The organism is Pseudonocardia sp. CA-142604 (genome assembly GCF_050948475.1).
In the GTDB taxonomy this organism is placed as follows: Bacteria; Actinomycetota; Actinomycetes; order Mycobacteriales; family Pseudonocardiaceae; genus Pseudonocardia; species Pseudonocardia alaniniphila.
In genome coordinates this window covers 8120305-8232121 of sequence record NZ_CP192045.1, presented here as the reverse complement: position 1 = coordinate 8232121, position 111817 = coordinate 8120305, and the positions used below count along the sequence as shown (strand labels likewise).

The 111817-nt window shown below is 69.5% G+C and carries 108 protein-coding genes, 2 tRNA genes and 2 pseudogenes (1 of these 112 cut by a window edge); 53 read left to right on the top strand and 59 right to left on the bottom strand.

What is annotated here, in order from left to right; all coding sequences use genetic code 11:
- Nucleotides 1-92: the start of a winged helix-turn-helix transcriptional regulator gene (locus ACQPZQ_RS37315; RefSeq protein ID WP_433288893.1), read on the bottom strand. 313 nt of this gene lie to the left of the window's left edge; the window shows 92 of its 405 coding nt (coding positions 1-92); the start codon lies at nucleotides 90-92; the stop codon falls past the left edge of the window.
- A gap of 106 nt (nucleotides 93-198) precedes the next feature.
- Between ACQPZQ_RS37315 and ACQPZQ_RS37310 the strand changes: the two genes are divergently transcribed.
- On the top strand, nucleotides 199-567 hold the full coding sequence (locus ACQPZQ_RS37310; RefSeq protein WP_433288891.1) for a DoxX family protein: 369 nt from the start codon (nucleotides 199-201) through the stop codon (nucleotides 565-567).
- 501 nt (nucleotides 568-1068) lie between these two features.
- Nucleotides 1069-1812: a MerR family transcriptional regulator gene (locus tag ACQPZQ_RS37305; protein WP_433288889.1), complete on the top strand. Its 744-nt coding sequence runs from the start codon at nucleotides 1069-1071 to the stop codon at nucleotides 1810-1812.
- A 499-nt stretch (nucleotides 1813-2311) separates the two neighbouring features.
- On the opposite strand, the gene ACQPZQ_RS37300 is transcribed toward ACQPZQ_RS37305, so the two are convergent.
- Nucleotides 2312-2388: transfer RNA gene (locus ACQPZQ_RS37300), tRNA-Pro, on the bottom strand.
- A gap of 314 nt (nucleotides 2389-2702) precedes the next feature.
- On the opposite strand from ACQPZQ_RS37300, the gene ACQPZQ_RS37295 reads away from it, so the two are divergent.
- Nucleotides 2703-2776: transfer RNA gene (locus tag ACQPZQ_RS37295), tRNA-Gly, on the top strand.
- On the opposite strand, the gene ACQPZQ_RS37290 is transcribed toward ACQPZQ_RS37295, so the two are convergent.
- The 5 genes from ACQPZQ_RS37290 to ACQPZQ_RS37270 all read right to left on the bottom strand — a co-directional run bounded on the left by ACQPZQ_RS37290 (nucleotide 2745) and on the right by ACQPZQ_RS37270 (nucleotide 7273).
- Complete coding sequence (locus ACQPZQ_RS37290) at nucleotides 2745-3185, bottom strand: tyrosine-type recombinase/integrase (RefSeq protein ID WP_433299543.1); 441 nt, start codon at nucleotides 3183-3185, stop codon at nucleotides 2745-2747. The two genes, ACQPZQ_RS37295 and ACQPZQ_RS37290, sit on opposite strands and share 32 nt — an antisense overlap.
- Nucleotides 3186-3762: 577 nt before the next feature.
- Nucleotides 3763-4872: a hypothetical protein gene (locus ACQPZQ_RS37285; protein ID WP_433288887.1), complete on the bottom strand. Its 1110-nt coding sequence runs from the start codon at nucleotides 4870-4872 to the stop codon at nucleotides 3763-3765.
- Nucleotides 4873-5545: 673 nt separating this feature from the next.
- Nucleotides 5546-5863: a tyrosine-type recombinase/integrase gene (locus ACQPZQ_RS37280; protein ID WP_433288885.1), complete on the bottom strand. Its 318-nt coding sequence runs from the start codon at nucleotides 5861-5863 to the stop codon at nucleotides 5546-5548.
- 12 nt (nucleotides 5864-5875) lie between these two features.
- Nucleotides 5876-6094 (bottom strand): hypothetical protein, encoded by a 219-nt coding sequence (locus tag ACQPZQ_RS37275; RefSeq protein WP_433288883.1) that lies wholly within the window; start codon nucleotides 6092-6094, stop codon nucleotides 5876-5878.
- Between the two features lie 183 nt (nucleotides 6095-6277).
- Complete coding sequence (locus ACQPZQ_RS37270; RefSeq protein ID WP_433288881.1) at nucleotides 6278-7273, bottom strand: TIGR03619 family F420-dependent LLM class oxidoreductase; 996 nt, start codon at nucleotides 7271-7273, stop codon at nucleotides 6278-6280.
- A gap of 126 nt (nucleotides 7274-7399) precedes the next feature.
- Between ACQPZQ_RS37270 and ACQPZQ_RS37265 the strand changes: the two genes are divergently transcribed.
- Nucleotides 7400-7792 (top strand): MerR family transcriptional regulator, encoded by a 393-nt coding sequence (locus tag ACQPZQ_RS37265; protein ID WP_433288879.1) that lies wholly within the window; start codon nucleotides 7400-7402, stop codon nucleotides 7790-7792.
- 324 nt (nucleotides 7793-8116) lie between these two features.
- On the opposite strand, the gene ACQPZQ_RS37260 is transcribed toward ACQPZQ_RS37265, so the two are convergent.
- The 3 genes from ACQPZQ_RS37260 to ACQPZQ_RS37250 form a co-directional block, all read right to left on the bottom strand.
- Nucleotides 8117-9034: a GMC family oxidoreductase gene (locus ACQPZQ_RS37260; protein ID WP_433288877.1), complete on the bottom strand. Its 918-nt coding sequence runs from the start codon at nucleotides 9032-9034 to the stop codon at nucleotides 8117-8119.
- Between the two features lie 293 nt (nucleotides 9035-9327).
- The gene (locus ACQPZQ_RS37255; protein WP_433288875.1) at nucleotides 9328-10725 is read right to left on the bottom strand and encodes an MFS transporter; all 1398 of its coding nucleotides are present in this window, start codon (nucleotides 10723-10725) and stop codon (nucleotides 9328-9330) included.
- Nucleotides 10726-11111: 386 nt separating this feature from the next.
- Nucleotides 11112-12086 (bottom strand): helix-turn-helix domain-containing protein, encoded by a 975-nt coding sequence (locus tag ACQPZQ_RS37250; RefSeq protein WP_433288873.1) that lies wholly within the window; start codon nucleotides 12084-12086, stop codon nucleotides 11112-11114.
- Nucleotides 12087-12785: 699 nt separating this feature from the next.
- Here ACQPZQ_RS37250 and ACQPZQ_RS37245 point away from each other — a divergent pair.
- Nucleotides 12786-14342: a GMC family oxidoreductase gene (locus ACQPZQ_RS37245; RefSeq protein ID WP_433288871.1), complete on the top strand. Its 1557-nt coding sequence runs from the start codon at nucleotides 12786-12788 to the stop codon at nucleotides 14340-14342.
- 404 nt (nucleotides 14343-14746) lie between these two features.
- Here the strand turns inward: ACQPZQ_RS37245 and ACQPZQ_RS37240 are convergent, their stop codons facing one another.
- Both ACQPZQ_RS37240 and ACQPZQ_RS37235 read right to left on the bottom strand, forming a co-directional pair.
- Nucleotides 14747-15205: a helix-turn-helix domain-containing protein gene (locus ACQPZQ_RS37240; protein ID WP_433288869.1), complete on the bottom strand. Its 459-nt coding sequence runs from the start codon at nucleotides 15203-15205 to the stop codon at nucleotides 14747-14749.
- A 295-nt stretch (nucleotides 15206-15500) separates the two neighbouring features.
- Nucleotides 15501-16385 carry an MBL fold metallo-hydrolase gene (locus tag ACQPZQ_RS37235; protein WP_433288867.1) on the bottom strand — a complete coding sequence of 295 codons (885 nt, stop codon included), beginning with the start codon at nucleotides 16383-16385 and terminating at the stop codon, nucleotides 15501-15503.
- 161 nt (nucleotides 16386-16546) lie between these two features.
- Here ACQPZQ_RS37235 and ACQPZQ_RS37230 point away from each other — a divergent pair, with 161 nt between their 5' ends.
- Both ACQPZQ_RS37230 and ACQPZQ_RS37225 read left to right on the top strand, forming a co-directional pair.
- Complete coding sequence (locus ACQPZQ_RS37230; protein WP_433288865.1) at nucleotides 16547-17155, top strand: TetR family transcriptional regulator; 609 nt, start codon at nucleotides 16547-16549, stop codon at nucleotides 17153-17155.
- A 942-nt stretch (nucleotides 17156-18097) separates the two neighbouring features.
- Complete coding sequence (locus ACQPZQ_RS37225) at nucleotides 18098-19321, top strand: glycosyltransferase (RefSeq protein ID WP_433288863.1); 1224 nt, start codon at nucleotides 18098-18100, stop codon at nucleotides 19319-19321.
- Nucleotides 19322-19422: 101 nt separating this feature from the next.
- Here the strand turns inward: ACQPZQ_RS37225 and ACQPZQ_RS37220 are convergent, their stop codons facing one another.
- Nucleotides 19423-20148 (bottom strand): ankyrin repeat domain-containing protein, encoded by a 726-nt coding sequence (locus ACQPZQ_RS37220; protein ID WP_433288862.1) that lies wholly within the window; start codon nucleotides 20146-20148, stop codon nucleotides 19423-19425.
- Between the two features lie 235 nt (nucleotides 20149-20383).
- Here ACQPZQ_RS37220 and ACQPZQ_RS37215 point away from each other — a divergent pair, with 235 nt between their 5' ends.
- Together ACQPZQ_RS37215 and ACQPZQ_RS37210 are read left to right on the top strand one after the other, a co-directional pair.
- Entirely contained in the window at nucleotides 20384-21892 is a 1509-nt protein-coding gene (locus ACQPZQ_RS37215; protein ID WP_433288860.1) for an FAD-binding oxidoreductase, read from the top strand.
- Between the two features lie 93 nt (nucleotides 21893-21985).
- Entirely contained in the window at nucleotides 21986-23155 is a 1170-nt protein-coding gene (locus ACQPZQ_RS37210) for an MFS transporter (protein ID WP_433288858.1), read from the top strand.
- Between the two features lie 16 nt (nucleotides 23156-23171).
- On the opposite strand, the gene ACQPZQ_RS37205 is transcribed toward ACQPZQ_RS37210, so the two are convergent.
- Genes ACQPZQ_RS37205 through ACQPZQ_RS37195 form a run of 3 tightly spaced genes read right to left on the bottom strand, consistent with a single transcriptional unit; the run spans nucleotide 23172 to nucleotide 25011 of the window.
- Nucleotides 23172-23585, bottom strand: a complete 414-nt coding sequence (locus ACQPZQ_RS37205) for an arsenate reductase ArsC (RefSeq protein ID WP_433288856.1) — start codon at nucleotides 23583-23585, stop codon at nucleotides 23172-23174.
- Entirely contained in the window at nucleotides 23576-24640 is a 1065-nt protein-coding gene (gene arsB, locus ACQPZQ_RS37200; RefSeq protein ID WP_433288854.1) for an ACR3 family arsenite efflux transporter, read from the bottom strand. Before arsB ends, ACQPZQ_RS37205 begins: the two co-directional genes overlap by 10 nt.
- Nucleotides 24637-25011, bottom strand: coding sequence for an ArsR/SmtB family transcription factor (locus ACQPZQ_RS37195; RefSeq protein WP_433299541.1), 375 nt, complete (start codon nucleotides 25009-25011; stop codon nucleotides 24637-24639). Before ACQPZQ_RS37195 ends, arsB begins: the two co-directional genes overlap by 4 nt.
- 76 nt (nucleotides 25012-25087) lie before the next feature.
- On the opposite strand from ACQPZQ_RS37195, the gene ACQPZQ_RS37190 reads away from it, so the two are divergent.
- The 3 genes from ACQPZQ_RS37190 (at nucleotide 25088) to ACQPZQ_RS37180 (ending at nucleotide 28055) form a co-directional block, all read left to right on the top strand.
- Entirely contained in the window at nucleotides 25088-25588 is a 501-nt protein-coding gene (locus ACQPZQ_RS37190; RefSeq protein ID WP_433288852.1) for an ArsI/CadI family heavy metal resistance metalloenzyme, read from the top strand.
- A gap of 135 nt (nucleotides 25589-25723) precedes the next feature.
- On the top strand, nucleotides 25724-26902 hold the full coding sequence (locus ACQPZQ_RS37185; protein WP_433288850.1) for an FAD-dependent oxidoreductase: 1179 nt from the start codon (nucleotides 25724-25726) through the stop codon (nucleotides 26900-26902).
- Nucleotides 26903-27095: 193 nt separating this feature from the next.
- Entirely contained in the window at nucleotides 27096-28055 is a 960-nt protein-coding gene (locus ACQPZQ_RS37180) for a substrate-binding domain-containing protein (protein ID WP_433288847.1), read from the top strand.
- Here the strand turns inward: ACQPZQ_RS37180 and ACQPZQ_RS37175 are convergent.
- The 7 genes from ACQPZQ_RS37175 to ACQPZQ_RS37145 all read right to left on the bottom strand — a co-directional run bounded on the left by ACQPZQ_RS37175 (nucleotide 28052) and on the right by ACQPZQ_RS37145 (nucleotide 39267).
- The gene (locus tag ACQPZQ_RS37175) at nucleotides 28052-29968 is read right to left on the bottom strand and encodes a molybdopterin biosynthesis protein (RefSeq protein ID WP_433288845.1); all 1917 of its coding nucleotides are present in this window, start codon (nucleotides 29966-29968) and stop codon (nucleotides 28052-28054) included. The genes ACQPZQ_RS37180 and ACQPZQ_RS37175 overlap by 4 nt on opposite strands.
- On the bottom strand, nucleotides 29965-31182 hold the full coding sequence (locus ACQPZQ_RS37170) for a molybdopterin molybdotransferase MoeA (protein ID WP_433288843.1): 1218 nt from the start codon (nucleotides 31180-31182) through the stop codon (nucleotides 29965-29967). The genes ACQPZQ_RS37175 and ACQPZQ_RS37170 overlap by 4 nt, the downstream gene beginning before the upstream one ends.
- Entirely contained in the window at nucleotides 31179-32933 is a 1755-nt protein-coding gene (locus tag ACQPZQ_RS37165) for an NAD(P)H-dependent oxidoreductase subunit E (RefSeq protein ID WP_433288841.1), read from the bottom strand. The genes ACQPZQ_RS37170 and ACQPZQ_RS37165 overlap by 4 nt, the downstream gene beginning before the upstream one ends.
- Nucleotides 32930-35884: a formate dehydrogenase subunit alpha gene (fdhF, locus tag ACQPZQ_RS37160; protein ID WP_433288839.1), complete on the bottom strand. Its 2955-nt coding sequence runs from the start codon at nucleotides 35882-35884 to the stop codon at nucleotides 32930-32932. Before fdhF ends, ACQPZQ_RS37165 begins: the two co-directional genes overlap by 4 nt.
- Before the next feature lie 73 nt (nucleotides 35885-35957).
- Entirely contained in the window at nucleotides 35958-37757 is a 1800-nt protein-coding gene (locus ACQPZQ_RS37155) for an aldehyde ferredoxin oxidoreductase family protein (RefSeq protein WP_433288837.1), read from the bottom strand.
- Between the two features lie 21 nt (nucleotides 37758-37778).
- Nucleotides 37779-38636 carry a molybdenum cofactor guanylyltransferase gene (mobA, locus tag ACQPZQ_RS37150; RefSeq protein WP_433288835.1) on the bottom strand — a complete coding sequence of 286 codons (858 nt, stop codon included), beginning with the start codon at nucleotides 38634-38636 and terminating at the stop codon, nucleotides 37779-37781.
- Between the two features lie 142 nt (nucleotides 38637-38778).
- The gene (locus ACQPZQ_RS37145; protein ID WP_433288833.1) at nucleotides 38779-39267 is read right to left on the bottom strand and encodes a 2'-5' RNA ligase family protein; all 489 of its coding nucleotides are present in this window, start codon (nucleotides 39265-39267) and stop codon (nucleotides 38779-38781) included.
- 407 nt (nucleotides 39268-39674) lie between these two features.
- Here ACQPZQ_RS37145 and ACQPZQ_RS37140 point away from each other — a divergent pair, with 407 nt between their 5' ends.
- The 5 genes from ACQPZQ_RS37140 to ACQPZQ_RS37120 all read left to right on the top strand — a co-directional run bounded on the left by ACQPZQ_RS37140 (nucleotide 39675) and on the right by ACQPZQ_RS37120 (nucleotide 43168).
- Nucleotides 39675-40766, top strand: a complete 1092-nt coding sequence (locus ACQPZQ_RS37140) for an alpha/beta hydrolase (RefSeq protein WP_433288831.1) — start codon at nucleotides 39675-39677, stop codon at nucleotides 40764-40766.
- Nucleotides 40767-40842: 76 nt separating this feature from the next.
- On the top strand, nucleotides 40843-41310 hold the full coding sequence (locus tag ACQPZQ_RS37135; protein ID WP_433288829.1) for an NUDIX hydrolase: 468 nt from the start codon (nucleotides 40843-40845) through the stop codon (nucleotides 41308-41310).
- A 281-nt stretch (nucleotides 41311-41591) separates the two neighbouring features.
- The gene (locus ACQPZQ_RS37130; RefSeq protein ID WP_433288828.1) at nucleotides 41592-41720 is read left to right on the top strand and encodes a hypothetical protein; all 129 of its coding nucleotides are present in this window, start codon (nucleotides 41592-41594) and stop codon (nucleotides 41718-41720) included.
- A gap of 84 nt (nucleotides 41721-41804) precedes the next feature.
- On the top strand, nucleotides 41805-42641 hold the full coding sequence (locus tag ACQPZQ_RS37125) for an LLM class F420-dependent oxidoreductase (RefSeq protein ID WP_433288826.1): 837 nt from the start codon (nucleotides 41805-41807) through the stop codon (nucleotides 42639-42641).
- Between the two features lie 131 nt (nucleotides 42642-42772).
- A complete protein-coding gene (locus tag ACQPZQ_RS37120; RefSeq protein ID WP_433288824.1) occupies nucleotides 42773-43168 on the top strand; it encodes a VOC family protein in 396 nt (131 codons plus the stop codon).
- Between the two features lie 87 nt (nucleotides 43169-43255).
- On the opposite strand, the gene ACQPZQ_RS37115 is transcribed toward ACQPZQ_RS37120, so the two are convergent.
- The 3 genes from ACQPZQ_RS37115 to ACQPZQ_RS37105 all read right to left on the bottom strand — a co-directional run bounded on the left by ACQPZQ_RS37115 (nucleotide 43256) and on the right by ACQPZQ_RS37105 (nucleotide 47401).
- Entirely contained in the window at nucleotides 43256-43756 is a 501-nt protein-coding gene (locus ACQPZQ_RS37115) for a DUF3291 domain-containing protein (RefSeq protein ID WP_433288822.1), read from the bottom strand.
- A 150-nt stretch (nucleotides 43757-43906) separates the two neighbouring features.
- Nucleotides 43907-44395: a cupin domain-containing protein gene (locus tag ACQPZQ_RS37110; RefSeq protein ID WP_433299539.1), complete on the bottom strand. Its 489-nt coding sequence runs from the start codon at nucleotides 44393-44395 to the stop codon at nucleotides 43907-43909.
- 228 nt (nucleotides 44396-44623) lie between these two features.
- Nucleotides 44624-47401, bottom strand: coding sequence for a BTAD domain-containing putative transcriptional regulator (locus ACQPZQ_RS37105; protein ID WP_433288820.1), 2778 nt, complete (start codon nucleotides 47399-47401; stop codon nucleotides 44624-44626).
- A gap of 366 nt (nucleotides 47402-47767) precedes the next feature.
- On the opposite strand from ACQPZQ_RS37105, the pseudogene ACQPZQ_RS37100 reads away from it, so the two are divergent.
- Together ACQPZQ_RS37100 and ACQPZQ_RS37095 are read left to right on the top strand one after the other, a co-directional pair.
- Nucleotides 47768-47995, top strand: a pseudogene (locus ACQPZQ_RS37100) (dienelactone hydrolase family protein); the annotation flags it as partial.
- A gap of 95 nt (nucleotides 47996-48090) precedes the next feature.
- A complete protein-coding gene (locus tag ACQPZQ_RS37095) occupies nucleotides 48091-48249 on the top strand; it encodes a dienelactone hydrolase family protein (RefSeq protein WP_433288818.1) in 159 nt (52 codons plus the stop codon).
- Nucleotides 48250-48394: 145 nt separating this feature from the next.
- Here the strand turns inward: ACQPZQ_RS37095 and ACQPZQ_RS37090 are convergent, their stop codons facing one another.
- On the bottom strand, nucleotides 48395-48826 hold the full coding sequence (locus tag ACQPZQ_RS37090; RefSeq protein WP_433288817.1) for an Ohr family peroxiredoxin: 432 nt from the start codon (nucleotides 48824-48826) through the stop codon (nucleotides 48395-48397).
- A 458-nt stretch (nucleotides 48827-49284) separates the two neighbouring features.
- Here ACQPZQ_RS37090 and ACQPZQ_RS37085 point away from each other — a divergent pair, with 458 nt between their 5' ends.
- The gene (locus ACQPZQ_RS37085; protein WP_433288815.1) at nucleotides 49285-50472 is read left to right on the top strand and encodes an epoxide hydrolase family protein; all 1188 of its coding nucleotides are present in this window, start codon (nucleotides 49285-49287) and stop codon (nucleotides 50470-50472) included.
- A 34-nt stretch (nucleotides 50473-50506) separates the two neighbouring features.
- On the opposite strand, the gene ACQPZQ_RS37080 is transcribed toward ACQPZQ_RS37085, so the two are convergent.
- The 3 genes from ACQPZQ_RS37080 to ACQPZQ_RS37070 all read right to left on the bottom strand — a co-directional run bounded on the left by ACQPZQ_RS37080 (nucleotide 50507) and on the right by ACQPZQ_RS37070 (nucleotide 53987).
- Nucleotides 50507-51883, bottom strand: a complete 1377-nt coding sequence (locus ACQPZQ_RS37080) for a PQQ-dependent sugar dehydrogenase (RefSeq protein ID WP_433288813.1) — start codon at nucleotides 51881-51883, stop codon at nucleotides 50507-50509.
- Nucleotides 51884-52268: 385 nt separating this feature from the next.
- Nucleotides 52269-53168 (bottom strand): EamA family transporter, encoded by a 900-nt coding sequence (locus ACQPZQ_RS37075; RefSeq protein ID WP_433288811.1) that lies wholly within the window; start codon nucleotides 53166-53168, stop codon nucleotides 52269-52271.
- A 249-nt stretch (nucleotides 53169-53417) separates the two neighbouring features.
- Nucleotides 53418-53987, bottom strand: coding sequence for a TIGR03086 family metal-binding protein (locus ACQPZQ_RS37070; RefSeq protein WP_433288809.1), 570 nt, complete (start codon nucleotides 53985-53987; stop codon nucleotides 53418-53420).
- Between the two features lie 270 nt (nucleotides 53988-54257).
- Between ACQPZQ_RS37070 and ACQPZQ_RS37065 the strand changes: the two genes are divergently transcribed.
- Nucleotides 54258-54869 carry an antibiotic biosynthesis monooxygenase family protein gene (locus tag ACQPZQ_RS37065; protein ID WP_433288807.1) on the top strand — a complete coding sequence of 204 codons (612 nt, stop codon included), beginning with the start codon at nucleotides 54258-54260 and terminating at the stop codon, nucleotides 54867-54869.
- A 24-nt stretch (nucleotides 54870-54893) separates the two neighbouring features.
- Here ACQPZQ_RS37065 and ACQPZQ_RS37060 read toward each other — a convergent pair whose 3' ends face one another.
- Together ACQPZQ_RS37060 and ACQPZQ_RS37055 are read right to left on the bottom strand one after the other, a co-directional pair.
- Entirely contained in the window at nucleotides 54894-55568 is a 675-nt protein-coding gene (locus ACQPZQ_RS37060; RefSeq protein WP_433288804.1) for a response regulator, read from the bottom strand.
- 25 nt (nucleotides 55569-55593) lie between these two features.
- Nucleotides 55594-56772, bottom strand: a complete 1179-nt coding sequence (locus ACQPZQ_RS37055) for a sensor histidine kinase (RefSeq protein WP_433288802.1) — start codon at nucleotides 56770-56772, stop codon at nucleotides 55594-55596.
- A gap of 326 nt (nucleotides 56773-57098) precedes the next feature.
- On the opposite strand from ACQPZQ_RS37055, the gene ACQPZQ_RS37050 reads away from it, so the two are divergent.
- Complete coding sequence (locus ACQPZQ_RS37050; protein ID WP_433288800.1) at nucleotides 57099-57473, top strand: DUF6223 family protein; 375 nt, start codon at nucleotides 57099-57101, stop codon at nucleotides 57471-57473.
- A 71-nt stretch (nucleotides 57474-57544) separates the two neighbouring features.
- On the opposite strand, the gene ACQPZQ_RS37045 is transcribed toward ACQPZQ_RS37050, so the two are convergent.
- Complete coding sequence (locus ACQPZQ_RS37045) at nucleotides 57545-58030, bottom strand: SRPBCC family protein (protein WP_433288798.1); 486 nt, start codon at nucleotides 58028-58030, stop codon at nucleotides 57545-57547.
- Between the two features lie 3 nt (nucleotides 58031-58033).
- Nucleotides 58034-58387, bottom strand: a complete 354-nt coding sequence (locus ACQPZQ_RS37040; protein WP_433288796.1) for an ArsR/SmtB family transcription factor — start codon at nucleotides 58385-58387, stop codon at nucleotides 58034-58036.
- A gap of 175 nt (nucleotides 58388-58562) precedes the next feature.
- Here ACQPZQ_RS37040 and ACQPZQ_RS37035 point away from each other — a divergent pair, with 175 nt between their 5' ends.
- Complete coding sequence (locus ACQPZQ_RS37035; protein ID WP_433288794.1) at nucleotides 58563-59303, top strand: class I SAM-dependent methyltransferase; 741 nt, start codon at nucleotides 58563-58565, stop codon at nucleotides 59301-59303.
- A gap of 30 nt (nucleotides 59304-59333) precedes the next feature.
- Here the strand turns inward: ACQPZQ_RS37035 and ACQPZQ_RS37030 are convergent, their stop codons facing one another.
- The 3 genes from ACQPZQ_RS37030 to ACQPZQ_RS37020 all read right to left on the bottom strand — a co-directional run bounded on the left by ACQPZQ_RS37030 (nucleotide 59334) and on the right by ACQPZQ_RS37020 (nucleotide 60621).
- Entirely contained in the window at nucleotides 59334-59624 is a 291-nt protein-coding gene (locus ACQPZQ_RS37030) for a DUF1330 domain-containing protein (RefSeq protein ID WP_433288792.1), read from the bottom strand.
- Between the two features lie 104 nt (nucleotides 59625-59728).
- A complete protein-coding gene (locus ACQPZQ_RS37025; RefSeq protein ID WP_433299537.1) occupies nucleotides 59729-60130 on the bottom strand; it encodes a VOC family protein in 402 nt (133 codons plus the stop codon).
- Nucleotides 60131-60153: 23 nt separating this feature from the next.
- Nucleotides 60154-60621, bottom strand: a complete 468-nt coding sequence (locus ACQPZQ_RS37020; protein ID WP_433288790.1) for an aminoglycoside 6-adenylyltransferase — start codon at nucleotides 60619-60621, stop codon at nucleotides 60154-60156.
- 83 nt (nucleotides 60622-60704) lie between these two features.
- Between ACQPZQ_RS37020 and ACQPZQ_RS37015 the strand changes: the two genes are divergently transcribed.
- On the top strand, nucleotides 60705-61922 hold the full coding sequence (locus ACQPZQ_RS37015; protein ID WP_433288788.1) for a M23 family metallopeptidase: 1218 nt from the start codon (nucleotides 60705-60707) through the stop codon (nucleotides 61920-61922).
- A gap of 97 nt (nucleotides 61923-62019) precedes the next feature.
- Here ACQPZQ_RS37015 and ACQPZQ_RS37010 read toward each other — a convergent pair whose 3' ends face one another.
- The 3 genes from ACQPZQ_RS37010 to ACQPZQ_RS37000 form a co-directional block, all read right to left on the bottom strand.
- Nucleotides 62020-62616 carry a TetR/AcrR family transcriptional regulator gene (locus ACQPZQ_RS37010; protein ID WP_433288786.1) on the bottom strand — a complete coding sequence of 199 codons (597 nt, stop codon included), beginning with the start codon at nucleotides 62614-62616 and terminating at the stop codon, nucleotides 62020-62022.
- A gap of 334 nt (nucleotides 62617-62950) precedes the next feature.
- Complete coding sequence (locus tag ACQPZQ_RS37005; protein WP_433288784.1) at nucleotides 62951-63301, bottom strand: TetR/AcrR family transcriptional regulator C-terminal domain-containing protein; 351 nt, start codon at nucleotides 63299-63301, stop codon at nucleotides 62951-62953.
- Nucleotides 63302-63383: 82 nt separating this feature from the next.
- Entirely contained in the window at nucleotides 63384-64712 is a 1329-nt protein-coding gene (locus ACQPZQ_RS37000; protein WP_433288782.1) for an MFS transporter, read from the bottom strand.
- A gap of 67 nt (nucleotides 64713-64779) precedes the next feature.
- On the opposite strand from ACQPZQ_RS37000, the gene ACQPZQ_RS36995 reads away from it, so the two are divergent.
- On the top strand, nucleotides 64780-65289 hold the full coding sequence (locus ACQPZQ_RS36995; RefSeq protein ID WP_433288780.1) for an ArsR/SmtB family transcription factor: 510 nt from the start codon (nucleotides 64780-64782) through the stop codon (nucleotides 65287-65289).
- 70 nt (nucleotides 65290-65359) lie between these two features.
- Nucleotides 65360-65920, top strand: coding sequence for a GrpB family protein (locus tag ACQPZQ_RS36990; protein ID WP_433288778.1), 561 nt, complete (start codon nucleotides 65360-65362; stop codon nucleotides 65918-65920).
- A gap of 6 nt (nucleotides 65921-65926) precedes the next feature.
- On the opposite strand, the gene ACQPZQ_RS36985 is transcribed toward ACQPZQ_RS36990, so the two are convergent.
- Complete coding sequence (locus tag ACQPZQ_RS36985; RefSeq protein ID WP_433288776.1) at nucleotides 65927-66835, bottom strand: haloalkane dehalogenase; 909 nt, start codon at nucleotides 66833-66835, stop codon at nucleotides 65927-65929.
- 181 nt (nucleotides 66836-67016) lie between these two features.
- On the opposite strand from ACQPZQ_RS36985, the gene ACQPZQ_RS36980 reads away from it, so the two are divergent.
- From ACQPZQ_RS36980 to ACQPZQ_RS36970, 3 genes are all read left to right on the top strand, one after another.
- On the top strand, nucleotides 67017-67256 hold the full coding sequence (locus tag ACQPZQ_RS36980; RefSeq protein WP_241041483.1) for a helix-turn-helix domain-containing protein: 240 nt from the start codon (nucleotides 67017-67019) through the stop codon (nucleotides 67254-67256).
- Between the two features lie 205 nt (nucleotides 67257-67461).
- Nucleotides 67462-68301 (top strand): alpha/beta hydrolase, encoded by an 840-nt coding sequence (locus ACQPZQ_RS36975; protein WP_433288774.1) that lies wholly within the window; start codon nucleotides 67462-67464, stop codon nucleotides 68299-68301.
- A complete protein-coding gene (locus ACQPZQ_RS36970; RefSeq protein ID WP_433288772.1) occupies nucleotides 68298-69089 on the top strand; it encodes an MBL fold metallo-hydrolase in 792 nt (263 codons plus the stop codon). The genes ACQPZQ_RS36975 and ACQPZQ_RS36970 overlap by 4 nt, the downstream gene beginning before the upstream one ends.
- A gap of 7 nt (nucleotides 69090-69096) precedes the next feature.
- On the opposite strand, the gene ACQPZQ_RS36965 is transcribed toward ACQPZQ_RS36970, so the two are convergent.
- The 4 genes from ACQPZQ_RS36965 to ACQPZQ_RS36950 all read right to left on the bottom strand — a co-directional run bounded on the left by ACQPZQ_RS36965 (nucleotide 69097) and on the right by ACQPZQ_RS36950 (nucleotide 72772).
- A complete protein-coding gene (locus ACQPZQ_RS36965) occupies nucleotides 69097-70074 on the bottom strand; it encodes a GlxA family transcriptional regulator (RefSeq protein WP_433288770.1) in 978 nt (325 codons plus the stop codon).
- A gap of 6 nt (nucleotides 70075-70080) precedes the next feature.
- Nucleotides 70081-70923 (bottom strand): alpha/beta hydrolase, encoded by an 843-nt coding sequence (locus tag ACQPZQ_RS36960; protein ID WP_433288768.1) that lies wholly within the window; start codon nucleotides 70921-70923, stop codon nucleotides 70081-70083.
- Nucleotides 70924-71054: 131 nt separating this feature from the next.
- A complete protein-coding gene (locus tag ACQPZQ_RS36955; protein ID WP_433288766.1) occupies nucleotides 71055-71672 on the bottom strand; it encodes an FMN reductase in 618 nt (205 codons plus the stop codon).
- Complete coding sequence (locus ACQPZQ_RS36950) at nucleotides 71669-72772, bottom strand: LLM class flavin-dependent oxidoreductase (protein WP_433288764.1); 1104 nt, start codon at nucleotides 72770-72772, stop codon at nucleotides 71669-71671. Before ACQPZQ_RS36950 ends, ACQPZQ_RS36955 begins: the two co-directional genes overlap by 4 nt.
- Before the next feature lie 210 nt (nucleotides 72773-72982).
- Between ACQPZQ_RS36950 and ACQPZQ_RS36945 the strand changes: the two genes are divergently transcribed.
- The 3 genes and pseudogenes from ACQPZQ_RS36945 to ACQPZQ_RS36935 all read left to right on the top strand — a co-directional run.
- On the top strand, nucleotides 72983-73831 hold the full coding sequence (locus ACQPZQ_RS36945) for a helix-turn-helix transcriptional regulator (protein WP_433288762.1): 849 nt from the start codon (nucleotides 72983-72985) through the stop codon (nucleotides 73829-73831).
- Nucleotides 73832-73886: 55 nt separating this feature from the next.
- Nucleotides 73887-74216 carry a nuclear transport factor 2 family protein gene (locus ACQPZQ_RS36940; RefSeq protein ID WP_433288760.1) on the top strand — a complete coding sequence of 110 codons (330 nt, stop codon included), beginning with the start codon at nucleotides 73887-73889 and terminating at the stop codon, nucleotides 74214-74216.
- Nucleotides 74217-74224: 8 nt separating this feature from the next.
- Nucleotides 74225-74866: pseudogene (locus tag ACQPZQ_RS36935) on the top strand (oxidoreductase); the annotation flags it as partial.
- 193 nt (nucleotides 74867-75059) lie between these two features.
- Here ACQPZQ_RS36935 and ACQPZQ_RS36930 read toward each other — a convergent pair.
- Nucleotides 75060-75470: a DoxX family protein gene (locus tag ACQPZQ_RS36930; protein WP_433288758.1), complete on the bottom strand. Its 411-nt coding sequence runs from the start codon at nucleotides 75468-75470 to the stop codon at nucleotides 75060-75062.
- Between the two features lie 99 nt (nucleotides 75471-75569).
- On the opposite strand from ACQPZQ_RS36930, the gene ACQPZQ_RS36925 reads away from it, so the two are divergent.
- The 3 genes from ACQPZQ_RS36925 to mdlC are packed head-to-tail and all read left to right on the top strand — an operon-like array spanning nucleotide 75570 to nucleotide 79301.
- A complete protein-coding gene (locus ACQPZQ_RS36925; protein ID WP_433288756.1) occupies nucleotides 75570-76349 on the top strand; it encodes an IclR family transcriptional regulator in 780 nt (259 codons plus the stop codon).
- 55 nt (nucleotides 76350-76404) lie between these two features.
- Nucleotides 76405-77682 (top strand): MFS transporter, encoded by a 1278-nt coding sequence (locus tag ACQPZQ_RS36920; protein ID WP_433288754.1) that lies wholly within the window; start codon nucleotides 76405-76407, stop codon nucleotides 77680-77682.
- Nucleotides 77679-79301: a benzoylformate decarboxylase gene (gene mdlC, locus ACQPZQ_RS36915; RefSeq protein WP_433288751.1), complete on the top strand. Its 1623-nt coding sequence runs from the start codon at nucleotides 77679-77681 to the stop codon at nucleotides 79299-79301. The genes ACQPZQ_RS36920 and mdlC overlap by 4 nt, the downstream gene beginning before the upstream one ends.
- Nucleotides 79302-79362: 61 nt before the next feature.
- On the opposite strand, the gene ACQPZQ_RS36910 is transcribed toward mdlC, so the two are convergent.
- Nucleotides 79363-80676, bottom strand: coding sequence for an MFS transporter (locus ACQPZQ_RS36910; RefSeq protein WP_433288750.1), 1314 nt, complete (start codon nucleotides 80674-80676; stop codon nucleotides 79363-79365).
- Between the two features lie 238 nt (nucleotides 80677-80914).
- On the opposite strand from ACQPZQ_RS36910, the gene ACQPZQ_RS36905 reads away from it, so the two are divergent.
- Complete coding sequence (locus ACQPZQ_RS36905; RefSeq protein WP_433288748.1) at nucleotides 80915-81718, top strand: NAD(P)H-binding protein; 804 nt, start codon at nucleotides 80915-80917, stop codon at nucleotides 81716-81718.
- Between the two features lie 19 nt (nucleotides 81719-81737).
- Here the strand turns inward: ACQPZQ_RS36905 and ACQPZQ_RS36900 are convergent, their stop codons facing one another.
- Nucleotides 81738-82628 carry a serine protease gene (locus ACQPZQ_RS36900; protein WP_433288746.1) on the bottom strand — a complete coding sequence of 297 codons (891 nt, stop codon included), beginning with the start codon at nucleotides 82626-82628 and terminating at the stop codon, nucleotides 81738-81740.
- Nucleotides 82629-82832: 204 nt separating this feature from the next.
- Here ACQPZQ_RS36900 and ACQPZQ_RS36895 point away from each other — a divergent pair, with 204 nt between their 5' ends.
- The 9 genes from ACQPZQ_RS36895 (at nucleotide 82833) to ACQPZQ_RS36855 (ending at nucleotide 90077) form a co-directional block, all read left to right on the top strand.
- Complete coding sequence (locus tag ACQPZQ_RS36895) at nucleotides 82833-83528, top strand: DedA family protein (protein ID WP_433288744.1); 696 nt, start codon at nucleotides 82833-82835, stop codon at nucleotides 83526-83528.
- Between the two features lie 20 nt (nucleotides 83529-83548).
- Complete coding sequence (locus ACQPZQ_RS36890) at nucleotides 83549-83806, top strand: hypothetical protein (RefSeq protein ID WP_433288742.1); 258 nt, start codon at nucleotides 83549-83551, stop codon at nucleotides 83804-83806.
- A 108-nt stretch (nucleotides 83807-83914) separates the two neighbouring features.
- Nucleotides 83915-84355, top strand: a complete 441-nt coding sequence (locus tag ACQPZQ_RS36885) for a nitroreductase family deazaflavin-dependent oxidoreductase (protein WP_433288740.1) — start codon at nucleotides 83915-83917, stop codon at nucleotides 84353-84355.
- Between the two features lie 323 nt (nucleotides 84356-84678).
- Nucleotides 84679-85890 carry a substrate-binding domain-containing protein gene (locus tag ACQPZQ_RS36880; RefSeq protein ID WP_433288738.1) on the top strand — a complete coding sequence of 404 codons (1212 nt, stop codon included), beginning with the start codon at nucleotides 84679-84681 and terminating at the stop codon, nucleotides 85888-85890.
- On the top strand, nucleotides 85887-86660 hold the full coding sequence (locus tag ACQPZQ_RS36875) for an ABC transporter ATP-binding protein (protein ID WP_433288736.1): 774 nt from the start codon (nucleotides 85887-85889) through the stop codon (nucleotides 86658-86660). Before ACQPZQ_RS36880 ends, ACQPZQ_RS36875 begins: the two co-directional genes overlap by 4 nt.
- On the top strand, nucleotides 86657-87412 hold the full coding sequence (locus ACQPZQ_RS36870; protein ID WP_433288734.1) for an ABC transporter ATP-binding protein: 756 nt from the start codon (nucleotides 86657-86659) through the stop codon (nucleotides 87410-87412). The genes ACQPZQ_RS36875 and ACQPZQ_RS36870 overlap by 4 nt, the downstream gene beginning before the upstream one ends.
- A 34-nt stretch (nucleotides 87413-87446) precedes the next feature.
- The gene (locus ACQPZQ_RS36865; protein WP_433288732.1) at nucleotides 87447-88337 is read left to right on the top strand and encodes a branched-chain amino acid ABC transporter permease; all 891 of its coding nucleotides are present in this window, start codon (nucleotides 87447-87449) and stop codon (nucleotides 88335-88337) included.
- Nucleotides 88334-89443, top strand: coding sequence for a branched-chain amino acid ABC transporter permease (locus ACQPZQ_RS36860; protein ID WP_433288730.1), 1110 nt, complete (start codon nucleotides 88334-88336; stop codon nucleotides 89441-89443). The genes ACQPZQ_RS36865 and ACQPZQ_RS36860 overlap by 4 nt, the downstream gene beginning before the upstream one ends.
- A 217-nt stretch (nucleotides 89444-89660) precedes the next feature.
- Nucleotides 89661-90077, top strand: a complete 417-nt coding sequence (locus ACQPZQ_RS36855) for a TIGR03618 family F420-dependent PPOX class oxidoreductase (RefSeq protein WP_433288728.1) — start codon at nucleotides 89661-89663, stop codon at nucleotides 90075-90077.
- Nucleotides 90078-90188: 111 nt separating this feature from the next.
- Here ACQPZQ_RS36855 and ACQPZQ_RS36850 read toward each other — a convergent pair whose 3' ends face one another.
- The 5 genes from ACQPZQ_RS36850 to ACQPZQ_RS36830 all read right to left on the bottom strand — a co-directional run bounded on the left by ACQPZQ_RS36850 (nucleotide 90189) and on the right by ACQPZQ_RS36830 (nucleotide 95986).
- Nucleotides 90189-91358 (bottom strand): MFS transporter, encoded by a 1170-nt coding sequence (locus tag ACQPZQ_RS36850; protein ID WP_433288726.1) that lies wholly within the window; start codon nucleotides 91356-91358, stop codon nucleotides 90189-90191.
- A 44-nt stretch (nucleotides 91359-91402) separates the two neighbouring features.
- Nucleotides 91403-93238: a helix-turn-helix domain-containing protein gene (locus ACQPZQ_RS36845; protein WP_433288724.1), complete on the bottom strand. Its 1836-nt coding sequence runs from the start codon at nucleotides 93236-93238 to the stop codon at nucleotides 91403-91405.
- 32 nt (nucleotides 93239-93270) lie between these two features.
- Nucleotides 93271-94557, bottom strand: coding sequence for an MFS transporter (locus ACQPZQ_RS36840; RefSeq protein ID WP_433299535.1), 1287 nt, complete (start codon nucleotides 94555-94557; stop codon nucleotides 93271-93273).
- A 76-nt stretch (nucleotides 94558-94633) separates the two neighbouring features.
- Nucleotides 94634-95395 carry a 3-hydroxybutyrate dehydrogenase gene (locus tag ACQPZQ_RS36835; protein ID WP_433288722.1) on the bottom strand — a complete coding sequence of 254 codons (762 nt, stop codon included), beginning with the start codon at nucleotides 95393-95395 and terminating at the stop codon, nucleotides 94634-94636.
- Between the two features lie 114 nt (nucleotides 95396-95509).
- On the bottom strand, nucleotides 95510-95986 hold the full coding sequence (locus ACQPZQ_RS36830; RefSeq protein WP_433288720.1) for a MarR family winged helix-turn-helix transcriptional regulator: 477 nt from the start codon (nucleotides 95984-95986) through the stop codon (nucleotides 95510-95512).
- Nucleotides 95987-96065: 79 nt separating this feature from the next.
- Between ACQPZQ_RS36830 and ACQPZQ_RS36825 the strand changes: the two genes are divergently transcribed.
- Nucleotides 96066-96893 carry an LLM class flavin-dependent oxidoreductase gene (locus ACQPZQ_RS36825; protein WP_433288718.1) on the top strand — a complete coding sequence of 276 codons (828 nt, stop codon included), beginning with the start codon at nucleotides 96066-96068 and terminating at the stop codon, nucleotides 96891-96893.
- 10 nt (nucleotides 96894-96903) lie between these two features.
- On the opposite strand, the gene ACQPZQ_RS36820 is transcribed toward ACQPZQ_RS36825, so the two are convergent.
- Nucleotides 96904-97470, bottom strand: coding sequence for a peroxiredoxin (locus ACQPZQ_RS36820; RefSeq protein ID WP_433288716.1), 567 nt, complete (start codon nucleotides 97468-97470; stop codon nucleotides 96904-96906).
- A 232-nt stretch (nucleotides 97471-97702) separates the two neighbouring features.
- Here ACQPZQ_RS36820 and ACQPZQ_RS36815 point away from each other — a divergent pair, with 232 nt between their 5' ends.
- Nucleotides 97703-98749 (top strand): cation diffusion facilitator family transporter, encoded by a 1047-nt coding sequence (locus tag ACQPZQ_RS36815; protein ID WP_433288714.1) that lies wholly within the window; start codon nucleotides 97703-97705, stop codon nucleotides 98747-98749.
- A 226-nt stretch (nucleotides 98750-98975) separates the two neighbouring features.
- Nucleotides 98976-99428: a hypothetical protein gene (locus ACQPZQ_RS36810; RefSeq protein ID WP_433288712.1), complete on the top strand. Its 453-nt coding sequence runs from the start codon at nucleotides 98976-98978 to the stop codon at nucleotides 99426-99428.
- Between the two features lie 82 nt (nucleotides 99429-99510).
- Here the strand turns inward: ACQPZQ_RS36810 and ACQPZQ_RS36805 are convergent, their stop codons facing one another.
- The gene (locus tag ACQPZQ_RS36805; RefSeq protein WP_433288709.1) at nucleotides 99511-100965 is read right to left on the bottom strand and encodes a glutamate synthase subunit beta; all 1455 of its coding nucleotides are present in this window, start codon (nucleotides 100963-100965) and stop codon (nucleotides 99511-99513) included.
- Nucleotides 100958-105523, bottom strand: coding sequence for a glutamate synthase large subunit (gene gltB, locus ACQPZQ_RS36800; RefSeq protein WP_433288707.1), 4566 nt, complete (start codon nucleotides 105521-105523; stop codon nucleotides 100958-100960). Before gltB ends, ACQPZQ_RS36805 begins: the two co-directional genes overlap by 8 nt.
- 415 nt (nucleotides 105524-105938) lie before the next feature.
- Here gltB and ACQPZQ_RS36795 point away from each other — a divergent pair, with 415 nt between their 5' ends.
- Entirely contained in the window at nucleotides 105939-106685 is a 747-nt protein-coding gene (locus ACQPZQ_RS36795) for a (2Fe-2S)-binding protein (RefSeq protein ID WP_433288705.1), read from the top strand.
- A 13-nt stretch (nucleotides 106686-106698) separates the two neighbouring features.
- Here the strand turns inward: ACQPZQ_RS36795 and ACQPZQ_RS36790 are convergent, their stop codons facing one another.
- Genes ACQPZQ_RS36790 through ACQPZQ_RS36780 form a run of 3 tightly spaced genes read right to left on the bottom strand, consistent with a single transcriptional unit; the run spans nucleotide 106699 to nucleotide 108259 of the window.
- Nucleotides 106699-107061, bottom strand: coding sequence for an Asp23/Gls24 family envelope stress response protein (locus tag ACQPZQ_RS36790; protein WP_433288704.1), 363 nt, complete (start codon nucleotides 107059-107061; stop codon nucleotides 106699-106701).
- A complete protein-coding gene (locus ACQPZQ_RS36785; protein ID WP_433299533.1) occupies nucleotides 107058-107654 on the bottom strand; it encodes an Asp23/Gls24 family envelope stress response protein in 597 nt (198 codons plus the stop codon). The genes ACQPZQ_RS36790 and ACQPZQ_RS36785 overlap by 4 nt, the downstream gene beginning before the upstream one ends.
- On the bottom strand, nucleotides 107651-108259 hold the full coding sequence (locus ACQPZQ_RS36780; RefSeq protein WP_433288702.1) for an RNA polymerase sigma factor: 609 nt from the start codon (nucleotides 108257-108259) through the stop codon (nucleotides 107651-107653). The genes ACQPZQ_RS36785 and ACQPZQ_RS36780 overlap by 4 nt, the downstream gene beginning before the upstream one ends.
- A 29-nt stretch (nucleotides 108260-108288) precedes the next feature.
- On the opposite strand from ACQPZQ_RS36780, the gene ACQPZQ_RS36775 reads away from it, so the two are divergent.
- The 4 genes from ACQPZQ_RS36775 (at nucleotide 108289) to ACQPZQ_RS36760 (ending at nucleotide 111713) form a co-directional block, all read left to right on the top strand.
- Entirely contained in the window at nucleotides 108289-108597 is a 309-nt protein-coding gene (locus tag ACQPZQ_RS36775; protein ID WP_433288700.1) for a hypothetical protein, read from the top strand.
- 190 nt (nucleotides 108598-108787) lie between these two features.
- A complete protein-coding gene (tig, locus tag ACQPZQ_RS36770) occupies nucleotides 108788-110281 on the top strand; it encodes a trigger factor (protein WP_433288697.1) in 1494 nt (497 codons plus the stop codon).
- 176 nt (nucleotides 110282-110457) lie between these two features.
- A complete protein-coding gene (locus ACQPZQ_RS36765) occupies nucleotides 110458-111066 on the top strand; it encodes an ATP-dependent Clp protease proteolytic subunit (RefSeq protein ID WP_433299531.1) in 609 nt (202 codons plus the stop codon).
- Nucleotides 111063-111713: an ATP-dependent Clp protease proteolytic subunit gene (locus ACQPZQ_RS36760; protein ID WP_379659380.1), complete on the top strand. Its 651-nt coding sequence runs from the start codon at nucleotides 111063-111065 to the stop codon at nucleotides 111711-111713. Before ACQPZQ_RS36765 ends, ACQPZQ_RS36760 begins: the two co-directional genes overlap by 4 nt.
- The last annotated feature ends 104 nt before the right edge of the window (nucleotides 111714-111817 follow it).

Sequence of the window (111817 nt, the reverse complement as noted above, 5' to 3'; positions counted from 1 at the left end):
CACTTGTCGCCGATCCGGTCCAGCACCTCGCGAACCGCGCCGCCGTCGCGGATCCGCGGCGGGTAGTCCGTCTTCTGCGTGACCTTCGCCATACTCGAAGCTCCTTTCCTGGACACATACATCGATGTGCCTTTTGCGGCCGCCCCCATTCGCACAGACCATCAGGTTACGCACAAGCGGAAAGGATTCGGGAATACGGTGAACATCGCACTGTGGATCGCTCAGGGCCTGCTTGCACTGGTCTACCTCGCCGCAGGTGGGCTCAAGGTCGCGCGGCCGCGCGAACAGCTGCTCGCAGCGGGCAACTTCGACTGGATGAAGGACTCGTCGGACGCCGGGGTGAAGGCGGTCGGCCTGGTGGAAATCCTCGGCGCGCTCGGGGTGATCCTGTCCTGGCTGACCGGGATCGCGTCGATCCTCACTCCCATCGCCGCGATCGGCCTGGTCGTCGTGCAGATCGGCGCGCTCCGGGTGCACCTGGTCCGCAACGAACGCCGGCCGTTGCCGGCGAACATGCTCCTGCTGCTACTCGCCGCCTTCGTCGCTGTCGGACGCTTCCTCGGCTGACCGCCTTCGTGTGTGCCTGAACAGTTTCGCTGAATCCTGATGCTTGACGGTGAAGATGCCCGTCTTGAGGTCGATGGAAATCGATGACCTCATCGGTTTACTCGACGATCCATCTGAGGTAACCAGGATGTCGCCTGTGAGCGGCGAGGCGATAACGCACGTTGCGTCAATTTGCCTCGCAGCTCGCGCGAAATCTCGCGGACCCACCCATCTCGTCATCCCCACCACGTGCCTCCGCCCCTGCTCCGGATAGCCGCCAAGTGCTTCGGGCGCCACCAGTTGCGCCCATACGGCCTGGAGACGGCCTGATCTTGAAGACACGCGACGTTCCCCAACGCCGTCAAGAAGATCACCGACGATCAGGAGCAGCTGCTGGCGTTGTACGCCTTTTCGCCGCGCAAACACGCCTCGCCGTCAGCCGCCTGACCTGCGGCCGCAGCCCCACCGGAGGACTTGCACCTCACGTCGCGTGAGGCAGTAGCGTCGCTCATAGGTGATCACATGGATGAGCGACGGTGGAAAGTCGGGGAACTGGCAGACGCAACCGGACTGACCGTGCGCGCTCTGCACCATTTCGACGAGATCGGACTGCTGCGACCCGCGACTCGGTCGCAAGCCGGGCACCGGCTTTACACAGCTGACGACGTGCGGAGGCTTTACCAGATCATCGCGCTGCGCCAGCTCGGCATGCCCCTGCGTGGGATCATCCAGGCACTCGACGGGCACGTGGACGATCTGGCGCGAGCAATAGACAGGCAACTGGAACACGTCGACCAGGTGATCAGCCGACAACACCAGGTGCGGCGACGAGTCCTCGCGATCCGGCGCGGCATCCACCAGGCACAGCAGCCCTCGATCGACCAACTCATCGACGCGATGGAGGCCATCATGCACGCTGGCTATTTCACACCCGATCAACTGGCACGGGCGCGGCAACGCCATCAGGAACCCGGCTTCGCGGAGACGTTCAGTGACTGGCAAGTGCGATGCGCGCACCTCGTCGACGAGATCAAGGCCGAGATCCAGCGTGGAACGGACCCTGCTGACCCGGCAGCACAGGCTCTCGCACGGCGATGGAACGAGACGATGCAGGAAATGATCGGCGATGACAGGCAGATCCTGTCGGCGATCTACGCGAAGATCGATGGCAAGGGGCCCGAGGCCGCCACGCACGGCGTGCTGGATGCCATCGCATGGGACTACCTCAAGCGAGCGTTCGCAGTGGGATACGGCCACCACCGGTGACGCCGAGGACTTCTCACCCAGCTTGAACAGCATCCGGTCTGGCGGCTGCCTACGTCTGCAGGAGTCTGGTGACGTTGTGCTGGTTCATTCGTGCGCCACTGGTCAGCGGTCACCGCTGCGGCAGCCGCCGCGATGGCGGGCGGGATCAGCCGGAAGACAGCCCACCGCAGCAGGTTCCGCGAGACGCCAGGGTCAACTGACCCGGATAGCCCCGAAGTAGTTCTCCGGCCAGACGTGTCGCAGGGAGACGTAGAAGATGTTCAGGAAAGATGCCGCATGCGAGCGCTGCGAGCAGCGAGACAGCGATCTTCGAGATCAACAGCGCAGCTCCAGGACTCGTCGGGCCGAAGGTGAGGTAGCCCAGGTGGTCGGAGCGTCAGGCTGGAGCAGCGAGCGCGGCTTGCTGTGTGCGTGGTGAGTTGGCGGAGGTCGTTGCTACACGGTTGCTACACGCCGCCGGTCCGAGCAGCCCAGAAGATCTCCTGGGCCAGCTCTGACCTGGTCGGGGTGGCGGGATTTGAACCCACGGCCCCTCGCTCCCAAAGCGAGTGCGCTACCAAGCTGCGCCACACCCCGTCGAACGAAGTCTATGCGTTCGCCATGAGTCGTGGCGTGCCGCCTCCCCGAGCGCGTCCCGACGCCCGTCCTGATCAGAACGGGTACTGCCTGGCACGAGGTCAAACCAGACCCGCGGGCGGGTGGTTCGGCCCCCGGTGGTGGGCTTCCGCGGCCCCTGGTGTGTTCGAACCGTTCGATGCCTGCGTGTCACGTGGCGCTCCGAACCGATGACTCCCTCGCCATCGGTGGTGACAGGGTGAACATGTGAGGCGCGGGGAGGATGCATGGCGGAGTCCGCTAGGCTGGGCCCGTTCCTCGGACACGAGGGGCACGCGGGCGTAGCTCAATGGTAGAGCCCCAGTCTTCCAAACTGGCTACGCGGGTTCGATTCCCGTCGCCCGCTCCACCCTGTCTACCAGCAGGAACGGCGCCCATCCCCGATCATGGAGATGGGCGCCGCGGGGCTCCGTGCGATTAGCTGGCGTCGGCGTCGGCATCGGGGCCTCGTCGTGGTCCTCCGTCGTCCGGCGTTCACGCTCGACCATCGTGGCCATCTCCTGGGCGATCCGGCGGTCCCGCTCGGTGCTTGCGTGTTGGTAGATCAGGGCCGCTTGTATCGAGCCGTGGCCCATGCGGTGCATGAGTTCTCGGGTGGTGGCGCCGGAGTTGGCGGCGAGCAGGTTGCCTGTGTGTCGGAGGTCGTGGAAGTGGAAGCCGGCCGGGAGACCGGCCTTCACCACGGTCTCCGGCCACTTCGTCGCCCGGCCGAAGTTTCCGCGGCGCAGCATCGCGCCCCGCTCCCCTCGGAAGACCAGCCTTTCGGGGCCGGCGCCGGCATTGGCCTTGATGTGGGTGCGCAGTTCCTCGACGAGGAATGGGGTAGGGCGACGTTGCGTACGCCGGCCGCCGACTTGGGCGGCCCCGCTTGCATACCCCCGCTGCTGAGCTGGGCGAGCCGTCGGCGGACGTGCAGGGTCCCCGACGCCAGGTTCACGTCGCAGCGGCGCAGTCCGACGAGCTCACCCCAGCGCAGCCCGGTGAACGCGGCCGCCAGGACGAGAACGCGGAACCGATCGGGCATTCGGTCCGCGACGGCGTAGACCTGCCGGACAGTCGCGGTCGGACGCTCGGCGGTCCGATGCTCCCCGGCCCCCTTGTGATCCGACATGGGTTTCGCTTGATCCGGTCCGCTGACGTCGAGAGGCCCGTGAATAATCCTTCAGGCGTTCACGATTCCATCCCCATGTCGGTGTAGGTTGCCCATTGCGGCCCTGCACAACCCACCGGTGGCCGACCCGCCCGCCGACTCCACTAACGATCACGCGCCGGACGCTCTTAATCCGAAAATGATGTCGGGGACGTGTGAGCGGGATCGTCGGTCGCCGACGAGCGCTACGACTTGAGAGCGAGCTGCTGTTTGTTGTCAGGTGTATTCTCAGATTGGTACGACCGCATCTCTTCCTCCCGATCGTCGGTGAACTTTCGGTCCCGCTTGAGGTTTTCACCGTGAAGGTCGTAGAAGTTGAAGCTTCTGAGGCCGAGTTCGTGGCGCAGATAATCAGAATGAGCCCCACCCATCCCCGCGTAGCGAACGCCCCGCTGCTGGGCCTCTCGGACCCTTTTTCCGATCTCCACATTACGCCAGTGATCAAACTTCTCCTGTTCCCCATTCATCCCACTCGCCCAGATGGCCAGGCGCTCCGACCTTTTCAGATCTGCACGCTGATATTTCTCTCGAACGAGCCCTAACATGCAGCTCACGAAATCGTGGAGTTCCCCCAGTAGTGCATCCAACTTGTTGTCGGGTTGCCGCTGGACCCAGAGCTCCAAACTATGCCTCAAATCGTCGTCGGGTTGCAGGTCGGAAATGAATTTCGGTGCGAACTTTTGGCGCGCGTATGTACCCGCGACCTCAGTTTCTGCCTCGCTGAGGCCGCCGAGACTTCCGGTCGCCCGCGTCTCGCGACCCTGCGGCCTTCGACGCTCCACCTCGTCGTGAAGGTGACCTGCAGCGGCCCAGCTCATCTTGAGGTGAGACTGAAACACCTTGCCAAAGTATCCTCCCAACTTGCTTATCTTTTTGGACTGCAGTAGCGGGAGCAGTGCCGTAAATACATAGCCGATCTTGGGGTGGATTGGCTCCAGCCCGTAGGGCTGGATATCTTCGACTGCCTCGAGACCGAAGCGTGCGAGCCTGCCCGCGCTCATCGTTCGAATAGCTTCAAGCATTGCTGGATTCTCCGATCGCAGGTCATCCGATGGAATACCTTCGTAGATGAACGATCGGGTGCGTACGGCCTGAACCACATCATGTAGTGTTGTTGCGTTGTGAGCCTCGCCAACCACGTTCAGCAGAGTTGGAGAGAAACGGACCCATGTGCCGTCGGTCGGGAGGTTTCCTATGTGATCAGTCTTTCGAGTGGCGTGGTCTTGAAATTCTTTCATGTCTCGATAATCGTGAACCAGACTGTCTGCGGCTAGCTCCTCCATCTCGGGCGACACCAGTCCAATTTGTGCAGGTAGAACTCGCTTACCGCCGACCCAGGCAGCGCGCTGGATGGGTCGGGATGGTGGTTCCGACAAAGCGGGCGCTGATGCAGGCAACGATAATTGGGACAACGCGCGAGTCACGGCTGCGTTCCCGGCGAGACGCTGCAACGCTAATATGCGCTCGACAGTGGTGTCCCTTCTCGCCCTCCGAGTACCGCCGATCTCCGAAGTCCGAGGCGTGCTGGTAGGTTCGTTCCTGCCGCACTTCATGATGTGGATCATATGTCTCCGAACGCAATGACAGCGTGAACGAGCAAAAGATCACAAATCTATGGTGCTCCACGGTCCAGTTCGGAGAGCTGATCAAATACCTCTCGAGGGTTATTGAGAGGACGACGCGGGAGTTGTAATGAGCGTACGGGCGAGGGGCTGCGCGTCGGTCCGCCCTGGGGCGAGCCGTGAGATTAGCGGGCGATTAGCCTCGGTACGACACGGTCACTCAGGGACAGTGCAGCCGGGTGCTCGTCCCAGGTGGACAGCCATACATACGCTCCGGCACGGCCTTCCAAACTGGCTACGCGGGTTCGATTTCCGTCGCCCGCTCAGCGTCTCTACCAGAAACAACGGCCCCTCCTGATCGATCTTGGGAGGGGCGGCCGTTCGCTTGCGTGCAATTAGCCTGCAATTAGTTCGCGTCGGACTGGGCGGGCGCCAAGGGCGTGGAGGACGTGACGATGGCGCTCAGCCGATCGGCGATCTGGCGGTCGCGCTCGCGGGTGGCGTGCTGGTAGATCAACGCGGCGCGCATCGAGCCGTGGCCCATCCGGTGCATGAGTTCGCGCGTGCTGGCTCCGGCAGCGGTGGCGAGCAGGTTGCCGGTGTGGCGCAGATCGTGGAAGTGGAACCCGCGGGGCAGCCCCGCCCTGACCACCGTCGGCGTCCATGCCGTGCTGCGGTGGAAGTCGCCACGGCGCAACGGGCCGGCCCGGTCGCCGAGGAACACCAGACTCTCTTGTCATGACTCGGCGAACGAGTCCAGGTGTTGGCGAAGCTCGTCGACGAGCACGTCCGGCAGCGCGATCGACCGGGCGCCTGCCACGGATTTCGTCGGCCCGGGCACCATCTGACCGCGTCGGGTCTGCGCGATGCGGCGATACACGTGCACGACGCGCCCCTCCAGGTCGAGGTCACACCGCCGGATCGCGATCAGCTCTCCCCAACGCAGCCCGGTCAAAGCGGCGGCGGTCCTTCGTGTGGGGGAGGACGCCCCGGACGTTGCCACGTATGTGCCACACGCGCCGGTCAACGACGGTCAGTGGCCGCGCCCTCCTGGGCGGTCGAACGTGATGGGTTAGATGCTGTGGTGGTGCGCGGCGGATTCGAGCTCAGACAGTCGGGGCGGCGATGGCAACATCGGTCATGACGCTGCGGACCTTTCGCGGATCTCCACCGCTGTCTCGAGCATCTGCCGAGTGCTGGTGAACCAGTCCTGCAGATTCAGATCCACGATGAGCTCGTCTGCGCCCGCCTCTGCGGCCGTGTGGATGTCGTCCATGATCTGGTCGAGAGTGCCGACGAACGCCGATCGGTCAGGTCCTGCCGGACGGTCGGTGAAGGTGACGTTTCCCACCACGACCATCTCCATCCGGCTGGTGTCCCGGCCATACTCGGAAGCCATTTGCCGGATGCGGTCCCAGTTTGCGCGCAGTTCTGCGGCTCCGGCCGACCCGGGTGTGGTGAGTAGAGGCAGCCAGCCGTCTGCGCGCTGGGCGATGCGCTGCATGGCCTTGGGACTGCCGCCGCGGCCCAGGTTGCTGGCACCGCCGGCGAGTATCACGGGGATTTTGGATGCGGGCTTGGGCAGGACCGCGGCGTTGTTGATAACTACGCGAGGACTCTGGAAGGTCACCGGGTCCGGCCCCCACACGGCATCGAAGACGTCCAGCGTCTCGTCGAGGAACCGTCCGCGATCCGCTCGGGTGGCGCCCGTGGCCTGGAGTACGTCGGTGGACCAGCCGGCGCCCATACCTGCGACCACGCGGCCGCCGCTGATCTGATCGATCGTGGCCAGCGCCTTCGCCAACTGGACGGGCGTATGGAGTGCAGCGATCAGAACGGCAGTACCGAGGCGCACCTTTTCGGTCGCCACCGCCGCTGCCGTGAGGACCGCCAGGGGGTCGGCGGTCTGCCGCCCGCTTTCCGGCCACGGCACGTTCGGCGGGGCGTACGGCTCGACCGGCGTCTCCGCGAAGAGCAGCTGTTCATACGTCCACAAACTGGTGTATCCGGCCGCTTCGGCCGTTCTTGCTGCTGCGACCAAGTCGTGTTGTAGGTCGACTCCCAATCTCTGGGGCAGACGAAGTCCAAGCTTCATTGAAACCTCCGATGTAGTCGCGATTGTCGTCGCTGCCACAGGAACTGAGCCGAGCCTCAGGCATACCCCTGCTTTCCAGGCGGAGTGCAGATCTCGGCCGTTCTCGGTCCACCAGCGAGTCTGAACATTCACACTGGTGTGAGGGTCAAGTGTAGGCTTGAACACATGAAAATTGGAGAGCTCGCGGCGCGCACCGGCGTATCCCGTCGGCTACTGCGCTACTACGAGGAGCAGGGGCTGATCACACCCAGCCGCGCCCTCAACGGTTACCGTGAGTACGGAGAGCCACACGTGGACGTCGTGCTACAGATCAAGGGACTGCTCGATGCCGGATTGCCGACCCGCATCATTCAGCAGCTTTTGCCGTGCCTGGACAAGCCACAGGAGATCTACGCGCCCGACGTGAAACCCGAAATGATCGCCACACTGCAACGCGAACAAGCTCGGCTGTCCCAACGCATCGAGTTCCTAACCCGCAACAGAGACGCAATCGCCGGCTACCTCGACACGGTTCTTAAGCGTCAGTCAGCGAACACCGAGAGCAGGGCCGCGTCGTGATCTGACGAGCGTCTCGCCGACGGTGCGACGACCAGCCTCTCCCTGCGCCAAGGTGATCTTGTAGCGGCGTTGAAGTGTCCAGTGCGGGCCCCGGCTGGTGACGTCCGAACAGCCGATGTTCGAGATGAGAGCAAGTTGCGCTGCACCACGTTGCCGCGCTCGGGGTCGTCCTCCCGCTTCGCGTCGGCGATCAGCCTCCTGGCGAGCGAACTCGGAGCGAACGGTCTGCAAGCGCCCGTCACCGCCCGAGACGCGCCAGCACGAACCCCAGCCCAGAGGACACACAACGGCACGGCACAGCAGCTCGGGAGGCCGCGGCGGCCTTCACATTTCTGAGGTCGTGTATGTGGTGGCTTGACTGACTAACTGAGTGACAACGGCCGCGGGACGGCCCGGACTGCGTCGGATTTCCGTGGACACTTCACCTGCGCGAACGGCGTGAACGTAGCAGCGTCCAGGATCAACACCAGTGCCTGGGTCGGCGAAGTTGGAGGCCAGTGGCCCGCGGCGATCGTGTGCGTAGCGGTGGGTCGCGTCCTGCTCGCCCAGGTCGGTGGTGCCGGTGGTGGCCCAGGACACTGCGATCGTCGGGTGGTCTTGCAGGTTCTCCCCGACGCCGGGCAGGTCGACCAGGACGTCGATGTCGTGCGTGCGCAGGTGGGTGGCTGGCCCGATACCGGAGAGCATGACCAGTTGCGGCGAGCCGATGACCCCGGCACACACCAGCACTTCGCGCTCGGCCAGCGCGGTGAGTAAGCGTTGGCGGTGCCGGTGGGTCACGCCTCGTGCCCGGCCCTTCTCGATGAGGATGCGGGTGGTCAACGTTTCGGTGCGGACAGCGAGGTTCGGGCGTGTCATCGCTGGGCGCAGGTAGGCATCGACGCTCGACCATCGTCGGCCGTCGCGGCAGGTGAGCTGGTAGTGCCCGACCCCGTGCTGGACGCCGGAGTTGAAGTCATCGCTGCGGGGCAGGCCCCACGCGATGGCCGCCTCGAGCCAGGCGCGTTGCAGCGGGTGTGGATCGAGCGCGTCCTCGACTCGCAGCGGTCCGCCGCGGCCGTGGATCGGCCCGCCGAGGCGTGCGTTGTCTTCCGCGCGCCGGAAGTAGGGCAGCACGTCGTGGTAGCCCCAGCCGGTGGCGCCGAATGCGTCACGCCAGTGGTCGTAGTCCGCCGCCGCGCATGGCATGTAGATCATCGCGTTGATCGAGGAGGAGCCGCCCAGTACCCGTCCCCTCGGCATGTACTGGGACTGGCCGGTTGAACAGCGACATAAATGCGGCTGGCATGTGAATTCCCGGGTCGTCGTCCGTGGGTCCGGCTTCTAATAGCAATACACGTACGTCGGGGTCTTCGGTCAGCCGAGCGGCCAGAACACGGCCAGCGCTGCCGGCTCCCATGTAGATGTAGTCGAACGATTGGGCTGCCATATCAGCCCTTCGTCGTCGCGTGAGGCCCTCGGTCATCTGCTCGTCACCAAAATGGCGGGGCCGTAGATCGACGTGCCCTCCGGGACCGTGATCGATTGCTGACCGCTCAGCGGGCGGTGCGGCGGGTGAGCAGCCAGACCGCTACGGCGGTGGCCGCTAGCAGGGCCCCGAGGACCGCCATGGCGTGGTCGAGTCCGGTTGCGAACTCGGACGCGCTGACGACGCCGGCGAGGACGGCCACGCCGAGGGTGGCGCCGATCTGGCGGCACATGTTGTGCACGGCCGACGCCGTGCTGGAATGTCTGCGTTCGACGCTGGAGACGGCGAGGTTGCTGGTGGGCGAGGACATCAAGCCGCAGCCGATGCCGACGATCAGCAGCTGCGATTCCACGCCCAGGAGGCTGTCGGAGTGGGCGGGGAAGGCCAGTAGGAAGCATCCGACCCCGCCGATGAGCAGACCGGCGGTGAGTACACGGGTGGAGCCGAATCGCGCGCCGAGACGACCGGCGACGGGTCCGAGTACGGCGATGGTGATCATCATGGGCAGGAAGGCGATGCCGGTGATGAGTGGGGTGAAGCCGCGCTGCTGCTGCAGGTCGATGCTGAAGAAGTAGAGGATGCCGAAGAAGCAGAAGAAGTAGGCGAGTCCGGCGAGGTTGGCGGCGACGAAGTGGCGGCTGCGCCAGATGTCCAACGGCATGATCGGATGCGTGCCGCGGCGTCCCAGCGTGTGTTCGAGCAGCAGGAACCCGGCGATCGCGAGCGCGGAGGCGATAAAGGCCAGGACGATGAACGGCGAGTCCCAGCCGAGGTCCGTTGACTCGATGAGGCCGAAGACGAGGGCGGCGAGCGCGACCACGGACAGGGCCGCTCCCGGCAGGTCGACCGTCGGCGCCCCGGGAGTACGGCCGTGGCGTGACTGGGGCACCGCCGGGAGTGCGAGTGCCAGCGTTGCCGCGCCGAGGAGGACGCTGAGCAGGAAGCCCCACCGCCACGAGCTGATGCTCACGATGGCGCCACCCAGCACCGGTCCCGCGGCCAAGCCCAGACTGGCCAAGCCGGCCCAGATGCCCACGGCGCGGGAGCGGACCGAGGCGTGGTCGAATTCGTGGACGAGGATCGCGAGAGTCTGCGGCAGCATCGTGGCCGCACCGAGGGCCTGGGCCACACGAGCAGCCAGCAGCGCGGCCAGGTCGGGGGCTGCAGCGCAGCCGAGGGAGCCGACGACGAAGACTCCGATGCCGGCCAGGAACGCGTTGCGTCGTCCCAGCCGGTTGCCGAGCGCACCACCGGGAAGCAGCATCGCGGCGTAGCAGAGGGAATAGATCGTCGATACCCACTGCAGTTCGGTTGCCGAGACACGCAACGACGTGGCGATGTCGGGCAGGGTGACGTTCACCAGCGTCGAGTTGAACATCGACAGCATCAAGCCCAGGCACATCGCAATGAGCAGTGCTGTCGCGCTGCGTAACGATGCCGTGTTGCCTGCCGTCTCGACGTTCACGTTGACATGCCCTTCCAGGTCATCGGCTGTTGTCCGTCTCGGGTGTGGGTGCTTGCCGGCGGCCGGGAGACGAGCAGGCGACGTTGGCACCACAGCGCGTGCCACCACCGTGCGGGTGTCGCCGGAGAGCCTGTTGGAGGCTGGCGCGACCGCCAGGTTGATTTCTTTGCTGGACGGGGTGATTGCGCGCACACCATTCGGGCGCCCGCCGTGGTGATGAGATGTTCTCCTTTTCGTTCTTTCTCACCTCGGAGTTCTTGTCTCTCCCGCTCTACCTGCTTGCCGTGGCGGTCATCCAGATACCACGTGGACGCCCCAGTCTTTGACGCCCCACCCGGTCACCCCAGTCGACCGCACCGGGCCATCTCGGCGTGGGCGTTTCCTCGTCAGCGGGGAGGCATTTCGTCCTTGAGATTTGCGGGAGCAGTCCCGGAGTGGTGATGCTCGCGGCGCCAGCAGCTGGGCGTCATCCCGTACTGCCGCTGGAATGCCCGCTCGAACGTCCTGCGGTCGCCGAACCCCACCTCAGCCGCGATGTCCGAGGTCGCGAGCCACGCCTTCCCCGGGTCGGACAGCATCGCCTGGGCCGCGAGCAGCCGTTGCTCGCGCAGATACGCAGCGGGCGTGGATCCGATCCGTTCGAACAGGGCGTAGACGTGACTGACTGATACGTGGTGCCGCCGTGCCAGCTCCTCGACTCGCAGGTGCGGATCGGCCAGGTGTTCGCGCAGATGCCGACGCATCATCTCCAGCAGCACGGCAGCGGAGCCATCGCCGCCCGGTACCGAGGGGACGACGCCCCGCAGCGCCATGGCGAGCAGATTGATCGCGGCACGCCCGGCGTCCAGCCGCTGGGGCCTGGTGAGGCCATCGGCGATCTCGAACAACCGTCCGAGGTAGGCCGACAGCACCTGCATGGCCGGCGCCGCAGGCTCCATCCTGCGGGCACAAGCCTCGTTGATCTCAGCGGCCCGCAGCGGGAGCAGCTCGCGGGAGAAACGCAGGGTCAACCGCCGGGTCTCGGACTGCGTGACCCACCGGAAGGGACTACGCGCCTCGATCAGAACCCCCGCGCCGGCCGCTAACTCGGCGAAACGACCACGCTGGAACAGGTCGCTCCGACCGGCCACATGCACGGCGAACAACATCCGGCTACCGTCCGACGCTCTCGCCGCCATCCGGTCGGTCCGCACCGTCGACCTCGGCCCTCCCCAGTGCGACCGCGAGAGCGTCAGTCCGTTGTCCAGCTCCTGCAATGCCACCCGCCCGCGAGAGTCGGGACCCATCCGAGAGATCGCCGGTATAAAGAGCCTACTGACGACGTCGGAGGACTCCTCACCGGAAAACTCATGAATCAGCACGCACCCGAGGTTAGCGCGCACCGTTGCGTGGCTCAGTTATACACTCCGATTTGCGTGGATAGCGACGTCTGGAGACGCCGACGAAAGATTATTCGATCAGCTGACCGAACCTCCTTCATGCGCATGCGCAACCCTGCCTTACGCCTGGCCCAGGCGGCTTTATCCGGTATGAGATCGGCCGCTAGGTCTGGTCGCTTCCCGCCGAGTGGGGACGGCATTGTCGACCGACGTCGTCCTGCTCGTCGGGCCGTTGCAAAGCAAGCGCGCCACCACGGGACCCTCCGGTTGCGCCGGGAGCATCGCCACTCCGGGTCTGCTCCCGCAGAGCTCAAGGAGGAAATGCCTCCCGGCTGACGAGGAAACGCCCGCGCCGAGACGGTCCGGTGCGGTCAACTCGGGTGACCCGGTGGAGCATCGAAAAACGTTCATGCCAGGCGCCCGCAAGCCGTCGCAACGGTTTCGTGATCGGCGATCGTGAGACGCACGTGCGTCCCCGGACATGTCTGATCCGTGCGCAGCCCACACACGGCATGTGCGCAGGAGACGAGGAGAAGAGGTAATCATGACCGAATTCACACGGGCTGGGAGGCCGAGCTACGTGCAACCGGCTGCGGTTTCCTGGAAGCCATCGCTCCGGCAGCAAGAGCGGGCCACAACAGTGCCCTGTAAAGCTCCGAGACTGAGGAACGCTTCATCTGCATGGAAGGTCGGTTGATGACTACTCGTTCGGATTCGTACGACTTTGTGATCGTTGGCGCCGGGACGGCAGGTTGTGTGCTCGCGTCCCGGTTGACCGAGGACGCCGGCACGCGGGTGCTGCTGGTGGAGGCAGGGAATCGGGATCCGCTGCCCGCCGCTGCCGATCCCCAGGCCTGGCCCTCGTTGGCGGGCACCTCGATGGACTGGGGAGACGTGGCGGTGAGTGTGCCCGGCAGCCCGGCGGTGCGGTTGCCGCGCGGTCGCGGTGTGGGTGGGTCCTCGGCGATCAATGCGATGTCGTTCATCCGCGGCCACCGTGCGAGCTACGACGCGTGGGTCGCGGCCGGGGCGAAGGGCTGGGGGTTCGACGACCTGCTGCCGTATTTCAAACGCAGTGAGCATGTCGAGGGCCGGGACCCTGCAGTGCGGGGCAACGGCGGTCCGTTGCGGTTGTGGCGGGTGGCCCCGCCCCACCCGCTGTCGGAGACCATGCTGGAGGCCGCTGGCCAGGTCGGCCATCCGGTCGTCGACGACATCAACAGTGGCGTGCAGGAAGGATTCGGCTGGGCGGAGTTCACGATCGTCGACGGCAGGCGGCTGAGCGCGGCGGACGCTTACCTGAGACCTGCGCTGCAACGGCCCAACCTTGATCTCGTCACCGACGCGCTGGTGCACCGGCTTCTCTTCAGCGGCGAGCGCTGCACCGGAGTCGAGTACAGCCTCGGCTCGGAGGTCGTCCGCGTGGACTGCGGCCGTGACGTTGTGGTGGCGGCCGGCGCGATCGGCTCACCCCAGCTGTTGATGCGCTCCGGGATCGGCCCGCAGTCGCACCTGCGCGAGGTCGGTGTCCCGATCGTCGTCGATCTTCCCGGGGTGGGCGCGAACCTGCACGACCATCCGATGACCGGCGTGGTGTACCGGTCACGGCAGCCCGTCGTGGGCAGCGTGGGCAATGGTGGGGGCGAGGCCAAGGGCACGATCCGCACCACCGCCGATGTGGGGTGGCCGGACGTGCAACTGTTCTGCGCGATCGCGCCGATGCTGGGCGACACCGTTCCGAGCCCCGAGCGGGGTGCGGGCTTCACGATGGTGGTCGCGATTCTGGCGCCGTTCAGCCGGGGTTCGGTGCGCTTGGCGAGCGCCGACCCGACCGCGGCCCCGCTGATCGGCCCGGGCTTCTTCAGCGACAGCCGCGATCTCGACGCCGCGGTGGCCGGGCTGCACGCCGCACGTGACCTGGCGAACACACCTGCCTTCGCGCCGTGGCGTGACGGAGAAGCTCAACCCGGCCCCGAGGCTTGGGACGACGACCACCAGCTGCGCGACTACGTACGCCGCAGCGTGCACACCTACTTCCACTACGCGGGCACCTGCCGCATGGGCACCGACGAACACGCCGTGGTCGACACCGAGTTGCGGGTGCGCGGGATCGAGGGCCTGCGCGTGATCGATGGCTCGGTGATGCCGACCCCGGTCAACGCCAACACCAACGCCACGGTGTACGGAATCGCCGAACGCGCTGCCCATCTCCTGCGTACCCGAGCATCAGCACAGTGACGTGGAGCCGGCGGCCAGCCGGAATCCCGGCCGAGCGGGTGCGTCCTCTGCCGGAGGGCGCCTGATGTCGCGCCCACACGGCCCGCCTTCGCCGTCCGGACGAAGTGGCGACGTCGGCCTGTCTCGAGGGCAGCGCGGCCGTGGTCAGTGCAGCCGGATCGGAAATCGGCGCCGGGTGGTTCGCAAGTGCGTGAAGGCGCTCGAGTGATCGCGGTGGAGCGCGATGGCCAGCGGTTCGATCGGCTCGGCGAGCTGCTCGATACCATGCAGCCGAACACCTTGTGTCGATCCGGGTCGGCAGAGCCGAACACTTCTCTGTTTGTTCGCTCCATTTTGGACACCGAGATGACGGGTTTGATAACTGGTTACGGCCCTCATCGGTTCGCGAATTGTCTCTGTCGAATCTACGTCTGTCGCGCGTCTATTGTGGCGCGGTCCCACGAGATCGCTGGTGAAACCCTATCGGAGGGCGACTGTAGAAGCAGCGTCTTTCTGCTGGCATGGTCTTGGCGCTCCACCAGAAACAGTGGTCGCGTAATCTTTCTCCCTCGTATGTGCGAGGGTCGACCGCGAGGAGATCTTCGATGCCCCTTCAACCGCCCGACGAGTCGGCCACCATCTCTGTGGCCGAGAGCTACGGCCTCAGGCTCCGCGAGGCCGACGTGGCGTCCTGCGCTCCGCTGGTTCAGGGTGTGCTCTGGTCCTGGGACGCGGTCGAGCCGGCGCGCCGGGTGCGCGGCATACCGGGCGCACCAGGAGTGCACCGACTGGCGCGAGACCCCGAACTGGGCGGCCACGTCGACCTTGCGTTCGCCGCGCTCGACAGCCAGCACGGCGCGGTAGCGCAGCTCGACAACGGTCATGTCCACCAGGGCCAATCCCGGCCTCCCGCCCCACCGTCCACCAGGACGACGAGCAGGAAAGCCGATCAGGCCCGAGCGTCAAGCATCAGGTGAGACCGGAACGTCAAGCATCAGCCGGGACCGGACACCACGAACCGCGCCTACGTTGCCGAATCTGCGTCTGTGAGATCAAGGCGAGACCTCCGGCGGCGCGCGCGGCCGGCGTAGCCCGCTACCCGGCCACGCGACTCGCCGGGCGACGCGCGTCCCGTGAGCGTTCCGGCGTCACCGCAAGGCCGACACCTGTCATGCAAGGTCAGAGAGTGTGACGTTGCAGGTGATCGAGCTGAACGAACGTCGCCGACGGACTGGCCTCGGCGACCGTCGCGCGTAACTTCTCCAGGGCGCCGGTGTCCACAGCCGGTTGCTCCAGCGGTTGGTCGAAGTCGTCCCAGTGGGTAGCCAGCACGGTGGCCGGATGATCGAGCAGTTCGAGCAAACGGGGCACGTAGTCCGGCACCGAGCCGCCGCCGACCGGGAGCAGCACGGCGTCGGGGCGCCGCCCCGCCAGCTCTCGGTCCAGGTAGTTGGACCCGCCCAGGGCCAACACGGCGCGACCGCCCATCGTGATCTCGTAGGCCAGCGTGCCGCCCTCCACCAGGTCGGCGATCGTGCGCGGCCTCGGCGGCACCGCACCCAGCCGGCTGCCGGGGAACGGCACCTGCGCCCGAGGGCCGACCATCGAGTGCAGCGAGGGCACCACGTCGATGCGGTATCCGGGGTAGTGGATCCGCTCGCCGCCGCGCACCTCGTTGAGCTGCGCGGCCGGTGCGCCCAGCGCGCGCAGCATGTTGCAGTGTGATTCGGTGCCGAACACCGTTGCACCGGTCCGCGCCGCGATGTGCGGCACGTCGGGCAGGTGGTCGAAATGCCCATGCGTGACGACGACGGCGTCGGCCTTGGTGACGTACCCGTCCAGCAGCGCCGTGTCAACGGTGATGGGAGTCGTCGGGTCGGACCCGGCCGGCGTGTAGGTGCCGGTGCGGAACCGGGTGAGCCAGGGGTCGACCAGCACGACGATCTCGCCGGCGGTCAACTCCCACGCATTGTTGCCGAACCACCGCAACGTGAGGCCACTCCCGGGGGTCGGCGGGGCTGGGGGAGCTACCGCACCTTGTTGCCCGCAGCCGGCGACTGCCACAGCGGCGGCTCCCGCGGCGCTCGCGATCAGGCCACGCCGTGAAAGTTGAGAACGTCCTGTCACAACACTCCTAGAGGTAGTGCCGACCCGTGGTCCCTGCGGCTCGGAAACGTACCGAACCGTTCGGTTCGCCATGCTGTGGGGGTGCGATACTGGTCGCGATGCCCCGCGATGCTTCCGACACCCGGCGCCGCATCCTGGCGGCCGCCGTTGAGGAGTTCGCCAACTTCGGCATCGCCGGTGCTCGGGTCGAGCGAATCGCCAGTCGTGCCAGCGCCAACAAACGCGCACTCTACGAACAGTTCGGCGACAAGACCACGCTTTTCACTATCGTCCTGGCGAATGAGCTCGAAAAGCTCGCGAATGCTGTGGAACTGCGACCGGATAATGTGGCCGAATACGTCGGAGATCTTTTCGACTATTGTGCCGGCCATCCATGGCTCGTCCGGTTGGTGCAGTGGGAAGCCCTCTGGTTCGCTCCCCGGCAGGCGCCGAACTTCGCACAGCGCGCCTCGGGTTACGCGAAGAAGGTCGAGGCCGTGGCCGCTGCCCAGCGGGCCGGCTATATCAACGACGAGCTACCCGCTGAACGAGTGCTGATGCTGCTCATCGGCCTAGCCGAATGGACGATCTACGTTCCGCAACTCGCCGAAATGATCCTGGGTGACAATCCGGCGGCAGCCGAACAGCGCGCACGGCACCGTGCCTTCCTGGTGGCCGCAGCACACCAGTTGCTGGACAGTCGAAGCCACCCTACTCAGAAGGATTGAAAACTCCTGATGGCGCGCCTTGACAGCCGCCGCGAAGTGGGCCGCCACTCGTCGACGGGGCGCAGCGGGCTCAACGCGTGCGACGACCGTGCGATTACCGCCGGTTCGTCACGGTCACCCGAGGCCCGTCCAGACCGGCGAACTCCGCAGGTCGCAGCCGCGACCGCGGCGCAGCAAGCCGGTTCGCAAGTTGGTGACGGCTCCCCGCATCATGTGAGCAGTTCGGCGTCGTCTACTGCGGTTTGCTCTCGGCCCGGCCCCACCTCTTGACGTGCAGGCTGGCCTGCCTCGGGCGGTGACCCACCCGCCGGGTTTTCAACGGCAGGTCGAGGGCCGCAACTCGTCGAGGTCGGTCAGCTGAGGGGCAGATGGCCGAGTCGGACCCTCGGGCGGCGCTCGAGCTTGGCCGCCGACGGGCCAGTCGATCGATCCAACCCGATGGCTCCCTTCACGGCCCGGCAGGGCGTTGGAGGTTCGCGCTCGTGATCCTTGGCGCAGGTCACGCGGCGCTCGAAGGGCTGTACGGCATACGGAAACCAAAAGCCGCGGAAAGCAAGAATCGGTACTAGAGGGCCGTCCGGGCAAATTTCGTTACATCACAATGCTGTAAACTAGCCCAAGACGGGTGCGATCTGGGGAGTCCAGTGTTGCGTATCGAATCGTTTCGATCTCACGACGTTGCAGTGCGGAGGTTCCGCGACGCCGGATTGTGGAGAAAATCCGGCCCGATACCCGATTTGTGCCGGTGGTGGAACGCGTCACCGGAGGCGTTGGCGATCAAGGGCTTCCGTGTCGACGAAGCATGATCGCGGCCGGCGGTGCGAAGTCCCCCAGCTGTCCTCCGCACGATGCGTGCGGGGGAAGTCGGCCTCACCGCGGGTGAGAAAGCCTCGTTGAGAAAGGTGAGAAGTGGCAAAAATACTTACCTACCAGACACCCGCGATGGGTCACCTGTTCCCCACAAGCGTCCTGCTGGCAGAGCTTCGCGACCGGCGTCACGACATCACGCTACGCACCCTTGCCGCCGGCGTGGAGATCGGTCGCGAGATGGGTTTCGCGACCGAGGCCGTCGATCCCCGCATCGAGTCCACGCCGTTAGACGACTGGAAGGCCACGAACCCCAAGGCCGCCCTCCGACGGGCATTGGACGTGTTCGCGACGCGCGCGGAGTACGAAGTGGATGACCTGCGCAACGCGATCGCCAATGTGACACCCGACGTGGTGATCGTCGACGCGAACTGCTGGGGTGCGGCCGCGGTGGCGGAAGCCAGTGGGCTGCCCTGGGCGTCGTTCTATGCCTTTCTCCCCTACCTGCGATCGCGAGGGGTACCACCGTGGGGACCCGGGCTGCGGCCGTGGCCCGGCATGGTCGGCCGGGTCAGGGACGCGCTTGTTCGACCGAGGGCGAGCGGGGCGTTCAACAAGGCGATGTTGGGTCCGCTCAACCGTATTTGCGCACGGGTCGGTGTGCCGCCTGCCGGTTCGGTGGATGAGTTCATGCTGCGGCCACTACTGAAGCTCGTCGCCACCGCGCAGCCGTTCGACTACCCGCATCCGGATTGGGATGACTCGATACAACTGATCGGCGCATGCGCGTTCGACCCCGCGCCGGAGGTGATGCCGGAATGGTTGGCCGCTATCGACCGGCCGATCGTGCTGGTGTCGACGTCCTCGGAGTTCCATGGCGACATCGACGTGGCGCTCCTGGTGCTCAGCGCGCTGGCCGACGAGCCGGTCCACGTCGTGGCGACCTTCCCGGCCGGGATGCCGGCCGAGATCACGGCGCCGGCGAACGCGACCGTCTGTGAGTTCGTGCCGCACAGTGTGGTGCTGGACCGCGCGGCGTGCGCCATTACCCATGGCGGAATGGGCACGACGCAAAAAGCCTTGGCCCGAGGCGTTCCGGTATGTGTGGTGCCGCAAGGGCGCGATCAGTTCGAGGTCGCCCGGCGCGTCGAGGTGGCGGGATGCGGCACTCGGCTGCCGGCCAAGGACCTCACCGCGACCCGCCTACGTAACAAGGTTCGGCAGGCAATGGCGATGACCGACGGAGCCCGCCGGGTCGCCGCGGGCTTCGCCGCCACCGGCGGAGCGGAGCACGGGGCCAACATGATCGAACACCGGTTGCTCGGTCTGTCGCAGCCCACGTCCTGGGACGCGTGGTAGCTCGTGCTCGTCGTTGACGGTGTCGATGGTCCTGCCCATGCAGCACATCGGCCGTAGTACGGATGCGCTTCGGAGAAGCCTGTGCCCGCCGATGCACACGATCATCGGCGCGGCGAGGAGCGGCCGCCGAGGGCGCGAAGCCAGTCGGCGAGGTCGGTGGCGCCATGGCGGACAGCGGCGTCGAGCGGGGTGAGCTCGTTCCATCCGACCCAGTTGAGGTCTGCGCCACGGGACAGCAGGTATTCGGCAGTGCTTCGGTGGCCGCCATGACAGGCGCCCCAGAAGGCACCCGTGATCTCCTCCATGGTCGGCGCCGGGTCCGCGCTGAAGCAGGCTTCGACGCGGTCCAACAGGCCGAGCGTGGCAGATTCCCAGAGTCCGCTGTGCGCGCCGCGTTCGATCAGTCGCCGGGCGGCGCTCCACTGGCCGAAAGCGGTGGCGTCAGTGAGCGGAGTGCCGCCGGCGATGACCGCACCGTCGGCGTTGATGTCGGCGCCGGCATCGAGGAGGGCATCAAGGACCTCCACGTCGTCACAGCTGGCGGCCCAATGCAACGGTGTCTCGGCGTGGGGGCCGACGAAGCGGGCATTGACGTCCGCACCGGCATCGACGAGTGCGGCAACGGTGGCGGCGCCGCCGGGGAAGTGGCCGGGCCAGTCGGTCAGTACATGCAGAAGTGAGCGTGCCTCGCGGTCGTCGCCCAGGCGCGCGGTGGCCAGGCCGGGGTTCTCGGCGAGAAGCTTGGTCAGCGTGTCGAGGGCTCCGATGCGGATCGCGTCGACAGCGGCCACGGCGAGCGGGTGATCAGGGCTGAGTGTCGCAGGCACGGCTACTCACAATCGGCGGCGGGGATTCGGTCATCGCGATACCGGACGAAGATCCAGCATGCCGTAAGGGTTTCGGAGGTGGAATCCTCAGCGCAAGCTCCCGCACTCCGCGGCATTCGACCGTGGTTGCACGCGTGTCGGGACTGTCCATCATGGTCACCCTTGCTACTTTCCGATTCCCCTGAATCGCCCTCGGAGAGATTCGCGCCCGCAGGCGGACGAGAGGAAACGGATCATGAACGGCTTTTCGCGTCGCGGATTCCTCAAGGCGACGGCGGTTGCCGGTGCCGGCGCGGTGGTCGGAGCCGGTGCGGTCGTCGCCTCGGGCATCACGTCCGTCGAGTCGCCGGGCGCGAGCGACGTGAGCAAGGAGTCCGAGAGCGTGACGTGCTCACCGGCGGAGCTGACCGGCCGCGTCGTCCGTCGCAACGACCCCGACTACGCCGACGCGAGCCTGGGCTGGGACGAACTGTTCGTTCACTACCCGCTGGTCATCGTCTACGCGCAGAACACCCAGGACGTGGTCAACGCGCTGACATGGGCGCGGCAGCATGACGTCGCGCTGCGGGTGCGCAGCGGCGGCCACAGCCTTGAAGGCTGGTCGAACGTGGACAACGGCATCGTGATCGATGTCAGCGAGCTGAAGTCGGTGCACATCGACACCCTCGCTCGAACGGTGACGGTCGGCGCCGGGCTCAACCAGCTGGAAGCGGTGACCACGCTCGCCGAGAAGAACCTTGCCGTGACGACCGGCACGGAGGGCAGCGTGGGCCTGGCCGGTGCGACGCTCGGCGGCGGCTTCGGTTTCCTCACGAGGTACCTCGGTATGGCCTGCGATGGTCTGGTCGGAGCCGAGGTCGTCGTCGCGGAAGGCGCCGACTGCGCTGGGGTGGTCAAGGCGGGCCTGGAGCAGAATTCCGACCTGTTGTGGGCTCTGCGCGGCGCGGGAAACGGCAACTTCGGCATCGTCACATCACTCACCTACGAGGTGGCTCCGCTCCAGAGCGTCGCCTACCTGCAGGCGACGTGGGACGGCATCGGGGACCTGCACGGGGTCTTCGACACCTGGCAGCGGACGGCGCCGGTGGCCGACAACCGCTTGGGCACCCAGCTCGAGATCCACCGGAACCAGATCCTGTTGTTCGCGGTCCTCGCGGAGGGGACGCAGGCGGAGGCGGAGAAGCTGCTGGCCCCGATCCTCTCGATCGGCAACCCGAATGTCTCGGTGAAGATCGGCAACTGGGGCGAGGTGTATTCGGGATTTCAGATCCCGACCGAGAACGAACCCGCGAACTGGAAATTCTTCTCGCAGTTCACCCAGAAGCCGTTCCCGGACGAGGCGATCACCATCATCGGCTCGTTCATGCGGGACGCGCCCACCGACGACAGCAACTTCTTCACCCAGGCCTTCGGCGGAGCGGTCAGGCAGAGCCCCCGCGGCGACACGTCGTTCCCTCACCGTGACGCTCTCTTCTACTCCGAGCCGGGCGCCGGTTGGGGCACCCGCGGCGTACCGGGCAGCGGCGACGAACTGACCCCGCAGGCCCAGGCATGGATCGCCGAATTCAGCCAGGCGCTGCGGCCCTACGTGAACGGCGCCTACGTCAACGTCCCGAACGTCGGAATGCAGGACTGGGCGACCGCATACTGGGGTGCCAACTTCGACCGGTTGCGCAGGATCAAGGCGAAGTACGATCCTCGGAACGTTTTCCAGTACGAGCAGAGCATCCCGCCCGCGTTCTGAGGACCGACCGCAACTGAGACCCTTGGCGCACCGTCAACTGCTGGTTCATTCTCGGCTGCTCCCGCTCCGGCCAACCCGTCCGGCAGATCCGCGGTGAGTAAGTGGCGCGCGCTCGCCGGCGCGGTGCTGCTCGACCTGGCCGTGAGCCCGCTGTTCGCCTGGGACGTCTTCACCGGGTCACTGCGTCGGGACCTCGGCGTCGGCGATGCCCAGTTGGCCAGTGTCTTCTCCGTCGGCTTGGCAGCCTTCACGGTCGGGGTCCTGGTCGGCGGGCGGGTGGCCGACTCGGTCTCGCCCCGGCGGCTGGCCCTGCTCACCGCCGTCGGCGCAGTTCTCGGCCTGCTGGGCAGCGCCGCCGCGACATCGCTACCGATACTGATCCTTGCCTTCGGCATCCTGCTCGGCGCCTCGACCGGGCTCGGGTATGCCACCGCCGTCCGCGTTGCCGGCACCGTGCAATCCGGACGTGGCCTGGCGCTCGGCCTCGTGGTCAGCGCCTACGCGGTCGGCACGGCAGTCCTCGCTCCGGTGGCCGCCGCCCTGCTCGTCGCGGTCGGACGCAGCGGGACCTTCGTCGTGCTGGCCGCGGTGCTCGGCGGCGTCCTCCTCGCCGCTGCTGCTCTCGTCCCCGGCCGTGCGCCCAGCAGTCCGCGTCAATCGCGGCATCGGGCCCGCTGGACCCGCCCGAGCAGGCCCGTCGCCGTCCTCTGGCTGGTGTTCGCGCTGAGTAGCGCACCTGCTCTCGCCGCCTTCGCGCAGGCCGGGAACCTGGCCGGGACACCCGGCGCAGTGGCGCTCGCGGTGACGCTGCTCAACATCGGCAACTTCGTCGGTCGACTCGTCGCAGGCCCCCTGTCGGACCGGGTGGGACGGTCCACCGCGCTGCACGGCAACTCCGCCTTGCTCCTTCTCGCGTGTCTCCCGCCGGCGGTGGGCGCGACTGGGCCGATCGCGCTCGTCGCCCTGTTCCTACTGGGGACGCAGTACGGCGCGATCTCCACGCTCATCCCGGCTGCTACCGCGGACGTAGTCCCCAGCGAACAGTTCGGGAGTACCTACGGCGTGGTCTTCACCGGATGGGGCATCGCAGGCCTCCTGGCTCCCGTCGCCGCGGCTACGTTTGCCGCTCAGATCGGGTACGACGGCGTGTACCGGTCCTTCATGGTCATTGCCGTGCTGGCCTGGGCGTGCGTGGCAACCTACGCCAGGCTCGTCCACGGCCCCGGCGGGCAGCCTGCTGACCCGGGGGAGGGGACGACATAACGGTCCGGGCGTACCGCTAGACCGTCGGGCCCGGGATGAGCTCGGCCAGCAGGGCGCGGACTCTGGCGTCGATGTCGTCGCGGACGGGACGGATCTCGTCGGGGCTCTTGCCTGCGGGATCCGGGAGTTGCCAGTCGAGGTAGCGCTTGCCGGGGAAGATCGGGCAGGCGTCGCCGCAGCCCATGGTGATGACGACGTCGGAGGCCTGGACGGCGTCGCTGGTGAGGAGCTTGGGCTGCTCGCGGGACAGGTCGATGCCGATCTCGGCCATGACCTGGCGAACGGCCGGGTTGATGGTGTCGGCGGGTGCCGAGCCCGCCGAGCGGACGGTGACGCTGCCGCGAGCGTGGTGGTGCAACAGGGCGGCGGCCATCTGGGAGCGGCCGGCGTTGTGCACGCAGACGAACAGCACTTCCGGAGTCACGTGCACTCCTTCCAGCGGCGGCGGGCGGCGAGGGAGACGTAGACCAGGGCGACCAGGACCGGAACCTCGATCAGCGGGCCGACGACACCGGCGAGGGCTTGTCCAGAGGTGACACCGAAGGTGGCGATCGCAACCGCGATGGCAAGTTCGAAGTTGTTGCCTGCGGCCGTGAAGGCCAGCGTGGTGGTGCGCTCGTAGCCCAGCCCGGCGAGCCTGCCGATGGCGAAGGAGCCTGCCCACATGATCGCGAAGTAGGCCAGCAAAGGGAGGGCGATCCGGGCCACGTCCAGGGGCCGGGAGGTGATCGCGTCGCCTTGCAGGGCGAAGAGGATCACGATGGTGAACAGCAGCCCGTAGAGGGCAAGGGGCCCGATGCGGGGCAGGAAGCGGGACTCGTACCAGTTCCGGCCGTGGGTGCGTTCACCGAGGCGGCGTGACAGGTAGCCGGCGACCAGCGGGACGCCGAGGAAGACCAGTACGGATCCGGCGACATGCCAAGGCGACACCGTCAGGTCGGTCTGGGGCAGCCCCAGCCAGCCGGGTAGGCCGTCGAGGTAGAACCAGCCCAGGCCGGCGAACGCGACCACTTGGAACACCGAGTTCAGCGCGACCAGTACGGCGGCGGCTTCCCGGTCGCCGCAGGCGAGGTCGTTCCAGATGATGACCATGGCGATGCAGCGGGCGAGCCCGACGATGATCAGCCCGGTGCGGTACGCGGGCAGGTCCGGCAGCAGCAGCCAGGCCAGCGCGAACATCAGCGCGGGGCCGAGGATCCAGTTGAGGAGGAGCGAGGTGATCAGCAGCCGGCGGTCGCCGGTGACGGTGTCGAGGCGGTCGTAACGCACCTTCGCCAGCACCGGGTACATCATCACGAGCAGCCCGAGGGCGATCGGCAGGGACACCCCGGCGACCGACACGGAGTCGAGTGCCGGCCCGAGTCCGGGGATCTCTCGCCCGGCGAGCAGGCCGACGGCCATCGCAACCAGGATCCAGACGGGCAGGAACCGGTCCAGTGTCGAGAGCTTCGCGACGACCGGCGCCGAGCTCGTCCGAACACTCACGAACCGACCGCCGACTCGCTCGGGACCAGAACGGCGGAGAGCCGGCCCAGCGCTTCAGGATGCACGCGGTAGTAGACCCACGTCCCTCGCCGCTCACCGGAGATCAGCCCGGCCGCGCGCAGCACCTTGAGGTGGTGGCTGATCGTCGGGCCGGAGAGGTCGAACACGTCGGTCAGCTCGCACACGCACGCTTCCCCACCGTCGTGTGAGGCGATGAGCGAGAGCAGGCGGAGCCGGACCGGGTCGCCCATCGCCTTGAACAGACGCGCCAGTTCCGTCGATTGCACGGCCGACAAGGGCTCGCGCACCAGCGGGGAGCAGCACCCCACCACCTCGGTCGGCTCGCCGAGCGACAGCCCCTGTTTCGACATTCTTCTACCTTGACAGTCGTCGAGATAGCGCGCAACCTCTGTCTCGACAGATGTCGAAACAAGGAGGGCCGTGGCCATGTCTCGAGTTCAGCTCGCCCTGCGGGTGTCGGACCTCGAAGGATCCATCGCGTTCTACCGGTCGCTGTTCGGTGTCGAGCCCGCCAAGCGCCGTCCCGGCTACGCCAACTTCGCGATTGCCGAACCGCCGCTGAAGCTCGTGCTCATCGAGGGTGAGCCCGACCAGCCGACCGTCATGGACCACCTCGGCGTGGAGGTCGAGACCACCGACGAGGTCCGTGACGCCACCGGCAGGCTGTCCGAGCTGGGGCTGTTCACACAGGTCGAGGACGACACCACCTGTTGCTACGCATTGCAGGACAAGGTGTGGGTACACGGCCCCGGCAAGGAGCCGTGGGAGGTCTACACCGTCAAGGCGGATGCACCCGACGCCACGTCGATCCACCCCGTGGGCGTGTCGGCGGCGGCAGCCTGCGAGTGCGGAACCCCGAGCCACAATGACGCCCAGGGGGATCAGACCGCCGACAGCAGCGCCTGCTGCTCGCCCGTGAACACCTGACCGATCGCCGTGGTGCCCGACATTGCCTCGTCCGGCGTCCAACGCCAGGAACTGCTCATCAAGCGGGCCGGCCGGGCATTCGTGCGGACCACGGAATGATGCTGGTTTCGCCATACTGCGATCTCGAGAGCAAACGTGGCCCTGCGCGGCGGCCAGGTTTCGCCGTTCCTCGCTCGAATCTGTGACCTCCCCCTCAAGGGCGGCGTGAAAGGTGTCGCCGACCGTAGCTGTGGGGAAGCCTTGACAGGCATGCGCGCGGTGGTGATCGGTGCTGGTATCGGCGGGGCGACCGGAGCGCTCGCCCTTGCCGAGATCGGTGTCGAGGTCGAAGTCCATGAAGCGGGTGCACGGCCCGTCGAGGACTGGGGATGGGTCACGCTCGGGCCCGCTGCGATGACCGGACTCGATCAGGTGGGTGTCGCCGACAGCCTGCGGGCCGTCGGCTTCCCCGTGACAAAGGTGCGCACTGTCGACATCGCTACCGGCGCGGCGTCGGAGTTTTCTCGCACTGAACCCACGCATCGGTACTCGAGTACCCATGTGTGGCGGCAGGACTTGATATCCATCCTGCGGAATCAGCTGGAAACGCTGGGTGTCAGCTGTCATTACGACAGTTCCGCAACAGCGGCCGATCTCGATGCGGACTTGATCGTGGGTGCGGACGGATCCCGTTCAGCGACCCGACGCTCACTCGGCAACCTGGTCGACCCCGCTTACACGGGCGAGATCATCCGTTATGGCCACCATCCCCGTCCGGTGGCCGGACTTCCGACCGGTGTGCTGCATTTCTGGCGCCACGGCAACGGTGTTGCCGGCTACGTCGGAGACGCCCGCGACGGCTCGTTCTGGTTCTCGCGCCACCAGAGTGACAGCCCGACCGCGACGGTCGACCTGCCGACGATGATCGTCCCGCTCCGAGACACGCCCGTGGGCCCCGTGCTCGACGGCTCTCGGGTGAGCCGCCCGATCGCGCTCTACGACCTCGACCCCACCGACGTCTGGCACCGCGGCCACACGGTTGTCATCGGCGACGCCGCCCATGCGCTGTCTCCTGCGGCCGGCCGGGGCGCAACCTCATCCATCGAGGACGCCGTCATCCTGGCCAAATACCTGCGGCAGAACCAGTTCGCCGTGCATCAGGCCCTCGAGTCCTTCACCAGCAACCGCCGCCCCGTCGCGCTCGCCGCCTACCGCCCCACGCCGGGACAGCGCCCTGTCGCGGCCACCGCGGAGGAGCTCGACTTGAGAGCGCAGCCTTCCAGCGAACGGCCCGCAGCCGGCCCGAAAGCACCACGAACGCAGTCGAGCGCCTGAAGATGCGAGTCGAATTCGGCTCGGGTCGTGTTCACGGCGTAGAAGCGGGCTCTATCGGGCGCCGGTCATGCCCTGCGGCCTGTTCGGGTTCGGAGCGACACTCACACACAGTCGGGTGGGCGAGGCGGTCGGACTGTGGAACGGGTGGCTTTTCGCCAGTTCAGAGCCGGCATGGACGCCTATCGTTCCGAGTGTGACTCGTTACAGGGCCATCGCCGCCGAGATCGCCGCGCGCGTCCGTGACGGTCATCTGGAGCCTGGCACCGAGCTTCCGACGGTCCGAGAGGCTGCCAGGATTGCGGCCACGAATCCGGCGATGATCGCACGCGCGTATCAGTATCTCGCCCAGCACGGCGTGGTCGTGCAGGACGATCGGCGCCGGTCCCGCATCGCTTCCGATGCCGTGTCGGCTGCCCACCAGCTCCTCGACGACGGGCGGGCGTTCCGGCTGGCCGGGAGCGACGACCCAGCGTTGCAGCTCGTGGTCGCTCACCTCGACCCGCAGATCCAGATCGTCGGCACTCGCGGTAGCTTCCCTGCCCTGCGTGCCTTGGCCCGCGGTGAGGCAGATGGGGCAGCGATCCACCTCCGCCATCGAAACGGCGCTTACAACACCCCGTTCGCTCGCTCACTACTGCGCGGCCGGTGCCCGCACGTGCTGCACCTGTGGCGCCGCGAACAGGGCCTGATCGTGCCGCCGGGAAACCCGCTGGCCATCACGACCCCCGCGGACCTGCACGGGCGACGGGTTGCCCGCCGCGAGCTCGGCGCGGGTACCCGGGTGCTGCTCGACCAGCTCCTGCACGATGCCGGCGCCGTACCCGACCCGACGCCCGCCGAGTTCCGCTCCCACCTGGAGATCGCTCTGGCCGTCGCGACCGGGGTGGCCGATGTCGGCCTCGGCGTGCGCGCGGTGGCCACCGCCCTCGACCTCGACTTCGTCTCCCTCACCTGGGAGAACTATGACGTGATCCTGGCTGAGGCCGCACTCGGCGCGGCCCATCCTCTAGTCGCCGCGCTGGGTGAGCACACCATCCGCAGCGCGATCACCGATCTGGGCGGATACGACCTCACCACTGCGGGGACGATCGAGCAGCTCGATGCGCCCGTCACCGTCCAGGCGTCGCCCGGACCGACGTCGGCGGTGCTCTAGCGGATCCGCCGACCGGTCTCGGCGCAGGAGTAACCGCCGAGTTTCTCCACTTCGTTGTGGAAGTCGGTCTGCCTCAGCAGGGCCCACAGTGGTGCGAGCACCTCGTCGTCCAGCCCGGTGGCGCGCAGGACGAGGTCGTAGGGCTCGCGGGCAACCGGGACGAAATCCAGTCCGAACGCCCGAGCCGCGGCCTGGATGCCCAGGCCGGTGTCGGCGCGGCCTGCAGCGACAGCGGCGGCAACACCGAGGTGGGTGTGCTCCTCGCGTGAGTAGCCGCTGATGGTGGTTGGGTCGACGTCGAGCTTGCCCAGTTCGTGGTCGAGCAGTACGCGGGTGCCGGCGCCGCGCTGACGGTTGACGTAACGCAGGTCGGGACGGGTGAGGTCGGCGATGCCGGTGAGGCCCAGCGGGTTGCCGGGGGCGACCAGGAGGCCCTGGTCGCGGTGCACGAGGCGGACCACGGCCAGCTCGGCGTCCGGGCCGAAGATCCGGTCCAGGTAGGGCAGCGTGTACTCCCCGGTGGCCGGGTCGAGCAGGTGCGATCCGGCCAGGTGGCACAGCCCGTCGCGTAGCGCGACCAGTCCGCCGAGCGACCCGACGTTCGACGATGCCAGGGTGATCAACGGGTCGGCCGCGCGCAGGGCCGACGCGGCGACGTCGAGGACCAGGTCGTGAGAGCCGATCGCGACGATCGTGCGCTCGACGTCAGCGAGCCCGCGCAACAGCTCGACCCGGACCTGCTCGCCGGCGTGGTGACCCTCCAGCCCGGCAGGCACAACCAGCAGACCGTCCGCGCGGACCAGCGAGGTCAGCACGCCGGCCGCACGCGGCAGAGGTGTCGCTACGACGTCGCCGCCGACACGGCCGAGCCGAACCCGCACCCAGTCGTCGGAGCCGATGGCCGAGGCCAGCTTGCGGGCCAGCCGGGCGGTGGTCGCCGGGCGCTCGCGCGGGGAGGCACCCTCGAGCGCGGCCAGCATCGGCGCGGCGAAGATGTCGAACGTCAGTGCGGCCGAGACCGGATAGCCGGGGGCGCCGAGGATCGGGGTGGCCGGGTTGCCGGCGACCGTGCCCAGCACGACAGGGTGGCCGGGGCGCACCGCGACGCCGTGAACGGCGAGGGAACCAGCGGCCGCTACCACCCGGGCGGTGTAGTCGTCGCGTCCGGCGCTCGACCCGGCGATCAGGATCACCAGGTCCGCGTCTGTGGCGGCCTCCCGGACCGCGGCCGTGATCAGGTCGGGGTCGTCGGCGACGATGCCGGTGGTTCGGGCATCGCAGCCGACCTCGACGGCCTGCGCGGCCAGCATCATCGAGTTGGTGTCGGCTATCTCGCCGGGGGCCAACTCAGTGCCGACGGGGCGGATCTCGTCGCCGGTCGGGATGATCACTACTCGGGGCTTCCGGCGCACCATCAGCTCGACAACGCCGGCCGCGGCGCAGGCGGCGATGTCGACCGGGCGCAGCCGGTGGCCCTCGGGCAGCAGCAACTCGGTGGCGCTGATGTCCTCGCCGATCGAGCGGACGTGCTGGTAGGGCGGCACGGCGGCCCGCAGCTCGGCGCGCCCGTCCGGCATGTGGTGCACGTGCTCGCGCATGACGACGGCGTCGTAGCCGGTCGGCAGCGGGTCGCCGGTGTCGACCAGCGCGAAGTCGTCCAGCAGCAGCGGCGTGCTCTCGGTGGCGCCGACCGTCTCGGCGGCCCGCACGGCGATGCCGTCCATGGCCGCGGAGTCGAACGCCGGGGAGGACCGACTGGCCCACACCGACTCCGCGGTGACTCGCCCGACCGCCTCCCTGACCGGCAGTACCACCGCGTCCACCCGAGGCGGGCAGCCCGCGGCGGCGGACGCCTCGCTCCACACCCACCGGGCCTGGTCGGCGGGGATGTCGGACACGAATGGGCTCGTCATCGGTACAGGATGACCTCCACCTCAGTGCCGCCGTCGAGGCCGGTTGCCGGCTCCGGGACGACCAGGTAGCCGTCCGCCCTGGCCAGCACGGACAGTAGGGCGGAGGGCCCGAACAGTGGCTCCGCGACGCCGTCACGCAAGGCGATCTGCACGACGTCCAGCCTGCCGGTGGCCGAAGCGAGGTCGCGGCTCAGCCGGGCGCGCACGGACGGCTGCGGCGGCGGTCGCTCGGCGCCCGCCAGCCGCCACACCAGCGGCACCCCGACCAACTGGAACACCACGAGCGCGGACAGGGGGTTGCCGGGCAGCCCGATCAGTGGCACACCCATACACTCGGCCAGCAACGTCGGCTTGCCCGGCTTGATGGCGAGCCCGTGGCACCAGATCTCGCCCAGCGCGGCCACCGCCCCCGCCGTCTCGTCGCGAGCGCCGACCGACGACCCGGCCGAGACGACCACCATGTCGGCGTCGCGGAGCGCAGACCGCAGCGTCGACTCCAGCGCGTCCCGATCGTCCAGCACGATTCCGGCCACCACCGGCTCCCCGCCGGCCTCGCGCACCAGCCCGGCGAGCGCTGACGCGGTGGCATCGCGGACCTGACCGGCCGCGAGCACGGCCGTCTCCGGCGGCACCACCTCGTCGCCGGTCGACACGATCGCGACCCGCGGGCGGGCGTGCACCGCCGCAGTCGTCACGCCGGCCGCGGCCAGGAACCCGAGTTGCGGGGCGCGCAGCGGCCGGCCCGCGCTCACCAGCACGTCGCCTGCTGCGGCGTCCTCGTCGGCCCGGACCAACCCGGATCCCGGAGCGACCGGACGGGTCACCTCGATGGTCCCGGGCATGGTCTCCGCCGTGTACTCGACCATGACCACCGCGTCCGCCCCGTCCGGCAGCACCGCGCCGGTCGGGATCGCCACGCACTTGCCGTGCGACACGACCACCGTGGGCGCGGCGCCCATCCGCACCGCTCCAGCCAGGTCGAGGTAGGAGGGCAGGCCCTCGGACGCACCGTAGGAGTCGGCGGCACGGATCGCGTAGCCGTCCACGGTGGAGCGAGCGAATCCGGGCATCGCCGAAGGCGCGCGTATGTCCGCGGCCGGCACCCGATGCAGCGCCTCGGCGAGCCCGACATCCTCGACGGCGGTGCGCCGGGCCGGACGGAACCCGGCCAGCGCCTCGCCGACCGTCCGGGCAGTGAAGAACTCGCGGTTCACCGGTCCGGCTGATCCTCCGCGCCTTCGGGCCGGGGCTGCGGCCGGGCCGCGGCCCCGCCCTTGTTCAGTCCCAGGACACTCACCACGGGTCCCAGCGCGACCTGACCGAGCCCGCAGATGGAGGTCTTGCGCATGGCCTCCTCCAGCCGCAGGATGTGCGCCCGCTGGTCGTCGTCCAGGTCCGAGCCCGTCTCGACGACGTCGCGCAGGATCGCGTGCGCCTTGGTCGAGCCCACCCGGCACGGCACGCACTTCCCGCACGACTCGTTACGGAAGAACCGCAGCACGTTCGTCGACGCGGCGAGCATGTCGGAGCCCTCGGCGAGCACGACCATCGCGCCCGAGCCGAGCATCGTGCCGTGCTCCACCGCGGTGCCGAAGTCCAGCGGCATGTCCAGCTTGTCCGGGCCGATGAAGTTCGACGAGGCACCGCCCGGCTGCACCGCCCCGACCTGCCGGCCGCCGGTAACTCCGCCGGCCAGCTCGACCAGGTCGCGCACGGTCGTGCCCATCGGCACGCAGTAGACGTCGGGCTTCTCGACATGGCCGGATACGGCGAAGAACTTCCAGCCCACCGAGTCGCCGGCGCCCTGGTCCTTCCACCACTGCGCCCCGCGCTGCACGATCACCGGAACGTCGGCGAACGTCTCCACCGAGTTGATGAGCGTGGGCCGGCCGTGGAGGCCGTAGTTGCCGGGGAACGGTGGCTTGTTCCGCGGCTCCCCGCGGTGGCCCTCCATGCACTCCAGCAGCGCTGTCTCCTCGCCGAGGATGTAGCCACCCGGCGAGACGAAGACGTCGACGTTCAGCCGTCGCCCGCTGCCGCACGCGTCGGGCCCGATCACGCCCGCGGCCCGTAGCGCGTCGATCTCCTCGCGGAGCACGTGCTCCTCGGGTCCGTACTCGTGCCGGATGAAGACCCAGCCCTCCTCGGCGCCGACCACGACCATGCCGAGCAACAGGCCCTCCAGCACGAGGTGCGGCTGCTGGGCGAGGATCTGACGGTCCTTGAACGTGCCGGGCTCGGACTCGTCGGCGTTCACGATGGCGTACTTCGTGGTGCCCGGCTCGGTGTCCCGGACCAGACTCCACTTCTGGCCGGTGGGGAAGCCCGCGCCACCCATCCCGCGCAGGCCGGAGTCCTTCAGCGTGGCGACGATGTCGTCGGCGTCCAGCTCGCCTGCGAGCAGTGCGCGCAGCGTGGTGTACCGCTCGGGGACTCCGGAGCCTGCAGGGTAGGGATCGTTCGGCCAGGGCTCGAGGCGGGTGGCCGCGGGCGCTTCGCCCACACCCCCGTCGCGGGCCGCCCCGACGAGGTCGTCCGTGTCGGCCACCGGTGCGGGGCGCTCGTTCACCGCCACCGCCGGGGCGATGTCGCAGCGGCCGAGGCAGGACACCTCGACGATCTCGACATCGTCGTCCTCGCCGTAGCGGTCGCGCAGCTCGGCGATTCGCGCCTCACCGTCGCGCAGCCAGCACGGCAGGTCGTGGCACACGTGCAGCGCAACCTTCGTCGGCGGCTCCGTGCGGAAGTGCGGATAGAACGAGATCAGGCCCTCGATCTCGTACCGCGGCCGGCGGGCGTCGCGGGCGAGCTCCTCCAGCTCCTCGCGCGGGAGCCAGCCGAGCCGGGCCTGGATCGCGTTGAGCGCCGGGATGAGCGACGGGCCGGGGAACTTACCGGCACGCGCCTCCACCCCGGGCACACGGCGCGCCCGCACGTCGGCCATGCGGTCGGACAGCTCGGTCATGCACGAACTCCAGCCGTTGCGATCGGGTCTTCGTGTGGGGTGCCGAGTGCCTCGACCTGCACCGCGCAGAACTTGAACTCGGGGATCTTGCCGAACGGGTCGACCTCGTCGATCGTCAGAAGGTTGGCCGCCGCCTCACGGAAGTGGAACGGGATGAAGCAGTTGCCCAGCTGCTCCCGGTGCGAGATGCGGACCAGCAGCTCGATCGTGCCGCGCCGCGATCGCACGCGGACCATCTCCCCATGGGCGACCCCGCGATCGGCGGCGTCCTTCGGGTGCATGTAGACCTCGGCGACCGGCGAGATCGCGTCGAGCGCGAACGAGCGCCGGGTCATCGAGCCGGTGTGCCAGTGCTCGAGCAGCCGGCCGGTGTTGAGCACCAGCGGGAAGTCGGCGTCGGGCAGCTCGCGGGGCGGAAGCCACTGCGCGGGCACGAGATGGGCGAGCCCGTCGTCGGTGTTGAACTTCTCGTCGAACATGACGATGGTGCCGTCGCTGTGCTCCGGGTCGTCGTTCGGGTAGAGCTTCCCGGACAGCCCCAGGTTGCCGTACGAGAGGTTCTTGTACGACGGCATGAGCTCGACCATCTCGTCGAAGACCTCGCTTGGGCTGCCGTAGGTCCAGTTCAGCCCGATGCGGCGCGCGATGTCCTGCACGATCTCCCAGTCGGGCCGTGCCTGGCCGGGAGGGTCCATCACCTTGCGGCCGAGCTGCACCCGGCGGTCGGTGTTGGTGTACGTGCCGACCTTCTCCAGGTAGGAGCTCGCCGGCAGGATCACGTCGGCGAACTCGGCGGTCTCGGTGAGGAAGATGTCCTGGACCACGAGGAAGTCCAGCGCCGACAGCGCCTTGCGGACCTTGTTGATGTTGGGGTCGGACAGGAACGGGTTCTCCCCGAGCATGTACATCCCGCGCACGCCATCGGGCTGCAGCACCGACTTGATGATCTCGGTGACCGTCAGGCCGCGGTTGGGATCGAGGGTGGTGCCCCACGCCTCCTCGAAGTGCCGGCGCGTGACGTCGAGGTCGACGCCCTGGTAGTCGGGGTAGAACATCGGGATCAGCCCGGCGTCGGACGCGCCCTGCACGTTGTTCTGCCCGCGCAGCGGGTGCAGCCCCGTGCCCGGACGCCCGACGTTGCCGGTGATCGAGCACAGCGCGATGAGGCAGCGAGCGTTGTCGGTGCCGGTGGTGTGCTGGGAGATCCCCATCCCCCAGTAAATGACGCCGGCTCCGGCCTCGCCCCAGATCCTCGCGACCTCGCGGATCGTGTCGGCGTCGACGCCGGTGATCTGGGCGGCGCGCTCCGGTGGGTAGTCGGCGACGGTGCGCGCGAGCTCGTCGTAGTTGGACGTGCGGCTCGCGATGAACTCGCGGTCGATCATCCCGAGGCGGATCACCTCGTGCATGATCGAGTTGTAGAACGCGACATCGGTGCCGGGCTTGAGCTGCACGAAGATGTCGGCGTGCTCAGCCACGGTGGACGCGCGCGGGTCGATGTAGATGATCTTCGTGCCGTGCCGGCGGGCCTGCTTGAAGAACGAGCTGGCCACCGGGTGGTTGGCCGTGGGGTTCGAGCCGGTGATGATCACGACGTCGGCGTTCGCCACGTCGCCGTAGGTGGTGGAGACCGCACCCGAGCCGACGCCCTCGAACAGCGCCGCCACCGACGAGGCGTGGCAGAGCCGGGTGCAGTGGTCGACGTTGTTGGTGCCGAAGCCGGTACGGATGAGCTTCTGGAAGAGGTAGGCCTCCTCGTTGGAGCACTTCGCCGAACCGAACCCGGCGATCGCGCCCGGCCCGCCTTCGGCGTGGATCTCCCTGAGGCGGCGGGCGACCAGGTCGAGAGCCTCCTCCCAGGTCGCCTCCCGGAAGTAGGGCATGACCTCGTCGTAGTCGACCAGGCCGCCGGGCTTGTGCTTGCCGCCGCGCTTGTCGCCCGGCTTGCGCCCGCCGCCGCTGCGGTTGCCTCCGCTGCCCCCGCGTCCCCGGTCGTTGTCGCCGTCGCCTCGGACGTCGGCCGACAGCGGGCCCTTCGGGTAGGCCGTGTCGACGCGGATCAACGGAGTGGTCAGCCGCTGAGGGGAGGCCGAGTAGTCCCAGCCGTACCGGCCCTTCACGCACAGCCGGCTCTGCGAGCCGGGCTGATCCCGGCCCTCGGCGAAGGAGATCGCGCCGCGCTCGCGGTCGACGTAGTAGGTCAGCGCGCAGCCGACACCGCAGTACGGGCAGACGCTGTCGACAGCGTCCAGCTCTTCGCGCGGACGGATCGGGATCCCGCGGATGGGCTTGTTGGTCAGGGCTCCCGTGGGGCAGGCCTGCACGCACTCGCCGCAGGTGACACATGAGCTGGCGCCCATCGGGTCGTTCAGGTCGAACGCGATCCGGGTCGAGTAGCCCTTGCCGGAGCGGCCGATGACGTCGTTGCCCTGGATGTCGTCGCAAGCCCGCACGCAGCGGTCGCACAGGATGCAGGCGTCGTGGTTGACGTCGATGACCGGGTTGGACGAGTCGGTGCCGCGGCCCGAGCCACAGGGCAGTTCGGTGGTCTCTCGGGCCACCCCGAAGCCGTCGGCCAGATCGAGCAGCAGGTTGTCGCGGGTCGTGGTGTCCTTCGGGTCCTCGGCGCGCGGCGGCTGGTCGGCCATCAGCAGTTCGGTCAGGGTGGCGCGACTGCGCTCCAGTTCCGGGGTGGAGGTCTTGACCTCCATGTTGTCCTCGCACGGGCGCACACACGCGGCGGCGAACACCCGCCCGCCGGTGTCGACGACGCACATCCGGCACACCCCGACCGGGTCGTAGCGCTCGTCATGGCACAGCACGGGGATGTCCACGCCGACCTGTTTGGCCGCGTCGTAGATGGAGGTGCCGTCAGGCACGGTGACCGAGTGCCCATCGATCGTGGCGGTGACCGTCCGTACGGCGGTCGACGGATCCTGCACGGATGTCATCTCGACTCCCTACCGGTGGTGCATACCACATACAACGTAGTCACTCTGCGCCCGGTTTGGCGATTCTCGTCCTTCATCCACCGAGCAGCAACGCGGCCTCCGCCTCGGGCGCAGGTCGGCCTTCCTCGTCCAGACCGCGCTCGGCGTAGTAGCCGGCGACCATCGCCCGCAGGCGTTCGGCGGTCAGCGCGGCCACCCGTCCGGAGCCCAGCTCCAGCGGCGTCTCCAGCATCCGAGGCGGCAGCGTGTCGTCCGCGGCCGTGGCTCCTTCGCGCTGGTTGAACACCCGTTTGGCCAGCACGATCCGCCGCGCGATGGTGTGCAGCTCGGCCGCGTCGACATCCCAGCCGGTGACCGAGCGCAGCAGCGCCGCCCACTCGGTGAATGGGTCGTCGAAGACCCCGCGCAGGAACTTGCAGAGGATCATCGAATCCATCACCGCGGCCCGGTCCTCCGTGCCTACCGCCGCCGCGACATGGGCCGGACCGCCGTCCAGCCGGTCGTGCTGGCCGGACAGGTCGGCCTCGTACGCGCCGGAGCGGTTGTGGTCGGCGCCGCGGGCGTTGACCGCGAGGCCCAGGGCCATCGCCTGCAGCGTGCGGGGCTCGTAGCCAGGCAGTTCCAGGCCCTTGACCTGCGGCGCGAACGCGATCGAGCCGTTGCCGACGACCTCGGCCGCCCGCCGTGAGCCCTGCGCCAGCAGCTCGCCGAGGCCCTCTCGGGCGCCGATCAGGTCGAGCGCGCGCAACAGCGCCGCACCGTCGCCGAACTTGAGCCACGGGGCATCGATGAGGCCACGCTCGACGCACTCCATCGCCCACGCGATCGTGCCGCCGGCGGAGATCGTGTCCAGGCCCAGCTCGTCGCAGCGGGCGCTGGCGGCGAACACGTCGTCCGGGTCGGAGACGCCGCACAGCGGCCCGAGCGCGAACACGTTCTCGTATTCCATCCGCTGCTTGCCGCCGCCCTTGCGGGAGTAGATGTGCTCACAGCCGATCGCGCAGGACGCGCACGAGTTGCGTGCCACTCCACGCAGCTCGTGCAGCTCCTCGGCAGCCAGCCGGGGCGCGTCGGCGAAGGTGGCCGCAGTGAAGTTGCGGGTCGGGAGCGTGGAAACGGCGTTGAAGGCGAGCAGGTTGGCCAGCGTGCCCAGCTCGCGGTACTTCGCCGTGGCCGGCCCGAAGCTGCGCGTCCGCAGGTCCTTCGCCGCGGCCAGCACCGCCGTCTGGTCCGCGATCTCCACCCTGGTTGCCGACTTGACCAGGATGGCCTTGAGGTTCTTGGCCCCCAGGACCGCGCCCAGCCCGCCCCGGCCGGCGTGGCGGCCGTCGTGACTGATCGTGGCGTAGTGGACCAGCTGCTCTCCGGCGGGCCCGATGGCCGCGGTCTGCCAACCGCGCCCGAACCGCTCCCGCACGGCCTCTTCGGCCTGCGCCGCCGGCAGCCCGGCCAACTCCGGCGCTGGTTCGAGGCGGGCACCGTCGCCGTCGACGAGCACCACCGACAGCTCCGCTGCCTTCCCGCGGACGACGATCGCGTCGTTCCCGGTCAGCTTGCCGGCGATGGCGAACCGGCTCGACGCCAGCGCGTCGGTGAGCAGCCCGGTCAGCGGCGACTTGGCCACCACCGCGAACTTCGCGCTGGTCGTCAGCGGCGTGCCGACCAGTGGGGAGAACACGAAGGCCAGCGGCGCTTCCGGGGCGAGCGGGTCGACGCCGGCCGGGGCCAGCCGGTGCATCAGCCAGGTGCCCAGGCCGACCCCACCCAGATAGGCGCGCAGGACGGCGTCCTCGAGGGGGAGCGGCGTGCTCCTCACCTCGCGGTCCCCGACGTCCACGACCAGGGCCCGGCCGAAATATCCACCTGCGGACACAAGACCCAAGCGTAGGCCTGCTCAGCCTCCGGCGTCGGCTGACAGGAAGGCGACAGTGTCGCTGTGGACGAGCGGCAAGCGAGCGTCGCGGGTCATCTGGTCGCCGTTGATGGCCGCCACGACATGTCGGTCGAGAGCGATCCCCACGGCAGCGGCAGCCGCACCGAGCGAGGCCGCACGGACCGTGCGCGGCCCCCGCTGCCCGCCGCTCGCGAGCGCCCCGAACCGCTCGACCACCACCTCCGGCTGCGGTCGGGCGAGGGCGGCAGCGTAATCATCGGGCTCGTTGACGTTGACCAGCGAGTCCAACCCCGGGTCGGCGCGTGCCAGCGCAGGATCGGCAAGCAACGTGTCGTCGTCGAGCTGGGTGACCCGGCAGTGCTGGAACAGCATCCCCGGCCGCAGGTCCCCCTCGTCCAGCAGCTTTTCCACCAGCCCGGCCAGCGCCGTCCGGTAGCCGGCCGCCAGTGGCTGCCGGTAGCCGCGCGCCACCGGCAGTACGACATCAGCCTCCGGATCGGCGAACCCGCGCAGCACCCGCCGGACCAGCGCGGGATGCAGGAAAGGCAGGTCGGTCGAGCACACGAAGGCCACCGGTGCTCGCTCGTCGAGCGCGGCCAACCCCGTGGCCAGACCCCGCATCGGCCCCAGCCCGTCGATCGGGTCGGCCACCACCTCGATCCCGGGCGGCAGCTCGGGCAGGTCCTGGCCAGGTGCGGAGACGACCAGTACGGGCCCGTCGACGACGCGAGCGAGCAGGGCGGTGGTTCGGTGCAGGAGCGTGGAGCCGTGCCACTCCAAGGCCGCCTTGGAGCGGCCCATCCGGGAGGACCGGCCGCCGGCGAGGACGACGCCGGCGGCTTCTGCGGGCCCGATCACGGCTCGATACTAGTGGCGTCCAGGTGGGTTGGCCGGTATCCGGCAGCCTGCCGCGTTCGACGTACATGTCGGTCGGCTGACGCGAGTTCCCAGGTAGAGCGTCGGACTCATGCGCCGCCGCCCGGGGTCGGTACGCCTGCACTCATCCCAGCGGTAGTTCAGCCACACTGCGCCATGCCCCGGGCGCGGCCGAGCCCTGGAACAGGTGAGCCACCTGCACCGACGCTGTCACCGGCAGTCGCCTGGAGACTGCGTCGCCCGCGGCGGACAACGTGTCGAGGGCGGCATGGTCTCCGATGGTCAGGTGAGGCACCGGCGTGCCGAAGGCACCGCGGTAGGGAGGGCACTCGGGGAACGCCGACCACACGGCGTCGATCAACGCGCGGAAGCCGTCGGCCGGATGCGGAGCAAGCCATACGACGGTGTCGGCGAACCAGCGCACCTCCGTGAAGGAGACCTCGAAGCGCGGCACAGATCGAACCGCATCGCGAAGCCGCCGCAGTTCGTCGGGGCCGAGACGATCGGGAGCGAGGAACGGGTAGATGACGGTCACGTGCGCCGGCACGCCCCAGCCCGCTGAGCGATCCAGCGAGGAGCGAAACGCGCCTACCACCGGCTCGGCCTCTGGCACCGGTACGATGACTGCACTCTCGCTCGTGTCCACTCGACGATCATCCGATGGGCCCGGCGGGGCGGCCACCGCATTGCACCGCACTTCGGCGGGCGCCGCCGCACCCGTCGCCGCTTCGACGGAGCGCAAGGCTGGGCCTGGCTCGGATGTCGGGGGCGAGCCCCGGCGCGATCCTGGAAGCGAAGATGGCCCATGTCGGATGATCGAGACGTTTCCGCCCCACGGATCCTCGGTTGACACCTGTCCCGAGGCATCTCATGATCATGGTTGTCCGCAGTGGAACATCGGCCGTAATACAACAAGATCGCCGAACGGTTTCGCCCTGATTTCCCGGGCACCCCGATTCTGGCCCCGAAGGACTGCCTCGCCGGATATCGGTCCGGACACAAGGATGTGGAGGTGTTCGTATGGCGCTGATTCGTTCACGGGCGCTGCTGGCGGCAACCTGCTCCGCGCTTCTCCTCGCGCTTTCTGCATGTGCAAGCTGGTCGTCGCAGGCCCAGGAGCCGGAACCGGAGGCTGCCGCACCGTCCGCCGCTGCGGGCAAGCTGGAGCGCGTCAAGGTGCACGGAAAGTCGCTCGAGGGCAACCTCATGGGCGAATCGGCCGACCCCGATGTGTCGATCTACCTGCCGGCGAGCTACGCCACCGATTCCGATCGCCGGTATCCGGTGGTCTATCTGCTGCACGGATACACGGGGACGGACCTGTCCTACTTCGGTCCCGGCGGCCGCCAGCTGGACCAGATCGCCGAACGCGTCTTCGCCAACGGCGCCGCGCAGGAGATGATCCTCGTGATGCCCAACTGCATGAACGCCTACGGCGGCTGCATGTACTCGAACTCGGTGACGGCCGGCGACTGGGAAACGTATGTCGCCGACGATCTCGTCAGCTATGTCGATCAGCACTACCGCACGATCGCGACGCGTGCGAGCCGTGGGCTCGCGGGCCATTCGATGGGCGGCTACGGGACGATCCGTATCGGCATGAAGCGCCCCGACGTGTTCAACGCCCTCTACGCGCTCAGTTCATGCTGCCTGAACGAAGGGACGATCCGTCCGCCGGCCGGCGGTGTGACCCCGCTGGCCGAGTCGATCAAGAGCCCGGAAGAAGCACAGGGCAACCGCGATGTGATGGGCACGCTGGCCCGGGCCGCTGCATGGGCGCCGAACCCGAAGAACCCACCGTTCTTCTTCGACCTGCCGACGAAGAACGGTGAGGTGCAACCGGACGTCGCCGAGAAGTGGGCGGCGAACTCGCCGGTCGCCATGCTCGACCAGTACGCCGGGAACCTCAAGAAATACAAGGCGATCGCGCTGGACATCGGGCTCCAGGACAGCCTGCTCGCCAGCGACGAGGTCTTCGTCGACCGCCTCAACCGGTTCGACGTGCCGCACACCTTCGAGACCTACGAGGGTGACCACAACAGCGGGGTCCCTCAGCGCCTCGAGGAGAAGGTCCTGCCGTTCTTCTCCCAGCAGTTGGAGTTCGGCTCGTAGCAATGTCCTGGCGCGTCTGCTGGATACTGATGCGGCGGATCTTCGATGCTGGACAGGTCCGGTCGGAGGTGCGGGGATGAGTTTCCGGTTGGCGGCCTACGCCGTGTGCGTCGAGGACGGGCGTGTGCTTCTCGCCCGTCACGTACCACCGATGGGCGAGAGCAGCTGGACCCTTCCTGGCGGTCGGGTCGAGCACGGGGAGGATCCGTTCGATGCGGTGATCCGGGAGGTCGCCGAGGAGACCGGGTGCGACGCGGTGGTCGAACGCCTGCTGGGCGTGGACTCCAGAGTGATCCCCGCGGCCACCGCGCGTGCGGGGGTCGAGCACCAGAATGTCGGCATCTTCTATCGGGTCCGCATCACCGGCGGCCACATGCGGCCCGAGCCGAACGGTGAAATCGCCGAGTCCGCCTGGACCCCGATCCCCGAGGTCGCTTGCCTGTGCCGCTCATCGCTGGTCGACGTCGGACTCGACCTGGCGCAGACCGTGCCGGCGACCGGTCACGTCGCTCCCGTTCCGGTCGGCGGCTTGATCCAGCACTGAGATCTCGACGGCGCCTGCCTGTTCGAGGTCCTCGAGCAGGGTGGAGAGCACGGTCGTGGGGATACCCAGCGGGTCGATGAGGCGGCGTGGCCGTACCGCGAGATCGTGAATGATCAGCGGTGTCCGCCGCTCGGCCACCGGTTCCAGGGCGGGCGAGGTCACAGTTCTGGTCGACGTATCGACGCTTCACTTTTCGCCCATAGCATCCTTTTGCGCACGATGTGAAGCGCATGGGAATAGCTGGCTTGCGATAGAGAAGTTACCTGGTTACGGTTGTCGTCATGACCGGACAGGCAAGGGTGATCCTCCTGGCGCGCACCGAGCCGCGGGCGGTCACGCGCAGCTCGGACGCCCAGCCCAGGCTGGGTTTGTTCACGTCGCGCGTGCGCGGTGGACCTCCGGGGCGCTGACTGTCCATTCTCCCTCGGAATGTCGTGTACCTATCTGCCGGAAGCGACTTCCAGTCAGTCAACATGTTGCGAGAGTGAGGAATGATGAAGTTCGGCATCACCTTGTTTGCGACCGACGAGGGAATCTGGCCCAGTGCTCTCGGGAAGGCGGTCGAAGAACGTGGGTTCGACTCGATTTGGCTCGCCGAGCACTCGCACATTCCGGCGAGCCGAGAGACCCCTTTTCCGCTCGGCGGCGAGCTCCCTCGCGAGTACTACCGTGCCTACGACCCGTTCGTCGCCTTGGCGAGCATATCCTCGGTCACGGACAGAATCCTGCTCGGCACGGCGATAACGCTGGTCATTCAACGCGACCCGATCCACACCGCAAAGGCTGTCGCGACGCTCGATCAGGTATCGGGTGGTCGGGCAGTGCTCGGCGTCGGCGTCGGCTGGAACCTCGAGGAAATGCGCAATCACGGCACGGACCCAAGTGCCCGAGGCCGGTTGGCCGACGAGCGGCTGGCGGCCATCCGCGAGATATGGACCAAGGAGGAAGCCGAGTTCCATGGGTCGCTGGTCGACTTCGACCCGATTTATTGTTGGCCCAAACCGGTGCGTCAACCTCATCCTCCGATATACGTCGGAGGCAACAGCGCCGCGGCCGTTGCCAGGGCCATCCGCCATGGCGCAGGCTGGCTTCCCTTCTCGGTCCCCGAACCGCGGCTCGTCGCTCAGCAGTTGGCGATGACTGAGCGTGCCGGAGACGGTGGCAGCACTGCGATCACCATTACGAGCTTCGACCCGAGTAATCATGCCGTACTGGCCGCGTACATGGAAAGCCGAGTCGAGCGGATCTTGTTCTTGCTTCCGACAGGGCGGGAGAGCGAAACACTTCATCGCCTGGACGGACTGGCCAGCCAGATCGAGTCTTTGCAGTAAGAGGCCGCGGGCGGTCGATCGGGTTGTGTCCCGGTGTGGGGCGATCAGGGGTGCGTCCGGATGACGGCGGACGCGTGGGGCGTTCCCAAATCTTCAAGACCCCCGCTACCGTCCGGCCCGACGATGGGCTCATGACGACCGATGTTCATCTTTCTCCACGTCTCATCGTGCCCGACCCGGACCGTGCGTCGGCGTTCTACCAGGTGGCCCTTGGTGCTGAGCAGGTGTTCAGCGCTCCCCGGGGCGACGATGGCCGGCCCAGCGTCGTTGATCATCGCGTCTACGGGTCGTCCTTCCGGGTCTCGCCGGCCGTCTCATCGTGGGGGTGGCTGTCACCCGATGATCTCGGTGGATCCGCAGTTCTCCTCGAGGTCGAGGTCGACGACCCTGACGCCGTGGGCGAACGCATGATCGCTCACGGCGCCGAGGTGATCGTGCCGATCGAGAACCGGCCCTACGGCAAGCGCTCGGGCCGCATCCGTGACCCGTTCGGCCACCTGTGGATCATCACGGGCAACCTACGGTGAGCCGGCCGGGCTGGACGCGCCACACGCTCGCCACCGCGCTGGGCCGTGGGAAGACCGACCTCGTTCTGGGCGCCGGCGACCGGGAGGTCAGGCTCGGCAGTACCAGTCCTCCCGGCCGCCGAGCGACTCCTGGGCGGCGTCCGGAGCGGGGAACGGTGTGCGGAAGGTGAACGCCCACGCTGACGGTCCGCGCTCCCGCAGATGCGCAAGCCTCTCTTCCGCTTCCTGGACCGTCGGCCGATGGCCTTCCGGTACCCACCACAGGACCTGATGAGCCTGCCCGAGCCGGCTGAACCCCTCACGCTTGCGCTGCAGCACCGCGAGATGTGCGGGGTTTCGGTAGACGAAGTCGCCCAAGGCTTCGAGCGAGGCCCACACCGTCATGTTGACGATTATTCGATCGTCGCCGAACCCGCGAACGGCCGTGGCATCGCCATCCTCGGTCTTCATCCGCCAGCGGAAGCCCGGAGCCGCGTCGGCAACGGCGTTGACCGGAACCAGCGCGTCCACGAACCACTTCAGTTCCGGTTCGGTGAGGGGCACCACCGGCAGTGCGATGTTGACCTGAGCGATCTCCCAGTTCGTCATGATCTCGGAAGCTAGACGTCGAATGGATCGATCGCCAGCTTCCGGACGAACCGCGCCGGGCTCCGCCCGCTGGAGCAACCACGCTTGCTCAAGGAGGGGCACGGTGCACGCCACTCCTGGGTTCATCGCGAGCGATCCGGGTGAGCGGCGCTACTTGTCCCCCTCGTTCAGGATCACAGTCGGCGGAGTACCTTTCGCTTTTACGTAGAAGACGGCCAGCTTCGCGGGCTGCGTCTCGCTGGCATTGCGACTCACGATGTGCACATCCGTCGGCGATTCGTAGAAGACGCCGCCGGCGTTGACGGTCCGGGGGCTGCCGCCCTGAAGTTGTGTCACGACACTTCCTTCGAGCACGTAGACGAAGAGATCGCAATTGTGTCGATGCACCTGGGAGGCTTCGCCTGGAGCAAAATCGACGATTTCGATCATGCCTTCCTTTCCTGGCAGGTCGGGAAGGTCTTGGGTCATCAGACGTGTCACTGACCCCGCCTTCGTCTGACGGACGTCGCCGTGGTCATGGGCACTGTCAGGCGCGTGAGCAGCACTGCTGGGCGCCTGGGCGTTGCTGGATGCTTGGCCACTGCTGCATGCCAGCACGCTGCTGAACGCCAGCACGGATACCAATCCCATCTTGACCATCCTGTTCACGTCCTGCTCTCTTCCTGTTGGATTGCCGCCTCGGATGTGGGTGAGCGTTCGATTTCGGGTGCGCACCTTGTTCGTTGTCCCGCCCGCGACGCTACGTGCCCGTGGCGCTGGGATCTGGGGCATTCCCGCGGCGAACTACTGGGCCAATTCCGCGGCCGGACGCCGCGTTCGGAACCGACATCTGGAACTGGACGGACCGGCCGCCGGGGCCGGCCCGGTTCAGGGGATCCCGATCGGCGGAAGGCCGAGGGACTGCCGGATCGACGCCACTTGCCGGAAGGCATCGTCGGCCTCAACGCGACGGCCCAGCGCCAGGTGGCTGTCTCGGAGCCGGATCAGCGTCTCGACCTCGTTGTCGTGGGCGCGGAACTCGCGGTAGATCGCTGCCGCCCGGCGGTAGCCGGCGAGCGCTTCGTCGAACCGTTGGAGTTGGTGGTAGGCCATCCCGAGGCTCTCCCACGCGTTGGCCTGGCCGAACCGCTCGCCCGATGATCGGAAGAGATCGAGTGCATCCTGGCAGTGGCCGATGGCGTCGTCGGACTTGCCGAGGAGGACGAGGTACCAGCCCATCGCGCTCGTTGCGGCGGCTTCGCCCGTGACGCAGGCGGTCGTACGGAACAGGTGGCGTGCGCGGGTGGCGTGCGCGAGTGCGGTTTCGGGGTCGCCCTGGCGGTCGGACAGCCAGGCGTACTGACGCAACGTGTAGGCCGTGGCGCACACGTCGCTGAGTTCCTCGAACAGCGAGAGTGCTCGGACCAGCCGGGCCTGGGCTGTGGCGTGGCGGCCGAGTCGGGTGTCGGCTCGGGCGAGGCCGCGGAGTGCGTAGGCCAGGCCGGTCGCATCGGAGATCTCGGTCGCCGAGCGTGCTGCGAGTTGGTGGGCGGCGGCGAGTTCGTGCCAGTGGCCCTGCCGGTCGTGGCAGTTGCGTAGGGCCCATGCGAAGCGCCAGGCGTGCGAGTGCAGACCGTGCGCGGCCATCCACTCCAGCAGCGGCAGCGTCACGGGGCGTTCGGCCTCGAACCAGCGGATGGCCTGTTCCGCGTCGGCCAGGGTCTCGGGTGCGACGTCGCGTTCCGGGGCGAGGGGCGCGGGCTCGTCCTGGTGAGCGGAGACGAGCCGTGCGCCGCGGTCAGCGGTGTGGAGGTAGTGGGTGGCCAGCCGGTGGAACGCCGTGTCCTGCTCCGCGTGGTGTTCGGTTTCGGTGATCCGCTCGTTGGCGTAGGCCCGCAGCAGGTCGTGCCGGGCGAAGCGTCCCGGTGAGGTCTGCGTGACGAGGTGGGCGTGGGCGAGTTCGCGCAGCAAGGTGCGGGCCGCGTGGACGGGCACGGCGGCGGTGCTCGCGGCGGCGCTCGCGGTGGTCTCCGAACCGGGATGCAGGGCGAGGAGGCGGAACAGTCGCGCGGCACCCGGCGTGAGCAGTGTGTAGGAGGAGGTCAGTACTGCGCGGATGTCGGGGGTGGAATCCGAGCCGGCGAACGCGTCGAGGGTGTGGTGGGTGCCGAAGAGCTGTGTTGCAACCTCGGCAAGAGGAAACGTCGAGGGCTGCGCGGCGATGCGGGCGGAGACGATCGCCAGGGCCAGGGGGAGCCGGGCGCAGTGGTCGATCAGGGCATCGGTGGCGTCGGGTTCGGCGTCGACCCGCGTGGTGCCGAGTCGGCGGGCGAGGAGTTCGCGTGCTGTGTGGTGGTCGAGGAGGTCGAGGGTGATGGTGTGGGCGCCGGTGCCTGCGACGAGTCCGTCGAGGGTGGTGCGGCTGGTGACCACGACGAGGCAGCGGGACCGGCCGGGCAGCAGGGGGAGTACGTGGGTGGAGTCGCGGGCGTTGTCGGCCACGATCAGGCAGCGTCGGTCGAGAAGCAGGCTGCGGTAGAGGGCGGCCTGGGCGTCCGCGGTCGGAGGGATCCGGTGCGGGTGGACCCCGAGTGCGTGCAGGAAACCCAGGATCGTGTCCTGCGGGCCGACGTGGACGCCGCCGCTGTCGAATCCGCGGAGGTTCACATACAGCTGGCCGTCGGGGAACCGGTCTGTGATCTGGTGTGCCCAGTGCAGCGCGAATGCGGTCTTTCCGACCCCGGCCATCCCACTGATCACGATCACCGTGGTGTTTTCCGGTGCCGCCCCGTTGGTGGGCAGTGTCGCCCGGGCCGCGGCGAGCGCCGTCGAGCGTCCGACGAAGACGGGCAGGTCCGCGGGCAGTTGCGCCGGGCGCGCGGTCGGGGCGAGCGTCTGATGTGGAGCCCTCAGGTCGGGGTCGGAGCGCAGCATTCGTTGGTGTAGCGCGCGTAGCCGCGGGCCGGGGTCGGTGCCCAACTCCTCGCGCAGGACCCGCCGGGTGTTCTCGTAGGCCAGGAACGCCTCGGCCTGTCGATCGCAGCGGTAGAGCGCGAGGATGAGCAGCTCGTGCAACGGCTCACGCAGCGGCTCGCAGGCCACAGCCGCCTGGAGGTGGTCGACGATCCGGGCATGCTCGCCGCGGTCGAGTTCGAGGCGGCACATGCTCTCCAGTGCGGCCCACCGCAGCCGGGTCAGACGTGCCCGCTCGACCTGCACGAAGGCTCCCGGGATCCCGGCCAGTGGGGTGCCCTGGTGCAGCGACAGCGCGGTGCGCAGGTGCTCGACCGCGTCGTGCTGCCGACCCGCTTGGGTTGCGATGTCGGCGCGGGTGACCTGCTCGCTGAAGCGACCCACGTCGACGGCGAGGGGATCCACGTCGATGCGGTAGCCGCCGCGGTCGCCGGCGAGGATGCGGTCGACCTCAGCGGTGGCGAGGAGTCGGCGTATGCGGTGGAAATAGGTGCGAATCGTGGCGCTCGGCTGTGCTGGGAGGGTTTCTCCCCAGAGCGCGTCGGCGATCTCGTCCATCGACATCGGCGTGCCGTTCTGCAGCAACAACAACGCCAATGTGGCGCGTTGTTGAGGAGCGCCCAACGGGAGCTCGACACCGCCCCGCCAGGCCCGCACCGGCCCGAGCAGGGCGAACCCGAACTCATGCTCCACCGCCGTCTTCTTCCCCGTTCGTTCTTGGGATCGTGCCGAACACGGGACGGGCCAGGCGATACCGTAATCCTGGCAAGTCTACTCGGCACGATGATGGTCGATTATCACCTTTTCTTCCTGTGTACCGTATTGGCGATATGGTCAGGACCATCGGCGTCGCTTACTCGAATAGTACGGGCGATCCGAGCGTGACTCCATGGACCGCGCAAGCCGGGGAGGCGTGCTGGTGATTCACCACATGCCCGGCTACGACCGCGAGACCAAGGAGATCACACGGCGGTTCGCCGTCATGGGCCCGAACCTCTACAGCCGCGAGGCACCCGGTGCGAAGCCCGACGACGCCGCGGCCGCCGCTCGGGCCAGGGCGTGGTGCCGGACGCGCGATTCGTCGGCGACGCGGCGGGCGCAGTGCGTTGGCTGCGCGCTCAACCCACCTCCAACGGCAAGGTCGGCACGATCGGCTACTGCGCCGGCGGTCGCCAGGCGTTCCTGGCCGCCCTGGAGCTGGACATCCAGGGCGCCGTCGACTGCTACGGATCCTTCGTCGTGGGCGCGCCGCCCGAGGGCCACGCGCTGCAGGTGCAGCCGCTCGCCGGCCGCGTGGCCGAACTGCGCGCCCCGGTACTCGGCCTCTTCGGTAGCAGGGACACCTACCGTCGGCGAACGAGATCGACGAGCTGGAGAAGCTCATGCAGGCTCACGGCAAGGAGTACGCGTTCCACCGCTATGACGAGGCGGGGCACGCATTCTTCTCCGTCGACATGCCGCTCTACCGCCCGGCGTCCGCGATCGACGGATGGAAGCGCGTGGAAACCTTCTTCGCCACGCACCTGTCCGGAGAGGACTGAGCCCGCAGCCCGGCGCGCAGCTGGTCATGAATGCCGGTGGCCGGCCGGCGCGTTGAAGGGCCGGGGTAGGACGTCGAGTGCGCCTGGGCCAGGGTGCACGCCCGGACGGACCGGTCGCCGAGGTCCGACCCGGGCTTGCCGTGTGTCAGGCGACAGTGGCGTGCAGCGAGACGTCGATGTTGCCCCGGGTGGACTTGGAGTACGGGCACACCTGGTGCGCGCCGGCGAGCAGGTCGTCGGCGGTCTGCTGGTCGATCCCGCCGGCTTCGAGGCGCAACACCGCACTCAGCCGGAACTCGTCGGCGTTGGTGTCGTGGTGCAAGGTGACCTCCGCGATCACCGCGAGGTCCTTCAGCGCGACCTTCTTCCCGCTCGCGACCCGCCGGACCGCACCGACGAAGCACGACGCCCAGCCTGCTGCGAACAGCTGTTCCGGGTTGGTGCCTCCGCCCGCTCCGCCCAGCGCCTTCGGAACGGCGAGGTGGACGTCGAGCGCACCGTCGTCGGAGGTGGCGCGGCCGCCGTTGCGTCCTTCCGCGGTGGAGGTGGCAACGGCCGTGTACGTGGTTTCAGCCACGAGAGATCCCTTCTCCTGTCTTGGCACGCGTGAAATCAGTGGTGATCGCCGGGCGGGGGAACCGTGCGCGGCTCACCAGCCGTCTCGTACGTCCGTGGAGACAGCGTTCGGTCTCGACGGATCCCCCGGGGCCGCGCTCGGCACCGCACATCCCAGGGCGAAGACGGCGCTCGCCGCGGCGAGCGCGACGTGCTGGGGCGACCAGCGCCGTCGCGCGCGCGGGGAACGTGGTTCCGGCGACGTCAGGTTCGATGGAATATCGCGTGGCACGTAGTCACGCTAGGTGCGCATTGTTGGCCTTCGCGCCTGACATGTGACGCTGTCTCTGTACGTCACAGCGGAAACGATGGCGCTCATCTCCGATGGGTGAGGCCCTCACGCGGCGCCGCAGGGACGCTGCACTCAGTCCGTGCCTTTGCTGACCAGGTCGATCAATCCGCGGAAAGGAATAGGTTCCCATGTCCAGTGCAACTGAAGTCCGCCCCTTCCGTGTCGATGTTCCGGAAGAGGAACTGGTCGACCTGCGTCGGCGCCTCTCGGCGACGCGCTGGCCCGAACGCGAGACCGTGGTAGATGCCTCGCAGGGCGTACAGCTCGCGACGATGCAGGAACTCGTGCGCTACTGGGCCGGCGACTACGACTTCGGCAGGCTCGAGGCGAGGTTGGACGGACTGCCTCAGTTCATGACCGAGATCGACGGGCTCGACGTCCACTTCATCCACGTCACGTCACCGCACGAGAACGCGGTGCCGCTCATTATCACGCACGGCTGGCCGGGTTCGGTCATCGAGATGCTGAACGTCGTCGGCCCGCTCGCCGACCCGACGGCACACGGCGGAGACGCGGAGGACGCGTTCGATGTGGTGGTTCCGTCGATGCCGGGTTACGGGTTCTCCGGCAAACCGACCGCTACCGGCTGGAGCCCCGAGCGCATTGCTCGAGCCTGGGCCGAGCTGATGAAGCGCCTCGGATACACCCGCTACCTCGCCCAGGGCGGCGACTGGGGTGCTCTGATCACGGACCTGATGGGCGCGCAGGCTCCACCGGGGTTGCTCGGCATCCACTCCAACATGCCCGGCACGCTCCCACCTGACGTTTCGAAGGCGCTCGTGTCCGGCGGCCCGGCACCAGCCGGCTTGTCGGCCGAGGAGAGCCGCGCGTGGGAACAGCTGAGCTTCTTCTTCTCGAAGGGCATCGGATACGCAACCGAGATGGGGCTGCACCCGCAGACGCTCTACGGTCTTGCTGATTCGCCCGTCGCCCTCGCCGCCTGGATGATCGACCACGACGCGCTGAGCTACGAGGACATCGCACGGGCGTTCGACGGTGACCCCGTCGGCAACCTCACACGAGACGAGATCCTCGACAACATCACGCTCATGTGGGTGACGAACGCCGGGGTTTCCTCGGGTCGTCTCTACTGGGAGAACAAGCTCGGCTTCTTCGATGTCAAGGGCGTCTCCATCCCGGCTGCTGTGAGCGTCTTCCCCCGAGAGCTTTATCAAGCTCCGCGGAGCTGGGCAGAGCAGGCCTACTCGAACCTCATCTACTTCAACGAAGTCGACCAGGGCAATCACTTCGCGGCCTGGCAGGAACCGGAGATCTTCACGACCGAGGTCCGGGCCGCGTTCAGGTCACTGCGGTGATCCCCGATCTCGTCGGCATGCGGCAGTTGGGGTGCTAGTCCGTTTTCGGCGCGAGGCGGTAGATGGCGCCGGACTTGTCGTCGCTGACGTAGAGCGCGCCGTCGGGTCCGATCACGTCGTCGACCGGGCGGCCCCAGCGCTCGCCCTTGGCGTCCTGGAAGCCACCGAGGATGGTCTGCGGCGCGCCGAGCGTCTTGCCGGCTGCGACCCACGGCATCCACACGACCGCGGGCGCGCGCGGCGGCTGCGCGTTCCAGGAGCCGTGCAGCGCGAGCACCGCGCCCTCGCCACGGTCGGCGCCCAGCGTGCCGGCGGGCAGGAAATGCAGCCCGAGCGGCGCGCTGTGGGCCGGGATCCCGCGCTCGATCGGCTTCAGGTCCGTGCAGCTGCGGACCTTGCCGTCGGGGTTGTTCTGCGCGTCAGGCGTGAACGGTGGATCGGCCTCGTCCAGCGCGGTGCCCGCGACACCGGGATCGACGTCGGGGTCCGGGTTGCAGGTCGGCCAGCCGAGGTCGCGGCCCGGTGTCAGGCGCGCCACCTCCTCCGACGGATGGTCGGTGACGTAACCCGGGATGACCTTGCCGAACGCGTCGGGCTCGCCGCCGTAGGCACGGTGGAACGGGTAGGCGATGTTGTCGCGGTTGTTGACCGCGACCCAGAGCGACCCGTCGGGCGCGAACGACAGGCCCTCGCCGTTGCGGATTCCGCGCGCGAAGATGCGCAGCGTGCCGGTGTCGGGATCCACGGTGGCCACGGTTCCGCGGGGCGGGTTCATCCGCTCGTCGGCGAGGCCGGCGTTCGTCGAGCTCGGCAGCGGGATGTAGAGCGTGTGGTCGGTTCCGACGACGACCGACTTGAGCCGGTGCACGTCGTCGCCGCCGGGCTGGAGGTCGGGCAGGTGGTCGACGACCGTGGTGCGCGGTCCCGGGCCTGCGGCCGACCACGGGTAGCGGTCGAGGCGATCGGACTCGATCACGTACAGCACGCGCTGGCCGTGCCAGGTGTCGAAGGCCAGGCCCTGCGGCTGGGTCAGGCCTGCCAGCAGGACCCGCTGCTGCGGCACCGCGCTGGGGTCGCTGCCCGGGCTCACGAGCGACACGGTGCCGTTGTCGGGTTGGCTGACCAGCAGGTCGCCCTCGGGCGTCCACACCTCGTAGCGCGCGTTGGCGACGCGTGCCCACACCGAAGCGTTCCACCCCGCCGGGACCTGGACGACGTGTGGCGTGTCGAACGGCGGCGTCGCGTTGGCCTGCGGCACCGAGAGCTCGACAGACGTCGTCGCCGGGTCCGCAGCCGGCGCAGGGTCGGCGGCGGTCACCGTGCCGGTCGTCTGCGAGCCGCCGACTCCGCAGCCGCTGACCACGGCGGCCAGCACCGCCGTAGTGGCCAGCGCCGATCGCAGCGCTCTCATCGTCGGCAGGGTAGTCCGCGAACCGGGCGTGCGCGGCGACCTCGCCGCCGGCGTTGCTGCGCCGAAGGGCGGCCGAGGCCCGACATCCAGGCGACGCGTTGGGCTGCCGACGTCCGCCTCGATCTGCGGGGCCGCACGGCTGTGGCTAGTCGCCCTGTTTCGCCTCCTTCCGGCCGTCGGTCTTTGCCCAGCCCTTCCAGTTGATTCGAAAATGATCTTGTACTGCAAGAGTGCGAGATTGACGTGGCCGTCGCTCAGGCATATGCGCTTGGCGGTTGGCCCTTACCATGAAAGCGATCCCCATGGCCGGGAAAGAATAATGCGAGGAATGCGAACATGAGCCCACCTCGCGGGGCATTTCCTTCTATTCCGCTGGTGCGCCGCTTCACACGTTGACCAAGATGATGCCGGCCGCGACCACCGCAGCGGCAGCGGCGCGACCGATCCCGAAGCGCTCGCCGAGAAAGACCGTGCCGATGATGGCTCCGATAACGATGCTGGTCTCACGCAGCGCCGCGATGGCTGCGGTCGCCCCGCTGGTCTGGGCTACGAGCACCAGCCCGTAGGCCGCGAGCGACATCACCCCGCCGCCGAGGCCCGCGATCAGTACCGGTCGGGCCTGGGCGAACAGGCCCTTCTTCCTGCGGGCCAGCGCGATCGCCGGCATCACCGGGCCCTGGAGCAGGAACATCCATGCCGCGTAGACCAGCACGGGTGTCGTGCTGACCGCCGCGGCGTCGACCACGGTGTAACCGGCGATGCAGACCCCCGTGGCCACCGCGGCACCCAGCGCGGGCAACGCCGAGCGTGAGAGACGGCCTCCGTCGAGCGCCAGGCTGATCAGCCCGACGGAGATCACCGCGATCCCGACCAGCTGCACCACCGGCGGGATGTGACCCAGCGCCACCTCGATCATCGCGACCACCCACGGCGCGGTCCCGCGCGCGACCGGGTAGACGTGGCTGAATTCGCCGAGCTGGTAACTCGCCCACAGCAGCAGGTTGTAGACCACGTGAATGACCGCCGAGGCCAGGATGAAGGGCCATGCCGCGGCGGGCGGCGGGCCCAGCACCAGCACGGCGACCCCGCAGATCACAACGTAGGCCGCCCCGATCAGCGCGAACCCCACGAGACGGTCGGGCACGCCGTGGGCGATCGCATTCCACACCGCGTGCAGGACCGCGGCCAACAACGTGAGCGCGACGACCCCGGCGGACAGCCCAGCGCCACCGCCGAGGGCCAGTACAGCAGTCGAGAGGGGTAGGACAGGAACAACAGCGGCCACCGAAGAGGCTCCTTGGCGTCGGTGCCATCCGAAGATGGGCACGTCGAACACGGAGCCCTCGGGGTTTTTATCCCGTCAGGTGTCGACCGGCCCCGACTCCACAGTCGGGCGGCCGTGGCGCCGCTCGGTCCAGACCCTGACCACCCTGATTGTCGGCTGGTAGGCGGGCAGCAGGCGGAACCCTAGGCGCAACCACATGCTGTCCGTGACCTTACTCGGCGAATACGCCGCCCGCCGACCCGTGGATCCTCAGCGGGGGTCGCGACCGATGAAGGCGAGCATCTTGGTCTGCACGTCGGCGTCGTCGGGGACCTCGACCTTGGGCCCGTACTGCCCGCTCGAGCGCAGCACGTCATCGAGGGGCTGCATCCCTTCCAACAGCATTGCGCAGCGCTCAGGGTCGAGTGTCTCGTCCTGACCGGTGGCGCGGGCGAGGTCCCAGGTGTGCATGAACACGTCGCTGGTGAAGAAGCGCGCGATCGCCATAGGCAGCTCGACCTCGCCGATGTGGCGGTTGACCAGCTTCTTGTCCGCCGAGGCGGGGTCGTCGAGTACGGCCTGGACGCCATCGCTCATGGTGCGCCATGCGGCCACCGGGTCCTCGTCGACGCTGGGCCCCTGCGGCAGGGTGATGCCCGCGCCGTCGGCCAGGAATCCGGGAAACCACTCGACGAGGTGCCTCACGACGTCGCGGGCGGTCCATTCGGGGACGGGGGACTGGCGGTTCCACGTTGCGTCGTCGGGCACACCCTTGACGATTTCGGTGAAGCGGTCGGCGATCTCGCGGTACTCGTCGGCGGGGGTCTGGTTCGCGATCATGACGTCGTCTCCTTGGAGTGGGCCGGTGGGTGCGCGACGGGCGGCGCCCGTTCGCCAGCTGTCACGGACTTGACCACGGCCCCAAGCACAACTCATCGGTCGAAGACGACTACGACGCCGGGTGACCCCCGATCCGGGCCCTTGTGGGGCTCCGTCGTCGCGAGGACGCTGGTCCGGCCGCGCACCTCGTCGAGCCTGACGAGACGTGCGTAGTCGAACACTTCCGTTTCGCTCGGTTGGAGGGGGGACGAACAGAGAAGGGACACCGACATGTTCGCTCGATACACCACGCTGCGAGGCGATCGCGACAAGATCGAGGCCGCGATCGAGTACGTGGACGGGGAGGTCAGGGCCGCCGTCGAAGCGACACCGGGCAACGTCGGTTTCGGGGTGGCTGCGGATCCCGCCAGCGGCTTGCTGATCGGCGCGTCCTACTGGGACAGCCGCGAATCGATGACAGCTGGGGAGTCCGCACTTGCCGAGTCGCGGGAGCGTGCCGCCGGTATGGCCGGCGCCGAGATGAGCATCGAGCGCTACGAGGTGGTGGCCGGCTTCCGGCATTCCATCCCGGCCAGGGGCGCCCTGTTACGGCTTTCCCGGTTCCTGGTGGAGCCCGCCAGGGTCGACGAGGCGATCACGAACATGCGCGAGGGAGCAGTGCCCCGGGTCAAGGGCGCCGATGGTCTGTGCAGCTTCCAGTTGCTGTTCAACCGCGACACCGGCCACGGAATGGTCGTCTCGAGCTGGGAGAACCGGACGGCCGCTGATGCGTTCTGGCCCGTCGCGGAACAGTTGCGGGCCCGAGCGACCGAACACGCCGGCGTCCAATTCCTCGACGTCGAGAACTGCAGCGTGATCCGCACCTCTGTGCGGCTCGACTGAGATGAGCCGCGAGACCCTGCGCGGTCATGGGGCGGGTGGTTCGACGAGCTGGTGTCGGTAGGCCAGGACCACCAACTGAGCGCGGTCGCGGGCGCCGAGTTTGGTCATGGCGCGGCTGACGTGGGTCTTGGCGGTGGCGTGGCTGATGGTGAGCGTCGTAGCGATCTCGGTGTTGCTCAGTCCCTGGGCGACCAGTCCGACGATCTGCCTTTCGCGGGTGGTGAGCTCGGCCATCGCGCGAGCGTCGATTCGCGGGGTCGTGCTTCGGGCGGTGAGCTGGGCGATCAGCCTCCGGGTCAGCCCGGGGGAGAGGAGGGCTTCGCCACCGGCGACCACACGGATGCCGCGCAGCAGTTGGACGGGCTCCGTGTTCTTGATCAGGAAGCCTGCGGCGCCGGCGCTGAGCGCGTCGATGACGTACTCGTCGTGGTCGAAAGTGGTGAGGATGAGCACGTGGACGCCGGCGAGATCGGGGTCGGCAGCGATCTGATGGGTGGCGCTCAGCCCGTCGACGCCGGGCATCCTGATGTCCATCAGCACGACGTCGGGGCGGGTCTGCCGGGTCAGCTCCACCGCGGTGGCTCCGTCGCCGGCTTCGCCGACCACGATCATGCCGGGCTCGGTGTCGATGAGTACCCGGAAGCCACCCCGCACGAGGGCCTCGTCGTCGGCGATGAGCACGCGAATGGGATCGGTCATCGGGTGACTCGGGCGCACGTCGACATCATCGCGGGTTCGGGATGGGCAACTCGGCGTGTACTTCGAAGCCGCCGTCGGGGTGGGGAGCTGCGGTGAGCCGGCCGGACAGCGCGCGGGCACGCTCGCGCATGCCGTCGATGCCGTGCCCGCCCGGCGTATCCGTGCTGGTCGTGGGCCCGTCGTCACGGATCCGGATGAGGAGCCGCGACGGTTCGTGCGTCAGCGTCAGCCGGACGGTGTGGGCCTCGGCGTGACGGAGCACGTTGGTCAGCGCTTCCTGGATGATCCGGTAGGCGGCCAGATCGACGGGGGCGGGCAGTGGCCGCGGCTCGCCTTCGACGTTCAGCTCCACCCGAAGGCTCGCGGCCTCGGCGGTGTGGAGCAGGTCGGTGAGCCGGCCGAGCCCGCCTCGGGGTGCGCGCGGTTCCTCCTCCACAGCCGGGGTGTCGGTGCGCAGGATGCCGAGGATGGTCTTGACGTCGGTGAGGCCGTCGTCACAGATCTTCTTGATCGCGGCGAGTGCCTCGCGGGCCTGCCCGGGGCGTTGTTCGATGACGTGCAGACCTACTCCGGCCTGCACACTGATCGTGGCCATGGCGTGCCCGAAGACGTCGTGCAGCTCGCGTGCGATGCGCAGTCGTTCCTCGGCTGCAAGTCTGCGCGCCCGCTCCTCGCGTGTCTGGATCTCCCGAGCGAGCTGGGCGCGGGTGGCCGCGAGAACCGCCCGGTAGTACCCGGCGGCCGCGCCTGCGCTGCCCGCAGTGGCCACCAACAGCACCGCGAAGGGGACCACGCCGGCGGTCTCGGCGTCGCCGAGCACCACCCGGATCGCGACGATCTGGATCAGCGCGGTGAACGCGGCGCCTGCGAGACCCCACCGCCACCCCCGATGAGCTGCGAGGGTGTAACAGCCGATCAGCGGGGCCAGGGTGATCAGACGCCCGGGATAGGCGCCGAGGAACCAGACGAGGGGGACCGCATTGAGCACGACCACCGCCGCGATCGGGTAGCGGCGGCGCACCGCGACCGCCGCTACGACCGCCGCGCCCAGCGCCACCGCTCCGGCGTCCAGCGGGCGGGTGTTCGCCACGACCGGGTCGACCCCGGCGAACGCGGCGGCGAGAAATCCCACCGCCACGCAAGCGCCGAGACTCGCGTCGGCCACCAGCGGCGACCGCATGCCGCGGCGCACGGCCTCACGCATGGTGTTGACCATTCCCGCCCTCGATCCGGGCACCCGTCGCCCGGCCCCATGTTCTCGGGTGCCGCCAACGGTGCGCATCCACCTGGCGCGGTGTCTCGGCAGTACCGCACCGGTTGAGAGCGTCTACTACCGGCGGCTGACCGTACCCCGCGGGCATCAGCCGGGAAAGACAACCGTGGCCCGATGCGCAGACGCGCTCCCCGCAATCACCATCGGTCTCACTCATGCGTCACCGCGCCGATCGTGCGATCGATCAGGTGCAACCGCAATAACGATTCCCGGTACCTACGCTGCCGCTCCTCGTTATTCGACCGAAGGGATTCTCGATGTCCGTCCGTCTATTGCTTGCCACACCGGCGGTCGTGCACGTCTCCGTCGCCATTGGTGGTTACGACATCGGCTCCGGGCGAACCGTGCCCACAGTGGCCGCCGTGCTGGCGCTGATCAGCGTGGTCGTCGGTGGACTGGCGCTGGCCCGCTCCGCCGGTCGCATCGGCCTCGGCAACGGGCGAACCGGTGCCGTCGTGGGCCTGGTGCCAGGGCTGATCGGTGCGGTCGTCGGGGGGCTGCACATGGCCAACTCCGCCGGTGGTCTCGGCACCGGCAACGGGCTGGCCGGGGCCATCGTGGCCCTGGTGCTGGGGCTGATCGGCATGGTCGTCAATGGGCTGGCTCTGGCTCGCTCCCACCGCACCGCCTGACCCAGCCATAGGCCACGGCGGCCGTCCGACCGGGTGTCCCCGATCGAGACCGGCCGCCGCGGCCTGGCGCCTCAGGAGGCGAGGAACTCGTCGATCTGGTTGATCGCCCCGCTGGCACCCTCGATGACCCCCATCTCCAGCACCTTCTGCAGGTCTTCCGCGGTGGCGTACGTACCCGCGTACGTCGCGCGCGTGCGGCCGTCGTGTTCGGTGAAGGTGTAGACGTTCGACGCGACCGGTAGGTCGGGGTTCGGGTTGAACTCGAGGTCGGCGAACCCGTCCTCGAACGAGAAGCTCCGCGGCTCGTCGACGGCCGTGACCTTCCAGTACCCGGCGAACTTCTCACCCTCCGGGCTGGTCATGAAGTAGGTCACGCGGCCGCCGGGGGTGAGGTCGTGATCGACGAAGGTCGCCGGGTGGGACGGCGGGCCCCACACCTTCTCCAGCTGGCGCGGGTCTGCGTAGATCTGCCAGACCCGCTCCACCGGGGCGGCGAACTCGGCGGTGATGGTCAGGGTGCGGCTTTCCAGATCGTGCTTGACGTCGGTGACGGGCATGGGTCAGTCCTCCTGGTCGGGATGGGTTGTGGTGTCGGATGCGATCAGCTCGTCGATGCGTGCGATGCGGCCACGCCAGACCTGCTCCAGCTCGGTGAGCATGGACGCCACCGACCGCACCGCCGACACGTCGCCGCTGGCCAGCTGCTCGCGACCGTTGCGCCGCTTGGTGAGCAGGCCGGCCTTCTCGAGGACGGCGACGTGCTTCTGCACCGCGGCGAAGCTCATGTCGTACTTCGCCGCGAGAGCTGAGACCGAGTGCTCCCCGGCCAGCACCCTGCGCATGATGTCGCGCCTGGTCCGGTCGGCGAGTGCGTGGAACAGGGCGTCGGCCCGTTCCTCGTCGGTATCGGTCACGAGGGAAATATACAACTAATCGGTTGTACGTTGTCAAGAGCCCTGGTCCCGGCGGTTGATCTGCCGGCCACAGCCGTGCGTGACGGCGCCGGCTCGTGATGCCTGGGTGCGGTCGATGATCGTGATGGCTCGAACCCCGTTGCGGCGGTTCGTCGCCCGCGGGAACGCTGTCGGCATGATCGATCGGCCTGCCGAGCACGACGCAGTACGACACTGGGAACACTTCGCGAACGAGTGGACGGACTGGGCCCGCGCACCCGAGCACGACGCCTACTGGTACTACCGCGATGCCTTCCGGGAGTTCCTGCCCAGGCCGGGCGTCGCCACGTTGGAGATCGGCTGCGGTGAGGGCCGGATCGCCCGCGATCTCACCGCGCTGGGCCATCACGTCACCGCGACCGACATCTCGCCCAGCCTCGTGGCCGCAGCGGAAGCGGCAGGCTCCGAGCAGCGCTACATGGTCGCCGACGCGACCTCGCTGCCGTTCGAGGACCGCGCGTTCGACCGAGTCGTCGCCTACAACATGCTGATGGACGTGCCGGACATGCCGGCGGCGGTGGTTGAAGCCGCCCGCGTGCTCGCCGATGACGGCGTCCTGACGATCTCGATCGTCCACCCGTTCGTCGACCGCGGCTCCTTCGCCGACGCCGAGCCCGACGCCCCCTTCGTGGTCCCCGGTAGCTACTTCGGGCGTAGCCATTTCGCCGGCACGGAATCGCGAGCGGGGCGCACCATGCACTTCGCCGGGTGGTCGTATCCCCTGGAGGACTACGTCGCCGCCCTCCAGGCCGCGGGACTCGCCATCACATCACTGCGAGAGCCCCGTCCCGCTCATCTCAACAGGCACGACCCGGCCCGGGCGCGATGGGAACGCATGCCGCTCTTTCTGTGGATCAACGCCGTCCCGCAGAAATAGGCCGTCCCGGTGCACCTGGTGAAGGCGTTGTCAGGCGAGTCCCTCGACCACGATCAAGCGGCCGACCGAGGCCTGCTCCCGGATCTTGAGTGCCTCCGCGTACTCGGCCGACTGGTACCAGCGGCGTGCCGCGGCCGCGTCGGGGAACTCGAGGATGACGATCCGCCCCGGCGACGCGTCGCCCTCCAGCAGTTCGGTCTCGCCTCCCCGAGCGAGATACCGTCCGCCGTACAGCTCGATCGAGTTCGCCGCGATGGGTTTGTACTGCTCATAAAGCTCCGGGTCGTGCACCTGGATCTCCACCACGACATAAGCGGTCACGTCGCTCCTCGACTCTCGATCGACTGCCTGCACCCCCAGTGTGGTCGCTGGTCGCGACGTCGAGCGAGAGGGAAGGCCTGGGGCGCGCCGTTGGCGCCTCGATCTCAGACGCCTCGCCTGCCCGTATCAACCTCAGGCACCTGGCCGCTCGGTGTCGATGCTGCCTGAGCGGTGGCGAGGCAGAACGGGTGCCCTGCGGGGTCGATCAACACCCGGAAGCGATCGCCGCCGGGCTGCAACTCTGCGCGGCGAGCGCCCATCGAGCACAGATGCGCCTCGGCCTCATCAAGGTCGTCCACGACGAAGTCCAGGTGCAGCCGCCGGGCAGCGGCCGGGTCCGGCCACGGGACGGGCTCGGAGTTCTGCACCCGTTGGAAGTCCAGCCGCACCGCGCCGTCGGTTCCGCTGAGCACGACGAAGTCATCGTTGGACGATCGGAGGTCGCCGCCCACAATTTCTCGATAGAAGCGGGCCAGCGCATGGGGATCCGGGCAATCGAGGGTCACGGCGAACAATCGGCTACCGGGAATCACGCGGAACGGCCTCCTGAGTGCGGCGGACCAGGGGCGGCAGTACACGCGGCCACCACCTCGGCGAGGAGAAGAGCTGGGTCGTACAGCGGTCGCAGGCCATCGGTCACGACGGCGCGAGTGCCCGCGTCCACCGGGGTGAGCGCGGCCCATGTCGGGTAGGCGAAGCCGAACTCGACCTCCAGACCTGAGCCGAGTCGGACGCGGCGCTCGGTGAGGACACCCCACTGCTGCGTGCGTACGAGCGGGGGGTTCCCGAAGTGGTGCAACCACTCCTCGTCGTCCACGTAGTGCTCGGGGGATTCGGTGAGAACGACGAGATCGACGTCCGACGACATTCGCTGGGTGTTCCGAGCCCACGAGCCGCACATCCCGACTGCTCTGACATCGGGTCGGTGCATCGCCCAGCGGGGTACCCCGGAGAGCACGCGGTGGACTTCGGCCCTCCGTTCGTTCGTGACGTGCATGTCGTGACCGTAGAGCGCGTGCGCAGCAGGGGCTCGGCCCTCTCGTGGAGCCGTGATCAGCACCGTTGGAGTGAGGAGAAGTGATGTCGCAGTCGATGCGCAGGCGCGTCACCTCCGCCGCCGTGGCCGGGTTGTGCGTGCTGCTCGCTGCCTGCGTGGACACGGCGCCGTCCGCGACGGCGCCGCCAGTGATCACCGACGACGTGTACACGCCGCTGGTTCCGTCGGTCCCGTCACCGCCCCGCTGGTTCACCGGTGCGGATGGCACCTCCTTGCTCGTCTACGAACTCGAGTTGCTCAACGGGTTCCCGGTGCCCGTCACCGTCACGGGCGTGGACGTTCTGGCCACCGGCGCGGAGAAGCCGATCGCCGGCCTGTCCGGATCGACCCTCACCGAGGCGATGTCGTTGCTGGCACCGACGACGCCTCCCACGACGACGATTCCGGCGTCGGCGATGGGTGTGGTCTGGATGGCGATTCCGGTGCCCGGGCCCGGTGCGATTCCGGCATCGATCCAGCACCGGATCACGGTCACCGTTCCGCCCGGTCTGCCGGTACCGGGCTCCATCATCTACACGAGCAGGCCGGCGGAGGTCGACCGGCGCCCACCACTCGTCGTCGGGCCGCCGTTGGTCGGACCGGGCTGGATCGCTGCAGGCAGCTGCTGCGACGGGCCGCACCGGCGCGCGTTGCAGCCGGTGGACGGTGAGCTCTCGCTGGCTCAGCGCTTCGCGATCGATTGGAACGGCTCCGACGCCCAGGGGCGACTTGTCGTGGGCGACCCCGACGTCAACACGAGCTGGGTGTTCTATGGCGCGCCGGTGATCGCCGTCGCCCCCGGCACCGTCGTGCAGGCGGTGGACCGGTTTCCCGACCAGGTTCCGAATCAGCCGAAGCCGGTCGGACTCGACGAGGCCGAGGGCAACCACGTGATCGTCGATCTCGGCGGTGGCCACTACGCCAGCTTCGACCATCTCAAAGCCGGCTCCGTCGCGGTGAGAGCCGGTGACCGGGTGTGCCGGGGGCAGAAACTGGGGGAGCTCGGCAACTCCGGCTCGTCCAGCGGGCCACACCTGCATTTCCACATCGCGGACGCGCCGACGCTGGCAGGCGACGGCCTGCCCTACGTCATCGATGAGTTCACGCTGTCGGGCAAGTTCACGCCGCTCGACCAGGCCGAGAAGTACATCGACGCCAGTCAGCCTGTGCCGATCGACACCGCGGTGACCGGACCGCGCCACGACGAGCTGCCACTCGGTCTCGACGTCGTGTCCTTCCCGGGCACGGTGGGATGCCGCTGAACATCCTGGCGGGCACCTCACAGCGCGTGTGGCGTCCTCGCAGCGACCCGGCGTGCTGCGAGGACGCGCTACAGGCTGCGACGTCGTACGCGCGTGGTCACCGTGAGGTGCGGAGCAGGAGGGGGCTCATGGCGGCGTCGAGGGACTCCTCCAGCGGCGCCGGGTCACGTCTCAGGTGGGAGAGCATGATGCCGCCTTGCAACGCCGTGAGCAGGGAGAGAGCGGCTATGGAAGGGTCGGTGTCCGGATCGGCCCTGCCGGTGCGCTGCGCTCGTGCCACGAGCCGGGAGATCGCGTCCTGCCATCGTGCGAACAGGCCGGCGAGCGTGTCCTGGAGCATCTGGTCGCCGTCGGTCTGGCCGACGAAGGTGCCGAGAGGGCAGGGGCCGAGGCCGTTCGATCGGTGGGCGGCCAGCACCTCGTCGCGCCAGCGGCGGATGTCGTCGCATGTCTGGTCGCGCAGCGCCGGTTGCCCAGCCATCACGAGATCGAACTGATGGTGCAGCACGGCCACACGGAGGTCCTGCCGGCCGCCGAAGTAGTGGTACAGCTGCGACTTCCCCGCGCCGCTCGCCGCCAGGACGTCGTCCATCGACGGCGCGGCAAGCCCTCGCTCGTACATGAGCTTCGCCGCCGCCGAGACGATCGCCATGCGGGTGCGACGTCCGCGTTCTGTGGTCGGCAGCGGCTTCATGTTTTTCCTCCTCGAGCAAAACTATCGCGGTGGCGGGGCCGCGGCATGTCGTCGAACTTCTCGTCAAGGGCGCGGAGAAACGATGCGAGATCATTCATCTCGGCGGCGCAGTGATGCAGCAGAGCGACGCCCGAGCGCGTCCGTGCCGGGTTCGGCCGCAGGTGCGCGGTTTTCGGGAGGGGCGGCCACGGACAAAGGCGGCAGGTCCAGGTGCCGGCAAGAACCGGCTGCGCGTCTCGGGGCCGCTGTCGGTGGGGCGGACCTGGTGGACGACCCGGTCGAAGGTGACGGGCACAACGCTGAGACCGTCTCAGAAAGGCCCAGCACGCGCGATCTATGCGGGCGCCGCGCCGAAGGCGTGCAGGAAGGTGTTCACCGCCGCGCGCGTGACGGCCCACAGTTCGTCGTCAGGGACTCGCCGGGTGCCCAACCGCGCGCGCGCCTCCATCGGGCCGGTGAGCAGTGCGACGAAATGCTCGGGGGCCTGGGTGGGATCGAGCGGACCCAGCCGGCCGGCCAGGGACAGGCGCGCCAGCTTGTCCGCCAGGCAGTCCGTGACGCGATCCGCCGCGCGTCCACGGACGATGTCGATCAGGTCGGGGAACTGGGTGAGCTCGGCGTACAGGAGGCGCCGCAGCGCCCGAGACCGATCGTCGCAGTAGCACTCGAGCATGTGGTGGCCCACGTCTTCGAGGACGACTGTGAGGCGTCGATCGGGCGACCCACAGGACAGGGTCACGGCGGCGGTGTGACGAAGGAGTGCCTGGTCAGCTCTGCGGCGCCGGTTCTGCGTCGGCGTGCTCGTCGAGGTGTCTCGGCAGGTCGCGCATGCGCACGAGCGGGCTGAGCAACACCGGAAGAGCGCCGAGTGCCTGGCCTGCCACTCCGACCCAGAGCGCGGTGAGCACCCCGTACTCGCTGCCGATGACCCCGCCGAGGAACGCTCCGACCGGCATCGTGCCCCAGACGACGAAGCGGACGGAGGCGTTCATCCGGCCCAGCAACCGCCTCGGGCACAGGCGCTGGCGGAACGACACCTGGGCGACGTTGTAGACCACGATGCCGACGCCGACCACGGCGGTCGACGCCGCGAGCATCGCGATCGCGACCGGACGGGAGTGACCGGCGGCGAGCGGGACGAGTGCGAGCGCGGGCAGGCCGGGCAGGAGGGCGAGCGCGATCGTGCGACCCTCCCCGACGAGCCTGATCAGGGGCCCGGCGAGGAGGGCGCCTGCGAGCCCGCCGATCGCGCCGACGCTCAGCGCGAGGCCGAGGCCGGCTTCGCCCACGCCGAGGTCGCGGATCGCGTAGAGCACGAGCAGCGCGTTGCTGATGCCGCCGAAGAGGTTCGACGCGCCGGTGGTCGCGACGATGCGGCGCAGCAAGGGCTGCCGGAAGACGAACGCGAGCCCTTCGCCGATCTCCACGTGCAGCGCGCGTCGATCGTGTCCGGACGCGCGCTCGTCCCGGTGTCGGATGCGCAGGATGAACACGGCCGAGGCGAGGAAGGAGACTGCGTCCACCAGGATCACCAGTGGTGCTCCGAGCGCACGGACGAGCACACCGCCGAGCCCCGGCCCCGCCACCTGCGCGACGGAGTGCGAGACCTGCAGCTTCGCGTTGCCCTCGCTGATGAGCGACGACGGCACGAGCGAGGGCAGGTAGCTCTGGTATGCGACGTCGAAGAACACCGTGGCGACGCCGATGACGGTCGCGACCGCGAGCACGAGCGGGAACGTGAGCACCCCGGCCAGCCATGCGAGCGGCAGCGACAGCAGTGCGGCACCGCGCACGAGGTCGCCCGCGATCAACACGTTGCGCTTGCGCATCCGGTCCACCCATGCGCCTGCGGGCAGACCGACGACCAGGAAGGCGAGGTGCTCGAACGTCGCGAGCAGACCCATCTCGAACTCGTCCGCTCCGAGAACGGACACCGCCAGTAGTGGCAACGCGATCGTGCCGATCTGCGTGCCGACCTGGCTGATCGTGTCGCCGATCCAGAGTTGCCGGAAATCCCGGCCCGCGGGGTGGCCGACGAGGCTGGTGCGGTACCAGCGGGAGAGCCGCGACGGGGCAGCGGGTTCGGCCGGGATCACCCAAGTGATGTTCGGATACCGATTGGGAAAAGCCAATCAGTTACCTTCGCAACGCTACCGTGGTCTTGTGGACCCTTCCGATCTCGGGCGCCGGCCCGCTACGGACGCCGAGGCCAAGGCGCTGGCCTCGTCATTGCGGTTGCGGATCCTTCGGATGTGTCTGGACGAACCGATGACCAACGCCCAGCTGGCCGAGCGGCTGGGTCGACCGCCGGCGAGCGTCCTGCACCACGTCCGCACGCTCACGGCCACGGGCTTCCTCGAAGCGCTCCCCGTCCAGGAGGGTCCTCGCGGGTCGCGGCCGGTGCCGTACCGCGCCACGCGCAAGTCGTGGATGCTGGAGGACCACCGGTCGAGCCGGCCGATGATCGAGGCGTTCCTGGAGACCACGTCCGATGTCGGCGAGGAGGATCTATCCGTGTCGCGGCTCGGGCTCCGGCTCGACGCCGCGGGCCACGCCGACCTCGTGCGGCGCCTGGACGAGGTGCTGAACGAGTTCGCCGCGCGTTCCCCTGACCCGCACGGGCGGCCGTGGTCGGTGTTCGTGGCCATCCATCCCGATCCTGACCGCGACTGACGCAATCGCGATTGATCACGCTCCGGGCGCGGCGCTACGTTGGCCTGCTGCCTATCGAGAGGTTGCACCGATGTCCCGCGAAGCACTCACCGATGACGTCCTCGGCTCCAAGCTCGTGCATGGCCTGCGCCCGACCCGGGTCGTGATCGCCGAGTACGACCCGGTGTGGCCCGTTCGATTCGCCGCCCGCGCGGCGGAGCTCCGTCACATCCTCGGGGACCGGGCCCGGCTCATCGAGCACGTCGGCTCCACCTCGGTGCCCGGTCTCGCGGCCAAGCCGATCGTCGACATCGTGGTGGGCATCGACGATCCGGACGACGATCAGGCCTTCATCCCCGATCTCGAGGCTGCGGGTTACGAACTGCGGGTCCGCGAGCACGGTCATCGGTGCCTGCGCATCGGTGGACCCGGCGAGCAGGTGAACCTGCACTGCTATCCCCCGGAGGACGCCGAGATCCGCAAGTACCTGATCTTCCGCGATCGGCTCCGTGCGAGTGATGCCGACCGCGATCTCTACGAGAGGACGAAGCGAAAGCTTGCCGAACGGGAGTGGCCCGACGTCAACTACTACGCCGAGGCGAAATGGCCCGTCATCCGCGAGATCCTCGCGCGTGGCGGATGGCAGGAGTAGGCGCCGTCAGTACTTCCGGACGAACTCGATGACGGCCCTGGCGAGCGCTGGCCCGGCGTCTTCCTGTACGAAGTGGCCGGCCCCCGGGATGTCGGGATGATCGTGCCCGGCCGCTCCGGGGAAGTTCTTGATCATCCCGGCAGCCATGGGCTTGGTGAACACCTCACCGTCGCTGAAGGCGCAGAGCAGAGGTATGTGCAGCTCGGAAAGAACCGTCCAGATCCGGCGTGCGGCTGCGGCGGTCGGATGGTCGGGAGTGGTGGGCACCAGTGCGGGCATGGCGCGCGGTCCGGCTTTGTACGAATCGTCGGGGAACGGGGCGTCATATGCGGCGAGAGCGGCCGACGGTAATGGTTTCTGCACCAGTTCGGAAATGAGTCCGGAGATGCGGAGGTCGGGGGACGTCTCGATGCTCCGCCGGTAGTCCCACCATTGCTGGGGCATCTCCGTGTGGCCGTAGGGGATGCCGGTGTTGGACATGACGAGGCGGGAGAATCGGCCCGGGTCCTCGGCTGCCAGGCCGAGGCCGAATGCCCCGCCCCAGTCGTGGCCGAGCAAGGTGATTTCGCGCAGGTCCAGGGCCTCGAAGAGCAGTGCGCCCAGCCACTGGACGTGCCGTTCGAACGTGTGATCGGACTGCTCGGCGGGCTTGTCGGAGCGGCCGAAGCCCACGAGGTCCGGTGCGATCACGCGGAACCCGGCGTCGACCAGCACCGGGAGCATCGACCGGTAGAGGAACGACCAGGTGGGCTCGCCATGGAGCAGGAGAACCACGGGACCGGCGGGCGGGCCGGCCGTGACGTACGCCATTCGCAACGATCCGCCGGCGGCGTCGACAATGGTGGCGTACTCGGGCACGAAGTCGAAACCGGACAGGTCGGAGAAACTTTCGTCCGGCGTTCTCAGGAATCGCATGAAATGACAGTACGCGGCGCACCTGTGAGGTCCTGCCGCGTTGGCCGCACGGCGACATGCAGTGTGCTGACCACCGGGCAGGACTGGCAATTGCGAACCTCATGCGGCAGAGTGCCACGCGGCGCGGCAGACCCCCCGACTGCCGTCGTTCGTCCGACCTGGACCGTCGAAAGGAGAGCTTATGAAAGCGCGCCACGGATACCCTGAGCGCGTTGCCTCCGCTGACGTCACCGCTGCCGAGGATGCCGACGACTGCGGTCGCGTCCTGCGTGAGCTGCGGACCATCAAGCACGTCAGTGCCGCCGAGCTCGCGGCTCGCGCGGGCGTCAGCGAACGGGACGTCGCCGAGTTCGAAGCCGGCAGGATCATCCCGCCACGGCCGGCCTTCAGTGCCTACCTGAGGGTCCTGGGCTACGCCTGAGCCGCAGTGGGCCGTCGGTCACCTCGCTCCCTCCAGGCCGTGGCACGCAAGCCGCGTGCCACCGATGTGTGAGCGGCGTGTCCTCTGTGGAAGCTCGCTGAGCTCCGAGTTGGCGTGAAATGTCCGTAAACGGGGGTTTCGTGTCCTTGTCCGTTCCGGCCGCCGGCCCGATGCTCCGTGTCGGAAACTCGGCGAAAGGACGATCTTGAGCAGCGAGTCGACGGCCCCGGACACCATCGTGCTGATCCACGGGTTCTGGGTGACCCCCCGGAGCTGGGAGCACTGGATCACCCGTTACGAGCAGCGCGGATTCCGCGTGATCACACCCGCCTACCCGGGCTACGAGGTGGAGGTCGAGGCGCTCAACGCCGACCCGTCCCCGATCGAGGCCGCGACGATCCCGGGGATCGTCGAGCACCTCGAGTCGGTGGTGCGTGACCTCGACTCGCCACCCATCCTGATGGGCCACTCGGCAGGCGGCGCGTTCACGCAGATCCTGCTCGACCACGGCTTCGGCGCCGCCGGGGTGGCGCTGAACTCGGCGCCCACCGAGGGCGTGCCCGTGGTGCCACTGAGCCAGATCAAGGCGACGTTCCCTGTGCTGGGGAACCCCGCCAACCGGCACAAGGCTGTGGGCTACACCCACGAGCAGTGGCACTACGCGTTCACGAACACCTTCACGGAGGAGGAGTCGAAGGCGCTCTACGAGCGCTATCACATCCCTGCTTCCGGTTCGATCCTCTTCGAGTCCGCGCTCGCCAACCTCCAGCCGGGCCACCAGGGCACCTGGGTCGACTACCACAACGACCGGCGTGCGCCCCTGCTGTTCATCGCCGGCACCGAGGACCACCTCATGCCGCCCAAGGTGCAGTGGTCGAACGCCAAGCACTACAAGTCCGACACGATCACCGAGGTGGTGGAGTTCAGCGGCAAGTCACACCTGCTGCCCGCCCAGCAGGGGTGGGAGGAGATCGCCGACTACGCCCTGGCCTGGGCCGTCCGGCACGCCACCGCGAGGGTCGCTGGAGCGACGACCCCGGCATGACCGGGGTTCGCATCACCCACATCGGCGGGCCGACCGCTCTGATCGAGATCGACGGCTGGCGGCTGCTCACCGATCCCACCTTCGACGCCCCCGGCCGCCGGTACGCCTTCGGCTGGGGGACGTCGTCGCGGAAGCTGACCGGACCGGCGATCGCGGCGCCGGACCTCGGCCCGATCGACGCCGTGCTGCTCAGCCACGACCACCACGGTGACAACCTGGACGACGCCGGGCGTGCGCTGCTCCCGTCGGCGGGCAGGGTCCTCACGACCGTGGCCGGGGCCGGGCGGCTGGGCGGGGATGCCCGTGGTCTGCGGCCGTGGGAAACCACCCGGCTCGAGGCGGCAGGACGCCCGACGATCGACGTGACCGCCACACCGTGCCGCCACGGCCCGCCGGCCAGCCGCATCGTCGTCGGTGACGTGATCGGTTTCGCCCTCCGCTTCGACGGTCAGGAGCGCGGGGTGCTGTGGATCTCGGGCGACACGGTGCTCTACGACGGTGTGCGTCAGGTCGCCGACCGGATCCAGGTCGGCATCGCTCTCCTGCACCTCGGGGGCGTGCGGTTCCCGGTGACGGGACCGGTGCGCTACTCCATGACGGCCGCGCAGGCGGTCGAGACGGTGCGCCTGGTGCGGCCGCATACCGCCGTCCCCGTGCACTACGAGGGGTGGGCGCACTTCGCGCAGGGCCGGGACGCCGTCGATCGCGAGTTCGCCGGTGCGCCGGAGGATCTCCGCCGTCGGCTGCGCTGGCTGCCCCTCGGCGCAGGGGTGGACGTCGCCTCGTGAGCCCGGTTCACACGGTGCCCTCGGCCACCCCGGTCGTGCGGAAGCGCTGCCGGTAGGCGTGCGGCGTGGTGCCCATCTCACGGGTGAAGCTGCGTCGCAACGCCTCCGTGGAGCTCATCCCGGCCCGCCGCGCGATGGTGTCGAGCGGTGCGTCCGACGCCTCCAACAGCATGCGCGCGGCCTCGACCCGTACCTGCTCGACGTAGCGGGTCGGGGTGATGCCGAGCTCGCGGAGGAACACACGGGCGAGGTGACGCTCGCTGAACCCGGCCCGCTCGCTGAGCACAGCGACCCGATGGTCGCCCGCCGGGTCGGCGACGATGGCGTCGAGGATCTCGCGCAGCGGTGACCGGGCGGGCGGCTGCGTCCGCATCCGGACGCTGAACTGGGTCTGCCCGCCCGGACGCTGCATGAAGACCACGAGGAACTGGGCCACCTGCCGGGTGAGGTCGGGGCCGTGGTCGGCTTCGACCAGCGCCAGCGCGAGATCGATCCCGGCGGTCACGCCCGCGCAGGTGAACACCCGCCCGTCGCCCACGAAGATCGGGTTGCGTTCCACGGTGGTGGCGGGAAAGCGCTCGGCGAGGTCGTCGAGGAACAGCCAGTGGGTCGTGGCGCGCCTGCCTTCCAGCAGGCCGACGGAACCCAGCAGGAAGGCACCGGCGCAGACCGCCGCCACGCGCCGGGCCCGGGCCGCCCCGCTGCGGAGCACGGCGAGGAGCGGCTCGTCCTCCATCAGGCGCGCCCAGTGGGGTGTGCCGGGGATCAGGAACGTGTCGATGGGACCGTCGAGCTCGTCGAGCGACGAAGCGACGCCCATCCGGAGACCGGAGGCGCTGACGGTGTCGCGCCCGTCCGCCGAGACGATGTGTACGCCGTAAATGCCGCCGCCCGCCAGTTGGTCAGCCACGTAGAACACCTCGGCCGGGCCCATGAGGTCGAGGACCTGGGCGCCGTCGTAGGCGAGGAGCGCGACGGTCCGCATCGGCCGTCAGCCGTGCCGCTTGACGAACTCCAGCGCCTTCTCCGCCACCTCACGCCAGCCGTGGTCGATCGTGAGGGCGTGGCCGCGGTCGGGCATCTCCACGATCTCGGTGGTGCCGGGGTTCTTCTGCTGCTGCTTGAAGCTCGCGTTCGAGATCGCCCACGGCACGGTGTTGTCCTTCTCGCCGGAGATGATCAGGAGCGGACCGCGGTCGGGGTTGTGGGTGTCGACCTTCACCTCGGTGAACGGGTTGAGGTTCGCGGTCGCCGCCTGGAACAGCGTCACCCCGGACGCGGGCACGTGGAACTCCTCGTACAGCGACCGGGCCTCGTCCTCGGGCAGGGCGTTGGCCCAGCCGTACTGGAACTGCTCGAACGTCAGCGCGACGGCGCGTCCGATGTTCAGCGGGTTGCCCAGTACGGGCGAGGCCGACTTGAGCGACGACACCGGCAGCGGCAGCACTCCGCGGAACGGGGCCGGATCGATCGCGACGGTGACGGCGGACGCGCCCTCCCCGGCGATCAGCTGCGCGATGAGCCCGCCGAACGAGTGCCCGACGACCGCGGGCGGGCGGCCGAGCGTGCTGATCGCATCGAGGTAGTGGTCGGCGACGTACCTGACCATCTTGTGGGCGAAGACCTCCGGATCCTTGCGGGCCTCCTCGACGCTGTCCGGGTCGTCCGGCCAGCCGGGTGCGATGGCCGCGTACCCGTTCTCCTCGAACAGTGAGCGCCACCGGTCCCAGCTGCTCGACAGCAGCCAGAGCCCGTGAACGAACACCACCGGTGGCAACCCCAGCTCGTTGGCGCGGGCGATCTCGTGCCGCTCGCGCTCGGTGAGCCCGGTCATCGTCGTCTCCTGTCCGGCCCCGGTGTGTTTCCGAGATCCTCAGGCGGCGGATCGTAGGGCTGTGGCTCCCGGGTTGACCAGGAGCCACGTGTGAAATTCAGCGATCGTCCATTCCGAACCGGACTGCCGGGTCAGGATCCGTTCAGGAGCTGCTCGAACGGGGTCGGCTCGACGAACGGGTCCACCGCCTTCTGTGCCGGGCGGGCGGCGACGATCTCGGCCAGCTCCCCGGCGGCCCGCGCGATCCGCTGGTCCAGCGACTGGGCGGTCCGGTCGCCGGCGCCCCAGTCCTCGGGAGCCGAGAACACCGACGTCGGCACGACCATCGCGCGCAGGAAGGCGAACAGGGGGCGTACGGCGTGCTCCAGCGCGAGGGAGTGGCGTCCGGTGCCGCCGGTGGCGGCGATGAGCGTCGGCTTCCCGATGAGCGACTCGGACTCGAGCACGTCGAAGAACATCTTGAACAGCCCGTTGTAGGACGCCGAGAACGTCGGCGTGACCGCGATCAGGCCGTCAGCGTCGGCCACGGCTTTCAGGGCGGCCTGAAGCTCTGGCCTCGGGAACCCGGTCAGCAGGTTGTCGACGAGCTCGTGGCCGTGGTCGCGCAGTTCGATCACGTCGACCTCCGTGTCGACCCCGCGCTCGCGCAGGGCCGACACGGTGGCGGCGGCGAGCCGGTCGGCGAGCAGCCTGGTCGACGACGGGACGCTGATCCCGGCGCTCACCACAGCGATCGTGCGACGTGTCATGCAACGACCTCCTCGTTCTTCGTTTCGGCCGCGGCCTGCGCCAGCAGGCTCGCGTGCGTCGGGGCGTCCGGGACGCCGGCAGGCTTCAGCGCGGCGAACTCGCGGCGCAGCACCGGCACGACCTCCTCGCCCAGGATGTCCAGCTGTTCGAGCACCGTCTTGAGCGGCAGCCCGGCGTGGTCCATCAGGAACAGCTGGCGCTGGTAGTCGCCGGCCATCTCGCGGAAGGACAGGGTCTTCTCGATCACCTGCTGCGGGCTGCCCACCGTGAGCGCCGTCAGGTCCGTGAAGTCCTCGAGCGACGGGCCGTGGCCGTACACCGGCGCGTTGTCGAAGTACGGGCGGAACTCGGCCATGGCGTCCTGGGAGTTCTTCCGCATGAACACCTGCCCGCCCAGTCCCACGATGGCCTGGTCGGCGGAGCCGTGGCCGTAGTGCTCGAAGCGCGTGCGGTAGAGCTCCACCATCCGCTGGACGTGCTCCTTGTTCCAGAAGATGTTGTTGTGGAAGAAGCCGTCGCCGTAGTACGCCGCCTGCTCGGCGATCTCGGGGCTGCGGATCGAGGCGTGCCAGACGAACGGGGGCACGTCGTCGAGCGGCCGCGGCGTCGAGGTGAAGCTCTGCAGGGGCGAGCGGAACCGGCCCTCCCAGTCGACCACGTCCTCACGCCACAGCCTGCGCAGCAGCGCGTAGTTCTCGACGGCCAGCGGGATGCCGTTGCGGATGTCCTGGCCGAACCACGGGTAGACGGGGCCGGTGTTGCCGCGGCCGAGCATGAGGTCCACCCGACCGTCCGCGAGGTGCTGGAGCATCGCGAAGTCCTCCGCGATCTTCACCGGGTCGCTCGTGGTGATCAGCGTGGTCGCCGTCGAGAGTTCGAGCCGCTTCGTGCGCGCGGCGATGAAGCCGAGCAGCGTCGTCGGTGATGACGGCACGAACGGCGGGTTGTGGTGTTCGCCGGTCGCGAAGACGTCCAGCCCGACCTCTTCGGCCTTCAGCGCGATCGCGACCATCGCCTTGATCCGCTCCGCCTCGGTCGGCGTGCGGCCGTTCGTCGGGTCAGGGGTGACGTCCCCGACCGAGAAGATGCCGAGCTGCATGTCCTGCCTCCGGTCGTTGAAACTTGAATAGTCACTCAGACTTATCAACTCCGAGCGGTCCTCGCGTATGCCCTGAGGGTCGAGCCGCCTCCAGATTGTTGCATCTGCAATCACTACGATGAGCTGAACGTGCCGAGGGCGCCGGTTATGCCCGGAGGCTAGGAGCGGCTCTCCGTGGCACAGGAGCGGTGAACAGGCGATGCTCGGGACATGGACCGCCCGGAGCTCGCCGACTTCCTGCGCCGCCGCCGGGAGCAGCTGCGCCCGGCGGACGTCGGGCTCTCGGCAGGCCCACGGCGGCGTACGCCGGGCCTGCGCCGAGAGGAGGTCGCGCAGCTGGCGGGGGTGTCCGCCGACTACTGCACGCGGCTCGAGCAGCAGCGCAGCTCGCAGCCGTCACCGCAGGTGCTCGCGGCGCTGGCCCGCGCACTCCGGCTCACCGACGACGAGCGCGACCACCTGTTCGTCCTGGCGGGCCATCCGGTACCGGCCGGGCGGGCAGCGGGCGACCACGTCCGGCCCGGCCTGATGCATCTGCTCGACGCGCTGGTCGGCACGCCTGCGCAGATCCTCGGCGACCTCGGTGACCTGCTCGCCCAGAACGAGATGGCCCGGTTCCTCTTCGGGTCCGTCTGCTCGGAGCGGGAGGAGTCCCGCAACTTGGTGGTGCGATGGTTCACCGACCCGGCGGTGCGGGCGGCCTACCCACCCGAGGAGCACGAGTACCTCAGCCGCATCCATGTCGCCGACCTGCGCGCCGCCGTCGCCCGTCGGGGCACCGACGCCACCGCGACCGGGCTCGTCCGGCGGCTGCGCGCGGCCGGCGACGAGTTCACGCAGCTGTGGGACCGGCACGAGGTCGCCGTCCGCAGGCGCAGCCGGATGTGCGTGCTGCATCCGAGCATCGGGCTGATCGAGCTGGACAGCGAGACTCTGCTCACCCCGGCCGAGGACCAGAGACTCCTCGTCTTCACGCCGCCGCCGGGGAGTGCCACGGCCGAGAAGCTGAGCCTGCTGCGCGTGATCGGCGACCAGGACCTCACGCCGACCCGCGACTGACCACGGGCGCCTCGGCGTCCGTCACGCAATCCGCACCACATTCGAGGAGACACGCATGCCTACGGACATCCCCGCGCCCGTCGCGGACTACCTGACGGCGAAGGTCGGCGACCCCGTCGAGGCGGTGCTGAGGAATTTCGCCGACGACGCGGTCGTGCACGACGAGGGCACGAACCACGTCGGTGCCTCGGCGATCCGCGACTGGGCCGCCGAGATATCCGCGAGGTACCAGCTCGAGCGCACTGTGGTCGAGACACACCGGATCGGTGCCGCGGCGGTGGTCCTCGTCCGGGTCGCCGGGAACTTCCCGGGCAGCCCCGTCGACCTGCACCATCACTTCACGGTCTCCGATGACCGGATCACGGCCCTCACGATCTGCCCGTGACCGGCCCGATGCGCAAGCGCGAGTTCGACGGGCGCCGGGCCGTGGTCACCGGCGGCACGCGCGGCGGCATCGGCGCGGCGATCACCGCGCGGCTCACCGAGGCAGGCGCGCGTGTGCTCACCACCGCCCGATCCACGCCTGACGATCCGGCCGACGCCGAGCTTTTCGTGGCCGCAGACGTCGGCACCGCGGAGGGAATCGCACTGGTCGCCGATGCGGCCCTGCACCGGCTGGGCGGCGTGGACATCGTGGTCCACGTGGTCGGCGGGTCGCGCCAGGAGCCCGGCGGCGTGCTCGCCCTGTCCGACGACGACTGGGAGCAGGCCTTCGCCGTGAACCTCTTCGCGTCCGTGCGCCTGGACCGCGCGCTGCTCCCGTCGATGATCGACCAGGGCAAGGGAGCGATCGTGCACGTCACCTCGATACAGCGCAGGGTGCCGCTGCCCACGACCGTGCCCTACGCGGCGGCCAAGGCCGCCTTGACCAGCTACAGCAAGAACCTCGCCACGCAGGTGGCCCCGGCGGGGGTGCGGGTCAACACGGTGGCACCCGGGTTCGTCGAGACGGCGGGGGCGCGGGGGATGGTCAGCGCGCTCGCGGCCGCGGACGGCGTGGACGAGGCCAGCTCCCGCATGCGGATCATGGAGTCGATCGGCGGGATACCGCTCGGTCGCCCGGCCCGGCCTGAGGAGGTGGCCGAGCTGGTGCTTCCTCGTCTCGGACCGGGCCTCGGCGATCACCGGCGCGGAGCACGTCATCGACGGCGGGAGCACGCGGACGATCTGACGTCGGTGTCGCGGAAACGTCGTTTCCACGACACCGAGCCCGGACCGGGCGACGGGGTCAACGAGTGCGGCTGGAGAGCAATGCGGAGAGCTGCTCCCGGCGACCCCATGCGATCGGGGCGAGCAGGACGAAGAGGATCGCGGGCGTCACCATCCCGGCGGGCGCGCCGAGCACGACGGCCTGGGTGAACGCCGCCCCGATCATGAGGCCCATGAGCCCGATCGCGGCCGGTGCGGCCAGCCGCGGGATGAGGAGCCCGATCCCGCCGGCCAGCTCCAGGACGCCGACGAGGAAGCGGAACCATTGGCCTGCGCCGATCTGTTCGAACAGCCACACCGCAAAGGGGTCGCCGTAGAACTTCGGAATCGCCGAGGCGATCACGAAGAACAGGCCGATCACGATCTGGAGGCCCCAGAGGACGCGGTGGGTGGTGCGGCCGAGGGAAGCTGCGGGGGTGGAGGTGGTCATGGAATGTTCCTTCCGGTGAGGAGCACGGGCCGGCTGTCGGGGGTAGGACCCGCCGGTATCGGAGAAGTCATCGGTGCTCCGGAGGACGGGAGGCGGCCGATGGGTGACTCCGCTCACGCGGGGAGATCGGTGCTCGGCCGGGCGATCGCTGTGCTCGAGTCGTTCTCCGACGAGAATCCGGAGCTGACGCTCGGGGAGATCGCCGCGGCCACCGGCCTGGCCTCGGCCACCGCCCATCGGCTCGTCGCCGAGCTGGTGGAATGGGGTGCGCTGGAGCGGCCGGCGCGCGGGCGCTACCGGATCGGCATCCGCCTGTGGGAGCTCGGCGCCCTCGCGCCCGTGCCGCGGACCTTGCGCGACTCCGCCCTGCCGGTCATGCAGGACCTCGCCGCGGTGACGGGCCACGTCGTGCACCTGGTCGTGCTCGACGGCCACGAGGCCCTCTTCGTCGAGCGGCTCGCCGGGCACTCCCACGTGCATGTGCGCTCGCGCGTCGGCGGACGGCTGCCGCTGCACGCGAGCGGCCCCGGCAAGATCATGCTCGCGCACGCCCCGGCAGAGTTCGTCGACGAAGTCGTGGCCCGCGGGCTGCCCCGGCTCGCCGCCGGCACCATCACCGACCCGCGGCGGCTCCGGCAGGCTCTCGCCGAGGTCCGCAGCACCGGGTACTGCCTGTCCCGCAACGAGATGACCGACGGTGCGTCGTCCGTGGCCGCGCCGATCACGGGACCGTCCAGAGACGTCGTCGCGAGCATCGCCGTGGTCGTGCCCAGCAGCACCGAGAACCTCCAGCGGCTGGTGCCGGCCGTGCGGATCGGGGCCGCCGCTGTGACCAGGACGCTCCGTCCCCGTTCTCCACTGGGTGAGAGGAAGCGCTGACGGATCCGCGCCGGGCGCCGATACTCCCGCGCACATCGGCAGAAAGGCTCAGGAGATGTCCGCGGATTCAACGGTGAACCCGACCAGCGTCCGAGATCGCCATGCCGCCGGTTGGGTGGCGCCGCTGTGCTGGTCGGCCGTGGCTCTCGAGGGCTACGACCTGGTGGTGCTGGGCGTGGTGCTGCCGTCGCTGCTGCGCTATCCCGACTGGGGACTCACCCCCGCCACGGCCTCGCTGATCTCCGTGGTCGGCCTGCTGGGCGTGATGGTCGGAGCGCTCGCCATCGGTCCCGTCACCGATATCGTCGGCCGCCGGCGGACGATGCTGCTCACCGTCATCGCGTTCTCGGTGCTCACCCTGCTCTGTGCGTTCGCCCCGAACCCGTGGATCTTCGCGCTGCTGCGCTTCGTCGCCGGCCTCGGTCTCGGCGGCGTGCTGCCCGTGGCGATCGCGTTGGTCAACGAGTACGCCCACCAGGGGCGCTCCGGGAGTGCCACCACGACGCTCATGACGGGCTACCACGTCGGCGCCGTGGTCACGTCCCTTCTCGGCATCGCCGTGATCCCGGCACTCGGCTGGCGGGCGATGTTCGTGATCGGCGCCCTGCCCGCGCTGGTGCTGGTGCCGCTGATCCTGCGCTACCTGCCGGAGTCGGAGTCCTTCCTGCGGGACCGCGCGTCGGGGGGCCGCTCGAACCACGAGCGCAACCCCGTGACGACCCTCTTCCGCGATGGGTACCTGCGCGCCACCATCGCGTTCTGGGTGACCTCGTTCATGGGGTTGCTGCTCGTCTACGGCCTGAACACGTGGCTGCCGGAGATCATGCGCTCCGCCGGGTACGACCTGGGAGCTGCGCTCGCCCTGCTGCTCGTGCTGAACGTCGGCGCGATCGTCGGGCTGCTGGTGGCAGGCCAGGTGGCCAACCGCATCGGCACGCGCACCTCGACCATCGCCTGGTTCACCCTGGCCACGCTCTTCCTGGCGCTGCTGAGCATCCGGATCCCGGGCATCGGCGTCTACGTGAGCGTGCTGCTGGCCGGTGTGTTCGTGTTCAGCGCACAGGTGCTCGTCTACGCCTACGTGAGCCAGTTCTACCCGGCCGCCGCCCGGGGCACGGCAATCGGCGCCGCCAGCGGCATCGGCCGGTTGGGCGCGATCACCGGCCCGCTGATCGGTGGCGCGCTGCTCACTGCCGGCATCGCGTACCCGTGGGGCTTCTACATCTTCGCCGCGGTGGCGGCCGTCGGCGCCGTGTCCGTGGCGATCGTGGCCCGCACCGGTGACCCCGACGCCGTCGAGAGGGCCGCCGTCGAGAGGACTGACGCGGGATGAGCGAGCCAGGCCGCACCGTCCGCGATGCGACCTTCGACGTCCTGCGTCGTCACGGTCTGACCACCATCTTCGCCAACCCCGGGTCCACCGAGATCGCGTTCCTGACCGACCTCCCCGACGACATCGACTTCGTCCTGGCACTCCACGAGGGCTCGGTCGTCGGGATCGCGACGGGGTGGGCGACTGCCATGGACCGGCCCGCTCTGGTCAACCTGCACACCACGGCAGGCCTGGGCAACGCCGTCGGGGCGCTCGCGACCGCGCGGGTGAACCGCGTGCCGCTGGTGGTGATCGTGGGCCAGCAGGATCGCCGCCATCTCGCGCTGCAGCCGTTCCTCGCCGGTGAGCTGGAGGGGCTGGCCGGGCGGTACCCGGTGTGGGTCACCACGCCCGCACGCCCCCAGGACGTGCCGGGTGCGGTGGCGAGGGCCTGGCACGAGGCGCGCGGCGGCCGCGGCCCGGCGCTCGTGATCGTGCCGAGCGACGACTGGAGCGCTCCCGCCGACGACACCCCGCCCGGCGCGCCCGCGGTGCTGCACCGCGCATCGGCCGTCGACCCCGCGGCCGTCGACGCGCTCACGGACCTGGTCGGCCGGGCCGAGTCACCGGCTCTCGTCGTGGGAGCCGACGCCGACGACGCCGAGACCTGGTCGGCTCTCGTCGAGCTCGCGGAGCGGTTGCGCTGCCCGGTGTGGCAGGAGCCGTTCGCTGCCCGCGCCGGGTTCCCGCAGGATCACCCACAGTTCTCCGGGCACCTTCCTGCCGGCCGGGCCCGGCTCCGGCAGGTGCTGGCGGGCCACGACGTCGTGCTCGTCGTGGGAGCGCCGGTGTTCCGGCAGTACCCGTTCGAGGCGGGCCCGCTGGTCGAGGACGGCACGGTGGTCGCGCTGATCACCGACGACGCCGAGGACGCCCACCACAGCCCCGTCGACCTCGCGGTGGTGGCGAGCCCGGCGCCGGTCTGCCGCCGGCTCGCCGCGCGCCTGCCCGAACGGACGGAGGCGCCCCTCCGGGTAGCCGACCGCGTCGCGCCGCCGCCTCCTCCGGGGGCGGGCGAGCCGCTGCGCGCCGCCCACGTGATGGCGGCACTGGCGCAGCGGATCCCGGCCGAGACCATCCTCGTCGAGGAGACGCCGTCGACGCGTCCCGACCTGCACCGGTTGGTGCCTGCGCGACGCCCACTGGGCTTCCTCAGCGCGGCCATGGGCGGGCTCGGGTTCGCGATGCCCGCGGCGATCGGCGTGCGGATGGCCCGGCCGGACCAGCCGGTGATCGCCGTGGTGGGGGACGGTTCGTCGCTGTACGGCATCCAGTCACTGTGGAGCGCCGCGCACTACGGCTGCGGCGTGCTGTTCGTCGTGCTCGCCAACGGCCGGTACGCGATCATGGACCGGCTGGCCGAGCAGCACGGGAACGGCGGCGGCAAGCCACCGTGGCCGGCGTTCACCGAGGTCAGCGTGCACGGGCTGGCGCTGGCACTGGGGTGTCCGGCCGAGCGGGTGGACAGCTATCCCGCGCTCGTCGAGAAGCTGGACGCGGTGGTGCCGACCCTCGGCGACCGCAGGGAACCGCTGGTGCTCGAGGTGGCGGTGGAGCCGGAACGGACCTTCCAGCCCTAGCGAGCAGGCGCTCACCAGTGCGCGTGCTCGCCCGGCCCGGCGAACAGCGGAGATGTGTTGATCACGAGCGCGCCGTCCCGGCAGGGACCATCGTGGACTCGACGGCCGTGAGGTCGCGCCCGCGGGTTTCGGGGGAGAGCAATGCGGTGACCACCGAGACGGCGATCAACAGGATCACCCACCAGTAGAACAGCGACGTGCTCTGGCGCTGGTCGAAGAAGGCCTGGAGGTAGGGCGCGGTGCCGCCGAACAGCGCGACGGCCAGCGAGTAGGGCACGCCGAAGCCCACGGCGCGGATGCCCGTGGGGAACATCTCGGCGAACAGCGCCGGGATGATCGACACCGCTCCTGCGACCAGCACCAGCGCCACGCCCATCGCCGCCAGCAACTGCCAGGTCTGCCCCTGGATCAGCCCTTCGAGCGGGAAGGTCAGCACGGCGAGCAGTACCCAGCTGATGAGGAGAACCGCGCGGCGGCCGATCCGGTCCGAGAGCGCTCCCCACAGCGGCAGCACCAGGATGAACAACACGAGTGCGGCGGTGGCGGCCCAGAGGGCGCCGGAGGGGTCGGTGCCGCGTTGCTGGATGGCGAACGGGGCGGCGGCGACCGACCACAGATAGAAGGTGATGGTGCCGCCTGCGGTGAGGCCGATGACGCGGAGCAGGAGTGTGGGGTGGGCGAAGAATTGTCGCCGGATCGGGGTGCGTGGTCCGGTGGTGGCGTGGGCGAAGACGGGAGTTTCGGCCATGCGTTTGCGCATGACGACGGCGAAGAGTCCGATGAGGCCGCCGAGGAGGAAGGGGATGCGCCAGCCGTAGGCGATCATGTCGGTGTGGGTGAGGTGGCCGGCGAGTACGGCGCCGAGGATGGTGCCGGCGAGGGTGCCCAGGGAGCCGGAGAAGTAGATGAGGCTGGACCAGAGGCCGCGGCGGGTGGGGGGTGCGACTTCGGCGAGGTAGGTCTGGGCGGAGGGGAGTTCGCCGCCTTGGGCGAGGCCCTGGATGAGCCGGGCGAGTAGCAGCACGATGGGGGCGGCGATGCCGATGGTGGCTGCGGTGGGGGTGAGGCCGATGATGAGGCTGCCGGCTGCGGCGACGGCCACGGTCAGGGTCATGGCGGGTTGGCGTCCGGCGTGGTCGGCGAGCCAGCCGAAGAGCAGGCCGCCGAAGGGCCGGGCGATGAATCCGACGGCGAAGACGGCGAGGGTGGCCAGTAGTGCGCTGCCGGGGGTGGTGTTGGTGAAGAACTGGGATGCGAAGAACACCGAGAACGTGGCGTAGACGTTCCAGTCGTACCATTCGAACGCATTTCCGACGCCGATGGTGACCAGCAGGCCGACTCGACCGGGCGGTCTGTTCGAGCGGCTCCCGGGCACTTTCTGAACGCTCCCTTCGGAAACTTCTTGCAAGATCTTATGGGTTGACCGGACCTGTCGGCAGGGCATTCGTCGGGATATGCCGAGTTCATCGAGAATCGTCATATCCGGCAGATATGGAGATCATCCGCAGTGTCCGTTCGCGGCTCGATGGCCCATGCGCTGCCGATCGGTCTAGAACTTCGTACGCTGTACGCGGTACTGTCGCCCCCGGTCGGATAGGACGAAGGGGACGAAAGTGACGATCTTGGTGACGGGTGCGACCGGGAACATCGGCAGGCGGGTCGTGGACCACCTGCTACGGGCCGGCGCGACCGAGGTCCGGGCGCTGACGAACAACCCGGTGAAGGCAGCGCTGCCGCCTGAGGTCGAGGTCGTCGAGGGGTACCTGGGGAGGGTCGAGACACTGCCCGCCGCCCTCGCCGGAGTCGACCGGATGTACCTCGCGCCGCTGGACGACACCGTGCGGGAGGTCGTTTCGCTCGCCGCGGAGGCCGGCGTCTCCCGGATCGTCGACCTGGCGGGCGGGAAGGCGACGTGGTGGGCAAGCATCGAGGTGGCGGTGGAGGAGTCGGGCGTCGCTTGGACGCACCTCGAGCCCGGCGAGTTCATGGACAACTACCTGATGTGGGCCGAACAGATCCGCACCACCGGCACCGTCCGCGACGGCTACCCCGGCGCCGCCTCGGCGCCCATCGACCTCGACGACATCGCCGCGGTCGCCGCCACCGTCCTCCTCGAGGAGGGGCACGTCGGAAAGGCCTACGAGCTGTCGGGTCCGGAGTCGATCAGCCGGGCCGAGATGGTGCGGCAGATCGGGCAGGCGCTCGGCCGCGACATCCCGTACGTCGAACTCCCGCACGACGAGGCGGTGGCGCAGCTGACGCCTGCCATGGGGGAGTTCGCGCGCTGGTACGTGGACGGAATGGCCGAGCTGGCCCGGCACCCGCAGCCCGCGGTGCCGACGTTCACGCAGCTCACCGGTCGGCCGGGCACGACGTTTGCCCGGTGGGCGGCGGCCAACGTGGGCGCCTTCCGCTGAGCGGGTGAGTGGTGCGAGGTCAGCCGGGAGGGGCAAACGGCTTGCGGCCAGGGACGAGTGCCACCCGTCCGATACCGCCGTAGCGGTTGGCGTACGACAGTGCCATGGCCAGGTCGGTCACGCCGTTGGCGCCCGAGCCGTCGAGGAACTGCACGCTGAGCACGCCGAAAGCTCTGCCGTTGCCGTCGAGGTAGCCGCTGCCGGAGTCGCCGGGACGGCCCGGAGGGTTGGTCAGAACGCGGTGGGAGCGCCCGCCGGTGCCTTCGCTGACGACATCGCCCTCCTTCACCACGGTGCCGCCGTTGTTGGGCTGGTAGCTGAACACCGGCTCCCCGGGCGTCAAGCCGTTGCTGTCGAGGGCGGAAGGGCCTCCCAGGATGGGCACGGTGGGGTCGACGGAACCGACGGCACCGGGGTCGACCTGCACGAGCGCGAAGTCGTTGAGAAGGCAGAGCGACTGGTCGCTCTCACCCCGTTGCTGCATCGTCGCCCACGAGCTGTAGGCCAGCCGCCCGTTGCTCCGGGTGCCGTTCTTGTCCTCGATGAGCACGGTGGTGCCCATCGGTAGCGACCGCTCCCGGCAACCGCTCAGGCCCATCGCCGTGCCCGCGCCCGCGCAGTGGGCGGCATACCCGAGGTATGTCTTCCCGCCGCCGCTGAACACGAACGCCGCAGTGCAGGCGTTCGCGCTGTTCTCGTCGATCGGGCTGAGCATGAGCACGCCGGGCGTGATGGTGCCGGCGGCCTGAGCCGCCGCAGGCCCGGTCACCGCGGCCTGATGCACGGCGGCCTTGTCCACCGCGGGCGCGCTCGGTGCGGCTGCCACAGCGACCGTTGGCCAGGCTAGGCCCAACACCGCGGCAGCGACCATGGCGGCGACGGCGCGAAAAACGCTGCGTCGACGGTGCACGGGGACCTCCTCGTGAGCGCTCGTGTTGGCTCCGGTGGACCGACTCTATGTGCCGTAGAGGGCTCCGGAGCGGTCGCGAGGGGGTGGTTTGCTGACGGAGCAGTGGACTAGTCAGGGCGGTGGGGTTAACCCCCTACCGGCGCATCCGGGTGCCACCAGCGGCGGCAGGCCCGGGATCTGTCAGGCTGGGTGTGCTCCCACCGTGTGAGCGTTTCGCCCGGGAGCGACCGCAACCGAGAGGACCTGCCTGTCGTGCTGGAAGTCGTGGCCGTCTGCGATGCGGTCCTCTACAGCTCGTGGCTGCTGCCCGTGCTCGTGATCCTCATCGCGATCGACGGACCGTTCCCGGTGCTTCCCAGCGAGACCCTCCTGATGACCGCGGCCGCCCTCGCGTTCGGGCGCCACGACGTGCTGGCCGTGGTTGCCCTGTTCGTGGTCGCGCTGGTCGGCTCGGTCGCGGGTGACCTCCTGGTGTTCGGCCTGGGCCGCTCCTCGCACCGGGTGCTGGCCCGCGCCGTCGAGGTGGAGGGCGGGCTCTCCTCGTGGGTGCGCCGTCGCCTGCTGCAGCGTCCCGCGGTGGTGCTGGTGGGGGCGCGGTTCATGCCGGGCGGACGCCTGCTGAGCACTGCGGCGGCCGGCCGCTTCGGGCTGGACGTGCCCCGCTTCCTGCTGGGCTCGGTTGCCAGCTCGGCCGCCTGGAGCGTCTACATGCTGCTGATCGGGCTGCTCCTCGGACCGATCACGGGAGGCAGCCCGCTGCTCAGCCTGGCCGCGGGAGTGGTGATGGCCGTGCTGACGGCCGGGGTGTTCGCCCTGGTGCAGCGCGTGAGGGCGATGCGAGCCGCCGCGGCCGCGCCGTCCGGCGTCGGACCTGCATTGGAGATGGTGGCTCCGCACTGATCGACGCCATACTTCGGCGCGTGGGCACACAGCGCTGGATGGCCGAGGTCGGCGAGGACAACGCGCGGTGGCTCGCCACCGAGAGTCGCACGGCGCTCCTCGCCTCCGAGTACCGGCCCCGGGCCGTCGGCGGGGGCTGCATCGAGTTCTCCGCCCTTGCCCTGGGCGCCTCCCGGGAGCTCGGTGAGGAAGAGGACGGCTACATCACCGACGACGGCGAGGGTCTGCGCGTCTGGATCGGTGACGACGCGTTCGAGCTGGAGCTCGTCGAGAACTGAGAGCGGCAGGCTCAACTGAGAGCACTGCTCTTGACGGAGCTGGGTCGGAGTGATTCACTTCTCCCGAACGAGAGCACCGCTCTCGAATTGGACGAGGAGAGAGTTCCCATGACGGACGCCCGCTACATCCGCGCCAGCCGCGGTACCGAGATCTTCAACGCCATCGTCACCGGGCTCACGCGCCTCGGCGTCAGCATCTACGGATCCCGCGTGCTGGCCGTGCGCGGCCGCAAGAGTGGGGAGTGGCGGACCGTCCCGGTCAACCTGCTCACGTACAACGGGGAGCGCTACCTGGTGGCCCCGCGCGGACACACCCAGTGGGTGCGCAACATGCGTGCCGCCGGGGGTGGCGAGCTGCGGGTCGGGCGGAAGGTCGAGGTCTTCACCGCCGAGGAGCTGCCCGACGACGTCAAGCCCGAAATCCTGCGGGAGTACCTGCGTCGCTGGAAGTTCGAGGTCGGAGTGTTCTTCGACGGGGTCGATGCCTCGGCGAGCGACGAGAAGCTGCGGTCCATCGCGCCGGGATATCCCGTGTTCAGGCTGAGCTGAGTGTCGGGAAGGTCAACCGGTGCCGGCGGAGGCTCCCCATTGTCCGCCGGCCCCGGTCACTCATCTCAACGCACGAACATTCGTCGGGTTTCGGTCGTTCTGCACTCTCCGTCGAGTGGGGGAATACGGCCTGTGATCGGCTTGACGCCCGGTGGGAGGCCCTGAGCGGCCGACGGCGATCTGGCAACGGTGAGTGGGCGCGTCGCCGCGGGGAGTGCGCGCGCCACATTGCGCGCGCCGTCGCTGTGGCGTTTCCACCCATGGCCGACGGGCCCCGTGCTTCGTAGCGTCCTCGCAGCCCCGCGTGTGCTCGAGGAGGAGTCATGCTCCAGCGTTCCGGTCGTTCCCCAGCGGCCTTGCTCATCGCCGTCCTGGCCGTGGTCCTCACCGCCTGCGGCGCGCCCGGATCCGGCGGTCAGGACTCCGGCGGCGACAGCGCCACGGCGCCGTTCCGGGTCGGGTTGGTGCACTCCACCACCGGCCCCCTCGCCAGCTACGGCGAGCAGTACGCAGCCGGGTTCACGGCAGGTCTGGACTACGCGACCGGTGGCACGGGGCAGGTCAACGGGCGCAAGGTCGAGGTCACCGAGGCCGACGACGCGGGCGACCCCGCCAAGGCCGTCGCCGCCGCCACCGATCTCATCGGCCAGGGCTACAAGGTGATCGCGGGCTCGACGGCATCGGGGGTGGCGCTGCAGGTGGCGCCGCTGGCCGACGAGAACCAGGTGTTGTTCATCTCCGGTCCCGCTGCGACCGACGCCGTCACCGGGGCGAACGAGTACACGTTCCGCTCGGGCAGGCAGACCTACCAGGACGTGCTGACGGCGGGCACGATCGTCGGAGACCCGGCGGGGCGGTCGGTGATCGTCTTCGCTCAGGACAGCGCGTTCGGCCAGGCCAACGCCCAGGCGGTGACCGCGGTGCTCGGGGCGAAGGGCGCGCGGGTCACCCCCGTGCTGGTGCCTGCCGGTGCCACCGACCTCACGCCGTTCGCCCGGCAGGCCGTGGACGCTGCGCCGGATCTGCTCTTCGTGGCCTGGGCGGGCGCCAACGCCACGCAGATGTGGCAGTCGCTGCAGCAGCAGGGCGCCTTCGAGGCGTCGACCGTGGTGACCGGGCTCGACATCAAGGCCACCTACCCGATCTTCGGGCCGGCCGCCGACAAGATCCACTTCCTCTCGCACTTCTTCCCCGGTGCCACCGACAACGAGGCATACAAGGCGCTGGAGGCAGGTCTGGCCAAGCAGGGCAAGGAGGTCGACCTGTTCACCAACGACGGCTTCGTGGCGGCTCAGATGGTGGTGCACGCCCTGCAGGAGGGCGGCGACGACCCGGCGGTGATGGCCAAGTCGCTCGAGGGCTGGACGTTCCTCGGCCCGAAGGGCGAGTCGACGATCCGCTCGGCGGACCACGCGGTGCTGCAGCCGATGTTCACCGCCCGGCTCACGCCCACGGCGGACGGTGGCTTCGCCCCGCAGCTCGTCGACACGCTCCCCGCGGACGCGGTGGCGCCGCCCGTCGTGCCCGCGAAGTGAGCTCGCTGAGCGCCACCGCGACGGCGGCACCGGTGCTCGCCGCCCGCGGCCTCGGGTGGGTCGTGGGCGGTGCCGTGATCCTCGCGGACGTGGACCTCGACGTCCGCGACGGCGAGCTGCTCGCGATCATCGGCCCGAACGGCGCGGGCAAGTCCACCCTGCTGCACCTGCTCTCAGGCGTGCGGCGGCCGACGAGCGGCACCGTCGAGCTGGGCGGGCGGGACGTGACCCGCGCGTCCGCTGCCGCCCGCGCCCGCCACGGGCTGGGCCGGACGTTCCAGACCTCCAGCCTCTTCGGTGGACTGACGGCCCGGGAGAACGTCCGCCTCGCCGTGCAGAGCCGCCGTGCGGGCCCGCTGTCCGTGCTGCGTGGTGCGCAGGGACGTGCCGAGCTCGCCGAGTCCGACGCGCTGCTCGAACAGGTCCGGATGACCCACCGCGCAGAGGCGACCGCGGGCGAGCTCTCCCACGGCGACAAACGCAAGCTCGAGATCGCCATCGCTCTCGCCCGGCGGCCGTCCGTGCTGCTGCTCGACGAGCCGATGGCCGGGGTGTCGGTGGAGGACGTGCCGCCGCTGGTGGAGCTGATCGGCGGGCTGCGCGCAGGCGGAGTCAGCGTGGCGATGGTCGAGCACCACATGGACGTCGTGCTCGGGCTGGCCGACCGGGTGGCGGTGCTGCACCACGGGAGCCTGCTCGCCGTGGGCTCGCCCGCCGAGGTGACGGCCGACGCGACCGTGCAACAGGCGTACCTGGGGGAGGAGCTGTGAGCGCTGCGCAGCAGTCCGCTCGCGGGGGCGAGTCGGCAGCCGAGCTACCCGGGCCGGTGCTCGCGCTGGACGACGTCCACGTGCGCATCGGTGGCTCGCACATCCTGCAGGGAGTCTCGTTGTCGGTCGCTCCGTCCGGGGTGACCGCGCTGCTCGGACGCAACGGCGTCGGGAAGACGACCACCCTGCGTGCCGTCGTCGGGCTCGTCCCGCGCACCGGTTCGATCCGGCTCGCGGGCGACGAGATCGGCCGCGGGCGCACACCGTGGGTGGTACGCCAGGGCGTCGGCTACGTACCCGAGGACCGCGAGGTGTTCGCGACGCTCACCGTGGCCGAGAACCTGCGGCTGGCCTGCCCCGACCCCGAACCGGAACGCGCGGCGCTGGTGCACGAGCTGTTCCCGGAGCTGTCAGAGCGCAGCCGGCAGCGCGCCGGGACCCTGTCCGGCGGGCAGCAACAGATGGTGGCGCTCGCGCGGGCGTTGCTCCCGCCGAGCAGGCTCCTGCTGATCGACGAGCCGACGAAGGGCCTCGCCCCCCGGCTCGTCACCGAGGTTGCGGCCGCGCTGGAACGGGTGGCGCAGGTGACGCCGGTGCTGCTGGTGGAGCAGAACCTCCCGGTGGTGCGCCGGCTCGCGGAGGACGTCGTGGTGCTCGACGCCGGCCGCGTCGTGCACACGGGACGGGCCGACGAGCTGCTCGCCGACGCCGGGCGCACCCGTGAGCTGCTCGGGGTGGGGAGCCGGTCGTGAGCGAGCTTACGAGCGAACGAAGCGAGGGCCTGCGGTGAGTACGTTCGTGTTGCTGCTGGCCACGGGCCTCGGGCTCGGGGCGCTGTACTTCCTCGTCGCCTCGGGTCTGAGCCTGATCTACGGACTGATGGGCGTGCTGAACTTCGCCCACGGTGCGTTCCTCGCCGCCGGTGCCTACGCCGCCTGGTGGGCCGCCTCGGGTGGACTGCCCGGGGCGAGCGGGAACGGCTGGGGCTTCGTGCTGGCCACCGTGTTCGGCGTGGCGGTCGGAGCCGTGGTGGGAGCCGGAGTGGAGCTGCTGCTGATCCGCCCGCTCTACCGCCGCCACATCGAGCAGGTGCTGGTCACCGTCGGGCTCGGGCTGGTGGGCGTGGCGCTGCTGCGTGGCGTGTGGGGTGCCGACCCGCTGCCGTTCCCCCGGCCCGCGATCGCGTCGGGCGTCACGACGATCGGTGGCGCCGCGATCCCCAACGACCGCTTCGTGCTGCTCGTCGCCGCGATCGCCGTGCTGCTCGGACTGCTGGCGCTGCTCCGGTTCACGCGGATCGGGTTGATCATCAGGGCCGGGGTGGAGAACCGGGCGATGGTCGAGGCGTTGGGCATCGACGTGCGCCGCACGTTCACGCTGGTCTTCGCCATCGGCGGTGCGGTCGCGGCGCTCGGCGGCGTGCTCGGGTCGGTGTACCTGGGCAGCGTCTCGCCGGGTCAGGGCACGTCGTTGCTGATCTTCGCGTTCATCGTCGTCGTGATCGGCGGCCTCGGCTCGCTGACCGGATCCGCGGTGGCCGCCGTCGTCGTCGGGCTGGTGCAACAGCTCGCCAACTACTACACGGCTTCGGGGGTGGGCGACCTGTCGGTCGTGCTGCTGCTCGCGCTGGTGCTGCTCGTGCGCCCCGGCGGTCTGACGGGGAGGGCAGCAGCGTGAGTGATCGTGCGAGCGCGGGCGCGACGGGCCTCGTGGAGCAGGTGCGGCAGCGCGCGACGGCGGGCGAGGCCCCGCGGCGGCGGGCCGGGTGGCGCTCCGCCGTGGCGCCGGTGGTCGTCCTCGTGGTGCTCGCCGCCCTGCCGTACGTCTCGGTGCCGCTGCCCGGCGTGCTGCCGGGGCTGGTGAACAGCCCGGGTTCGATGCAGCTGCTGGCGCTCTGCCTGGTCTTCGGCGGTGTCGCGCTGTCCTACGACCTGCTCTTCGGACGTACGGGGCTGCTGTCGTTCGGCCACGCCCTGTTCGTCGCCGCCGGCTCCTACACGGCCGCCCTGGCGCTGGCCCGTCCCGGCGTCGGGCTGGGCGCGGCCGTCGGGATCGCGGTGGTGGTGGGCGTGGTGCTGCCGCTGGTGGTCGGCGCGGTCGCGCTGCGCGTCACCGGCATCGCGTTCGCGATGGTGACACTGGCGTTCGCGCAGGCCGGATCGATCCTCGTGCTGCGCAACCCCGGCGGCCTCACCGGCGGTGAGGAGGGCCTGCCGCTCAACCGTGACGGGCTGCCGGATCTGCTGGTCGGCGTGGTCAACGCCCCGTACCGGTACTGGCTGGCGCTCGCGTACCTCGCGATCTGCTGGGCCGTGGTCGCGTGGCTGGTCCGCTCGCGCGCCGGTCACGTCTGGGCGGCCGTTCGGGAGAACCCCGAGCGCGTCGCGGTGCTGGGCCTGTCGGTGTACCGGTCGCAACTGCTCGCCGTGCTGGTGGGAGGGCTGCTCGGCACGCTCGGCGGAGTGGCCCACCTGCTGGTGGTGGGCGGCGCCACCCCCTCGCTCACCACCAGCGAGCTGACGCTCGGGCTGCTGGTGATGGTGGTGCTGGGCGGTGCCGGCAGCAGGTGGGGCGCTGTGGTCGGCGGGGTGCTCTACACCTACCTCGACAACCGTCTGCTGGAGCTCGCCGGTTCCGACACGGTGGCCGGGCTGCCGGCCGTGCTGCGCGTGCCGCTCTCGGAGCCGACGTTCGTGCTGGGCGCTCTGTTCGTCGCGGTGGTGTTCTTCGCCCCCGGCGGCCTGGTCGGCCTGGTGCGCCGTCGGCGGGCGCCGGCTGCGTGACGAACGACCGGAAACATATATTACGCAGGGCAATTGGCGCTCGGAACGCGGTTCTCCGGCGTGACGTCTGGCATGGGTGACGCAGTCTTTTCGAAACCGTGGCTACTTTCGACGGCGGTACGCGAAGTCGCACTCATACCTGTCGCGGATGGGACATGTTGAATCCAGTAATCGGCGATAACGCCCGGAACGATGTCGAGTTCGCGGTGGACATCTGATGGGTGTCGAGCTGCCACAGGGGGCCAAGGATCTGCTGGACGGACGAACCTACGTCGTGCTCACCACGATCCGTTCGGATGGCGGCCCCCAGTCGGTGGTGACGTGGGCGTCGCGGGACGGCAACGACGTGCTGATCACGACCCGGCGGGGAGTGGCCAAGGAGGTCAACATCAACCGGGACCCGAGGGTCTCGGTCTGCTTCTTCGACCCGGGCCGCCCGGGCGAGGCCTACACGGTCTACGGCTCTGCGACGCTGTCCGAGGAGGGAGCGGACGACCTGGTGGCCGAGCACTCCGGGAAGTATGTGCCCACCAGGCCCGACCCGGTGACGTACCTCCGCCGCAAGGGCGACGACTTCACCTCTCCCAACGTCGTCATCCGCGTGACGCCGGAGAAGGTACGCGAGCACCACTGAAGCGCCGGCACGGCCGGCTGATCGCCGACCGCCGGACGATCGGTCTGGTGCGGCGACGATGATCGCCGCGAGATCGGGGTTTCGGCCCTCCGGAGGGCCGAAACCCCGATCTCACCGCGATCTATCGGTGATGCGCACCGTCGGCGCCAGGAAGTAGACGGTGATGGTGAGCAGGCCCACGCAGGCGAGGGCCGATCGGTACCCGATCGTCTCGGCGAGCGGGCCGACGAGGACCGGGCCGATGAGGAAGCCGATGTAGCCACACGTCGCTACAGCGGCGATCGCCTGCCCCGGGTTCTCGGGCTGCCGCTGAGCCGCGCTGCTCCAGGCGAGGGGAACGATCGCTGCGACGCCGAGCCCGATCACGACGAACCCGAGAATGCCGAACGCCGGCACGGGCGCGGCCGCGACCAGCGCAAATCCTGCCACGGTGATCACCGCTGCGACCCGCATGGCGGTCACGACGCCGATCCGGCCGGTCAACCGGTCGGCCGTGAGCCGGACCACGATCATCGCGATGGAGAAGGCGACGTAGCCCAGCGACCCGACGGCTTCGGATGCGCCGCTGACGCTCGTCAGGAAGACCGCGCCCCAGTCGTTGACCGTGCCTTCGGCGATGAACCCCGCGAACGCGACCGCCCCCATCGGGATCACGGCCTTGCTCGGCAACGAGAAGGCCGACTGGCCTTGCCCTTGATCGGGTCCACCGAGGAAACACCGGGTTGTCGCCCACAGCGCGATCAGGAGCAGGACGGCGGCCGCAGCGGGAAAGTGCACGCCGATGGGGATCTGCAGGGCGGCCGAGAGGCCGGCGATGCCCGATCCGGCGAGCCCGCCGACGCTCCAGAACGCGTGGAACCCGGCGAAGATCGGCCGCCCGTAGACCTGCTCGACGCGAGCCGCGTGCGCGTTCATGGAGACGTCGATCAGGCTGTTGCCCGTTCCGAGAACGACGAGTGCCGGAACGAGAACGGCGAGGTTCGGCGCGAACGCGACGAGCGGGAGACCGGCACAGAGGATCAATGCTCCGGCGATCGCACCCTTCCGGCTGCCGATCGCGGTGATCAGCGGCCCGGCCGCCATCAGCGCGGCGACCGAACTGGCAGCCAGACCGAACAAGCCGACGGCGAGCTCGCCGGCCCCGAGCCCCAGGTTCTCCTGCACCGCAGGCACCCGCGCCGCCCAGGTGGCGAACGCGGCACCACAGACGGTGAAGACGACCGAGACGCCGACACGTGCGCGCCGGAGGACTTTCGGCGAGCCGGACGCGCATTGGTTCATGATCGGGAGCGAACCAAAGCGCGTTGATCTTGTGGACGGCGCGGTCAGCTTCCGCGGAGCTTGCGCAGCCGCAGCGCCAGTTGGATCTCCAACGCCCGGTCCGGGCACTGCCAGTCCTCGCCGAGCAGCGAGGCCACCCGCTCCAGCCGCTGGGCCACCGTGTTGACGTGGACGTGCAGCAGGCCCGCCGCACGCCGTGGGCTGCTGCCCACCGCGAAGTACGCCTCCAGCGTGCCGAGCAGGTCGCTGCCGCGCCTGTCGTCGTACGTCGCGACCGCGCCGAGCACCCGGTCCAGGTAGCGGTCCACGTCCGCAGGCGCGCTCGTCACCAGTCCCGCGAACCCGAGGTCGCGCGCCGATCCGGCCCGGATCCCGATCGCCGCGAGCGCGTCGGTCACGCGGCGGGCCTCGACGTGTGTGTCGTGCAGACCCGCCGCGGGCACGACCGGGCCCGTCGCGCCCACCGTCAGCTTCGCGTCGTCGGTTCCCAGCCGGCGCGCCAGTACGGCAGCGACGGCCGAGGGGTCCTGCCCCGGCACGACGGCCACGACCTCCCCGTGGTGGTCCCCGGCCAGCCCGCGGCCGTCCCCGGCGGTGGCCGCGGCCAGGTGCACGCCCAGGCGCGCGCCCCGGCACACCGCCAGGATGTGCGGAGTGTGCAGGCGCAGGCCCAGCAGCCTGCCGCGCTCGACGAGGGTGGCGTCGACCGTGCCGTCGGGCCGGGCGAGCAGGTCGGCGAGCAGGTCGGTGCGTACCCGCTGGTCGGACTCGGCCGCGCGGAGCCGGAAGAGCAGCACGAGCGCGGTCACCATCGCTGCCCGCTCGACCGTGCGGCCCTGCCCGCTGTCCAGCGGCGGGCAGCCACCGAGGACGAGGGTGCCCAGCCGCTGCCCTGCAGCGCTCACCACCGCCGCCGACAACCCGTCGGCCTCCGCGAGCCTGCCCGACGCGGCCGAGCGGCGCACCGCCTCCGCTGTGGCCAACGGGTCGTGGTCGGGGCCCGCGTCGGGCGCGGGACCGTACGACGCGATCCGCTGGTCGTCGACGTCGAGTACCGCGACCCAGCATCCGAGGATCTCGCCGAGGGCCGCGGCGATGTCGTCGACTCCGCCCCCGGACAGCACGACTCCGGCGAACCGGTCGTGCGCCGCCGCGGCCTGCTCGATGCCGGCGTGCGCGCTCGACAACGCGGCGAGCGCCTGGGCGGTCTCGGCGGCACGCCGCGACTGCACCAGCGAGACGGCGGCGAGCGCGGACAGCGAGCCGAGCAGCGCCACCTCGCTGCGGGCGAACGGCCGGCGGGTGCGGTTGGCGGCGAACAGCACACCGACGAACTCGCCGTCGACGACGAGGGGAGTGCCGCAGATCGCGACCAGGCCCTCCTCGTCGACGGCGGCGTCGATCTCTGTGGTGTGCGCGTAGCGGTCGTCGCCGGGATAGTCCGCCGTCCAGTACGGCCGTCGCGTCTGCGCCACCAGGCCGCCGAGCCCGGCGCCCTGCGGCAGCCGCAGGGCCTGGAACCGCGCCGACACCGACCCTGCGGTCGCCCGCATGAACGTGTCGCCGCGCTCGGCATCGGCCAGTGTCAGGTAGGCGACATCCGTGCCGAGCAGGCTGCGGGCCCGCCGCACGATCGCGTCGAGCACCCCGCCGGGATCGGGCCGCGAGGCGAGGTCCCGCGCGATGTCGACGAGGGCCGACAGCTCCGCCTCGCGCCTGCGGTGAGCATCGATGCCGCTGCGCACCCGCAACGCGAGCTCGCGGGCGACCGCCCCGCTCTGGGGGTCGGCCTCCGCGAGCACGCGCGCCTGCTCGTCGATCCGTTCCGCCGGAGCGTCCTGCGCGAGCAGGCGCAGCAGCTCCAGAGCGGTGCGGGACACGGCGGCGATCATGCCACCGCCGTGATCGGTGTTCAGCGGGCCGCGCTACGGGAGAGCGCGGGGTCCGCCGCGAGGTCACGGGTGCGGGTCTCGCCGTAGGTGGCGACCGCGAGGATCGTCACCAACGCGCTGAGCGCCACGTACACCGCGACCGCGTAGCCGCTGTCGAACTCGGTGTACAGGGCCACCGCGATCACCGGGGCGAGCCCGCCCGCCACCACGGATGCGAGCTGGTATCCGATGGAGACGCCCGAGTAGCGCACCTTCGTGCCGAACAGCTCGGACAGGAACGCGGCCTGCGGGCCGTACATGGCGCCGTGGAAGACGAGCCCTCCGACGACGGCGAGCGTGGTGAGCCAGAAGTTCTCGGTGTCGATGAGCGCGATGAAGGCGAACGCCCAGACGCCGACGCCCCCGGCCCCGATCAGGTACACCGGCTTGCGCCCGATGCGATCGGACAGCGCGCCCCACAGCGGGATCGTCACCAGGTGCACGGCCGCGCCGATCAGCACGGCCCCGAGCACGAACGAGCTTGAGAGCCCGAGCCGCTGCGTCGCGTATGTCGTGATGACGATGGTGAAGATGTAGTAGGAGACGTTCTCGGCGAACCGGGCGCCCATCGCGGTGAACACCTCCCGCGGGTAGCGGCGGAACACGTCGATGATCGGCATCGTCTCCTTCTCGCCGGCCGCGGCCGCAGCGGCCGCGCGAGCCTGCGCGTCCTTGAACACGGGCGACTCCTCCACGGACAGCCGCACGTAGAGGCCGATCAGCACCAGCACCGCGGAGAGCAGGAACGGGATCCGCCAGCCCCACGAGAGGAAGTCGTCGGAGGGTTGGAGTGCCGAGAGCAGGAACAGCAGACCGTTGGCGAGGAGCTGGCCGAAGGGCACCCCGGCCTGCGGCCAGCTCGCCCAGTAGCCGCGCCGCGCCGGATCTCCGTGCTCGGAGACGATCAGTACCGCCCCGCCCCACTCACCGCCGAGCGCGAAGCCTTGTACGAGTCGCAGGATCACCAGGAGCAGGGGCGCCGCCACCCCGATCGTGGCGTAGCCAGGGAGCAGGCCGATCGCGAAGGTCGCGATGCCCATCAGCACCAGGCTGACCACGAGCAGTGTCTTGCGGCCGATCTTGTCGCCGAAGTGGCCGAACACCAGACCGCCGACCGGTCGCGCGATGAACCCGATGGCGAACGTGCCCAACGCGAGCAGCGTGCCGGCGGCCGGGTCGCTCGACGGGAAGAAGACCGCCGGAAAGACGACGGCCGCCGCCACCCCGTAGAGGAAGAAGTCGTACCACTCGACGGTGGTGCCGGCCATGCTGGCCGCCACCACCCTGATGATGTTGGATGAGGATTGTTGCTGGTCGACCACGTTGTCTACCCCGTTTCCTCTACTAGTGAGCTGTCCAGCCGCCGTCCATGGTCAGCGACGATCCGGAGATGGACGGTGACGCCGGTCCGTAGAGCACAGCGGCGAGTTCGGCCACCTCGTCGGGTTCGACGAGCCGTTTCACCGCCACCGGGCCGAGCATCACCTGTTCGATCACGGCGTCCTCGTCGATGCCGTGCGTGCGCGCCTGGTCCGCGATCTGTCGCTCCACGAGCGGCGTGCGGACGTAGGCGGGGTTGATGCAGTTGCTGGTGACCCCGTGCGCCGCGCCCTCCAGTGCGATCACCTTCGACAGCCCTTCCAGGCCGTGCTTCGCGCTGATGTAGGCGGCCTTGAATGGGCTCGCGCGCAGGCCGTGCACGCTGGAGATGTTGATGACCCGGCCCCAGCCGCGGTCGTACATGTGGGGCAGCGTGCGCCGGGCGAGCCGGAACGGAGCCTCCAGCATCACGCGCAGGATCAGCGAGAACCGCTCGGGGTCGAACTCGTGAACGGGCGCGACGTGCTGCAGGCCGGCGTTGTTGACCAGTACGTCGACGGCGGCGGGTAGCGCGTCGACTGCGCCGAGGTCGCCGAGGTCGCAGGGCAGTGGCTCGACCTGGGGCACGGTGTCGGCGAGCGCCTTGAGGCCCGCCTCGTCACGGTCGACCGCGAGCACCGAGGCACCGTCGTCCGCCAGCCGTCGCACGATCGCGGCGCCGATTCCCGACGCCGCACCGGTGACCAGCGCGGTGCGCCCGGCCAGCAGCGGTGTGGATGAGGTCATGCCGGAAAACGCTACGGCGGCGGCGGCGGATTTACGCGGTGCCGGGACACCAGGGATGGGCGGATGGATGTGTCGGGCGCCCACATACCGGCGCCCGACCTCCGGAGGCGCTTCTCAGATGTGCCGAAAGCCCGGGTGCACGCCCGGGGTGAGGCCCTGGTCCTCTGCCACACGGAGGAGCAGGGCGCGCAGTCGCGCCTGATCGTCGGTGTCCAGGCTTCGCAGTATCGCCTCGTCGTGCTCACGGCCGACGGTGCTGATCCGATCCATGATCGCCTCGCCGTCCTCGGTGAGGTACAGGGCGTGCAGGCGCCGGTCGCCCGGGTTGCGGCGGCGCTCGACCAGCCCGCGGTCGGCGACCGAGTCGACCAGTCCGACCAGCCGGCTCGGCGGCGTGCCCAGCAGTTGCGCCATGGTCTGCTGGCTCTGCCCGGGATCGGCGGCGATCGCCCGGAGCAGGCCTGTCTGTGCGGGCGTCAGATCAAGTGCTGCGATCCGCTCGGTGAAACGGGCCGCGGCGTGCGCGCCGAGCGCTGCGAGCAGGAACGCGGCCCCTGGCGGGTCCTCGAGGCGGGGGACGGACGCAACCACGCCGAAGACCGTACCAGTTGACAAATCGTTTACGTCGCAGAACGATTCACGCTGCCAACGATGCTAGGGAGGGGACGAGATGAGTGACAGAACGTTTCGGTTCGGAGCCGTGGCGACGCCGACCGGCACCCCCGACGAGTGGATCGCCACCGCCCGCCGGGTCGAGGAGCTCGGCTACTCGTCCCTCCTGATGCCCGACGGCCTGCAGCTGCTCGCGCCGTTCTCCTCGCTGGCCGTGGCGGCACACGCGACCAAGGCCCTTCGCGTCGGCACGTTCGTGCTGGCGAGCCCGCTGCGTCCGCCGCTGGGTGCTGCATGGGAAGGACACTCGCTCGCGGTCCTCAGTGGCGGTCGCTTCGAGTTCGGCATCGGCACCGGACGCCCGGCCGTGCGGGAGTTCGCGGAGCGCATCGGCCTCCCGTTCGGCACGGCCGCGCAGCGGCTCCAGCAGGTGGGCGAGAGCATCGACCACCTGCGCGAGCTCGACGGCTCGGAGCGGCACACTCCGGTGCTGGTCGCCGCGGGCGGTCCCAAGGCGATCGCGCTCGCCGCGGAGAAGGCCGACATCGTCACGCTCGCCGCCGCGCCGCTCGCGACCCGGGACGAGATGGCGGGCATGGTGCGCACGCTGAACGATGCGGCGGGTGCACGGGCCGACGACATCGAGCGCGCGATGAACCTGTTCGTCGTGGGCACCGAGGTGCCGCCGTGGATCCAGGGGTTCATCGGGTTGGACGCCGCCACCTTGATCGCGCACGACTCACTCGTGATGCTCCGGGGCAGCACCGCCGAGATGGCCGACGAGCTGCGGCGCCGGCGCGACACCTTCGGCGTGTCCTACATCAGCGTCAACAGCGCCTTCCTCGAGCAGCTCGCGCCGGTGGTGGAGCAACTCGCCGGCACGTGACGGGCGGCTGTCAGCTGCCGGCTGCCCGAAGCCAGCCGAGCACCTGCTCCGCGTGCTCCCCTGGCGGGAACACCGGATAGAAGACGTGCTCGATCGTTCCGTCGCGCACGATCAGCGTGATGCGCTTGTAGAGCGTCATCCCGTCGGCCTCGAACGTCGGCAGGCGCAGGGCGTCGGCCACCCGGAGGTCCTCGTCGGAGATCATCGCGAACGGCAGCCGGAGCCGGTCGACGGCCTCGCGCTGGTAGTCGGTGTCCTGGCTGGAGAGGCCGTAGACGGCCTGGGCGCCCGCGGCCCTGAGGTCCTCGTAGTGGTCGCGGAACCCGCACGACTCGGGCGTGCAGCCGCGGGCCCCCGGGATCTCGTCCCACCCGGTCGGCAGGTCGGCGCCCGGCCTGCCGGTCATCGGATAGATGTAGAGAACCGTGCGACCGGCGCCGAGCGTGGCCAGGTCGAGCGTCTCGCCGCCGGTGGTGGGCAGCACCACGGCCGGCATCGGGGTGCCGGGCAGATGGTCGGCGGCTCCGTCGTCGACGGGGCGCGGCAGATCGTCCGGGAGGGTCTGCGGGTCGGTCACGGGTACTCCTGAGCGCTCGGGACGTTCGACGGGCCCGGCAACGGCTCTCTCGGGCTCGCCCCGACGGTAATCCTCAGGGGCACGGCTCGGGCGGCCGAAGACGCTCGTGCGGATGTGGTGCCGTGGCGCAGGGCAGCGCCGCGGCTACCCCCCGCACGCGCCGGGCCGATCAGTCCGATCCAGGCGGCACGGGCGGTGGGCAATGGTCCGTGCAGGCGCTTAGCCTCGGCCCGTGCAGGAGGAGAAGGCGCAGGGAACCCCCGAGGCGAATCCGCGGGAGGGCGGGGGCGAGAGCACCCTCACCGTCCTGGTCGCCACGGCCGTCAATGCCCTGATCGCGGTGCTGAAGTTCGTGGCCGGGCTGCTCACCGGCTCGGCGGCGATGCTCGCCGAGGCGGCGCACAGCGTCGCCGACACCAGCACCGAGCTACTCCTACTCACGGCGCTACGGCAGTCGACCCGGCGCCCGGACCGGCGCCACCCCTTCGGCTACGGGAAGGCCCGCTTCTTCTGGGCGCTGATCGCCGCCGTGTGCATCTTCGTCTCCGGTGCCGTGTTCGCGTTCATCGAGGGCATCCGGGCGATGCTGGGCAGCGACGCCGAGCAGACGCTGGCGTGGGTGGCCTACGCCGTGCTCGGCGGGTCGTTCGTGCTCGAGGGCATCTCGTGGCTGCAGGCGGCGCGCCAGGTACGCCAGGAGTCCGCGAGCGAGGGCGTCTCGTTCAGTACCTGGCTGCGCACCACCGACGACCCGACGGTGAAGAGCGTGTTCTTCGAGGACACCGCGGCGCTGATCGGCCTCCTGCTCGCCTTCGGCGGCGTGGCGCTGCACCAGGTCACCGGCTCGGGATTCTGGGACGGGCTGGCCTCCGTGCTCATCGGCTTGCTGCTCACCGGCGTGGCGTTCATCCTGGGACGGACGAACGCAGGGCTCCTCATCGGGCGCCAGGCGAACCAGCGCACCCTTTACGCGATGCGTGACGCGCTCGCCGCCCGGCCCGAGGTCGACCAGGTCGTCGACCTGCTCACGATGACCGTGGGCACCGACCAGGTGCTGCTCTGCGCGCGGCTGGACTTCGACGACCGGCTCGACGTGGCGTCGCTGGAGCGGGCGTGCGTCGAGATCGACGCCGACCTGCACGCCCGCTTCCCGGACCTGGAGGACGTCTTCCTCGAGCCCGTGCCACGTGCCGACCCGACGATGCGCCGGCGCGTGCTCGACCGTTACGGCGGGGCGGGAGCGCAGCGCTTGCGGGACGGGCTGAATGCCGCGGACTGAGGGTGCGGGCGGGCCGGGCCGGGAGCGGCGCCGTAAATGGTCCAGGAATCGTTGAATCAGTTTCAGGATTCGTGGCCTTCTCGTTTACCCGATGGGTCTCTCTCGGCCCGCCCGCGGTGGGGCTCGGAATGGGGGCTGGCCCCCATTCGGGTCGGGGGGTGCACCGGCCGGATCCTTCCTCTGTGGCGGCGAACACTTGGCACCACGTCAACGCCAGGAGGCCACCGTGACCGCTCCACCCGCATCCACCAGCCACGATGTCACCGCCGTTCCTCGCGCGGTCCGGCTCTCGGTCGTGATCTGGCTCGCCGCCATCGCCATGGGAGCGGCCGAGGCGCTCGTCTGGCTCCTGCTTCCGGGACCACCCGCGCCTACCGAACTCGCGGTCCGTTTCGCGATCTACACGGCCTTGGTCGTGCTCGTCCTGTCGCTGCACACGGGCCGCAACGCCGTCCGCTGGGCGGTGGCCGTTCTGCTCGGCGGGGTCGGCACGCTCTCGCTCGTCGTCGAACCGGTGGACTGGCTGCTGGCAGGCGGGTCACCCGCGGCGTTCCTCGCCACGGCCGACGGCCCGAGCCTGTTGATCACCGCACTACGGACGCTGCACATCGCGGCGGTGGCCGTGGCCCTGACGCTGCTGTTCCGCCCGAGCGCGACGCGCTATTTCCGGCGCCGCTGAGCGGCGCATCCGCGTCCGGAAACGCACGAACGGCGCTCTCGCCCGATAGTTCGGGCAAGAGCGCCGTTCGTGCATTGATGGGTCAGGCGATCGGACGGTCTGTCGGCGCGATCGGGCGGGGGAGGACGTTCCGGTTCGTGAGGTACGCGTCGACCCCGGCCGCAGCGGCCCGGCCCTCCGCGATCGCCCACACGATGAGTGACTGGCCGCGGCCCATGTCACCCGCCGAGAAGACGCCCTCCACGCTGGTCATGAAGTCGCTGTCGCGCGCGACGTTGCCACGCTCGTCGAGCTCGACCCCCAGGTCGGAGAGCAGCTTGCCCTTCTCCGGCCCCACGAAGCCCATGGCCAGCAGCACGAGCTCGCACGGCAGCTCCCGCTCGGTGCCCGGGATCGGGACGAACCGCCCGGACTCGTCGCGGCTGACCTCGACCAGGCACAGCGCCCTGAGCCTGCCCTCGTCGTCGGCGAGGAACTCGGTGGTGTTCACCGAGTACAGCCGATCACCGCCCTCCTCATGAGCCGAGGAGACGCGGTAGACCATCGGGTAGGTCGGCCACGGCATGGAGTCGGTGCGGCGCTCCGGAGGTGTGGGCAGGATCTCCAGCTGCGTGACCGACAGCGCGCCCTGGCGGTGGGACGTGCCGAGGCAGTCGGCGCCGGTGTCGCCACCGCCGATGATCACGACGTTCTTGCCCGCCGCGGTGATCGGCGGTGCGTCGATGTCGCCCTGCTGCACGTGATTGGCCCACGGCAGGAACTCCATCGCCTGGTAGACGCCCTCGACCTCGCGTCCCGGCACCGGGATGTCACGCCACGCCGTGGCCCCGCCGGCGAGCACCACAGCGTCGAACTCCGACCGGAGCTCCTCCACCGTGACGTCCACACCGACGTCGACCGACGCCCGGAACTCGGTGCCCTCCGCGCGCATCTGGTCGAGCCGCCGGTCGAGCCGGTGCTTCTCCATCTTGAACTCGGGGATTCCGTAGCGCAGCAGCCCGCCGATGCGGTCGGCCCGCTCGAAGACCACGACGTCGTGCCCCACGCGGGAGAGCTGCTGCGCGGCGGCAAGCCCCGCGGGCCCGGAACCGACGACGGCCACCCGCCGTCCGGTCCGCGTCTCGGGAATCTGTGGGGTCACCCACCCCTCGCGCCAGGCGTGGTCGATGATCTGCAGCTCGATCTGCTTGATCGTGACCGCGTCGCTGTTGATCGCCAGCACGCAGGCGGTCTCGCACGGCGCCGGGCACAACGTGCCCGTGAACTCGGGGAAGTTGTTCGTGGCGTGCAGCCGCTCGACGGCCTCGCGCCAGTCACTGCGGTAGACGAGGTTGTTCCACTCCGGGATGAGGTTGCCCAGCGGACAGCCCTGGTGACAGAACGGGATGCCGCAGTCCATGCAGCGACTGGCCTGCCGCTCCAGGTGAACGTCGGGGAACTCCTCGTAGACCTCTCGCCAGTCCATCAGTCGCAGGTCCACCGGCCGGCGGTGCGGGGTCTCCCGGGGGACCTTGAGGAAGCCCTTCGGGTCAGCCATGTGCGGCCTCCATGATTGCTTCGTTCACGTCGCGACCGTCGCGCTCGGCCGCCTCGCGGGCCTGCAGCACCCGCTTGTAGTCCTTCGGCATGACCTTGCCGAAGCGCTCGACGGCGATGTCCCAGTCGGTGAGCAGCGCCCGGGCCACGGCCGAGTCGGTCTCCGCGTGGTGGCGCTCGACGGCGGTGCGCAGGAACGCACGGTCGTCGTCGCCGAGCGGGTCGAGGTCGACCATCTCCGGGTTGACCCGGTTGGCCAGGAAGTTGTCGCCCGCGGCCAGGTCGAGCACGTAGGCGACCCCGCCGGACATGCCTGCGGCGAAGTTGCGTCCGATCCTGCCCAGCACGACGACGTGGCCGCCGGTCATGTACTCGCAGCCGTGGTCGCCCACGCCCTCGACGACGGCCGTCGCGCCCGAGTTGCGCACGCAGAACCGCTCGCCGACGACGCCGCGGATGAACATCTCACCGGACGTGGCCCCGTAGCCGATGACGTTGCCGGCGATGATGTTCTCCTCGGCGGCGAACGGTGCCGCGGGGTCGGGCCGCAGCGTGAGCCGCCCGCCCGAGAGCCCCTTGCCGAAATAGTCGTTGGTGTCGCCGACCAGGCGCAGGGTGATGCCCTTCGGGACGAACGCGCCGAAGCTCTGCCCGGCCGAGCCGTTGAGCGTGACGTCGATCGTGTTGTCGGGCAGGCCCTCGCCGCCCCACCGCCGGGTGAGCTCGTAGCCGAGCATCGTGCCGACGGTGCGGTTGACGTTGCGCACGGGCAGGTCCAGGTGGACCTTGTCGCCCAGCGTCAGAGCGCCCTCGCACAGCTGGATCAGTGTGTTGTCCAGCGCCTTCTCGAGCCCGTGGTCCTGGTCCTGCGTGCGGTGGCGGGAGGCGTCGGCAGGCAGCTCCGGCGTGTAGAACACCGGTGACAGGTCGAGACCCTCGGTCTTCCAGTGCCGCACGGCCTCGTCGGTGTCGAGCACCTCCGCGTGCCCGACGGCCTCGGCGACCGACCGGAAGCCCAGCTCAGCCAGGTGCTCACGCACCTCCTGCGCGATGAAGCGCATGAAGTTGACCACGTACTCCGGGCGCCCGTCGAAGCGTTTGCGCAGCTCAGGGTTCTGCGTGGCGACGCCGACCGGGCAGGTGTCGAGGTGACAGACGCGCATCATGATGCAGCCCGACACCACCAGCGGCGCGGTGGCGAAGCCGTACTCCTCGGCACCGAGAAGCGCGGCGATGACGACGTCGCGGCCGGTCTTGAGCTGCCCGTCGGTCTGCACCACGATCCGGTCGCGCAGCCCGTTGGCCAGCAGCGTCTGCTGGGTCTCGGCGAGGCCGAGCTCCCAGGGGCCGCCCGCATGCTTGATCGATGACAGCGGCGAGGCCCCGGTGCCGCCGTCGTGCCCGGAGATGAGCACGACGTCGGAGTAGGCCTTGGCCACGCCCGCCGCGACCGTGCCGACGCCGACCTGGCTGACCAGCTTCACGTGGATGCGGGCCCGCGGGTTGGCGTTCTTCAGGTCGTGGATGAGCTGCTTGATGTCCTCGATCGAGTAGATGTCGTGGTGCGGGGGCGGTGAGATCAGCCCGACGCCGGGTGTGGAGTACCGCGTCTCCGCGATCCACGGGTAGACCTTGCCGCCGGGCAGCTGACCGCCCTCGCCGGGCTTGGCGCCCTGCGAGATCTTGATCTGGATGTCGTCGGCATTGACCAGGTACTCGCTGGTCACGCCGAACCGGCCGGACGCCACCTGCTTCACGGCGCTGCGTCTGCTGTCGCCGTTGGCATCGGGGGTGTACCGCTCGGGGTTCTCGCCGCCCTCCCCGGTGTTCGAGCGGCCGCCGAGACGGTTCATCGCGATCGCGAGCGTCTCGTGCATCTCCTGCGAGATGGACCCGTAGGAGATGGCCCCCGTGCCGAACCGCTTGACGATCTCCTCCACCGGCTCGACCTCGTCGATCGGCACCGGCGGACGCAACCCCTCCTTGAACCGGAAGAGCCCGCGCAGGGTCATGAGCCTGGCCGCCTGGTCGTCGACCTGGCGGGTGTAGTCCTTGAAGATCTCGTAGCGGCCCGACCTCGTGGAGTGCTGCAGCTTGAACACCGTCTGCGGGTTGAACAGGTGCAGCTCGCCCTCGCGGCGCCACTGGTACTCGCCGCCGGTCTCCAGCGACTTGTGCTGCCGGCGCACCCCGTCGGCGGGGAAGGCGCGGCGGTGGTGCTGGAGGACCTCATGGGCCAGCACCTCGAAGCCGACCCCACCCAGCCGCGACGTGGTGCCGCGGAAGCAGGCGTCGATGACCTCCTCGCCCAACCCGACGGCCTCGAAGATCTGCGCGCCGGTGTAGGACGCCACGGTGGAGACGCCCATCTTCGACATGGTCTTGCGCACGCCCTTGCCCAGCGCCTTGACCAGGTTCTTCGCCGCGGTCGGGGCGTCGACGCCGGGGATGTCGCCGCGCTCGGCGAGATCCTCGGCAGTGGCCATCGCCAGGTAGGGGTTGACCGCCGCCGCACCGTAGCCGAGCAGCAGCGCGATGTGGTGGACCTCGCGGGCATCGCCGGACTCGACGATCAGGCCCACCATCGTGCGGGTGCGCTCCCGGACGAGGTGGTGGTGGACCGCGCCCGTGAGCAGCAGCGACGGGATCGGTGCGTGCTCCGCGTCGACCCCTCGGCCCGACAGCACGATGAGCCGGGCGCCGCCCGCAATGGCCTCGGACACCTCGGCCCTGATCTCGTCGAGCCGTGTCCGCAGCCCCTTCCCGCCGTCCGCGGCGCGGAACAGACCCCGCACCGTGTACGACGCGAAGCCGGGGAACTCACCGTCGTCGTTGATGTGGATGATCTTGGCGAGGTCGTCGTTGCCGAGCACCGGGAACGGCAGCACCACGGTGCGGCAGCTGGCCGGGCTCGCCTCGAGGAGGTTCTGCTCCGGGCCGAGCAGCGACCGCAGCGAGGTGACGAGCTCTTCGCGGATCGCGTCCAACGGCGGATTCGTGACCTGCGCGAACAGCTGGGTGAAGTAGTCGTACAGCTGCCGCGGCCGCTCCGAGAACGGGGCGAGAGGAGCGTCGTTGCCCATCGATCCGATCGGCTCGGCGCCCGCGCTCGCCATCGGCTTCAGGAGGATGTTGAGCTCCTCCTCGGTGTAGCCGAACGACAGCTGGCGCAGCGTCAGTGCCGTGTGGGTGGGCATCTCCCGCTCGCGCGGGGGGAGCTCCTCGAGCGGGATCACCCCGGCGTGCAGCCAGTCGGCGTAGGGGTGCTCGGCCGACAGCGCGCCCTTGATCTCGGCGTCGTCGACGATGCGGCCCGCTTCGGTGTCGACGAGGAACATGCGGCCCGGCTCCAGCCGGCCCTTGCGCACCACGGCGGACGGCTCGACGTCGAGCACGCCGACCTCGGAGGCGAGCACGACCGTGCCGTCCTCGGTGACCCAGTAGCGGGCCGGTCGCAGCCCGTTGCGGTCGAGCACCGCACCGATCTGCGTGCCGTCGGTGAACACGACGAGCGCCGGCCCGTCCCACGGCTCCATGAGCGTGGAGTGGAACTCGTAGAAGGCCCGGCGGGCCGGGTCCATCTCCTCGTGGTTCTCCCACGCCTCCGGGATCATCATCAGCACCGCGTGCGGCAGGCTGCGCCCGCCGAGGTGCAGCAGCTCCAGCACCTCGTCGAACGTGGCCGAGTCGCTCGCGTCCGGAGTGACGATCGGGGAGAGGCGCTCGAGGTCGCCCGGGATGAGGTCGGATTTCAGCAGCGCCTCGCGCGCGGCCATCCAGTTGCGGTTGCCACGCAGCGTGTTGATCTCGCCGTTGTGCGCCACGTACCGGTACGGGTGCGCCAGCGGCCAAGCGGGGAACGTGTTGGTGGAGAACCGCGAGTGGACCACGGCCAGAGCGCTCGTGACACGCTCGTCGGACAGGTCCGGGTAGAACGCCTCGACCTGCGGCTCGGTGAGCATGCCCTTGTAGACGATGGTGCGCGGCGACAGGCTGGGGAAGTAGGTGCCCGTCTCGTGCGAGACCCGCTTGCGCAGGCAGAAGGAGCGCCGTTCCAGCGCGATCCCGGTGGGAGCATCCGGGAGGTCCTCGACGCCGGCGACGAACAGTTGGCGGAAACTCGGCATGGCGGCGCGGGCGCTGGGGCCGATATCGGCCGCATCCGGTTTGACGGGCAGGTCGCGCCAGCCGAGGACCCGGAGGTTCTCCTCGGCGGCCAGGCGCTCGATCTCCAGGACTGCGGCGTCGGCCTTCTCGGCGTTCGCCGGCAGGAAGGCGGTGCCCACTGCATAGGCGCCCGCCGGGGGGAGCTCGAAGTCGACGACGGCACGGAGGAACTCATCCGGTACCTGGAGAAGAATGCCCGCGCCGTCTCCGGTGTTTACTTCGGCGCCTCGGGCACCGCGATGCTCCATCCGCAGCAGCGCGGTGAGTGCTTTTCGGACGATGGCGTGGTCGCGGCGACCGGCGAGGTCGGCGACCATGGCGACGCCACAGGCGTCGTGCTCGAACTCGGGGGCGTAGAGCCCCTTCGAGGTACCCGCTGGGTTCTCAGCCATGAGTGCCTCCTGTCGTCTCGGTGCGCACCCCGACACTTCGCATCGGGACGACGTGGTGTAGGAACGTCAAAGTAACGGACCGGTTCGGTCCGACGCCTGTTGTGGCGGGGACCGGTTGCGGCGCAGTGCGGTGACCCCGGTTGTCCCCCGGAGCCGACCTGACGGCCGTACGCCATCGTGAGGCGTGGCCGGCTCTTGCGCGCGCGTGCGAGCGCACACGTCAGCGGGTGCGGGATCGCCGGAGATAATGTCGCATGTCAATACCGCTATTCGCCAGTAAGAGCAGTAGTGACCACGATGACCAACGCGACGTGCCTCGTTTCGGCCAGGTAGCAGGTATTGTGTACGGTTCGTTAACGAACGGTGGTCGCCCCAGCACGCTGAGATGAGGCGCCGGGCGATGAGGGGCCGGACGATGATGAATGCTCGGGCGGTCCTGGCCGACGTCTCCCGGCTCGGTCCGTTCTTCGCGGTCACCACCGGTTCCGCCGAGGTCCCCGACGCCTGCTGGCGCCCGATGCTCGACCTCCGCACCGATCCTGCCCCGCTGCGCGACCGGATCGCGCACGTGCGCGGTGTCCTCGGCGGTCCCGACGGGCAGGACGTGGACGACAGGGTCGCCGCATCCATCGCGTTCCAAGGCATCGCCGCGCTCGTGGTGTCGGCACCGTTCGCTGCCGCCGTCCTGCACGGGGTGCTGCCGCGGCTGACCCCGCGGGCCCTGCACTGGCGCGCGACGGAGAGCGGTCCGTGGCCGCTGTGGTGTCCCGAGCCCGACGCGGTTCCCGTGCCGGACGTCACGTCCGCAGCCGAGGCGCTCGCCACAGCATTGCTCGACGAGCATCTCGAACCGCTCGTCACCGCCGTGCGTGCTCAGGTGGCGGTGGCCGAGCGGGTGCTGTGGGGCAACGCCGCCTCGGCGGTGGCGAGCGCGAAGCGGCTCGTGGTGGCACAGCGCCCCGAGGCGGCCGATCGCGCCGCAGCGGTGGCACAGCGGCTCCTCGCCGCCGGACGGTTCGCCGGCACCGGAGATCTGCTCCCGCCCGTGGATCCCGACCGCCTCTGGTCGTTCCGGCGGCGCAGCTGCTGTCTGTACTACCGCGTGCCGGGCGGGGGCCTGTGCGGCGACTGCGTGCTGCAGGCCAGGGAACAACGCGCGTGACGATCCGGCGGGCTCAGTCGAGCAGAACCTCGGCCACCGTCACCCGCACCATGACGTCCAGCCCGGTGTAGGCGGCCACCTCGGCGGCCACCTCGCGCTGCACCGCCACGGCGAGGTCGCGGCAGTTGTGCCCGAGCCGCGTCACGATGGTGATCGACACCTCGGCGGACCGGCCGTGGACCGTGGCGCTCACGCCCTGCACCGGGGGCCGGGAGCGGTCCTGCCCGAGCACGGTGCCCGCGATCCCGATGAGCGCCTGGGCCAGGTCCGGGCGCAGCGCGACGACGCCGGGCACCAGCCGGGCCCGGTGGGCCGCCACCCGGGCGACGACGGCGTCACCGACGTGCAGACGTACCGGTGGGTCGGGCTCGGTCATGTCGTGCCCTCCCCGAACAGGTCCACGACGTCGATGTCCACCCGCCGCACGGGAACCCCGAGCGCCTGCTCACCTGCCGCGATCACCATCTGGCGCACCCGCGCCGTCACCGACGCCAGGTCCACGCCGAAGCGGGCCGTCACGGTGATGGCGACGTCGGCGGCGTGCGGAGCCCCGCCCGCCGCATCGGCCCCGGCAGGCTGCTCGATCCGGCAGCTGCGCGCCCGCAGCCCGTCCATCCGGTCGACGACGTGACGCAGCACGGCCGCGGCCGCCGGCCGGCTCAGCCGCGCCGGTCCGTGCGGGGAGGACAGAGTCAACAGGTCGTGGGGGCGCAGCTCGGTGAGGACCGCGGCCATCACACGATCCATCATGGAAGGGGGTGGCTCCAGCTCCTGCGACGCCATGCGGTGCACCACCGCGTCCAGGCCCCGCGCGTCGGCGAAGGCGGCGTTGCAGTGCGGGCAGTCGCGCTCGTGCGCGTCGGGCGGTGTCCCGGCCGCCGCGCGGTCCCACGCCAGAGCCGCGTCGCGGCCGCACGCCAGCCGGGGGTCGGGCCCGTCGGGACCCTCCGCCTGCGAGCCCGCGTTCATCGCCACGGTCGCATCACCTCCGCCAGCTGCACCCGCGCGCGATGGATCCGGCCGCGAACCGCATCCTCGCTCGCTCCGGTGATGTGCGCGATGTCGGTGTACCCCAGCCCCTCCAGCTCGCGCAGCACCCAGCAGACCCTCAGTTCGTCGCGCAGGCCCGCCACGGCCTGCCCGAGCGCGACCATGCCGGCGTCGAGCTCGGCAGTGCGCTCCGGCGAGTCGGCGACCGCGGCCGCGTCGTCCATGCGGTCGACGGGCACCGGGCGCCTGTTGCGCAGCATCGCCATGCACCGGTTCGTGACCACCCGGTACATCCACGTGGAGAACGCGGACTCGGCACGGAACGCGCCGATCCGCCGCCACGCGTCGAGCAGCGCCTCCTGCAGGGCGTCCTCGGCCTCGCCGGGGTCGCCGAGCACCCGCACCGCGACCCGGTAGAGGGCGGCCTGGTGGCGCCGGGCGAGCACCTCGAACGACCGTGCGTCGCCCTCCTGGGCGCGCACCACGAGCGTCTGCTCGTCGAGCTCGGCTGGCCGCTGCTCCGGGCGCGCGGCGGACGCGTCGGGCGGGGACGGCGGCTCCGCCCACCCCCGGGTCGCTGCCACCACGGACACGGTAGCCGTACCCTGCTGCGATGTCCGTCCCCGGCCGTGCGGCCGAGCTCGCCGCCGCCGTGCTCGCCCATCCCGGGGTCGCGAGCCTCGACGGCGGCCCGTTTGGCACGGTCGCGTCCTACTTCGTCGGCGAGCGGGTGGTCGGCGTGCGGATCGGCACCGGCGGTGAACCCGTCGAGCTGGCCGTCGTCGCGCGGCTCGGCACCCCGGCGACGCCACTGCCCCGGCTGGCCGAGGAACTGGGGGCGGTCGTCCGCGGGTTGCTCGGCCCCGTCGCCGTGGAAATCACGTTCTCCGACGTCGTGACCGCCCCATCGACCGGCTCCTGACCGTCGTGGCGGTGAGCCTGCGGTGGCCCGGCGCGGTACGTCACTCCGTCTCGCCTAGACTCGCGGGAACGACCGGCCGCGCGTCCCTCCGGCGCCGCGACCGGGCACGCCTGAGGACCCACCTCGCCTGCGGCCCGCACCGTCCGCGTCGTGTGTCCCGACACTGCCCAGCACCGAGGAGTACCCCACCGTGAAGAGCACCGTCGAGCGGCTGAGCCCGACGCGGGTCCGGATCAACGTCGAGGTGCCGTTCGACGAGCTCAAGCCGGACTTCGACCGCGCCTACAAGAAGATCGCTCAGCAGGTCCGGGTGCCCGGTTTCCGCCCCGGCAAGGTGCCGGCCCGCATCATCGAGGCCCGCCTGGGCCGTGGAGTGGTGCTCGAAGAGGTCGTGAACGGTGCCGTCCCCGCCAAGTACAGCGAGGCCGTCACAAGCGCCGAGCAGGTCACGCCGATCGGCCGCCCGGACATCGAGGTCACCGAGATCGCCGACGGCGACAAGCTGGCGTTCACCGCCGAGGTCGACGTCCGGCCGGAGATCACGCTGCCCGACCTCGACTCGATCACCGTGTCCGTCGACGACGTCGAGGTCAGCGACGCCGACGTCGACGAGCAGCTGCAGAACCTGCGGGCCCGCTTCGGCACGCTCACCGGCGTGGAGCGCGCGGCGGCGAAGGACGACTTCGTCCTCATCGACCTGTCGGCCACCGTCGACGGCAAGCCCGTCGAGGAGGCCACCACCACCGGGTTCTCCTACCAGGTGGGCCAGGGCGGCCTCATCGACGGCATCGACGAGGCGATCGAGGGCCTGTCGGCCGATGAGTCGGCCACCTTCACCTCGAAGCTGGTCGCAGGCGAGTACGCCGACAAGGACGCCGAGGTCACCGTCAAGGTCACCGGGGTGAAGGAGCGCCAGCTCCCCGACGCCGACGACGAGTTCGCCCAGCTCGCCAGCGAGTTCGACACGCTCGACGAGCTCACCGCCGACCTACGGGAGCGGCTCGGCCGGGTGCGGCGGATGGAGCAGGTCACCCAGGCCCGCGACAAGGTGCTCGACGCGCTGGTGGACGCCACCGAGGTGCCGCTGCCGGAGTCCGTGGTCGCCGCGGAGGTCGAGTCCCGAGTGCACGACGCCGTCCACAGCTTCGACCACGACGAGGAGCGCTTCGCGCAGTTCCTCGAGTCGCAGGGCAAGAACCGCGAGGAGTTCGACACCGAGGCCCGTGAGGAGGCGGAGAAGTCCGTCCGCACCCGCCTCGTGCTCGACGCGCTGGCCGATGCCGAGGAGGTCTCGGTCAACGACCAGGAGCTCACCGAGCGCATCGTCTACCAGGCCCAGCAGTACCAGATGCCGCCCGAGGAGTTCGTGCAGCGCATCCAGGAGGCCGGCCAGCTCGGTGCGATCTACTCCGACGTCCGCCGGAGCAAGGCGCTGATCCAGGCCGTCCGCGCTGCCACTGTCACCGACGCGTCCGGGCAGGCCGTCGACCTCTCCGATGTGCTCGGCGACGACGACGGTGACCAGGCGCCCGAGGTGCCCGGCGACGAGAACGCCGCAGTCGAGGACACCGCCGAGAGCTCGGCTGCGGAGGGTCCGGCCGACGAGACTCCTGCTGCCGAGGAGCCCGCTGCGGACACGGCCGCAAAGGGCGCATCCGGTGACAAGGCACCCTCCGGCTCCTGACCGGCGCCGGATCCGCCACGCCCACAGCGAACAACGTGGCCGTACGCGGCGGGCCACCCGCCCGTCCGCGTAGGGTCGAACCCGACCAAACACGCGAGCTGACCAGCAGAAGGCAGGGTGAAGTGAGCCCACAGGACACCGGCCCGCGTAGCGCGGACCGCACGTTCGGAGCGGAGATGCGACGGGGCGCGCCCACGTCGATGACGTTGTCCGACTCGGTCTACGAGCGGCTCCTGCAGCAGCGGATCATCGTGCTCGGCCAGCAGGTCGACGACGACATCGCCAACCGGATCGCTGCGCAGATGCTGCTGCTGTCGGCCGAGGACCCCACGGCGGACATCTCGCTGTACATCAACTCGCCGGGTGGCTCGGTCACGGCGGGTATGGCCATCTTCGACACGATGGAGTTCATCGAGTGCGACGTGGCCACCTACGCGATGGGGCTGGCCGCCTCGATGGGGCAGTTCCTGCTGTCGGCCGGCACGCGTGGCAAGCGCTATGCGCTGCCGCACTGCCAGATCCTCATGCACCAGCCGTCGGCTGGTGTCGGGGGCACCGAGTCCGACATCGCCATCCAGGCAGAGCTGTTCCGCCGCCACAAGCGTGAGATGGCGGAGCTCATCGCCGGCCACACCGGCCAGACGGTCGAGAAGATCACCGCCGACTTCGACCGCGACCGGTGGTTCTCCGCGCACGAGGCGCTGGAGTACGGATTCGTCGACCACGTGATCTCGCGGGCCGGCGAGCTGCCGGACGCAGCCAGCCAGAACGGGAGCTCCAGGTGACCAGGTTCGAGATGCCGGGTGGCGGCGCCCCGTCACCGGCGCAGTCGCGGTACGTGCTGCCGTCGTTCGTCGAGCGCACCAGCTACGGGGTCAAGGAGTCGAACCCGTACAACAAGCTGTTCGAGGAGCGCATCATCTTCCTCGGCGTGCAGATCGACGACGCGTCGGCCAACGACGTGATGGCGCAGTTGCTGTGCCTGGAGTCGGCCGACCCGGACCGCGAGATCAGCATGTACATCAACTCGCCGGGTGGCTCGTTCACGTCGCTGATGGCCATCTACGACACGATGCAGTTCATCCGGCCCGACATTCAGACGGTCTGCCTGGGCCAGGCGGCTTCGGCTGCGGCCGTGCTGCTCGCCGCCGGCACTCCGGGGCGGCGGCTCGCAGTGCAGAACGCGCGAATCCTGATCCACCAGCCTGCCACCGAGGGCTTCTACGGCCAGGTGTCGGACCTGGAGATTCAGGCCGCGGAGATCACCCGCATGCGCCGGCTGCTCGAGACCACGCTGGCCAAGCACGCCGGCCGCACTCCCGAGCAGGTGCACGAGGACATCGAGCGGGACCGGATCCTCACGGCCGAGGAGGCCAAGGAGTACGGGATCGTCGACGAGATCATTCAGAGCCGCAAGCTGTCGGCTGTCTGACACAGGCAGCCGAGCCAGGGTGGTGCGTCGGAGGCCGTTCTTCGACCCCCGGCGCCTACCGTCCGCCGACCCGTCCACGAATCAGGGTGCGCTGATGCTCCCGC

Excerpts from the sequence above, each read along its gene's own strand:
- ACQPZQ_RS37305 (WP_433288889.1), top strand. The coding sequence starts at position 1,069 with ATGGATGAGCGACGGTGGAAAGTCGGGGAACTGGCAGACGCAACCGGA.
- ACQPZQ_RS37265 (WP_433288879.1), top strand. The coding sequence starts at position 7,400 with ATGAAAATTGGAGAGCTCGCGGCGCGCACCGGCGTATCCCGTCGGCTA.
- ACQPZQ_RS37260 (WP_433288877.1), bottom strand. The coding sequence starts at position 9,034 with ATGCCGAGGGGACGGGTACTGGGCGGCTCCTCCTCGATCAACGCGATG.
- ACQPZQ_RS37245 (WP_433288871.1), top strand. The coding sequence starts at position 12,786 with ATGGAAGGTCGGTTGATGACTACTCGTTCGGATTCGTACGACTTTGTG.
- ACQPZQ_RS37240 (WP_433288869.1), bottom strand. The coding sequence starts at position 15,205 with ATGACCGTTGTCGAGCTGCGCTACCGCGCCGTGCTGGCTGTCGAGCGC.
- ACQPZQ_RS37230 (WP_433288865.1), top strand. The coding sequence starts at position 16,547 with ATGCCCCGCGATGCTTCCGACACCCGGCGCCGCATCCTGGCGGCCGCC.
- ACQPZQ_RS37225 (WP_433288863.1), top strand. The coding sequence starts at position 18,098 with ATGGGTCACCTGTTCCCCACAAGCGTCCTGCTGGCAGAGCTTCGCGAC.
- ACQPZQ_RS37215 (WP_433288860.1), top strand. The coding sequence starts at position 20,384 with ATGAACGGCTTTTCGCGTCGCGGATTCCTCAAGGCGACGGCGGTTGCC.
- ACQPZQ_RS37195 (WP_433299541.1), bottom strand. The coding sequence starts at position 25,011 with ATGTCGAAACAGGGGCTGTCGCTCGGCGAGCCGACCGAGGTGGTGGGG.
- ACQPZQ_RS37190 (WP_433288852.1), top strand. The coding sequence starts at position 25,088 with ATGTCTCGAGTTCAGCTCGCCCTGCGGGTGTCGGACCTCGAAGGATCC.
- ACQPZQ_RS37175 (WP_433288845.1), bottom strand. The coding sequence starts at position 29,968 with ATGACGAGCCCATTCGTGTCCGACATCCCCGCCGACCAGGCCCGGTGG.
- ACQPZQ_RS37165 (WP_433288841.1), bottom strand. The coding sequence starts at position 32,933 with ATGACCGAGCTGTCCGACCGCATGGCCGACGTGCGGGCGCGCCGTGTG.
- fdhF (WP_433288839.1), bottom strand. The coding sequence starts at position 35,884 with ATGACATCCGTGCAGGATCCGTCGACCGCCGTACGGACGGTCACCGCC.
- ACQPZQ_RS37140 (WP_433288831.1), top strand. The coding sequence starts at position 39,675 with ATGGCGCTGATTCGTTCACGGGCGCTGCTGGCGGCAACCTGCTCCGCG.
- ACQPZQ_RS37135 (WP_433288829.1), top strand. The coding sequence starts at position 40,843 with ATGAGTTTCCGGTTGGCGGCCTACGCCGTGTGCGTCGAGGACGGGCGT.
- ACQPZQ_RS37130 (WP_433288828.1), top strand. The coding sequence starts at position 41,592 with ATGACCGGACAGGCAAGGGTGATCCTCCTGGCGCGCACCGAGCCGCGG.
- ACQPZQ_RS37125 (WP_433288826.1), top strand. The coding sequence starts at position 41,805 with ATGAAGTTCGGCATCACCTTGTTTGCGACCGACGAGGGAATCTGGCCC.
- ACQPZQ_RS37120 (WP_433288824.1), top strand. The coding sequence starts at position 42,773 with ATGACGACCGATGTTCATCTTTCTCCACGTCTCATCGTGCCCGACCCG.
- ACQPZQ_RS37115 (WP_433288822.1), bottom strand. The coding sequence starts at position 43,756 with ATGACGAACTGGGAGATCGCTCAGGTCAACATCGCACTGCCGGTGGTG.
- ACQPZQ_RS37110 (WP_433299539.1), bottom strand. The coding sequence starts at position 44,395 with ATGGTCAAGATGGGATTGGTATCCGTGCTGGCGTTCAGCAGCGTGCTG.
- ACQPZQ_RS37095 (WP_433288818.1), top strand. The coding sequence starts at position 48,091 with ATGCAGGCTCACGGCAAGGAGTACGCGTTCCACCGCTATGACGAGGCG.
- ACQPZQ_RS37085 (WP_433288815.1), top strand. The coding sequence starts at position 49,285 with ATGTCCAGTGCAACTGAAGTCCGCCCCTTCCGTGTCGATGTTCCGGAA.
- ACQPZQ_RS37080 (WP_433288813.1), bottom strand. The coding sequence starts at position 51,883 with ATGAGAGCGCTGCGATCGGCGCTGGCCACTACGGCGGTGCTGGCCGCC.
- ACQPZQ_RS37070 (WP_433288809.1), bottom strand. The coding sequence starts at position 53,987 with ATGATCGCGAACCAGACCCCCGCCGACGAGTACCGCGAGATCGCCGAC.
- ACQPZQ_RS37065 (WP_433288807.1), top strand. The coding sequence starts at position 54,258 with ATGTTCGCTCGATACACCACGCTGCGAGGCGATCGCGACAAGATCGAG.
- ACQPZQ_RS37060 (WP_433288804.1), bottom strand. The coding sequence starts at position 55,568 with ATGACCGATCCCATTCGCGTGCTCATCGCCGACGACGAGGCCCTCGTG.
- ACQPZQ_RS37055 (WP_433288802.1), bottom strand. The coding sequence starts at position 56,772 with ATGCGTGAGGCCGTGCGCCGCGGCATGCGGTCGCCGCTGGTGGCCGAC.
- ACQPZQ_RS37050 (WP_433288800.1), top strand. The coding sequence starts at position 57,099 with ATGTCCGTCCGTCTATTGCTTGCCACACCGGCGGTCGTGCACGTCTCC.
- ACQPZQ_RS37045 (WP_433288798.1), bottom strand. The coding sequence starts at position 58,030 with ATGCCCGTCACCGACGTCAAGCACGATCTGGAAAGCCGCACCCTGACC.
- ACQPZQ_RS37035 (WP_433288794.1), top strand. The coding sequence starts at position 58,563 with ATGATCGATCGGCCTGCCGAGCACGACGCAGTACGACACTGGGAACAC.
- ACQPZQ_RS37020 (WP_433288790.1), bottom strand. The coding sequence starts at position 60,621 with ATGCACGTCACGAACGAACGGAGGGCCGAAGTCCACCGCGTGCTCTCC.
- ACQPZQ_RS37015 (WP_433288788.1), top strand. The coding sequence starts at position 60,705 with ATGTCGCAGTCGATGCGCAGGCGCGTCACCTCCGCCGCCGTGGCCGGG.
- ACQPZQ_RS37010 (WP_433288786.1), bottom strand. The coding sequence starts at position 62,616 with ATGAAGCCGCTGCCGACCACAGAACGCGGACGTCGCACCCGCATGGCG.
- ACQPZQ_RS36990 (WP_433288778.1), top strand. The coding sequence starts at position 65,360 with ATGTCCCGCGAAGCACTCACCGATGACGTCCTCGGCTCCAAGCTCGTG.
- ACQPZQ_RS36985 (WP_433288776.1), bottom strand. The coding sequence starts at position 66,835 with ATGCGATTCCTGAGAACGCCGGACGAAAGTTTCTCCGACCTGTCCGGT.
- ACQPZQ_RS36980 (WP_241041483.1), top strand. The coding sequence starts at position 67,017 with ATGAAAGCGCGCCACGGATACCCTGAGCGCGTTGCCTCCGCTGACGTC.
- ACQPZQ_RS36970 (WP_433288772.1), top strand. The coding sequence starts at position 68,298 with ATGACCGGGGTTCGCATCACCCACATCGGCGGGCCGACCGCTCTGATC.
- ACQPZQ_RS36965 (WP_433288770.1), bottom strand. The coding sequence starts at position 70,074 with ATGCGGACCGTCGCGCTCCTCGCCTACGACGGCGCCCAGGTCCTCGAC.
- ACQPZQ_RS36960 (WP_433288768.1), bottom strand. The coding sequence starts at position 70,923 with ATGACCGGGCTCACCGAGCGCGAGCGGCACGAGATCGCCCGCGCCAAC.
- ACQPZQ_RS36955 (WP_433288766.1), bottom strand. The coding sequence starts at position 71,672 with ATGACACGTCGCACGATCGCTGTGGTGAGCGCCGGGATCAGCGTCCCG.
- ACQPZQ_RS36950 (WP_433288764.1), bottom strand. The coding sequence starts at position 72,772 with ATGCAGCTCGGCATCTTCTCGGTCGGGGACGTCACCCCTGACCCGACG.
- ACQPZQ_RS36945 (WP_433288762.1), top strand. The coding sequence starts at position 72,983 with ATGGACCGCCCGGAGCTCGCCGACTTCCTGCGCCGCCGCCGGGAGCAG.
- ACQPZQ_RS36940 (WP_433288760.1), top strand. The coding sequence starts at position 73,887 with ATGCCTACGGACATCCCCGCGCCCGTCGCGGACTACCTGACGGCGAAG.
- ACQPZQ_RS36930 (WP_433288758.1), bottom strand. The coding sequence starts at position 75,470 with ATGACCACCTCCACCCCCGCAGCTTCCCTCGGCCGCACCACCCACCGC.
- ACQPZQ_RS36925 (WP_433288756.1), top strand. The coding sequence starts at position 75,570 with ATGGGTGACTCCGCTCACGCGGGGAGATCGGTGCTCGGCCGGGCGATC.
- ACQPZQ_RS36920 (WP_433288754.1), top strand. The coding sequence starts at position 76,405 with ATGTCCGCGGATTCAACGGTGAACCCGACCAGCGTCCGAGATCGCCAT.
- mdlC (WP_433288751.1), top strand. The coding sequence starts at position 77,679 with ATGAGCGAGCCAGGCCGCACCGTCCGCGATGCGACCTTCGACGTCCTG.
- ACQPZQ_RS36885 (WP_433288740.1), top strand. The coding sequence starts at position 83,915 with ATGACGGACGCCCGCTACATCCGCGCCAGCCGCGGTACCGAGATCTTC.
- ACQPZQ_RS36880 (WP_433288738.1), top strand. The coding sequence starts at position 84,679 with ATGCTCCAGCGTTCCGGTCGTTCCCCAGCGGCCTTGCTCATCGCCGTC.
- ACQPZQ_RS36855 (WP_433288728.1), top strand. The coding sequence starts at position 89,661 with ATGGGTGTCGAGCTGCCACAGGGGGCCAAGGATCTGCTGGACGGACGA.
- ACQPZQ_RS36850 (WP_433288726.1), bottom strand. The coding sequence starts at position 91,358 with ATGAACCAATGCGCGTCCGGCTCGCCGAAAGTCCTCCGGCGCGCACGT.
- ACQPZQ_RS36840 (WP_433299535.1), bottom strand. The coding sequence starts at position 94,557 with ATGGCCGGCACCACCGTCGAGTGGTACGACTTCTTCCTCTACGGGGTG.
- ACQPZQ_RS36835 (WP_433288722.1), bottom strand. The coding sequence starts at position 95,395 with ATGACCTCATCCACACCGCTGCTGGCCGGGCGCACCGCGCTGGTCACC.
- ACQPZQ_RS36825 (WP_433288718.1), top strand. The coding sequence starts at position 96,066 with ATGAGTGACAGAACGTTTCGGTTCGGAGCCGTGGCGACGCCGACCGGC.
- ACQPZQ_RS36805 (WP_433288709.1), bottom strand. The coding sequence starts at position 100,965 with ATGGCTGACCCGAAGGGCTTCCTCAAGGTCCCCCGGGAGACCCCGCAC.
- gltB (WP_433288707.1), bottom strand. The coding sequence starts at position 105,523 with ATGGCTGAGAACCCAGCGGGTACCTCGAAGGGGCTCTACGCCCCCGAG.
- ACQPZQ_RS36795 (WP_433288705.1), top strand. The coding sequence starts at position 105,939 with ATGATGAATGCTCGGGCGGTCCTGGCCGACGTCTCCCGGCTCGGTCCG.
- ACQPZQ_RS36790 (WP_433288704.1), bottom strand. The coding sequence starts at position 107,061 with ATGACCGAGCCCGACCCACCGGTACGTCTGCACGTCGGTGACGCCGTC.
- ACQPZQ_RS36785 (WP_433299533.1), bottom strand. The coding sequence starts at position 107,654 with ATGAACGCGGGCTCGCAGGCGGAGGGTCCCGACGGGCCCGACCCCCGG.
- ACQPZQ_RS36775 (WP_433288700.1), top strand. The coding sequence starts at position 108,289 with ATGTCCGTCCCCGGCCGTGCGGCCGAGCTCGCCGCCGCCGTGCTCGCC.
- ACQPZQ_RS36765 (WP_433299531.1), top strand. The coding sequence starts at position 110,458 with ATGCGACGGGGCGCGCCCACGTCGATGACGTTGTCCGACTCGGTCTAC.